General features: G+C 43.1%; 81 protein-coding genes, 3 tRNA genes and 1 other RNA gene. 47 read left to right on the plus strand and 38 right to left on the minus strand.

All coding sequences use genetic code 11. The features are described from left to right. The first annotated feature begins 1075 nt into the window (after positions 1-1075). Positions 1076-1714: a trans-aconitate 2-methyltransferase gene (locus AB4135_RS04115; protein ID WP_371990556.1), complete on the plus strand. Its 639-nt coding sequence runs from the start codon at positions 1076-1078 to the stop codon at positions 1712-1714. An 8-nt stretch (positions 1715-1722) separates the two neighbouring features. Here the strand turns inward: AB4135_RS04115 and panP are convergent, their stop codons facing one another. The 5 genes from panP to AB4135_RS04140 form a co-directional block, all read right to left on the minus strand. Continuing rightward, the gene (panP, locus tag AB4135_RS04120) at positions 1723-3366 is read right to left on the minus strand and encodes a pyridoxal-dependent aspartate 1-decarboxylase PanP (RefSeq protein WP_371990557.1); all 1644 of its coding nucleotides are present in this window, start codon (positions 3364-3366) and stop codon (positions 1723-1725) included. Between the two features lie 211 nt (positions 3367-3577). Next, positions 3578-4735, minus strand: a complete 1158-nt coding sequence (locus AB4135_RS04125; protein WP_371990558.1) for a glycerate kinase — start codon at positions 4733-4735, stop codon at positions 3578-3580. A gap of 88 nt (positions 4736-4823) precedes the next feature. After that, entirely contained in the window at positions 4824-6182 is a 1359-nt protein-coding gene (locus tag AB4135_RS04130) for a GntP family permease (protein WP_371990560.1), read from the minus strand. Positions 6183-6398: 216 nt separating this feature from the next. Then, complete coding sequence (locus tag AB4135_RS04135) at positions 6399-6932, minus strand: Tfp pilus assembly protein FimT/FimU (RefSeq protein ID WP_371990562.1); 534 nt, start codon at positions 6930-6932, stop codon at positions 6399-6401. Between the two features lie 84 nt (positions 6933-7016). Continuing rightward, the gene (locus AB4135_RS04140; protein ID WP_371990564.1) at positions 7017-8162 is read right to left on the minus strand and encodes a sugar diacid recognition domain-containing protein; all 1146 of its coding nucleotides are present in this window, start codon (positions 8160-8162) and stop codon (positions 7017-7019) included. A 366-nt stretch (positions 8163-8528) separates the two neighbouring features. On the opposite strand from AB4135_RS04140, the gene AB4135_RS04145 reads away from it, so the two are divergent. The 4 genes from AB4135_RS04145 to AB4135_RS04160 all read left to right on the plus strand — a co-directional run bounded on the left by AB4135_RS04145 (position 8529) and on the right by AB4135_RS04160 (position 19438). Next, a complete protein-coding gene (locus AB4135_RS04145) occupies positions 8529-10688 on the plus strand; it encodes a winged helix-turn-helix domain-containing protein (protein ID WP_371990566.1) in 2160 nt (719 codons plus the stop codon). Between the two features lie 581 nt (positions 10689-11269). Then, on the plus strand, positions 11270-13309 hold the full coding sequence (locus tag AB4135_RS04150; RefSeq protein ID WP_371990568.1) for a GEVED domain-containing protein: 2040 nt from the start codon (positions 11270-11272) through the stop codon (positions 13307-13309). Positions 13310-14005: 696 nt separating this feature from the next. Continuing rightward, positions 14006-16843, plus strand: a complete 2838-nt coding sequence (locus AB4135_RS04155; protein ID WP_371990570.1) for a TonB-dependent receptor plug domain-containing protein — start codon at positions 14006-14008, stop codon at positions 16841-16843. A gap of 192 nt (positions 16844-17035) precedes the next feature. Further along, entirely contained in the window at positions 17036-19438 is a 2403-nt protein-coding gene (locus AB4135_RS04160) for a M6 family metalloprotease domain-containing protein (protein WP_371990572.1), read from the plus strand. 132 nt (positions 19439-19570) lie between these two features. On the opposite strand, the gene AB4135_RS04165 is transcribed toward AB4135_RS04160, so the two are convergent. The 11 genes from AB4135_RS04165 to AB4135_RS04215 all read right to left on the minus strand — a co-directional run bounded on the left by AB4135_RS04165 (position 19571) and on the right by AB4135_RS04215 (position 39279). Next, a complete protein-coding gene (locus AB4135_RS04165) occupies positions 19571-20194 on the minus strand; it encodes a uracil-DNA glycosylase family protein (protein ID WP_371990574.1) in 624 nt (207 codons plus the stop codon). Between the two features lie 29 nt (positions 20195-20223). Further along, on the minus strand, positions 20224-20799 hold the full coding sequence (locus AB4135_RS04170) for a hypothetical protein (RefSeq protein WP_371990576.1): 576 nt from the start codon (positions 20797-20799) through the stop codon (positions 20224-20226). Between the two features lie 165 nt (positions 20800-20964). Continuing rightward, the gene (locus tag AB4135_RS04175; RefSeq protein WP_371990577.1) at positions 20965-23082 is read right to left on the minus strand and encodes an MtrB/PioB family decaheme-associated outer membrane protein; all 2118 of its coding nucleotides are present in this window, start codon (positions 23080-23082) and stop codon (positions 20965-20967) included. A gap of 12 nt (positions 23083-23094) precedes the next feature. Continuing rightward, the gene (locus AB4135_RS04180) at positions 23095-24081 is read right to left on the minus strand and encodes a DmsE family decaheme c-type cytochrome (protein WP_371990579.1); all 987 of its coding nucleotides are present in this window, start codon (positions 24079-24081) and stop codon (positions 23095-23097) included. Positions 24082-24186: 105 nt separating this feature from the next. Next, positions 24187-26187, minus strand: a complete 2001-nt coding sequence (locus AB4135_RS04185) for an OmcA/MtrC family decaheme c-type cytochrome (protein WP_371990581.1) — start codon at positions 26185-26187, stop codon at positions 24187-24189. 360 nt (positions 26188-26547) lie between these two features. Beyond that, entirely contained in the window at positions 26548-28752 is a 2205-nt protein-coding gene (locus AB4135_RS04190) for an OmcA/MtrC family decaheme c-type cytochrome (RefSeq protein ID WP_371990583.1), read from the minus strand. Positions 28753-29210: 458 nt separating this feature from the next. Then, positions 29211-31565, minus strand: a complete 2355-nt coding sequence (locus AB4135_RS04195) for an OmcA/MtrC family decaheme c-type cytochrome (protein WP_371990585.1) — start codon at positions 31563-31565, stop codon at positions 29211-29213. A 489-nt stretch (positions 31566-32054) separates the two neighbouring features. Then, positions 32055-34211: an OmcA/MtrC family decaheme c-type cytochrome gene (locus AB4135_RS04200; RefSeq protein WP_371990587.1), complete on the minus strand. Its 2157-nt coding sequence runs from the start codon at positions 34209-34211 to the stop codon at positions 32055-32057. Positions 34212-34281: 70 nt separating this feature from the next. Beyond that, positions 34282-36195, minus strand: a complete 1914-nt coding sequence (locus AB4135_RS04205; RefSeq protein ID WP_371990589.1) for an OmcA/MtrC family decaheme c-type cytochrome — start codon at positions 36193-36195, stop codon at positions 34282-34284. Positions 36196-36228: 33 nt separating this feature from the next. After that, positions 36229-38352, minus strand: a complete 2124-nt coding sequence (locus AB4135_RS04210) for an MtrB/PioB family decaheme-associated outer membrane protein (protein WP_371990591.1) — start codon at positions 38350-38352, stop codon at positions 36229-36231. Between the two features lie 12 nt (positions 38353-38364). Continuing rightward, positions 38365-39279 carry a DmsE family decaheme c-type cytochrome gene (locus tag AB4135_RS04215; RefSeq protein ID WP_371990714.1) on the minus strand — a complete coding sequence of 305 codons (915 nt, stop codon included), beginning with the start codon at positions 39277-39279 and terminating at the stop codon, positions 38365-38367. 496 nt (positions 39280-39775) lie between these two features. Between AB4135_RS04215 and AB4135_RS04220 the strand changes: the two genes are divergently transcribed. The 3 genes from AB4135_RS04220 (at position 39776) to glnS (ending at position 44155) form a co-directional block, all read left to right on the plus strand. Next, positions 39776-40015, plus strand: coding sequence for a FeoA family protein (locus tag AB4135_RS04220; protein ID WP_020913325.1), 240 nt, complete (start codon positions 39776-39778; stop codon positions 40013-40015). Continuing rightward, complete coding sequence (feoB, locus tag AB4135_RS04225) at positions 40008-42302, plus strand: Fe(2+) transporter permease subunit FeoB (RefSeq protein WP_371990594.1); 2295 nt, start codon at positions 40008-40010, stop codon at positions 42300-42302. Before AB4135_RS04220 ends, feoB begins: the two co-directional genes overlap by 8 nt. A 182-nt stretch (positions 42303-42484) precedes the next feature. Beyond that, on the plus strand, positions 42485-44155 hold the full coding sequence (gene glnS / locus AB4135_RS04230; protein WP_371990596.1) for a glutamine--tRNA ligase: 1671 nt from the start codon (positions 42485-42487) through the stop codon (positions 44153-44155). 96 nt (positions 44156-44251) lie between these two features. Here the strand turns inward: glnS and AB4135_RS04235 are convergent, their stop codons facing one another. After that, positions 44252-44848 carry a Yip1 family protein gene (locus AB4135_RS04235; protein WP_371990598.1) on the minus strand — a complete coding sequence of 199 codons (597 nt, stop codon included), beginning with the start codon at positions 44846-44848 and terminating at the stop codon, positions 44252-44254. Positions 44849-45055: 207 nt separating this feature from the next. On the opposite strand from AB4135_RS04235, the gene miaE reads away from it, so the two are divergent. Beyond that, positions 45056-45835 (plus strand): tRNA isopentenyl-2-thiomethyl-A-37 hydroxylase MiaE, encoded by a 780-nt coding sequence (miaE, locus tag AB4135_RS04240; RefSeq protein ID WP_371990600.1) that lies wholly within the window; start codon positions 45056-45058, stop codon positions 45833-45835. 33 nt (positions 45836-45868) lie between these two features. Here the strand turns inward: miaE and AB4135_RS04245 are convergent, their stop codons facing one another. Together AB4135_RS04245 and AB4135_RS04250 are read right to left on the minus strand one after the other, a co-directional pair. Then, on the minus strand, positions 45869-46585 hold the full coding sequence (locus AB4135_RS04245; RefSeq protein ID WP_371990602.1) for a UDP-2,3-diacylglucosamine diphosphatase: 717 nt from the start codon (positions 46583-46585) through the stop codon (positions 45869-45871). A 10-nt stretch (positions 46586-46595) separates the two neighbouring features. Further along, entirely contained in the window at positions 46596-47090 is a 495-nt protein-coding gene (locus AB4135_RS04250) for a peptidylprolyl isomerase (protein WP_371990604.1), read from the minus strand. Positions 47091-47402: 312 nt separating this feature from the next. Between AB4135_RS04250 and cysS the strand changes: the two genes are divergently transcribed. Then, positions 47403-48782: a cysteine--tRNA ligase gene (gene cysS, locus AB4135_RS04255; protein WP_371990606.1), complete on the plus strand. Its 1380-nt coding sequence runs from the start codon at positions 47403-47405 to the stop codon at positions 48780-48782. An 83-nt stretch (positions 48783-48865) separates the two neighbouring features. On the opposite strand, the gene folD is transcribed toward cysS, so the two are convergent. Next, the gene (gene folD, locus AB4135_RS04260; RefSeq protein WP_371990608.1) at positions 48866-49726 is read right to left on the minus strand and encodes a bifunctional methylenetetrahydrofolate dehydrogenase/methenyltetrahydrofolate cyclohydrolase FolD; all 861 of its coding nucleotides are present in this window, start codon (positions 49724-49726) and stop codon (positions 48866-48868) included. 789 nt (positions 49727-50515) lie between these two features. Between folD and AB4135_RS04265 the strand changes: the two genes are divergently transcribed. The 9 genes from AB4135_RS04265 (at position 50516) to AB4135_RS04305 (ending at position 59541) form a co-directional block, all read left to right on the plus strand. Beyond that, a tRNA-Pro gene (locus tag AB4135_RS04265) sits at positions 50516-50592 on the plus strand. Positions 50593-50656: 64 nt separating this feature from the next. Further along, positions 50657-50733 (plus strand) — tRNA-Arg (locus tag AB4135_RS04270). An 8-nt stretch (positions 50734-50741) separates the two neighbouring features. Continuing rightward, positions 50742-50817: transfer RNA gene (locus AB4135_RS04275), tRNA-His, on the plus strand. Positions 50818-51072: 255 nt separating this feature from the next. Then, entirely contained in the window at positions 51073-52377 is a 1305-nt protein-coding gene (gene tig / locus AB4135_RS04280; protein ID WP_371990610.1) for a trigger factor, read from the plus strand. A gap of 89 nt (positions 52378-52466) precedes the next feature. Next, on the plus strand, positions 52467-53078 hold the full coding sequence (gene clpP / locus AB4135_RS04285) for an ATP-dependent Clp endopeptidase proteolytic subunit ClpP (protein WP_220736740.1): 612 nt from the start codon (positions 52467-52469) through the stop codon (positions 53076-53078). 84 nt (positions 53079-53162) lie between these two features. After that, on the plus strand, positions 53163-54434 hold the full coding sequence (clpX, locus tag AB4135_RS04290) for an ATP-dependent protease ATP-binding subunit ClpX (RefSeq protein ID WP_020913314.1): 1272 nt from the start codon (positions 53163-53165) through the stop codon (positions 54432-54434). Between the two features lie 148 nt (positions 54435-54582). Next, a complete protein-coding gene (gene lon / locus AB4135_RS04295; RefSeq protein WP_220736741.1) occupies positions 54583-56940 on the plus strand; it encodes an endopeptidase La in 2358 nt (785 codons plus the stop codon). Between the two features lie 241 nt (positions 56941-57181). Continuing rightward, positions 57182-57469 carry a nucleoid-associated protein HU-beta gene (hupB, locus tag AB4135_RS04300; protein ID WP_220736800.1) on the plus strand — a complete coding sequence of 96 codons (288 nt, stop codon included), beginning with the start codon at positions 57182-57184 and terminating at the stop codon, positions 57467-57469. 212 nt (positions 57470-57681) lie between these two features. After that, positions 57682-59541, plus strand: a complete 1860-nt coding sequence (locus tag AB4135_RS04305) for a SurA N-terminal domain-containing protein (protein ID WP_371990613.1) — start codon at positions 57682-57684, stop codon at positions 59539-59541. 608 nt (positions 59542-60149) lie between these two features. On the opposite strand, the gene fabV is transcribed toward AB4135_RS04305, so the two are convergent. From fabV to pspF, 7 genes are all read right to left on the minus strand, one after another. Next, on the minus strand, positions 60150-61352 hold the full coding sequence (fabV, locus tag AB4135_RS04310; protein WP_371990615.1) for an enoyl-ACP reductase FabV: 1203 nt from the start codon (positions 61350-61352) through the stop codon (positions 60150-60152). A 249-nt stretch (positions 61353-61601) separates the two neighbouring features. Then, positions 61602-62387, minus strand: coding sequence for an ATP-binding cassette domain-containing protein (locus AB4135_RS04315; protein ID WP_371990617.1), 786 nt, complete (start codon positions 62385-62387; stop codon positions 61602-61604). Further along, the gene (locus tag AB4135_RS04320; protein WP_371990619.1) at positions 62368-63375 is read right to left on the minus strand and encodes an oligopeptide/dipeptide ABC transporter ATP-binding protein; all 1008 of its coding nucleotides are present in this window, start codon (positions 63373-63375) and stop codon (positions 62368-62370) included. The genes AB4135_RS04315 and AB4135_RS04320 overlap by 20 nt, the downstream gene beginning before the upstream one ends. A gap of 4 nt (positions 63376-63379) precedes the next feature. Beyond that, positions 63380-64270 (minus strand): ABC transporter permease subunit, encoded by an 891-nt coding sequence (locus AB4135_RS04325; RefSeq protein ID WP_020913308.1) that lies wholly within the window; start codon positions 64268-64270, stop codon positions 63380-63382. Next, complete coding sequence (locus AB4135_RS04330) at positions 64257-65288, minus strand: ABC transporter permease (RefSeq protein WP_371990621.1); 1032 nt, start codon at positions 65286-65288, stop codon at positions 64257-64259. The genes AB4135_RS04325 and AB4135_RS04330 overlap by 14 nt, the downstream gene beginning before the upstream one ends. After that, positions 65288-66916, minus strand: a complete 1629-nt coding sequence (locus AB4135_RS04335; RefSeq protein WP_371990623.1) for an ABC transporter substrate-binding protein — start codon at positions 66914-66916, stop codon at positions 65288-65290. The genes AB4135_RS04330 and AB4135_RS04335 overlap by 1 nt, the downstream gene beginning before the upstream one ends. A 66-nt stretch (positions 66917-66982) precedes the next feature. Next, complete coding sequence (gene pspF, locus AB4135_RS04340) at positions 66983-68047, minus strand: phage shock protein operon transcriptional activator (RefSeq protein ID WP_371990624.1); 1065 nt, start codon at positions 68045-68047, stop codon at positions 66983-66985. A 177-nt stretch (positions 68048-68224) separates the two neighbouring features. Here pspF and pspA point away from each other — a divergent pair, with 177 nt between their 5' ends. From pspA to AB4135_RS04370, 6 genes are all read left to right on the plus strand, one after another. Next, entirely contained in the window at positions 68225-68908 is a 684-nt protein-coding gene (pspA, locus tag AB4135_RS04345; RefSeq protein ID WP_371990625.1) for a phage shock protein PspA, read from the plus strand. Positions 68909-68928: 20 nt separating this feature from the next. Then, the gene (gene pspB / locus AB4135_RS04350; RefSeq protein ID WP_371990627.1) at positions 68929-69162 is read left to right on the plus strand and encodes an envelope stress response membrane protein PspB; all 234 of its coding nucleotides are present in this window, start codon (positions 68929-68931) and stop codon (positions 69160-69162) included. A 66-nt stretch (positions 69163-69228) separates the two neighbouring features. Next, entirely contained in the window at positions 69229-69624 is a 396-nt protein-coding gene (gene pspC / locus AB4135_RS04355; RefSeq protein ID WP_371990628.1) for an envelope stress response membrane protein PspC, read from the plus strand. 67 nt (positions 69625-69691) lie between these two features. After that, positions 69692-71137, plus strand: coding sequence for a YcjX family protein (locus tag AB4135_RS04360; protein WP_371990630.1), 1446 nt, complete (start codon positions 69692-69694; stop codon positions 71135-71137). Then, entirely contained in the window at positions 71134-72234 is a 1101-nt protein-coding gene (locus AB4135_RS04365; RefSeq protein ID WP_371990632.1) for a TIGR01620 family protein, read from the plus strand. Before AB4135_RS04360 ends, AB4135_RS04365 begins: the two co-directional genes overlap by 4 nt. Positions 72235-72546: 312 nt before the next feature. Continuing rightward, the gene (locus AB4135_RS04370; protein WP_371990634.1) at positions 72547-73725 is read left to right on the plus strand and encodes a PLP-dependent aspartate aminotransferase family protein; all 1179 of its coding nucleotides are present in this window, start codon (positions 72547-72549) and stop codon (positions 73723-73725) included. Positions 73726-73831: 106 nt separating this feature from the next. On the opposite strand, the gene AB4135_RS04375 is transcribed toward AB4135_RS04370, so the two are convergent. Beyond that, positions 73832-75226 (minus strand): DASS family sodium-coupled anion symporter, encoded by a 1395-nt coding sequence (locus AB4135_RS04375; protein WP_371990636.1) that lies wholly within the window; start codon positions 75224-75226, stop codon positions 73832-73834. 386 nt (positions 75227-75612) lie between these two features. Here AB4135_RS04375 and AB4135_RS04380 point away from each other — a divergent pair, with 386 nt between their 5' ends. Together AB4135_RS04380 and ffs are read left to right on the plus strand one after the other, a co-directional pair. Beyond that, positions 75613-75924 carry a ComEA family DNA-binding protein gene (locus AB4135_RS04380; RefSeq protein ID WP_371990637.1) on the plus strand — a complete coding sequence of 104 codons (312 nt, stop codon included), beginning with the start codon at positions 75613-75615 and terminating at the stop codon, positions 75922-75924. A gap of 185 nt (positions 75925-76109) precedes the next feature. Continuing rightward, positions 76110-76206, plus strand: an RNA gene (gene ffs / locus AB4135_RS04385) — signal recognition particle sRNA small type. Positions 76207-76371: 165 nt separating this feature from the next. On the opposite strand, the gene AB4135_RS04390 is transcribed toward ffs, so the two are convergent. The 6 genes from AB4135_RS04390 to dinG are packed head-to-tail and all read right to left on the minus strand — an operon-like array spanning position 76372 to position 81849. Beyond that, complete coding sequence (locus AB4135_RS04390) at positions 76372-76638, minus strand: late competence development ComFB family protein (RefSeq protein ID WP_371990639.1); 267 nt, start codon at positions 76636-76638, stop codon at positions 76372-76374. A gap of 42 nt (positions 76639-76680) precedes the next feature. Continuing rightward, complete coding sequence (locus AB4135_RS04395) at positions 76681-77601, minus strand: histone deacetylase (RefSeq protein WP_371990641.1); 921 nt, start codon at positions 77599-77601, stop codon at positions 76681-76683. Positions 77602-77612: 11 nt separating this feature from the next. Beyond that, positions 77613-78326 (minus strand): DUF2057 domain-containing protein, encoded by a 714-nt coding sequence (locus AB4135_RS04400; protein WP_371990642.1) that lies wholly within the window; start codon positions 78324-78326, stop codon positions 77613-77615. Between the two features lie 9 nt (positions 78327-78335). Further along, positions 78336-78998 carry a primosomal replication protein gene (locus tag AB4135_RS04405; protein ID WP_371990643.1) on the minus strand — a complete coding sequence of 221 codons (663 nt, stop codon included), beginning with the start codon at positions 78996-78998 and terminating at the stop codon, positions 78336-78338. Then, entirely contained in the window at positions 78995-79768 is a 774-nt protein-coding gene (locus AB4135_RS04410) for a sulfite exporter TauE/SafE family protein (RefSeq protein WP_371990644.1), read from the minus strand. The genes AB4135_RS04405 and AB4135_RS04410 overlap by 4 nt, the downstream gene beginning before the upstream one ends. Before the next feature lie 8 nt (positions 79769-79776). Next, a complete protein-coding gene (dinG, locus tag AB4135_RS04415) occupies positions 79777-81849 on the minus strand; it encodes an ATP-dependent DNA helicase DinG (RefSeq protein ID WP_371990716.1) in 2073 nt (690 codons plus the stop codon). Between the two features lie 101 nt (positions 81850-81950). Here dinG and AB4135_RS04420 point away from each other — a divergent pair, with 101 nt between their 5' ends. From AB4135_RS04420 to AB4135_RS04460, 9 genes are all read left to right on the plus strand, one after another. Beyond that, the gene (locus AB4135_RS04420) at positions 81951-84329 is read left to right on the plus strand and encodes a DNA polymerase II (protein WP_371990646.1); all 2379 of its coding nucleotides are present in this window, start codon (positions 81951-81953) and stop codon (positions 84327-84329) included. A 232-nt stretch (positions 84330-84561) separates the two neighbouring features. Beyond that, positions 84562-85785 carry a porin gene (locus AB4135_RS04425; protein WP_371990647.1) on the plus strand — a complete coding sequence of 408 codons (1224 nt, stop codon included), beginning with the start codon at positions 84562-84564 and terminating at the stop codon, positions 85783-85785. Positions 85786-86760: 975 nt separating this feature from the next. Further along, positions 86761-89610, plus strand: a complete 2850-nt coding sequence (locus AB4135_RS04430; RefSeq protein ID WP_371990649.1) for a TonB-dependent receptor domain-containing protein — start codon at positions 86761-86763, stop codon at positions 89608-89610. A 942-nt stretch (positions 89611-90552) separates the two neighbouring features. Then, entirely contained in the window at positions 90553-91335 is a 783-nt protein-coding gene (locus AB4135_RS04435; protein ID WP_371990650.1) for a DUF3450 domain-containing protein, read from the plus strand. Then, the gene (locus AB4135_RS04440; protein ID WP_371990652.1) at positions 91335-92690 is read left to right on the plus strand and encodes a MotA/TolQ/ExbB proton channel family protein; all 1356 of its coding nucleotides are present in this window, start codon (positions 91335-91337) and stop codon (positions 92688-92690) included. Before AB4135_RS04435 ends, AB4135_RS04440 begins: the two co-directional genes overlap by 1 nt. Next, on the plus strand, positions 92690-93214 hold the full coding sequence (locus tag AB4135_RS04445; protein WP_371990654.1) for a MotA/TolQ/ExbB proton channel family protein: 525 nt from the start codon (positions 92690-92692) through the stop codon (positions 93212-93214). Before AB4135_RS04440 ends, AB4135_RS04445 begins: the two co-directional genes overlap by 1 nt. 13 nt (positions 93215-93227) lie before the next feature. Beyond that, positions 93228-93632: a biopolymer transporter ExbD gene (locus tag AB4135_RS04450; protein WP_020913264.1), complete on the plus strand. Its 405-nt coding sequence runs from the start codon at positions 93228-93230 to the stop codon at positions 93630-93632. A gap of 1 nt (position 93633) precedes the next feature. Further along, positions 93634-94254 carry an energy transducer TonB gene (locus tag AB4135_RS04455; RefSeq protein WP_371990656.1) on the plus strand — a complete coding sequence of 207 codons (621 nt, stop codon included), beginning with the start codon at positions 93634-93636 and terminating at the stop codon, positions 94252-94254. Between the two features lie 2 nt (positions 94255-94256). After that, a complete protein-coding gene (locus tag AB4135_RS04460) occupies positions 94257-95504 on the plus strand; it encodes a tetratricopeptide repeat protein (RefSeq protein ID WP_371990657.1) in 1248 nt (415 codons plus the stop codon). Between the two features lie 109 nt (positions 95505-95613). On the opposite strand, the gene AB4135_RS04465 is transcribed toward AB4135_RS04460, so the two are convergent. Next, complete coding sequence (locus AB4135_RS04465) at positions 95614-96120, minus strand: diguanylate cyclase domain-containing protein (protein WP_371990659.1); 507 nt, start codon at positions 96118-96120, stop codon at positions 95614-95616. Positions 96121-96195: 75 nt separating this feature from the next. Between AB4135_RS04465 and AB4135_RS04470 the strand changes: the two genes are divergently transcribed. The 6 genes from AB4135_RS04470 (at position 96196) to AB4135_RS04495 (ending at position 101823) form a co-directional block, all read left to right on the plus strand. Further along, complete coding sequence (locus tag AB4135_RS04470) at positions 96196-98019, plus strand: DUF885 family protein (protein WP_371990661.1); 1824 nt, start codon at positions 96196-96198, stop codon at positions 98017-98019. Positions 98020-98167: 148 nt separating this feature from the next. Then, on the plus strand, positions 98168-98446 hold the full coding sequence (locus AB4135_RS04475) for a peptidylprolyl isomerase (protein ID WP_220736770.1): 279 nt from the start codon (positions 98168-98170) through the stop codon (positions 98444-98446). 34 nt (positions 98447-98480) lie between these two features. Then, on the plus strand, positions 98481-99023 hold the full coding sequence (locus tag AB4135_RS04480) for a GNAT family N-acetyltransferase (RefSeq protein WP_371990663.1): 543 nt from the start codon (positions 98481-98483) through the stop codon (positions 99021-99023). 99 nt (positions 99024-99122) lie between these two features. Further along, positions 99123-99326, plus strand: coding sequence for an RNA-binding S4 domain-containing protein (locus tag AB4135_RS04485; RefSeq protein WP_371990718.1), 204 nt, complete (start codon positions 99123-99125; stop codon positions 99324-99326). Between the two features lie 18 nt (positions 99327-99344). After that, the gene (locus AB4135_RS04490) at positions 99345-99731 is read left to right on the plus strand and encodes a ribonuclease E inhibitor RraB (protein ID WP_371990665.1); all 387 of its coding nucleotides are present in this window, start codon (positions 99345-99347) and stop codon (positions 99729-99731) included. A 121-nt stretch (positions 99732-99852) separates the two neighbouring features. Further along, positions 99853-101823, plus strand: coding sequence for an NERD domain-containing protein kinase family protein (locus AB4135_RS04495; RefSeq protein ID WP_371990667.1), 1971 nt, complete (start codon positions 99853-99855; stop codon positions 101821-101823). Positions 101824-101901: 78 nt separating this feature from the next. Here the strand turns inward: AB4135_RS04495 and AB4135_RS04500 are convergent, their stop codons facing one another. After that, a complete protein-coding gene (locus tag AB4135_RS04500; RefSeq protein ID WP_371990669.1) occupies positions 101902-102789 on the minus strand; it encodes a LysR substrate-binding domain-containing protein in 888 nt (295 codons plus the stop codon). A gap of 121 nt (positions 102790-102910) precedes the next feature. On the opposite strand from AB4135_RS04500, the gene AB4135_RS04505 reads away from it, so the two are divergent. Both AB4135_RS04505 and AB4135_RS04510 read left to right on the plus strand, forming a co-directional pair. Further along, positions 102911-103675 (plus strand): TSUP family transporter, encoded by a 765-nt coding sequence (locus AB4135_RS04505; protein WP_371990671.1) that lies wholly within the window; start codon positions 102911-102913, stop codon positions 103673-103675. Between the two features lie 737 nt (positions 103676-104412). Then, positions 104413-107262 carry a TonB-dependent receptor gene (locus AB4135_RS04510; RefSeq protein ID WP_371990673.1) on the plus strand — a complete coding sequence of 950 codons (2850 nt, stop codon included), beginning with the start codon at positions 104413-104415 and terminating at the stop codon, positions 107260-107262. A 168-nt stretch (positions 107263-107430) separates the two neighbouring features. Here AB4135_RS04510 and AB4135_RS04515 read toward each other — a convergent pair whose 3' ends face one another. Next, on the minus strand, positions 107431-108693 hold the full coding sequence (locus tag AB4135_RS04515; protein ID WP_371990675.1) for a valine--pyruvate transaminase: 1263 nt from the start codon (positions 108691-108693) through the stop codon (positions 107431-107433). A 343-nt stretch (positions 108694-109036) separates the two neighbouring features. Here AB4135_RS04515 and AB4135_RS04520 point away from each other — a divergent pair, with 343 nt between their 5' ends. From AB4135_RS04520 to AB4135_RS04530, 3 genes are all read left to right on the plus strand, one after another. Then, positions 109037-110179: an exonuclease SbcCD subunit D gene (locus AB4135_RS04520; protein WP_371990676.1), complete on the plus strand. Its 1143-nt coding sequence runs from the start codon at positions 109037-109039 to the stop codon at positions 110177-110179. Beyond that, entirely contained in the window at positions 110176-113244 is a 3069-nt protein-coding gene (locus AB4135_RS04525) for an AAA family ATPase (protein ID WP_371990678.1), read from the plus strand. The genes AB4135_RS04520 and AB4135_RS04525 overlap by 4 nt, the downstream gene beginning before the upstream one ends. Before the next feature lie 297 nt (positions 113245-113541). Then, positions 113542-114828, plus strand: a complete 1287-nt coding sequence (locus AB4135_RS04530; RefSeq protein ID WP_371990679.1) for a peptidoglycan DD-metalloendopeptidase family protein — start codon at positions 113542-113544, stop codon at positions 114826-114828. An 83-nt stretch (positions 114829-114911) separates the two neighbouring features. Here the strand turns inward: AB4135_RS04530 and AB4135_RS04535 are convergent, their stop codons facing one another. After that, positions 114912-115319 (minus strand): hypothetical protein, encoded by a 408-nt coding sequence (locus AB4135_RS04535; RefSeq protein WP_371990681.1) that lies wholly within the window; start codon positions 115317-115319, stop codon positions 114912-114914. Positions 115320-115343: the final 24 nt, after the last annotated feature.

The raw sequence follows: 115343 nt of genomic DNA on the forward strand, positions 1-115343 counted from the left end.
CGCAAGCGCTTTGCCCCTTGACTCTGGTGTGGGCGAAGCGCCACGACTTAGGTCAAGCGTAGCTTGATAAAATTAATAGAGGGCCAACTCACTTTGGGGCACAAACGAGCCAGTACCCAATGCCAACTCGCTTTTAGGCATGTAAAACAGTCCTACTTTATCTGCTTAAAATGACTTTATGGATATCATTAGTTATATGCGTTGGTGGAAGCATTAGAGCTAAAGCGACAGAGACCTTTTTGGTACAGTTCTATTCAACAGCAATATCCAGTTTTCTACCAGTTTGTTGTTCTTCCAAACAGAGGATGCCCATGAATTACAGGGAGTAAATATAATTGCTTTCTTTTTCCCTTCTCGAATATATGTGACTTCAACATATTTTAAAGGTAAAGGTTTCGCTGTTCGTGGGTAATGCCCAGAGCTAATATCCGTTATGGAATTCAAGGGGATCTCACATAAGCCTTTTTTGCTTATGAATGTTACAGACTTAGACGTAAGCTTTAGAGATCCCTTATCGGTGTATATATAGAACCATCGGCCTAAAAAACTTCGCATATGTTCTGATGTGGATAGGTAACAACTATCTTGCTGTACTGTGATTTCTTCCATGACTTCTCGATGATACCTTGTTGCAATTAATCGATTCTAGCGTCAGACCAAATATTGTCAAATTATTCATTTTTAACTTTGAAGGCTCTATAAGTGAGAGCAATTCTTTGCTCTGGTTTTCTTAAGAGCAGCTATAACATAGTGTCTATCATTAGAAATAATTAGGTCTATTGCGATAGCTTGAAACACGTTTTGGGGCATAAACGTGTTAGACCCTAACTCAAATCCGGAAAAACTGGCGCACAAAGCCAATAGAAAATACTTAAACCCCGTCGAAGTTGCCAAACTAGGTTAGCTTATAACGCTAGAACACACTTACGGGTTAACGGTATTGTTAACCCGTACACCAACCTTGCTAAAATTAGCTGTTGTAGAACAGTTAATTGAACGATAGTGTAGATGATTAAATAATCAACGACATCAAAGTTGGAACTCATACAAAGCACCAAGTGCTAGGGAGTAGGCAATGGATAATAATCAAATATCGGTCAATACTTTTGATAAATTAGCGCTAAGGTATGAAGACAAATACATGGATCTTGCTATGTATGCTGATACTTTTGATTCTTTCATCAACCATCTGCCGACTGATGATGCCCGGGTGTTAGAGCTGGCTTGTGGGCCAGGCAATATCACCAAGATGTTACTGTCTGAAAAACCAAACTTGTCGATCTTGGCCACCGATCTCGCGCCCAATATGTTACTGCTCGCCAAAAAGAACAATCCTAGAATTGAAGTGCTGCAACTCGATAGTCGCCACTTAAGCAAGGTTACGGAAAGGTTTGATGCGATAATGTGTGGTTTTTGCTTGCCTTACCTTGATAGAGATGAGGCAATAGCACTTATCGATGCAGCGGCAGAAAGACTTAATCCTCAGGGCATTTTGTACCTAAGTACGATGGAAGGTGAATGTCCAAAGGTACGTGAGGATACTTCAAGTGATGGTGATAAGGTGTATACCTATTTTCACCATGCAGAGCAGTTAGTGCCTGCGCTGAGCCGGCGCGGTTTTAAGTTGTTGGCGCTAAAGCGTAAACAGCAACTGAGTCCGATTGGTGAAGTAACCGATTTGTTTATCACAGCTAGGCTTGATAGCGACGACTAAATAACTATTTACTGCGCTAAGGCTAGCAACTGCGGTAAAAACACCTGTTCTTGAGAGGCGATAACGGTTTGCTCAGCAAGCACTTGTTGCAGTATTTCATGGCTGGTTAAAGGATTGGCCAATACCACTCTAAATACCACGGCTTTGATATTCATCAGTTGCTGATTTTCAGGGTTTATCCGGGTGCGAGAAACAAAAGAAGTGCCTTGTTCTCGCTGACGTTTCTGTACAAACTTTGTTAATCCATCCAGTAACGCATTGAACTCCGTTAGCTTGTTCACGTCATTTTTTGCTCGTGCAGTGGCCATCGCTATTTGCACGTTTTGCGGCACATAACGGTAGGTTAACAGGCAAAGTTCTGGTTTTGACACGAGTTCGAAGTCTTGTTGCTGATTGATCAAATTAGCAAAATAACGTGCTTTTTCCAAACTGTTATTGATCAGTATTTCATAGCCGTCACGACCGATAACTTTTAAGCATGCATGAACTAGCATTGCCATACCGGGACGAGAGCCCTCTAAGGTTTGACTGCCTAAATCTTTGGAGCCTTTACGTAAAATATATTCGGCATGATGCTTAATGGCATTGGCAAAAGTGGGATCTTTAAATATCACCATGCCAGCGCCCATGGGCACATACATCTGTTTGTGGGCGTCGATAGTCACAGAGTCTGCGCGCTCGATGCCTGCTAGCAAATGACGGTATTTTTCAGATAGCAGACTAGCGCCGCCCCACGCTGCATCAACATGAAAGTGGCAATCAAGCTCGCTTGCTAAATCTGCCAGTTCATTAAGCGGATCGATATTTCCTGTCTCGGTAGTACCTGCAACACCGACAATAGCCATCACTTTGATATTGTCAGCGGCGAGTTTACTGGCGATTTTGCGCATCTTTATGACATCGACTTTGTTGTCATTGGAGGTCGGCACTTGAATAATGTTTTCGCGACCGATACCGAGTAGATCGGCGGTTTTACCTAAAGAGTAGTGACCACGTTCAGACACTAAAATCGCTAAGTCGTCATAACCGTAATGCCGTAGCCCTTTCATTACCCCTTGAGCCGCAACACCACGGTAACTGCCATCAGCCTTCAATAATTGGTTGCGGGCAGTCCAAAGGGCTGTAATGTTGGCGACTGTGCCACCGGAGCAAAATGCGCCTAAAGAGACGTTGGCGCTATGCATCCAACTTTTATAGAAACCATCATTTTCGGCATAGATAAGGTGATGCATCATCCCCAAGACCTGACGTTCTAGTGGGGTGAAGGCTTTTGATGTCTCTATTTTGACTAAATTTTGATTTAAGCCCACCATCATTTTAGACAATGGCAGCACAAAATAGGGCAGAGCAGATGTCATATGACCAATAAAGCTTGGCGCAGAGGTGTGGACTGAATGCGCCACTAAGGTTTGCATCATGTCGTCAGCATAGTCGGAGACAAATTGTGGCGCTGCTGGGATCTGGTGTTGCTGGAAGTCTAACTCAATCTCGGTGAGAGGTTTCTCAACCGCGACCACACTTTCCTGTAAAAAGCCCATTAAATTCTGTGAGATATTTTGCTCAATAACACTAAGGGTTGAATCTGGGGCTTCTGGAACGGTAAATATTCTCAGTAGTGCCTCTTCAGAAGCTGTGGCTCGTCTAGGTGTCATTGGCTAACAATCTCTACTTATTACACAGTTTTTGTGCGCTGGATCAGTCTTTAACTTGGGAGGGTCACTTTACTGTAAGCTTTATAGCGCATCAAGTAGAAAAACGCATTGTGATTAACACAATGCGTTCAATTAGCTTTGCAAATGCTTGTTCTGGAAAAGGCATAGAGCCTTCTTTAGTTTCAGAATTATCTATTTGATCTGGTCTGTTTTATTCGCTGTCTGCTGACAGTGCGTAAAGCGCTGCTACATTTTTGCTCGTTGCGTATAAATTATTTTTAGCGTTAGCGAGCACTTCGTTTAATGGCAGTGCCCGCGGCGTTATTGAGAATAGTGCCTTAAAGCCATGCTCAAGTAGCACATTTGCATCATCACTGACACAACCTGCAATAGCAATGACAGGTACATTTAAGCGGTTTGCAACTCCAGCAACACCCATTGGGGTTTTGCCATGTAAGGTTTGACTATCGAGTCGACCTTCTCCAGTGATCACTAACTGAGCACCTTTGATATGGCTGGCCAGATCAACGGTTTGCATCACAATATCGATTCCAGGTTTTAGCGTAGCATTTAGAAATGCCATCACACCCAATCCCATGCCGCCTGCTGCGCCGACACCACTTACGTTGCGGTTATCTTTAATACCCGCTTTTGCAATCATATCAGCATAATGATTTAGCGCATTGTCCAACTGTTGCACCATCTCGGTGGTTGCGCCTTTTTGTGGGCCAAATACAGCCGACGCGCCTTGGTCACCGCACAGTGGGTTATTCACGTCACAAGCGACTTCAAAACGGCACTGAGCCAGTAAAGGGTGTAATTCTGTTAGGTCAATGCTCTGCAAGCTTGCTAGCGCTGCGCCGCCAGGGGCAATGGCTTTGTTATTGACATCTAAAAGATGGGCACCGAGGGCCTGTGCCATACCCGCGCCGCCATCATTGGTCGCGCTGCCACCAAGGCCGATAATAATGTGCTTAATACCACGGTTTAGGGCATCCACAATAAGTTCACCTGTACCGTAACTTGTTGTATACAGTGGATTGCGTTGCTCGCCGCTGACTAAATGCAAGCCAGAGGCCGCTGCCATTTCGATGACTGCAGTTTTTTCATGACCATGATAGCTTTCGCCTAAAATGCCATAAAAAGCATTCACTTTATTGCCAAATGGCCCCGACACAATTGTCCGAATTAAGCGACCGTTTGTGGCATCAACCATCGACTGTACCGTCCCTTCACCACCATCGGCGACAGGTATTTTTATATATTCAGCATTAGGTAATACAGTGCGAAATCCTCGCTCAATTTCGTTAGCCACTTCCATTGCGGTTAGGCTTTCTTTAAATGAATCGGGGGCTATCACAATTTTCATGCAGTGTTCCTATTATTACAAATAGCTGAATTTTAAAGGCTAGATTACCGAGTAAGGCGAGCGTGGTTGCTCGCCGTTTACTATTGGCTTATAGCAAGGCTAAGCTCAATATGTACACCACCGTCATGGCGGTAAGGCCTTGAACCAGTGTTGCCATTGTTTGTGCTTTATAGGCCTGTTTAACGCTCATGCGGCTAAACTGAGTCACTACCCAGAAGAAGCTGTCGTTAGCGTGAGATACCGTCATTGCGCCTGCACCAATAGCCATAACCGTCAATACGCGGCCCATGTCGCTTGCAAGACCTATATCACCTAGCATTGGTGCGACCAACGCTGAAGTCGCCACTAGCGCGACAGTCGACGAACCTTGCGCAGACTTAAGTGCTGCAGCAACGATAAATGGCATAAAGATACCGATCCCGAGTGCCGACAGTGATGTTCCTAAAAAAGTACCAATTTCAGTTGCTTTAAGCACTGCGCCAAACGCACCACCAGCACCTGTGATCAGTAGGATAGGAGCTGCAACGACTAAGCCTTGGCTAATGCGCTCACTGAACTCTTTGACTTTGTCGCTACTTTTAAGCAGCGGCAGGGATAACAAAAGGCCAATCATGAGAGCATTGACTGGTTGACCGAGAAATGCCAATGCATCAAACACTACACCATCGCCTAAAGGTGCCGATGGGAAATTTGCGATAGAGCCAAAACAGATAAGTAAAATAGGTACGAAGATGGGGGCAAATGCCCGTGTTGGACTCGGTAGTTTACCGTAGGCTTGTTTTAGTTTTTCATAATCTTCAGTTTGGTTTAGCAGCTCTTCAGCCCCTTCACCATCAGGCTGAACATTAGCAAAACGGTTTGCCCACAGTGTACCTGCAAGTGCGGCGATTGCCGCAACAAAGACACCGACAAAAATGACTAAGCCAAGGTTTGATTCAAGGCCTAAGTTACCCGCTGCAGCGATAGGTCCCGGCGTTGGTGGAACAAAGGTATGTGTTGCATATAGGCCCGTTGCTAGCGCGACGCTCATCGATACACTGGAAACCTTCATGCGGTTCGCCATTGACTGCTTCAATGAGTTGAGGATCACAAAGCCTGAGTCACAAAATACCGGAATAGAGACGATATAACCGATGATTGACATAGTTAGCGTTGGAAAACGTTTACCAAGCAGTTTAATTACCACATCCGCCATGGTAATCGCGGCGCCGCTTTTTTCTAGAATAGTACCGATTATGGTACCCAATACAATGACCAGACCGATGTAACCTAATATGCCACCAAAACCAGAGGTGATGGTTTTAGCAATGTCGGCACTCGGAAGGCCATAAGCAAATGCCGCCATGAAAGAGGCCAGAATTAACGTTAAAAAAGGGTGGAGCTTGAATTTTGAGGTAGCAATGACAATAAATGCAATCACTGCCAGTAAGATCAGTACGAGGCTCATAGCGTTTCCCTGTAGGGGTATTTTTAGTTAGGTGTAGGGTTTGGTGTTTCTGAAGCCAATTATGATATTCGCTAATTTAAAGCGAAAACATAGAATTTCAGGCTAGACCATTATGCGGATCAATGTTGATGAATTCTTTGGTGAAAAGCACTGAGTTAGAGGTGCTTTTTTGTTTTTTATTGTGCAGTTGCACAATAGGGTGGGTTTGATTCGTGCTTAACAGTCGTCGCTTCTTACGAACAGTTCATACTGATCATTGGTTTCTTTATTTTGATAGAGTATATGGCAATCAAAATTAACGCTTTTATCTGCTAAGTCCTCGGAAAAGAAGATGTAAATTTGATTATTTGCAGACGATTTATCAATAAATAGTGGAGCAGCATTGTTATCTTGCTGAATAGTCGTCAATGAAACAGAGTCGATGTCGAGCCACGCTTGCAATTGTACATTGAGTTCATCAAAGCTATCACTGCCATCTACGGCTGGATATCCATTGTAAAGTGGGATCTCAACGCCTGCATGGGTAATGGCACCCTCTTCAACTTCTTCACCCTCTATTGCGGCCTTGCTATGGACTAAGGTTAAGCCACTTTTCATTGCCCCTGTGATAGCTTGTAGATCGGCAATTTTAGCGTCGGTTCTTAAGTCTAGGAATTTAGGCGCGGCAATAACGGCAAGAATACCTAGGATAATAATCACTACCACTAGTTCGATAAGTGTAAATCCCGTCTGAGGTCGACTCTCAACCATGTGCCGTTCCTTGTATGTATAGAGTGGGTGCAATTTTTATAACGAAAAGCTTGTGCGTAAATAGCTGATGGTAATTAACTATGACTATTCTAATAATACCTGCCCTAAATATAGTTGCAACAAGCCATCGAGTTGTTGCAAATTACTGCCGGTGATCGCTTCTATTTTATCAAGGCGATAACGAAGCGTATTGCGGTGAATGAATAGGGCACTAGCACATTGTTGTAGATCACCAAAATGTTGTAGATAGGTGGTAAGAGTTTTGGTCAGTTGACCGTTTTTATCGGCATCGATTAAAGATTGATAGGGCGCCATTAGCTCCTGTCCGCGCCAGTTATCTTTCAGTGCACTGAGTAGTACTAACAACGAATAGTCTTCATAGAGATATTTACTTTGACTGGGCTGCATTTGCTGACCAATAGCCAAGGTCTCTAATGCCGTTTGATATGAGCGATTAATCTGCTGTGGTTGCGGAAAAAAGTGTCCTAAAGAGATCTTTAATCGACTTCTTAGCTCATCGGGTAAACGAGCAATAAGCTGGTCGATACGCTCACTCTCAAGTTCAGCATCCCATGCTTTACCGTCTAGAAAAGCAGGCTTTAAGATAACCAGTTCAGTCATCGAGGTCATGGCAACCAAGTTACCGCGTGAAGGGTTTTCCAGTAAATGCAGTATTTGCTTCAACATCGAATTAGCTGAAGTTTCCTCTTCATCGGTTTGCACTTGAATGATAGCGGCGACCCGCGGCGCTTCTAAATCGATATTTAGCTGAGATGCCCAGCTGCGTTGATGGGCACTGAAAGGGCCATCAGCTTTGATGAGTTCAATGATCAATTCCTCTTTTTGCCGAGACTGCCACTGCGCTTGCTCTATGAAGTTTGCTTGTTCAACAATAATTTCTGCGGTCATTTTTAGCAGCTCGCCGTAATGGCCTAGCTCTGTGGGCTCTCCAGTAATGCCAATGACCCCTATGATGTCACCTTTATAATGCAGCGGCAGGTTTATCCCTGCTTTTACGCCTTGCAATGTGTCTTCACTGGCTCGGCTTATCTCGACTGTTCTTTGCTGACTAATTGCCAGTAAGGCACCCTCGTGTACTTCGCCAATACGGTGAGGTTCTCCCGAACCCATAATGACGCCGTATTTGTTCATCACATTGATATTATGCCCAATGATCTTCATGGTGCGATTGACAATCTGCTTGGCCAATTGGCCATCTAAAAAGTACATACTGAGAGCTCAAAGATGTTTGTTTTAGCTTAAGGTATTTTGCCTTGCTTAACTATGAAGTATGGCTTTCTTTTTGAAGACAGGAACAATTAGCTTATAGGGGTTGTTTGAGGCGAAATTGAGATGTAATAAACCGGCAGAGGTCGGCTGAGTCGCTTAATGGCCACTACCGCCAATAGCGAATAAGAAAAATATTAGTCGTGCTGGCTGATTGAAAACAGTTGTAACAGACTTATCAACTTATTTTTATAGTATCGTTTTGCATATGCCATCTCTGTAAGCCTTATTACAATTGGTAACTTGTAATTCATACGGTTGTCATATAGCGTATTGTTTTGCATATAAAATAATAATAACGACTTTTCAATGGCTAAATTTTCCCCTTCATTCAAGCTCGGCAATATCGAGGTTGACTCCAACACGGATCAATTAAAGTGTGCCGATGAGTTGATTGAAATACAATCGATGGCAATGAAGGTATTGTGCTATTTCTGTGAAAACGCAGATGGGTTAGTGACTCGAGACCATCTTCGAGATAACGTTTGGAAAAATAGCACCACCTCAAACCACACTATAAATAATCATATCTATAGTTTACGCCGTAGTATTGCAAAACTGGATCCTGACGTTAAATATATTCACACTGTTACAGGGGGAGGCACCAGTGGTTATCGGTTATCTGAGACGCTTACTTATTACGATGAAACGGCAGTGCCGAATTCGATTGAAGTGTCAGCGCCTGCAATGGTTGAAGCGACAACTAATAACCAGAAAAAACATGCTCGCAAGCAGCCACGTACAGCCGCCATTTTAATATTAAGCCTATTAGTTTGTATTGTATGTCTACTTATTGTCGGTTTTTATCAATTATCTAGCCCTAAGTTATATAGAGATACGCATCTATTAACAGAGCAACTAGGCCGAGAGCAATCCCCGAGTATTGCTGCCGATGGTTCATTTATTCTGTACTCAAATAAAAGTGCTAAAGACGAAGGCTGGGAACTGTTTGCAGCTAATATGGTTTCACCGCAGCTGGGCGTAAAGCTGTTTGAAAGCGCGGGGAACAATGATAATTTCTCCAGTATTTCACCTAGTGGTAAAAAGATCGCTTTTCACCGGCTCAAACTCGGTGAAGAAGGGATCTATATTGCTGCTTTTGATAACCACAGTATGAAGGCATCTCAAGAGCGTAGAGTGATCCCTCTCAAGCGTACTAATTTGTCACCGTCGATAAGTTGGCTGGATGAAACACACTTTTTTTACAGTATTCATGAAGCCCCTTGGGCACCTAAAAAAATATATTTGTTTGATACTTCTACAGGTGTGAGTGAACAGATAAGCTCCCCCGCGTTGAACTCTCATGGTGACTTTTCCAGTGTGGTATCGCCAAACCAACAGTGGCTAGCTATATTGCGCGCTAATAGCTATTGGGATGTAGAGCTAATTCTATATGACATACAAGCCAAAGAGTTCGTTCAGACTAGTGTTAGCTTAACTCATATGCGACTGAATTTGAGCTTTAGTGATGATAGTCAGTCAGTATTTTATATTGATAGCCATGGCCATCTGGCGCAATATAATATCGCCGATAATCAATCTATACAGATTTCCGATGCATCATTTATTGGCTATTGGCCGCTTAAAGTACCAGGTAAAAAACAGTTTTTATTGCAACAGGACTGGGGACTATCTTCACTCACAACCGAGATTGTGGGTTATCGTAATCCAGTTTTTGGAGGCGATGGAAGTCAAGTTTTGCTGGTCAATAACGGCTTGTCTATACGAGCAATTGAAGGGGTTGATGAAAGTGGTTTTATCTTCGTTTCAGTTAAACCTAATCGACAATTAGAGTTGTGGCGTTATAAAGCAGGTAAAGCGTATAAACTGGATCAGTTTGTTGAGCAAACCTATTACCGCTATCCATTAAGCTTGCATTGGCAGCGTGGCACTGAACAAGCATTAATGACCGTGGGTGGCAGTTGTCGAACTTTCAATATTAATACTGGTAAAGATAGCCCTTTGTGTCCAAAAGGGGAATTATTATATGCAGGAACGTATTCGGCAGATAATCAGTCAATCTACTTCGCCGCATTTGATGATAAGCAATCAAAAGCCGTTAAGATGGGTCGTTCAGGTTACCCTATAGAATCACTGCCTTTGCTGAAGAATGCCAATATGGTGCAGGATGGTGGTAAAGGTATGCTCTACTACCGCACCGAGCCCGGGGTCGATATTTATCAGTTTGATGCCAACACGCAAAAAGCCAAGAAACTAATAGATAGAACCTACATAGCGAACGGTTACACCACCAATGATTTTGTCGTTGTAGATAAAGGGATTTATTTTATGGATAAGCCTCAAGATAAAAACAATGCTATCTATTATTACGATTTTTCGAGTGGAATTATTAGTTATCTATTTGATACACCCAATTTGTATCCGAATATAGTACTGAGTGAAGATCAACAATTTATTTATCTTATCCAGTCAGCCCATAATGATACTGGCTTACTCTTGTTGGAGTGAACTTAGTGAGCGGAGATACAGCTTTAAACTCAACTTAATTAAGGTACTTAACATAATTCTTGTCTGACTCAATATCTTTTGGCATGAGTTAGACAATGCCGTAAAGCTAAAATGCAGTGGATTGCTAATGGCCTGAATCTAGTTGCTAGTTAGTCGAATATTTGATGTTTAATGAATGTAACGCTAATTGTCCAGATTAATGAATATTTTGCAGGGTTAATGTATTTACATCAACATCGAGAATAATCAGTTATTAAAATGAATAATCATTTATCATTTCAATCAATATTTATCATTTTCTATTCTTTGTCATAAAACCATCTTAATTGTTCTAATTACCTGTATTAACTTTATTTTTCCAGCTGCTGTTATGCCTCACTTTGCACTGGGTGGTTGATTTTCGGCTATTGTTGCTTCCCGTTATCCGTGCCTAGAATTGAATTGCTTACCTTTCGCATACTGATGGTATTTTTATGTGAAATGTTGCAGGTAAGCAAACAATTACAATTTGTCGCCAATGATTATTCGAAAACACCCAGAAATTATTGGCAATTTTGTCTTTCTAAAACGGATAGCAACTTATGTATATAAATAATAAAAAACAGCGTAAACCAGAAAGGAATATTGAAAAGTTTTTACTTAAATCAATTTTTACCTTTACTGCATTCATGACCACTTTAGTAAGCCAGCAAGTTTTGGCTGCTTGTAATATATCTCCTGATAGTCGTTATGAATTTATCGAAAACATCAATATTAATGGGATTGAACTTGCAGATGGGGCAGTGATTAACAGTGGCGACGTTATCAACTTAAATCCAGGTTACAGCAGTTACCGATATAACGAATATTGGAGTATTTGGATTGATTTAAACCATGATGCCAGCTTTGATGGCAGCGATGAACTTATATTGCAAACTGCGAGTGCGACATCTGATTCGGTGCAAGCAACAATTGTAGTTCCAAATGGTGTATCAGTTGAAAATGCGCAGTTTAGAGTGTTGCTTCATGCTGATCCTGCAAGTGCTGACTCATGTGGCTATAACAGCTATGGCGATGTACATGATTTTAGTGTCAACATTAACCCTGGTTCTGGTGGCGCTGATGTTAGTCACGATTACCAGTTAATCACTGAGCCAATGGGCGGCTCAAATGAGCATATTGCAAGTATCACATTAGCTGGAGGTCACTTTTCTTCTGGAGATGACCAAGGGTATGCAGATTATTCAAGCATCAAGAGTTTTGAGATCACAGATGGAGATCCGCTCTTGTTAACGCCTAACAGCGATTGGAGCACTGATTGGGGGATCTGGATAGACAGTGACAATAATGGTTCATTTGACACGAATGAGCAGGTTTTCTCTGGTTCCGGTCAGCGAGGCGCTGATGTCAGCGGTATTTTGGACTTGAGTGGAATAACGGCTGGAAACCACAGGGTTCGTGTCGCGATGAGTGGTGATAGTACGGCTGCTGCCGATGGCTTTAGGTATGGCGAAATTGAAGATTATGCAGTCAATGTGATTGACGGAGGCAATGGCGGAAGCGGTGATAATAACGGCGACAGTGATAAAAATTATGGTCCACATGTACAGTGGGAACATGATTCTGTGACGGTGAAAATTTTTAGATTCGAATTTAACGATGTTGATCTTACTTGGCCTGTTAATCGCCTTGAATCTGAAATGGCAGAGATTGTAGATTATTTCGATAAATCCTCTTATGGCCGTTTTGAGGTTAATTACGAGATCTATGATGACATTATTCAAGTCGGCGAGAACATTACAGTGTGGGATAACAAAGAAGCCAATGATTGGAAGGACTACTATGCACAAAGGCTTATCGATCTCGGTGAGGCCGAGTTTTGGAATATTGATGACAGTACTATCTACCTAATTTTGGCTCCACAAATCTCTGATTGGGGCATTAAAGCGGGTGTTAATCCAGGTGCTATACGTCTATATGACACAGGCGATGAACGCTCTCAGGCTGGTGGAATTGCCCATGAAATGGGCCATGCCATGGGATTGCATCATGCGCAGGGACTTGATGGGCAAGATACCGTATTCGGTGTGGGTGACTATGACAATGAAATGATTGGTTACGGTAATGCCTTTAGCTTAATGGGAAATAATGCTTGGGATTTCGGTGAGCTAAACCTTTACTACAAAAACTTCTTTAAGAGTTGGGGAATCGAAGCTGAAGTACCTTTAGTCACACAATCTGGTACGTATAGAATATATGCATTCGATCAAGGATCTGTTAATGGCGATATAGGACTAAGGTTGGCGGCAGGTAATGGAGATGTGACTTATTGGGTCGAGTATCGGACGAAAGATGCTGCAGACACAAAAGGAGTATTGATAAATACCCAAGGGTATTTTCCTGACGAAGATGCTAGATCATACTACTACGGTACTTCGTTCTTATTGGACATGACGCCCAATACTCATCCTGACGACCTCAGTAACGATTATGATGATTTTGACGACTTTATGGATGGTGCATTAGTTATCGGTAAGAGTTATACCGATAAATGGGGCGCTTTTACTATCACGCCTCAAACTACTGGCGGGACTTTAGGCACTGCTGGTGCTTGGATAGAAATCGATGTACAAATGCACTAAATTCAGATGTGGCAACTTGATGAAAGTTAAGTTGCTCGACCTGAGCTGTTTTTATTCTTGATATAACCCAGTAGTTCATTGCTACTGGGTTTCCTTTTATGTCGATTGACCCCTGTCGAAAACCGCTTCATCTGGGATGTTGATGCATATCCTTTTACTTATCCTGACGGGTTTGATAACTAACTCAAGACAGAGGATCTCGTGCCAGCTGAATCGCAGCAATTATTTCAATCAGTTTAATCTTTATTGTATCTGTGTTCGCGCCAGTACGCTTACACGACTTTGGCGGTAGCTCCATCAGCTCTATCTAAATTAAGCTGAAGTATCTTTATAGGCTAGCAATAGAGAAAGCTGTCGCTAAATGTCGATAATCTTTAATCAAAATTTATCATTTCTATTGAACATCTTGCTCATAAATAATCATTTGGCGCTCATATGATATAAAGGCTGCAACTATAAGTTGTTGTTTTTAATTTGTTTTACCTTAATTTTAAAACTCTATTCTCAATCAACTGCTTCCAATCTCCATCGACTTGATAGGCTCTTTTTATACTGTATAAAATCAATCCAGCAAATGAAGTTGCACAGATCCATTTGGGCATATAAGGCGACGTTGTCGTTAACCCGGTGATTCTAATTTGCATAGCGTTAGTTTCTAACAATAAGAAAAACGATTTTATTCTTGAAGGAAAGATTATGAAAACAGTGAAGTTAAAGCCATTATTTGTGGCAATACTATCAGGCTTAGTTGCTCAAGGAGCACATGCGGTTGAAGAAGGTGCTGCTGAGGGGGTGAATGAGCAAAGTTATGAAAGAATAGTCGTTACAGGCTCTCGTATTGCAAGAGCTGGTGCTGATACCACTGCGCCTGTTACGGTGGTTACTGCGGAAGAGTTATCTATATCGGGTAGCATGAATCTAAATGAGATGTTAGCGACATTGCCGCAGTTTCAAGGTATTAACGCTTCAACAGACGCTTATAATCCAGAAAATGCTGGGTTAAATACCGTTGATCTACGTGATCTCGGTGCAGTTCGTACATTAGTGTTGATCAATGGCCATAGACCAACTCAAACGGCTAATTCGTCCGATCTGTTTGTTACAGACGTCAGTAATATTCCGGCAAGTTTAGTTGACCGAGTTGAGATCCTAACGGGAGGGGCCTCTGCGGTTTATGGTTCCGATGCGGTGGCTGGCGTTGTGAATATCATCTTAAAGAAAGAGTTTGAAGGTGTTGAGGTTGACCTTTATGGCTCCACCACAGAAAAGGGCGACGCTGAGCAGACTGGCGTTACCATTACAAGCGGTTTCAACTTCGATGATAGTAAGGGTAATTTTGCTGTTAGTTTGGATTATCTCAAAGAGAATGAACTGCGTTATGCCGATCGTCCAGGCTCTTATGGTCAAACAAACTTTGTTGCCAACAAGCTCGATCCACGAGGAAATATTGCAGGGATCCCAGATCAAATTACCTTGAACAATATCGGTTGGGCTGATTATAACGTTTTGGCACAAAGACCAACCATCATGATGGATAATTACGACTACTATCAGTTTGGGCGAAATAGCGACGGTGAGTTGAATAATGGATTCTTAGCAATCACCGATGCAGAACTTTATGATTACTACAAGCAATCAACCGATGTAAACCCTTATATGTATTCGAGTGTTGGTCCTATTCAAGCTGTAGTGCCTAAAGAGAAATACAGCGTGTATTTAAATGGCAGCTATGAGTTTGATAATGGTCTATTTTTATCAGGAGATGTGCAATACAGTCGAATTAAGTCGGAGCAGAATTTAGATCCTGAATTTGTTTTCTCATGGAACGGTTGGGTCAATGTTAATGATGCGCCATTTGATGTACCTCAGGCTGTTAAAGACACCATAGCCAACGATAATAACGGCAGTAATTGGTTTGCTGTGCCTTATACGTTCAACGATTTAGGTAACCGGGAAACAGAGGTTGACCGAGAGTATGTGTCGGCCTCGGTTACGCTTGAAGGTGAGCTTTTCGAAGAGTGGCTTTGGGATGCATATGCTGCGACCGGTAAAACGTCGAAAGATGCCACATCAATGAATCGTGTTAACACCGACCGCTTTTACGCATTCGAAACCTTTGGCGAATGTGAAGCGACAGGTAGTTGCCCAGAGTTTAACCCTTTTATGCCATTAACTGACGAGTTAATGGATTATGTTCGTATTGACCCATTTACCGATACCACCACGACTTTCCAGCATACCGTTGCAGCCAATATCAATGGCCCTGCAGTGATGTTGCCTGCGGGAGATTTGATGCTTGGCGCTGGTGTTGAATATCGCCAGGAAGGATTAGAGGTTGACCCTTCTTCCGTGAGTTTATCGGGTATTAACCGTGGTAACACTAAAACAGCTCAAGATGTCGACCGAGACATTGCTGAAGCATATGTTGAGGTGGTAGTTCCTGTCGTAGCTGATATGGCATTTGCTGATGCAATTGATGTCGAAGCAGCCTATCGTGTGGCTAATTACACTTATGCTGGTACGAATGATAGCTGGAAGTTGGGCATCAATTGGGCGGTTAATGATGATATTCGTGTACGTAGTGTTTATGCAAAAGCGGTGCGAGCGCCGCAGCTAACGGAGCTTTTCTCACCTGAGGAGACAAGTTTTTTCCGTATGTCAGATCCTTGTGATGCTGATGAGATCCCATTCTCTGATGATCCTGAATTACGTACAGCCAATTGTGCAGCGCTAGGTGTACCTGCTGATTTTGAATCGGAACTCAGGGTCACGGGTGGCAGCTACGGTTCAACCAAAGGCAATGAAGAGTTAGATCCTGAGGTCGCGCATACATTGACCGCAGGGCTAGTACTTTCACCATCGGCTGTCGATAACCTAATCATCTCCCTAGACTACTTTAATATTGAGATAAAGGATGTCATCGGTCGATTTGGAGCTGAAGAGTTTGCTGAGCGTTGTGTTGATGCTGATTCGATTGACAACCCCTTTTGCGGCCAAGTAACCCGTGAATCAGACGGTAACATCAGTTATGTCAACGACACTTACGTTAACTCGGCAAAAATGATCCGAGAGGGTGTCGATTTTCAAGTGAACTATGGTGTGGAATTTAGTGGTAACAGCGACATAGATTTTGCGTTATACGGCACCTATTTAACAAAGAGCACATGGCAAGATACTGTTGATACTGAAGAGTACGATTATGTTGGGGTAACAGGGGTTCCTGAATGGAAAACTAGTTTTAACACCCAATATAGCATCGAGAACTTTAGCGCTTCATGGCAGATAAACTATGTATCTTCTACTAAAGTGAGCCGCACAGCGACAGCTGAGAAATACGACCGTCCTGAGCTGCCATCATCGATACTGCATAATGCTCGTTTAGGCTATGAATTTAGCGACAGCATTAATGCTTATATCGGTGTAACCAACGTATTTGACCAAGACTGGTTAGGCATTGCTGGCGCGAGCAGCGGCGGAACGACTTATCCAATTAGAGGCCGTAGTTATAATGCGGGTCTTACTCTTCAATTCTAACCATTAGCTATTGATGCGCGGTAACTCTTTACCGCGCGATTAATTGCTTAATTACCGAACAAACTATTGGTTTTAGCTTTGTAAACGGTTTGCTCTGCTTTTCAGTCAATACCTGTGCTGAACTCCAATGATAAGTAATCTAATTGTCTGAGACAATTCGTTGTATTTTGCTGATTAAATTAAGGAAGAATAATGAATAATAAACTTAAGTTAGCAATATTATCGAGTGTTGTCGTGGCGACGATAAACGCTATTCACCCCGTTGCTTACGCAGAACCAGCGTCTAAGAAGTTGGTTGAATTTAAACAAAGTGACGGTAGCAGTGTCTGGCTTCGAAAATGGGGTGATGAGTTTGCCCATGGCTGGGAAACCCAAGAGGGGGTTGTTGTACAGCAAGATGAGCTGAGTGGTGATTGGTTTGTCACTCAATTTGATGACAAGGGTTACCGAAAAAAAACAGCAATAAATATTAATCAAGCTAGCGCTGTAAATAGAAAAGAAGTTGAACCGCGTATTAAGGGAGAAGCTCAAAGACGAGCACATTTACGTCGAACACAATCTCATCAACAAAATTTATTCTCGCGTTCTATGGCGGATGGCCTATCGACAAGCAATAGTGGCGCTAATACCACTGCTGTTGAGCAGGTCTCTGGGACAGTTAATGTACCAGTGATCTTGATTAATTTCGCCGATACCAGTCCTAAAGTCAGTCGCAGTGACTTTGACCAATTCTTGTTCCAAGACTCCCAAGGGCTAACAGCTTACTATCAGGAAGTCTCTTATGGCCACCTGAACCTGCAAGGCGGAAGCAGTGGTGTGATTGACTGGGTAAACCTGCCACAAACCCATGACTTTTATGGCCGTAATAACAGTGCGGGTTATGACAGTAATATTGGGGTGATGATTGAAGATACTTTGGCGGCAGCCGATGCCCGCATCGATTTCTCCCTCTATGCTGATATCAACCAAGACTGTCAGGTTGATTTAGTCTCATTTATCTATCAAGGCAACGGTGAGCACCAAGCTGTTGGCGTAAACAATGACATATGGGCGCACAAGTACAGCATGTACTGGCTTGAAACTGAGGGCGATGGAAATGGGGTATATCGTACTGATGACATCTGTTTAGCCGATCCTACAACCACGGTGACCATTAACGATTACTTTGTTGCACCAGAGCTCAGTAATGCTGGCACTCGGGCCAATGTTGGCACCTTTGCCCATGAGTTTGGTCACGTGTTTGGTTTGCCAGATTTGTACGATACCGGAGGCAGCAACTCGGGACAAACTGCTGGTGCTGGAGATTGGAGTCTTATGGCATCGGGGAGTAAAACAGGGCCTAACCGAGATGGAGAATCGCCAGCGCACCTTTCCGCTTGGGGTAAATATACCCTTGGTTGGATCGCCCCGACTAAGCTCAATGGTGTTAACAATAGCGAGATTGAAGTTGGCGAGTCGGCCAATAACCCAACAGCATTCCTCTATGAAAATCCGAGTAACCCTCAAGAATACTTTCTTATCGAGAATCGCGACCAACAAGGATTTGATGCCTATGCGCCAGGAAAAGGGCTGGCGATTTGGCATATAGATGACGCGATATCGGCGCCTAAATCAGATGGCACAGCCCAAAGCGATGTGAATGCTTACCCATGTGATCTGGGCTTTCAAGACTGCTCGACGTTGCATAATGGCGTACAACTTGTCAGTGCTGATCACTATTTCGACCTAGAGCATGATTTTAATGATGGCGATATTCATGATTTATTCGGCGAAGACGGTGATGGTGGCAGTGACGAATACAGCACCGAGCAAGACTGGGATACAGAGTTTTCTAGCCAAAGCCAACCAAGCAACCAGTGGTGGGACGGCAGTGAAAGCGGTTTAGCGATGACCAGCATCTCCGCCAAAGGGGCGGTAATGACCTTTGATTTAGGCAGCGCCGCGGCAACGCAGGAGCTTGTATTACAAAATGGTGTGCCTGTGTCTTTGGCGGCAAACCAAGGTGAGGCTGTAATGGGTTATATCGACGTGCCGGCAGGGGCAAGCAAGCTTCAGTTATCGCTCAGCCATAACAGTGGTGGAGATGCAGATCTATATGTTAACCACGGTGTAGTTAATGACAATAGTAGTGCAGACTGCTTCTTAAACAGTTCAAGTGCAGTGGAGTTGTGCACTGAGTCTGAGTTTGGAGAAACCCTTGAAGGGCGCTATTTCTTTGTGGTTAAAGGATACAACGGACAGCCTTTTGCTGATGTATCTTTGGTGGCTCAATTTGACCTAGGCAGTGAACCTCCTGGGGATAATAGCTCTGTGACGACCTATAGCATTAATGTGGCGAGCGGCAGTTATCAGCACTTCATGGTGGTTGTTCCAGCTGGGAGTACTGTGATTGAGGCGAGCCTGGACGAAAACGGTGGCTCAGCGATGTTGATACTAAATGAAGGCGAGGAAGCGAGTGCTCGCAGTTATAGTGCGAAAGATAGCAGCGGTGAGTTTGTGGCCGTTGATACTCCAGCAATAGGAGAGTGGTTTATTGCCGTTAGGGGAATAAAGCAAGGGGTCTCAAACGGAGTACTGACGATAACAGTTAAATAACGGTGGTTTTGTTGATGGAGTGACTGGTTTATTTTCCCTTACCATTCTTTTCCTTACACCCTCAAGCTTAATACTCGGCTTGAGGTTTTTTTATGTATGCAAATAAGCTCATACCTTAGTTGTAGCTTTGCTTTAGCTAGCGTTAGGTACTCTTTTCTCATCTATGAGGGTTGAAACTCGGCGCTGTAATTTTGGGATTATCAGCTGTTCAAATTCAGGGTGCCGCTTGAGCCAAATATTATTTCTCGGGCTAGGGTGGGGCATAACCAACACTTCTGGCCATAACTCTTGCCACTGTTCAACAGCTTTAGTGACGGTTAGCTTGCGTTTCAAATGCCATTCAATGGCATATTGGCCTACCAGTAATGTGAGCTCTACATGCTTAAGCTCTTTGAGGATTGGCTGGCGCCATGTGGCTGCGCATTCAGGCCGTGGCGGCTTATCACCGCTTTTTTTATCAGCTGAGGAGTAGCTGCCTGGAAAGCAAAACCCCATGGGGAGAATGGCAAACAGTTCAGGGTTGTAGAACTGCTCGCGAGTGACCCCCAACCAATTCCTGAGGCGATCGCCACTGGCATCGTCAAACGGGTGTCCTTTGTGATGCGTTTTTTGCCCAGGTGCTTGTCCTGCGATCAATATTTTTGCATTGCTGCCAAGTTGCACAATGGGCTTGGCTGCAAACGGCAAATGTTCGCTGCACAGCTGACATTGGCGTACTTGATTAAGCAAATTATCGAGACGGATGTCTTTTGGCATTATTCACTTTCAGCTTAGTTTGGTTGCATTTAGCTGTGTAGCGCAATTTGATAAGCCCAATATCCTAAGTAGCTGTACCCTGCAATGAGTGTAGCGTAGCTCAGTAATTTTACGCCAATACTGCCACGGCTCAGTACAGCAACATGGGCGATAGCGATCGCAAATATGGTTAGTGGCGCTGCGTAATAGCCAACAAACATCATCAATAGCGCCACAATAGCCAATATTAATGGGGTTTTCTCTGTAGGAGCTTTGGCATGATGGCTCAGCTGAATCGGCAGTAAACTCAGCGCAACACTGACGATGATGACACCGATATTAAGCGAAATAGCGCCCGCTCCTTTAATATAAATCATCGCAACTATAAAGGTGATTACTGCTGGAATTAACGATACTAACGTATGAAGCTGGGCAAAACGTTGGCTGTGGTATTTGCCTGTAAAATAAAATAAGCCTGTCAGTAATAAATTGAAAAAGCAAAAGCCACCTAACGAAATTGCCAACATTAAAATATTGGTCGTGTCAGATTGAAAAGCCAATGCTGGCATCGGGGCAAACAGGGAAACACTGAGCAAAGATTTTACAAAAGCGGGAGTGAGTTTCATCGGATGTCATAATCAATTAGAGATGACTTACCTTGGCTTAAAGTGCAGGGAACTGCAAGGTGAAAGCGGAGTATTTGGTGAGACCTAGATCTTGGTCGGACTGTCAGCTGAATTTATAGCCATAAAAAAACCCGCACTAGGCGGGTTTTTTAGAGAAGCTAACAACTATAAACGGTAGCTCATGCTTAGCATGATTAGGTGTGCGTTGTAGTCGTGGCTATTGCTGCCAAAACTTAACACGTTCCAGATCCCGTCAGGAGCAATATCGTTGCCCGCGTCGTTATCTTTGTAGTTTTCCATCTTATAGTCTAAGCGCACATCCATTTTGTCTGTTGCGCGGTAAAGTGCGTAAACATTGACGTTATGAACTTTGGCATAGTAATCGCCGTAATCACCAGTGATCCCTTGGGTGACTTGAGTATTACTATTAGAATCTGAGTAAGTGTAATCAACACCTAAACGCAGTTTCTTTTCCATCAGGTTGTTGTAGCTAAACCCTGCACCAATAACATCAACTTGATCTTCAACGACACCAAACCAGTTTGGTGTTGAGAAGTTGCTGCTGCCAGCTTGTTCTGAATCGATGTTTTGACGGTTGTAGAACGCTGTCAAAGTCATGTCTTCAGTCATTAGGTAGCTAACACTCGCATCGTAGCTGATATCTTTCGATTCAGTTAAACCGATTTCAGTTTCGCTGTAGTCATCAAGTGCATAGCGAGCACCAAAGTCGATGGTTAACGTTTCAATTGGGCTGTGAGTAACACGAGCTTCAACTTGAGTACGCTTTCTATCGGCTAGGTTGTACTTACGTAGTAAGTCATTTTGCTCAGCAGAGGTCCATTCTGATGCTTGGTACTCAGAACCATCACGCTCGCCGTAGCTGCCTTTAACCCACATGTCCCATTTGTCGAATGCGCTGATACGGTACTTAGCCCATACTGTGCTTTCTTCAGTGGTTTCGCGGTCTTGGTAGCTGCGCTCATCTTTACGGTAATCAAAACCACCTTCAAGTCTATGGCCACGTGCAAGGCGGTAGTCCGCACCTAGCTTAGCTTTGTTGGTGGTGATGTCGTATGGCGTGTTGTAAGCCGCTTGACCAGTGGTTGAGTCGATGCTGATCTGCGTCCACTCTTGCACGTTGGTTTGGTTGTCACGATCGTTGTAATCGTAGCTGGCGTTTAAACGTAGCTGGCGATTGATGCGTGACACAACCTTAAAGGTTGCTCCAGTGGTTTCAACTTTACCGTCAAGCGATTCTGAAGGCATTTGATAACCGTAACCAGAAGTGTTGAAGTCTTGGTCTTGAGTCATTTGACCATAATGAACGCGACCGTTCATGATGGTTTTGCCAGCCACATATTGACCCATTAACGATACCGTGTGGGCTTCGTTGTCAGGATCAAGCGACATATAACCAGTGGTTTGCGCACCAAAGGTCGGGCTGAATGCGTTATCAAAAGATAGTTCGCTGTACTCATTCTTAAAGATTGAGCCATTGTAATTTAGGGCGGTAAACCAGTTATCACCGCTAAAACGAACGCCGGCATCTAGAGTATCAGTGGTGTAGTCAACAGGCTCTGCAATCATCATTGATTGATTGTAAAAGCTACCAGAAGCTTGCTTAAGGCCTGTCTTATCTTCACGCATATAGTTGATATGCGTGCTCCATAAAGACTCACCTTGCTGATCGTTAAAAGAGTAGTCAATACCTAAACCGGCTCTTTTACGCTTAAGCGATAGCTCAAGCGGATTAAGGCTTGAGTTTAGGTTGGTCATATCCTGTGTGCTGCCACCATGAACCCAATCACCAGGAAGGGTAAGGTCATCACTCCCAACCCCTTGGTATGGACTCATGGCGCTATCTGTTTTGTAGGTAGCGATTTGGCGATAGTTAAGGTTTAGGTTGTATTGACCGGCTTTACCGACATTGATGTCAGCGCGGCCGTTTTCCATACCTAAGTTATCTGCTTCAATAGAAGCTTGGTAGCCGCTTTTGCCTGCATATTTTAGGTCAGCATCAACTTTACCAGCGAATTCGTCTTCTGCAGCAAAAGCATTTGCTGAATGAATATCATCGCTGTCGTTGTAGCCAACGCCGACACCGATAGAGCCGCTGTAACCTGTTTCAACTGCACAACGCTTACAATCCCATTTTTCGAACTTTACTTTATCGGTATTTGCATTTTGAATACCGTAGCCGTCAACAGCCATCGCCGCGCCCGGTGCTACTGCACCAGCACTAGCAAGCAGGGCGAGCGTGACCAAATTTAGTTTGAATTTCATCTTCACGTCTCCTTAGCGCTGGAATAGCTTGCCAGATGGATGGTTTGAACCATGGATCTGGTTATGGCAATTTAGACAGCTACGACCACCGGTAAAGGCGTTGCCACCAACAGTAGAACCTTGATCTGTGTTACCAAACTGAGGCTGACCGCTATGAGGCGAGGCATGACACTGCTGACATAATTGCGGAGCACGAGTTTTTAGCATGCCTTCATTCACGCTGCCATGAGGGTTGTGACAAGTAACACAATTCTCAGTGACGGGTGCATGCTCCCACAATTTTGGGCCACGTTTCTCTGCGTGACATGAGTAACAGGTATCGTTAACGCTAGGCTTAACAAGATCTGAGTCGCTCATTGTTCCATGTGGGTTATGACAATCGCTACACACCATTTGTGCCCATTTCATTGGGTGGCTAGAGCGTTTGTTCATGTCAGCTTTTTGCTTAGTATGACAGCTAGTACAGACTTCCATTTCAGTGTTTTTAGACAACACTGGATCTTTGGCTGTGTGAACTGAGTGACAAGAAGCACAAGCGATATCGGCATTGTCATGGTGTCCGCCATTCCAATCCATACGTTTGTCGTCTTTGTGACAGCTCATACAGACACTGTTTTGCTTTTCAGCAACTAATGTTGAGTCTGGACCAAAGGCGATCATTGGCTCATTGCCGCCGCGGTTATGCTTACCCATTGGGCCATGACACGCTTCACATTGAAGGCCTGCCATTGGGCTCTTGCTTGAGTCCACCGAACCGTGAACACCATTGAAGATGTCCATGACTTTTTCTGATTTACGGTGACACATAAGGCAAGAATCAGCGCCTTTTGGCGAGTATTTACCTTCGGCAAATTTCTTATCTAGTGTGGCTTCTACTTCATCAGGGCTCATCTTAGCATCCCACTTAGAGGCTACTGCTGTTTGAGCAAAGCCAAGTGAAAGTACTGCCGATGCGACTAGCGCTGGAAGTAAGGTTTTTAATTTCTTTGTGATCTTCATAATCGATTTCCTAAATTTGCACAATTTTTTGTGAAAGCGGGGGAGAGGACTCCCCCTATTTTCAATACTCTTAATGACCTAAGTCATTGAGAAGAGCTGCACAAATTACATCTTAACCGCAGTGTGATCCGCTGGAGTTGGTGCGTGACAGTAGAAACAGGTTTCTAGTTGCGCTGCGTCAGTCGCTTCATCTTTAGAAACATTAACTAATGCGCCTTGGCCTTCAACGTGCGACTTGAACTTGTCCATGTTGTAGCTGTGACAAGAAGCACAAGTTGCCGCGATAGGTGTGGTGTAGACATCAGTCCCAGCAAAGCTGCTTGCAATGGCACCTTTAACTTTGAATGCATCAAGGTTGAAGTCATTATGACACTGGGTGCAATCTTTGATAATGCCTTCACTATTATGCCTAGCATGTAATTTTAGTTCTAATGCGCCAACAGGGCTGTACGGGGTACCGTCTGCTGTATGACAGGCTGCACAAGCATCAACACCGATAATAGGTTGGTCGTTAGCATCTTTTGTGTGAGCAAGTTGCTCGGACATAACGAAACCAGCATGATTGCCACCTTTGTGAACTTGGAACTCTGCACTGTGGCATGTTGCACAGGCAGTGAAGTTAACAGAGTCAACGTGACGCATACTTGGCGCTTCACCAGAAAGGGTAGCGAAAGCAAGATCGGCTTTCATACCTGTGTATTTATCAGTGTCTTTGCCATCAAAGTCTGCATCATCACACTTAACAAATTCACCGTCTGCAGAGCACATAGCCCAGCCAACAAAGGTGAAAGCGGTCTCGTCGTCAGCGCCAACAGCGCCAAGCTCAAGATCTTGAGTGGTTGTGTAAACTAACTTGCCATCTTCGATAGCTGCTTTTGCATCCACGACACCGTTCTTAATCGCATTGATTGAGTCTTTACCACCATAACCTAAGGTTACGTTGTTTGGTCCAACGTTAGTGATAACCTCTAAACGCTGCACCATTGGCAGTATAGTATTGATATCAACTTCAGCGCCTGCTGAATCAACAACTTGAATGCTGATTGTGGCTGCTGCAGTTGTGCTATCAATACTAGAAGTCACGTTGATGCCGTATGTATCAATCAGTGCTTTAGTGTCACCGAAGCTGCTAGTGTGTAGCTCTTCAGTCCAGCTTGAATTATGACACGCAATACAGTTTGAGTTGTCAGCTTGCTGAGAGTGACCTTTGCCCGCTTCAAAGTCGATGTTAGTGTGACAGCTAGTACAAGTTTCCATGGTTGGAATACGTGACCAGTTGCCCCATTCCGCTAGCTCACCGCTATCAGCTTCAGGCTCAACGTGGCAAGATTTACAGTTGTTCTGAATAAGTGCTTCAGCTGCTGCACCGGTATACTCTTTATCGTATTTGTCTTCGAATGTCTTAGCGGTGTTATGAATATTGTGGATTAAGTGGTTCCACTGAGATTCAGTCGACATTGAACTGCTGTGACAAGTTGCACAGGTTTCTTGGGTGTAGTAGCTGCTATGGCGAGTTGTTAGCGGCTCACCTTCTGCATGGCAGTTAGTACAAGTTTCATGAGACACGATGTCTTTAGTGTACTTGGCTTCATAGCCTTGACCGTCAAAGTCTGCAACGATTTCGCGGCGTGGAACCGTTGTTGCACCGTCAGCAAGAGTTGAACCTTTGCCACCTGCGTATACGTTAAAACGCTGAGTCATATCAGCACTGTATTCGCTAAGTTCGAGTGTAAATGAGTATGAACCGTCTTTATTATCGGTGTAGCTATCAACGCCAGAAGCGCGAGCTGTACGGGTCCACTGTGCACTGTTACCTGCACCAGTAGCACCTTGTGGTGTTAATTGAGCGGCAACAACACCTAGGTCTTGTAGACCAATAACTGGAAGGTCTTCTTCGTTAGTGGCAAACACTTTAATAGTTGGTTGACCATCAGTGTAAGTCACGTCGGTAACTTTAAGATTCAGCGTATTGATGTAATCAGCTGCTGGACCGCCAGGGTTGCCTGGGTTGCCGTCAGTACCATCATCGCCACCACAGCCGGTTAAGGCCATTGATACAGCGCCTGCTGCTAGCAGCAGTGCAATTTTAGATTTTTTTACGTTCATCATTTTTTCCCTGCATAGGTTTGGCACTGTCTTAAACGTGTGGCCCGATTGAGTAGACCGACTGTAATTTTTTAATTGCCGCTTAAGTCAATGCTGGAAATAAGATTCCCCAATGAAAGGCTAACGTAATGCAGGGCTAAAATCAGCAGCCTAGGTGCTAATGTGTGATGCGGATCTGCCTATTTCTAAAGAGGTATTAAGAGGGATGGTTAAACGACGTTTTTGAAGCTTAAAATAACGTTAAATATGTAAAATATGTAAGAAAAGTTGTATTGATGAGTTGGGAATCACTCGCATTAAAAAAGGGAGGCGAAGCCTCCCTTTTTAGTAGTAGATTATCTTGCTACTTGTTTATTCAAACTAGTGGCTGCTGCCCCAGTTAGAGTGAGCTTCAAGAATTGAATCATCTTTATGACAAGTAGAACAAGTCTCTTGTACATTTAGCGTTTCATATGTAGACGCTGGAACACCTAGAGTAGTCAGCTCTGCGCCTTCTTGCACTAAGATACCGCCCATTGCTTGGATATGAGAAGCGGTAGCATCATTTAGGCCATATGGCGCTTGGTGACAGCTTACACATGCCGCAGTTTGTGGTGAAACAACAAGTTGTTCATTAGTACCTTTTGCATATCTTTGAGCATCAGTTGTACCAAACGCAACTGGCGCTGCATCAGCTTTAATTTTACTTAAAGAGAAACCATCTTCACCGTGACAAGCTTGACACTCAGTTTTCTTGAAGAACAAGTCGCCTGAGCTGTCGTAGACGTAGTGCTTGCTGTGAGCGATGTAAGCTAGGTTAGAAGAACCTGTGCCTTTCTTATCACGCGTGCCGTTGTGACAGCTTGCACAGCCATCCATGTCGTTACTAAAGCGATGTTTAATTGCTGTTGTATGACATTGCTGACAAGCTGCCATCTCTGCATGTTGAACACGCGGAGAGGTAGTTACGGCAGTGCCGTCCACTTCAAAGTAAGCAGTATCAGAGTTTGCGTAAGGACCTGAGTTACTTACAGTTGTTCCGTCAAAGTCACAATCTTCAACAGTGCCTTTGCCATCGAAACAAACGTGAATCTGGCTACTTAGTGCAACTTTCACATCTTCGGTTTGCATCACATCTTCAACGAGGAAGAAGTCATGAGAATCATCACCATCTTGCATCAATGACACATCTTTGATTGTTACGTCAATTGAGCCATCTGCGCCAGCGCTAAACAGGTTGTAGCCGACTTTTTGGTAGTTAACTAGGAAGTCATCGTTAACAACGCCGTTAAATACGATAGCACTTGTAAATCCGCCATACTTGTATGGGCTTGGATCAATTTGTGCCAAAGTAATGGTGTTATCACCATTGGTAACCGTCATGTTAGCAACAATTGTTTCAGTTGCTTCATTGTATGTCATGCTATTGAAAGTGACTTTGGTTTCTGCTGCTTGAGCATTGTCATTTTTCAGGTAGTGGCCTGATTCAGCGCCGCGTTGGCCGCCGTTTGGATCGTTATGGCAAGATACACAGTTTTCTTTACCTTCTGCAATCTGACCTTTGTCACTATCCCAATGCCAGCTTGGTACTGCATATGGGCTGTTGTGGCAGCTCATACAAGTTGCTGTATCAAGATCAGCTTTCCAAGCGTCAGCCATAGCGACATTTTCGTCTGCTTGGTGACAAGTTTGGCAATTTGAAGCTGATTGTGGATAGACGCCATTATAGTATGCATGGCTATGGATATCGTGAGCCATGGCTTTGATTGAACCATCAAATTCAACGCTACCAGTCACATTGCCATCTTCGTCTTTTACATCTTTCATGTATGAGTTGTAATCAGCATGACAGAAAGTACAAGATTCTAATGTGACGTGTTTGCCACCATGCATTGCTAATGAACCATCTTGACCCGGACGGTGACAAGATTGGCATGTTTCATTGGCAATAACAGCTTTAGGTTTGTCTTGTTCGGTATCAGAGCTTGGTTGCCAGTAATAGAAAGTGTTATTAACTAGAGTAGAACCAGCGTCATTTGCTGATTTAACACCTAAATAGATACCCGTTGTGGCATCTGCTGAATAAGAATATTTTTCTAAAGTATCAATTTCTTTGTTTAATACTAATGTGTAGCTACCGTCGCCATTATCAGTTAGGCAATCTTCACAGTTTTTGCCTTGGAAGTATGAAGAGCCAGTGTAGTAGCCTTCACCTTTGTCTTTATTGAAGTAGCTTAACCAAACATCTCTTGGTGAGCCTTCAAGATCGGTTGTGCCTACTTCATCTTCTGAACCTACACGCCCGAAAGATACTGCACCGATTCCGTCTTGTTGTAGACCAAATACTGCTGCACCATTTGCGTCACTAAGATTGAAGTTTACCGTTAGGAAACCGTCTTCGCTGACTGAAGCTGAGGTAATATCTGCGTTAACCTGAGATACTTCACCAATTGGCGAGCCAACTGGACCAGGCTTGCCGTCTTCACCGTTTTTGCCATCATCACCACTACAGCCGGAAACTGCTAATGAAAGCACTCCTGCTGTGAGTAGCGCTTTTGAAGTTGCGCTTAAATTGAAAAATTTCATCATTTTTGTCCCTGCAATAGTTTTTAATCATCACTAAAAAGGGATTTAATTTGAGAACAAATCTCATTTACCCTTATTTAGTGTGTGGAATTTTATTTCCACCTCTAAGGCTAACTAACAGCGTAATTTTTAGCAGGTGTTTTAGATGCTTTATGTGATTAAGGTCAGACTATTTCTTTAGGGGTAGAGGGAATAGTGTGTTTTTAGGACTATTTTAATCCTTACTTAAGTGTTTCTTCGCTCACAACTGTCTTTTGTGGCGAGTTTGTTGCGATCTTTAGGGGTTACTGTTTCTTCATAAGTAGTTGTGTTACCGCTTTATAGTGGAAATATGCTTATCGTCTGTTTGGTATTTAGTTTCAACGATATCTAGACATGAAAAAGGCGAGAAGATAGTCTTCTCGCCTTTCTATTTGGCATTGTTAAATGCATGCTTACATTAAGCGATAATATTTACATTACTTGTAATTGGTTGGGTGAACTTTATCCACCCCAAAAGTCTTACCTTCAGCGTGACAAGTTGCACAGCTTTCTGTACCGTCATAAGTGCCTAGAGGTGCACCAAATACGCCGCCGTTAGACTCAACGTGAGCACCGAAGCTTTCTTTGGTGTGGCACGAACCACATGCTGCGGCAGTAGGAGAGTACTCCAATACTGCCTCATCTTCACCTTCATTTAATGTTGCAGGAAGAGAACCCGTGTTCGCTAGGGTTAGCTGACCTTTTTCATGACAAGAAGCACAATCACCATAGTGTTTAGTAAAAGTAATGTTCTCATTACGATTGCTGTTTACTTTAGTGCGCTTGTTAGCATGCAGGGTATGGATCATTACTTTGTAATCAAGTGAGTTGACTAAACCCACACGACCACCTTTGAAAGACCCATCGGCAACAGCGTGTAAAGCTTGACCTTTATGGCAACTCACACAGCTACCATCAGTAAGTGCTAATGGTTGCTCTTTGTTATCAGGCATATGACATGTACCACAGGATGGTCTCGTGTGGAAAGAAAGGTCAATGCTGTCGTCATGGCAGGCTTGGCATGCTTTTTCTGATGCACTGTTCATTCTTACAGCTGCCGTTTCACCAGTAGGGGCAAAGGCAGCTGCTTCAGCGGTCAAAGTCGCAATAATATGTTCTTCATCAGAGCAAGCAACAGTTGTTTCAGTGTCGCGTGAAGCACAGATATCTAGGTGACTCATCATAGCCCCTGATAGCAGTTCAACACCAAGTTGATTGATCGTGTACTGATACCCTTCTGAGGTTTGCTCAACAATAATGTCGCCCGCAGCGATTGCCTCAGCATCTGCTAGATTAATCATTTTATGGGTAGCAGTTAAGGCTTCTCGAGGCATTTTCCAGACATCAGCGAAGTCATTATGATGATTCTCGACGATTTGAACATTTAGCGCACTTACTGCTGGATCTTCATGTGGCGCTGTAGCGGAATCACTTTCAAAGTGAACAATAAAGCTCAAGCTATCATTTTGCTGATGGTAGTTACCATTTTGAATCGAGAAATCGTATGCATCTTTAGCGGATGTAATCGTGAGCTCTTTGTTCAAATGGAACTTTGCTGCGCCCATTGGGTTACTGTCATCGGCGTGACAAGCTGCGCAATCTCTTTCAACATACTGAGGGAACTGCTCAGAGTGGAACAGACCTCGCGCTGTACCATCCCATTCTGGTGCGGCAAATTTTTCGTGACAACTTAAACATGCCTCTTGTCTATGGAAGTGGAATTGATTAGCTTGCGCTGGCGCAGCTTCACCTCCAATGTGGCATGATTGACATGCTTTAGCATCTGCAGGGAAAGTCACTTCACTGTAGTCGTGTGCTTTTCCGCCATAACCAATCATGAAGTACTGGCCTTTATGGATTTGGTGAAGCATAGAACCCATGTCGATAGTTGCCCCTGTTTCTGGATCGCCAGAGTAGGTGGTATGGCAAACTACACAGTTTTCAACTTCAATACGTTTGCCGCCATGCATTGAAAGCTTTGGTGCCCACGCATGTTCGTAGTCATCATTGTGACAACGTATACAAGATTCTTGTAGATGGACAAGATTACGAGTTTCATCGGCTTCAGCTGCTCGATCAAGTGCTGGGATGAAATCGTAATGTGTGTTGATTAAAGTAGCGTTACTGACTACGTTTGTCGGTTTCAACTCTAGCGTAATGCGGTGAGTGAGTTCACCTTTGAATTCGGTATCTAAGCCTTCAATTTGTTCGTACTCGTTGAGTGCTTTAGAGAAAGTATAACGATACTGTCCGTGGCCTAATGCTTCAATACAAGCTGTTTTACAGCTCGTTTCGATGTTAGCTTGAATCTGTGGTCCTTGGTGCTTATCCCATCCTTCAGGTAAGTCTTGACCTTCAGCGATGTCGCCAGGCAATTTCATGCTGTTGATATAGCTAACCCATTGTGATGACTTCTCACCTTTCATCGGTGTAGCCTCTGGCTCAGGGCTGTCAAAACCAGGTAATGGACGGTCACGCTTCTGTAGACTGTCTAGTTTGGCAATACCAAAGCCTAAGGCATTAATATTCTCAAATGTATCTAAGCCTGAAACTACTACACCATTGGCTGTTTCGAGTTCGAAATCTACAGCGACAATGCCGTCTGTGATTGTGGCATGTAAAATATTGGCGTTTAGACTTGTTGCTTGTTGGATATCAACGCCGATATCGCCATTGTTGCCATCTTCACCGTCTTTGCCATCACTGCCACAACCTGCAAGCGCAAAAGAGAGTGCGCCAATGCCGATTGCTGATTTTACAGCGGTTGCGAGTTTATATCGATTTATCATCATTTTATTCCCTGCATAGGTTTTATCTGCTGCGAGGTTTTTACCTCTTAAGCGTGAGGAACTTCCTCAACACGATCTTACCCAAAAGAGGTAGTCAGCAATAATATGGACTAGGCAAATGTGATGTAACCCTGCTGTGATCTTTCAAAGGCTACAGTATTGTTAAATGTCAATTTAAACAGTTGGTTAGGGAGTCTGATTGTAGGGGGTTAAGCTTGAGTTAAGGCTGAGGGTGGCTACCTTAAAGTAGCCTTAAAGAAGTGATTCTTTTTAAGAGTTAAGTTGATTTAAATCAAGCTGAGTTACTGTGGTTATTGCGTATTTATACTGTGTAGTAACATCTAATTGAGCAAGGGTGGCGTAAAGGTTTTTTGGTTGTTAATGAATTGTTCCGGGAGTGGTGCGCGAATGATTTGTTTGCGTTTTATCAGCTAAATATATAATAAAAGCGGCGTGTTAACGCCGCTTTTATTTAGAAAAATAGCTTAACTATTACCATTCTACAGGGTGAACCGAATCAACACCGTTGGTTTTACCTTCAGCATGGCAGGTTGCACAAGATTCACTTCCTGGAACATAAGTGCCGCGAGTGTCATTTGCCGCACCACCATTAGCGCGAATATGCGCGACTAATGAATCCGTAGCACCGTGACAGCTGACACATGTTGACGCAATGGGGGAAAATTCAACCATATCCAGTACTGCATCAGTAGAGGGTGTTGCTACCATCGCACCAAGTCCATCCATTTTAAGCTGGCCTTTGTCATGACAGACGGCGCAGTTACCATAATGCTCAGGGAAGGTGATTGGATCTTGCGTCGAGCGCTTATTGGCATGATGCGCATGTATACGTACTTTAAAGTCAATATGGTCCTGAATCGACTTAGAGTCAGCTCCTGAACGAGTCGGGTTATGACACATCTGGCACTCGCCTTCAAAGTTACTGTAACTGCCGCCGTGTTTGAAATCGATACCAAATTTACCGATGAATTTTTCATCGTGACAGTTGGCACAAGTATCGTTACTCACCACGACGCGTCTGGCCATCACGCTGTCATCACCATTGAGATTAAATGCTACCAGTTCACCGGTGATAACCGCTGGGTTAATAGATTCGTCGGTACCTGTGCCACAAGCAACGCCCATCAGCGTATCTCTATCAACGCACATTTTGGTTGAAATCACACCGGTTGCGGCTTCGCTAGCATCAGCCATTAATGTCGTCGCGGTAGTGTATCGATAAACGCCATCACTCACCGCTGTTGGTGTTAGAGCAAGGAGATCCACTTTTTGTGTTCCTGAACCAAAGTCGATGTCATTACCAAAGCCAAAATAGATTGCGCTTAAGGTAATACGCTTATCGACATCAGGACTCATCACTGGAGTCGTTAATGAAGAGTCTGCAAATTGCACATCAAATGTTATCATGCCCGTGGCTACTGACACTGAACCTGGTACTAACGTAGCGGAGTAGCTGTCTTTAGCATTATCTTTAGCGACTGCATCGGTAAAGTGATGCGCTGCACCAGCTTCACCTTTCTCTGCATGACAGGTACTACAATCTGTCGTTTCGATATATTTATCATGCATATCGGTTTTGATTTGTGCTGGATCGGTTGAGTCTGAGTGACATGAGCCACATGCTAATGCGCGATGGTGCTTAAAGTTAAACGCATCCACAGGGCTCATTTCACCCTCTTGGTGACATGCACGGCAATCATACATATCTGCGGGGAAGGTCACTTCAGAATAATCGTGGATGCTGCCACCATAACCCACCATCAGGTAATCACTCTTATGGATTTTGTGAACCATATAGCCCATGTCGATGGGTGCGCCGGTTTCTGGGTCGCCTGCATAACTGGTGTGACACATTTGGCAATTAGCGATATCGAAACGTCTGCCACCGTGAAAAAGCAGTTTAGATGCCCAGGGATGGTCATAATCGTCACTATGACAACGTAAACATGATTGCTCTAAAAACTCTACTGTACGCGTCGCGTCTGCAGCGACCATTTCACCCGATGAAGGTAAAAAGTCGTAATGTGCATTGATGAGTTTATTGGCCGTACCATCCGCTCTTAGCTCCATGGTAACGCGGTGAGTTAGACTATCATCAAAGGTTAAATCGAGTCCTTCAAGTTCAGGCACGTCATTTAAGTTAAGTTGGAAGGTATAGCGGTACATGCCACTGCTTAGGTTTTCTAAACACTCCTGGGCACAGCTAGATTCAAGTCCTGGCTGTAACTGTGTACCGGCTTTATCTTCAAAGCCTGGTGGGACGTTAGCTGCGACGGGTTCAACTGCGCTATTAATGTAGTTCACCCATTGCGGTGTTTTATAACCTTTGCCTTCGGTGGGGATTAATTTTGCGACTCCCATACCTATCCAGTCGACAGCTTGGTAAGTGTCGAGATCTGTTATCGCTACTCCGTTGGCATTTTCGAGTGTGAACTCTACTGCAATCACACCTTCAGTCACAGAGGCTGATGAGATGGACGCTGTTAGTTCGTTGGCCTGAGCAATTGAAAAACCAACTTCACCATCTTTACCATCTTCACCGTCATTGCCGTCGCTACAGCCAAACAACAAGGTGGCACTCGCGAGAGCAATCAAACTGAGTTTTGAGCTTCTAGTTTTGATTTCCATAATTTTGCGTTCCATTTCTCATCACTAAACATTGAAAGCCCAATAACCTAGGTTATTGGGCTAATGATTATTATTTTATTGGGTGAACTGCTAACACATCGACCGAGGCGCCTTGACCATGACAAGTGGCACAACTTTCAGTTCCAGATGTTGCATCCGCTTCTGTGCCGTTAAACACGCCTCCTTGTTGAGTCATATGACTCTTAGATGTGTCGCTGGTATGACAGGCGCTACAGATAGCAGATGTCGGGCTGGTAAAGCTGCCGTCGTCAAAGGCCAATGGCGGAACGCCACTATCAAGCGGTAATGCTGCTGTTAGTACACCGTTGGCATCTTTTGTATGACATTGGGCACAGTTACCGATATTGGCTGGGTAGTTAATATCTGGATAACTTTCTCGTGAACCTGCATGCAGAGTATGAGCTAAGTGTTTGTAATCGGCTGTTGATGCAGCAGCATTCATCGCACTTGCTTCAGCTTGCATATTAGGGTTATGACAAACCTGACACTGACCTTCTAGATCATTACGAGAGCCATGATAATTGAGCTCTTGATCTCCATGACAACTGCCGCAAGTTTCGTTGGTGACTACCACTCGGCGGCCTGTATCACTGAGCGCCGCCGCACTAAAGAACTGGTGACTAGATTTAAGGTTAGTGGTGTTATCAGTCCCTGCGCAATCGGCCAACATGTCGTCATCACTACACAGCTTTCCTTGAATGGCTAATGTTCCTTTATCACTAGCAAGCTCCGTAGGTACGGTTAAATCTGCGATCTGGTAATTAAAGACGCCATTACTGCCGGAAATAGGGGAAATGTCTTGTAATTTTATTGATTTAGCACTGCGAGTCGTGTAGTCAACGCTGACTCCCCAGTTCGCATAAACCCGAAGGTCATTGACAAAGTCAAGCTTGTCGGCGCTATCGTTATAGATCTCGTTAGTGGCTGGGTTAGATAATCTCACGGCTAAATCTACAGTCGTGCCATTTAAAGACGCACTGACAATTTCCACATTAAATTGGCCAAGAACGGCTTCGGTATCTGCTTGACTATGGGCACTCATGGTCCAATCAGCGTTATGACAAGCGACACAGTTACTATTGTCTTGTTGAGTTGGGTGACCTTGTCCGCTTGGGAAGTCGATATTGGTATGGCAACTGCCACACGCTTCCATTGTAGGAACACGTGCCCAGTTCATGTTTTCCGTTAATGTTTCATCAGCGACGTGACATGTTTGACAATCCGCTAATGAGCCAGGAAATCCGGTTAAATGCTTACTGTGAACCATAGGAGCAAAAACATTATCGGGGTTACTGACTTTGTCGATGTTATGGCAAGTTACGCAGGTCTCAACTTCATTGTATTTACTACCATGGAAAGCGAGATCACTGTGACAGCTATTACAAGTCTCCATTTCGATGAGGTTTCGCGTATAGGCAGGGGTGCCGGCTTTATCCTGCCAATCATAATGTTGGTTGGTTATTGGCAGTGCAGTGCCATCGGGTAAAGAATCGCCGCCAACTTTAATCACCACACGTTGGGTGCCGCCAGACATAAAGCTAATGTCGTTCATACCATCGAATGCACCACTAAAAGTGTAGCTATATTGGCCATTTTTATGGTCGACAAATTCGCCGTCACAAACGTCAGCACAAGACTCCGAGGTGAAGTACTGCCACTGACTGGCATTACCTGCATTGGTGTAGCCCATTGGTAGCAGTTGTGCTGCAAGGTAAGTTGCAGAAGGTATTCCTATGACTGGCTCATCTTCCTCATTGGTTATGCGGTAATTGACCGTGGCAACTCCAGTGTCAAAAACAACCTCTTTAACAGTGATATTTAGCTCACTAATCTCCGAAGCGGGGGGGCCTCCAGGTTCGCCGGGGTTGCCAGGTGAACCATCGTCACCGCCACAAGCAGCCAGCATGGCAATTAGACCTAGAGGAATACTTTTATGAAGTCGTGATTGGGTGATCAGTTTCATTTTTATTTCCTTGAATTCCTTTTATTGACAGAGCTACATTTGGTAGCTGAATGTCAGGCCAAAATAATGAGCATTATAGTCGTGGCTTAAATCGCCAAAAGTCAGCACGTTGGGTATAGAATCAACTGCTAAACCCTGGTTCAACCAATCGGAGTCTTTATAGTTCTCGAAAATCCAATCGAAACGTAATGCCATTTTCTCGGCGAGTTGATACTTTGCGAAAGCATTAATATTGTGCTTTTCGGAGAAGTAATCGCCGTAAGGAGAGGTGATCCCTTGAATAACATTGGTATCGCTTTGCCCGTCGGCGTATGAATAATCGAGGCCAAGATTGAGTTTGCTATCTAACAAGTTTTGGTAAGTTAAACCTGCACCCACTAATGTGGATTGCTCATCGGTGTTGGCATACCAATTAGCTAAGCCAAAGTTTGAGCTACCAGCTTGGTCACTGTCACGCCAATCTTGGTTGAGGTAGGCGTTAACATTGAAATTCTCGCTTATCATGTAATTGGCTGATATATCGTAGCCTTGGGTATCAACCCGAGTTAAGCCAATTTCTGTATCATTATAGTCGTCATAGCTAGCATGTAAGTTGGCACTGGCAGAGAACGCAGCTGAGCCACTGTAGGCCACATTAAGTTTGTATTCTTGACGCTGCCTATCTGCAAGGTATGACTTTCTTAAATAGGGATTACTGGGACTTGATGTCGTCGTTACGGCTTTATAGGTACTACCGGTTCTATCACTCGCTTCGGCTTTTAACCAAGCAGACCAGGCCGGGGATATTCGGTAGTTTAGCTTTGCATAGAGGCTATTTTGCTGCAGAGAGTCTCGGTCTAAATCGCTATAGTCGTTATGGTCATAACGATAGCCGCCATCTATGTATATACTGCGGTTGAAACGGTATTTCGCGCCAACATCGACTAACTGTTTAGTACGATCATATTCCGGGTTAACAGCGGTGCCTGCATAATAACTATCGGTGATGACTTGTGGATAGGCATTCAGTGCTGTTTTATTGTCTCGATCTGAGTAGTCATAACGCGCTCTTACGCTTAAGCCTCGTAAAGGTCGGCCAGAGTATTTAAGTTTCATGTCGGTGGTATCAACCTGACCGTCAAGGCTACTGGTTGGCAACGCGGGGGAAGGACCATTTATCGTTGCCGGTAGGAAAGCTTGATCTTGTGTAAAGCTCGCAACACTCAGGTTCATCAGCACCTGATGACCGTTGCCGGTTAGTTGTGCATTTGCCCCGACTCGATAGGCTTTATTATCCGGTGCCGCAGCGCTTTGTCCTGCATAAGCGGCACCAAATGTAGGTGTAAAGGCTGACTCCCAATTAACGGCTTGATGGTCATTCTTGTACTGGCTAAAAGAAGAGTCTATGCCGACTAACCAACCTTTACCGTTAAAGTAGATTTTTGCACCAAATTCATCGGTTGTATCATCAATAGGCTGGGCTAGCATGGCACTATTGGTGAGTAAATTACCTGAAAAAGTGCGTTTACCTTCACGCTTTTCATGCTGGTAATTGATGTCAGCCTTGTAGAAGCTACCTTTATAGTCAGCTGCTAATAAAAACCTATCACGTTGAGTTTTTAACGCTGTATCGGAAATGTCGTCATTTAGGTTCGACATTTGCCCCGTGGTTGCACCTGCTTGCCAATCATCGGGCAGAAAAAGCTGATCTCCACTATTCATATAGGGTGTTAGCGCCGCATTGGTGTCGTAGTTCGCCAGTCCTCGATAACCTAAAGCGATGGAATATTGGCCTTTTCGGCCAGTCTCTATTGCCGCGCTGCCTGTGTCATACCCCAGTTTGTCTGCTGTTATTGTGGTTTGATAACCATTTTCTGATTGATAATTAAGGTCAGCCTCTATATGCCCGACTGCGCCGTCTGTATCTGTACCGGTCGTATTACCAAAATGAATGTCGCTTGCATCATTGTAGGCGGCGCCTATGCCCACACTGCCATTAAAGCCTGAGGTTGTTACGCAGCGTTTGCACTCCCACTTTTCGACTTTTGCTTTGTCGCGGTTGGCATTCTGGACGCCGTAACCTGTTGCATGCACCGATGTTATAGATGCGCTGACAGCCAATGCTATTAGAGAAAACTGCAACGGCTTATTAATATGGAACTGTATATCTTTCATCATTGCCACTCCTTGTTAGCGCTGTAGTAGCTTGCCAGATGGATGGTTAGAGCCATGTACTTGCGAATGGCAGTTCATACAGCTTTGTCCCGCATTAAATGCATTGGGGTTGCCCCCGAATACGGCATTTGAGGTGTGTCCAACTGAGGCGTGACATTGTTGACATAACATAGGCGGTTTACTTATCAGCATCGCTTCGTTGACGCTGCCATGTGGATTATGACAAGACGCACAATCTTCTGTAACGGGCGCATGTTCCCATAGCTTGGGTCCACGTTTTTCTGCATGGCATGAGTAACAATTTTCATTGACGCTCATCTGCTTTAAGCTGGCATCTGCAAGTGTGCCGTGTGGGTTGTGACAGTCACTACATACCATCTGTTGCCATTTTAGCGGGTGAGAGGAACGTTTATTCATGTCAGCTTTTTGTTGAGTGTGGCAACTGGTGCATACTGCCACTTCAGTTGCTCTGTCTGCGATAGGGTCGTGTCCAGTATGGACTTGATGACAGTTGGCACAGCTGACATCAGCATTGTCGTGATGATTGCCGCTCCAAGCCATACGTTCATCATCGTTATGGCAACTCATACAAACGCTATTTTGTTTTTCGGCTGGAACAGGGGAGTTTGAACCAAATGTAATCATTGGCTCTTTACCACCACGATTATGTGATCCCAGTGGGCCGTGACAGGCTTCGCATTGAAGATCGGCCATTGGCGAGCCTTTAACATCAGCATTACCGTGAACCCCGTCGAATAGTTCCATCACTTTTGCGCTTTTCCTGTGACACATGAGACAGGTGTCAGCGCCTTTTGATGAATACTTTCCTTCAGCAAACTTTTTATCTAATAGTGCTTCAACCTCTTTTGGTGGTTGATCGTCCCATGGGGCTGACATGACATTAAAGCAAAATGCCATAGTCGTAAGCATTAGCAAGTTCACTAGCTTTGTAGAGAACCATCCTGTGGTCTTGTTCATCATGTCATTCCCATTCCATTCGCTTTTAAAGCGTTCTTTTTTTAGAGTGCTACATTAGTAGTTATGTAAATTACTAACATAAAATAATAGAACATAAACATGACAAACCCATAACATTTAGGTGGGCTTATGCAGCTTTTAACGCTGATCTTTAAAGGGTAGTTATTGAAGTGTGATCTGGATCACGCTGGGTCGGTTTCTGTTATTCATTTGAATCCAGTGTAAATAATAACCATTATTGTTTAAGGGGGATAAGCCATAATTAATTTATCTGGCATGAGGTCATTTATTAGTTGAGAGATTTGTCACATAATAGAGAACACAATTGAAAATTATTATCGTTTACAGTCTGAAATGTTGATCTAGGTAAAGTTATTGAGATTAACAGTCCTTTAGAATCAGTATCAATTCAAAGAAAGTTGAGGCCTGTAATTAGGTGGAATGCACAATGAAGTTAAGTGAACTAAATCCAGGCGATTTCGCCAGAATTTCTCAAGTAGGGCAAATTGACCTACCGGCTGTTGTTAAACGCAAACTCCTATCGATGGGGATCACTCCCAATACTCGATTTTCTTTGATCCGCAGAGCACCAATGGGCTCGGGCGTAGAATTAGATATCCGAGGCAGTAAGTTATGCATGCGTCGTGATTTAGCAGATATTATTGAGGTTGAAAAAGCGAATGGATAAGCAATTTAATTGCGTCACCGTCGGTAACCCTAACGCGGGTAAGTCGACTCTTTTTAATGCCCTTACTGGTTCGAATCAACAAGTTGGTAACTGGTCTGGGGTTACAGTTGAAAAGAAAACAGGGCAATTCGCGCTGCAAGGTACCGATGTTTTTCTTACTGACCTTCCCGGTATTTATGATTTATTACCTGCTGGGAACAGCTGTGACTGCTCTTTAGATGAACAGATTGCTCAGCAATATCTTGCAGATCAGCCAATCGACGGCATTATTAACCTTGTTGATGCGACCAATATTGAGCGTCACTTGTACTTAACCGTACAACTGCGTGAACTTGGTATTCCGTTAGTTGTAGTGCTGAACAAAATAGATGCTGCGATTAGTCGTGGTATTCATATTGATGTCGCACAGATGAGCAAAGAGCTAGGTTGTCCGGTTGTGGCCGTGTGCTCTCGCGATGAACAAGACATTGACAAGGTGAAACAACAATTTGTTGCTTTACTCGATGGTAAAGTTTCTGAAGCGCCTCTAGTACTTGATTACGATACTGAAATTGAGTCTGGCGTTAGTAACTTGCTTGCAGCCGATGACAAGTTGAGTCGAGGGCGTGCACTTGCGATGCTCGCTAATGGATTAGGCTGTGGTAAGTGTAAAAACAGTCAAATGGTTAGTGAAGTAGAGCAGTACTCTCAAGCACTGTCTGCTCAAGGTAAAGATATTGAAATTATGGTGGCCACCACACGCTTCAACTTCGTTGAGCAGGTGTTTACTGGTTCAGTTAAAAGTGACAATGCCGAAACATTAACCGATAAACTAGACAAAGTGGTACTTCACCCAGTTGCAGGGATCCCTGTGTTCCTGTTTGTGATGTATTTAATGTTTATGTTCAGTATTAATGTTGGTAGCTCTTTTATCGACTTCTTTGATATCGCAGCAGGGGCTATTTTTGTTGACCATTTCGGCGCATTAATGTCCAGCCTAGGTTCACCTGAATGGTTAGTGACTATTGTAGCCGGTGGTGTTGGCCAAGGTATTCAAACGGTTGCCACGTTTATTCCGGTTATTGCGGCGCTATTTCTAGCCTTGTCAGTACTTGAAGGTTCAGGTTACATGGCGCGAGCAGCGTTTGTTGTTGATGGGTTGATGCGCCGCATTGGTCTACCAGGACGTGCTTTTGTGCCTATGATTGTTGGCTTTGGTTGTTCAGTGCCAGCGATTATGGCGACTCGTACGCTAGGTAGTGAGCGTGAACGTATTGTCACAGGAATGATGGCGCCGTTTATGTCATGTGGTGCACGCCTTCCTGTGTATGCATTATTTGCTGCTGCTTTCTTCCCTGAGTCAGGTCAGAACTTAGTCTTCTTGCTGTATATGATTGGTATCTTTGCCGCTATTGGCACTGGCTTATTATTACGTTCCACTTTACTACCAGGCTCAAGCAGTGCGGTTGTGATGGAGTTACCTAGCTATGAAAAGCCAAAGTTCAAAACTGTAATGGCGCGAACAGGCAAGCGAACAAAGAGCTTTATTATGGGCGCGGGTAAGACGATTGTTATCGTTGTAACCTTGCTAAACTTTGTCAATGCTATTGGTATCGATGGGACATTTGGTCACGAAGATAGCTCTGAGTCGGTACTTAGTGTAGCAAGCCAAAAAGTCACTCCTCTATTTGCACCTATGGGTGTGGAGCAAGATAACTGGCCTGCAACAGTCGGTATTATCACTGGTATCTTTGCCAAAGAAGCCGTAGTGGGGACGTTAAACAGCCTTTATTCAGACAACAGTGCTGGTGATGAAGAGTTAGCACCATTATCTGATACCTTTGCTGAAGCGTTAGCGACTATTCCTGAGAATTTGTTCGGTATTGCGCCAGAAGATCCCTTATCTATCTCTGTTGGTGACGTTTCATCTGTTGAAAGTGCATCAGAAGAGCTAGAGGTTGATACCTCAACCTTCAGCGCACTGCAAGCTGGTTTCGCTGGTGTAACGGCAGCATTTTCTTATTTACTGTTTGTATTGCTATACACTCCTTGTGTTGCAGCAATGGGCGCATTGGTTAATGAGTTTGGCGGGCGCTGGGCGGCATTCGCTGGGCTTTGGACCTTTGGTCTAGCGTACGGCACGGCGACGGTATTCTACCAAGGGGCTACGTTTGCTCAGCACCCTCTACAATCAAGTCTATGGATTGGCTTCTTTACTATCGCATTAGTTGTATTTTATGTATGGCTGAAGAGGAAAGGGCGAAAAACCCAAACCATCATTCCAGGCATTAAAGTGATTACGGAATAGTTGTTTTAGCGTATAATCTGAGTGTATAGATAAAAGCAGCGATGATTCGCTGCTTTTTTGCCTTTAAATGGCTATGCTGTAACCATTAACCCGTGTTTTTAAGCGTGAACCGTTGACCCTACTAGGGATCTGTAGGATTATGCTTTTTTCGCCATTAACCATCGTTCGCAAAGAGGAATTCCATGAGTCATGTGGACACTGAAGTACGTCCTAGTAACTTCATACGTAGTATCATAGATGAAGATCTTGCCAGCGGTAAGCACAGTGCTGTACACACTCGCTTTCCGCCAGAACCAAACGGTTTTCTTCATATCGGCCACGCCAAGTCTATCTGCCTAAACTTTGGCATCGCACAAGACTACCAAGGTCAATGTAACTTACGTTTTGACGATACCAATCCTGAAAAAGAGGACATTGATTATGTCCACTCTATTCAGAATGATGTGCAGTGGCTTGGTTTCCAGTGGAGTGGCGATATTCGTTACTCTTCAAATTACTTTGATCAGTTACATCAGTACGCCGTTGAGTTGATCACTAAAGGTTTAGCTTACGTTTGTTTCTTAAATGCAGAGCAAACTCGTGAGTACCGCGGCACGTTGAAAGAGCCTGGTAAAAATAGCCCTTACCGCGATACAACACCTGAAGAGAACTTAGCGCTATTTGAAAAAATGCGTAATGGTGAGTTCAAAGAGGGTGAATGTGCGTTAAGAGCAAAGATTGATATGGCATCGCCATTTATGTGTATGCGCGATCCGATTATTTATCGGGTACGCTTTGCACATCATCATCAAACAGGTGATAAGTGGTGCATATACCCAATGTACGACTTTACTCACTGTATCTCTGATGCGATTGAAAACATTAGCCACTCGCTTTGTACTTTAGAGTTTCAAGACAACCGCAGATTGTATGATTGGGTATTGGATCATTTAGATGATTTCCAGTCTCCAAGTCGCACACGTCAGTATGAGTTCTCAAGATTAAACCTTGAGTACACGTTAATGTCTAAGCGTAAGCTTAACGACCTTGTGGTTCGTAATATTGTCTCTGGTTGGGATGATGCGCGTATGCCAACGATTGCAGGCTTTAGACGTAGAGGTTATACCGCGGCTTCAATTCGTGAGTTTTGTAAGCGTATCGGCGTGACTAAGCAAGAGAACATGGTTGAAGTTGCCATGTTAGATGCGTGTATCCGTGAAGAGCTCAATGAGCATGCTCCGCGGGCAATGGCAGTTATCAACCCAGTTAAGGTCGTGATTGAAAACTATCCTGAAAACCAGGTTGAAACAGTGCAAGCTCCTATACATCCAAGTAATGAAGAGATGGGTAAACGCCCATTGTCATTCGGGCGTGAACTTTACATCGACGCGGATGATTTCCGTGAAGAAGCAAATAAGAAGTTCAAACGTTTAGTACAGGGCAAAGAAGTTCGTTTACGTAATGCTTATGTCATCAAGGCTGAACGCTGTGATAAAGACGCTGATGGCAACGTGACCACCATTTACTGTACTTATGATGATGAAACCTTGGGTAAAAACCCGAGCGATGGTCGTAAGGTTAAGGGTGTTATCCATTGGGTTGAAGCAACGACAGCTAAACCTGCTGAGTTCCGTTTGTATGAGCGTTTATTTAACGATGCCAACCCTGCGGCAGCAGAGTCTGTTGATGAAGTACTTAATCCGCAGTCGTTAACGGTTAAGCATGGGTTTGTTGAAGCTGGACTTGTTAATGCTGAAGCGGAAAAAGCCTATCAGTTTGAGCGTGAAGGCTACTTCTGCGCTGACAATAAAGATTCAACTAAAGACAATCTAGTCTTTAACCTAACGGTGCCATTACGCGACACTTTCGCGTAGTCGTTTTATACTGCTTGGTATTAGTTTGAGTTGATAAACTCGAGAATAAAAAAGCCGACAATATGTCGGCTTTTTTGCGTGTTTAATATTGTGTCATTATTGGTACATCGGACCGAAGCCAACACTCCATAAAATAACACTTGATGCCATCAGTCCGACAAGTAACACTAGGCCTGCTGTTACAACGGAACTCGCATAAATAAAACCTTTCTCTTCCGGGATATTCATAATGATGGGCACACCGGTATAGAGGAGATAAACCGAATAAGCCAAACCCGCTAAACCAACTATCATGATGAACCACAATGTTGGATAAAGCGATGCTAAGCCCACCATAAATAATGGCGTAGCAGTGTATGCTGCTAACTCTAGTGCTTGAGTGTAACTCGGTTTTGCATCGAAAGTTTTAGCCATCCAAAAAGCAAGGTAAGCAAGTGCGAATACGCCTGCGATGAGGCCGAAATACATGCCTGTAGACATGATGAGTGCGCTTTCAGCTGTTAAGAACTGACGCTCGCCAACGCCGAGATCCCAACCTATTTGTGAAGTTGCAAAGAAAGTGCAGATAGCAGGAATGAGTGCAACGATTAAGATATGGCTCAGACTACTTCTAAGCGCTTCGTGGTTTTTTTCAATTGTTTGCCACTCTTCTTTTGGATGAGTGTATAGCCCCATTAAGTGATTCAATATCATTATAGTTATCCTTGTTTAGCATTTAACTTTTAGATTAAATTGGCTCGCCAAACTGCAGACGAACTTTTTACAGCTCTAAGGCTATTTATTGAACAAAACTAACCAAGAGTCAAGCCAATCATTTTAAGCATAGATGTTAAGCTAGGATTGTGCAGGAAATTACTGATAAAATAGTTAACTCTAACGAACAGCGTAAAGAGCCATAGCATGCAGCAGTTACTTGCCCCTATTTACTCATTTTTGAAATGTGAAACCCCGGATAGTTGGATTGAAGAAGCAAAAAAGCCTGAGCAGTTAAAAGGTTTGCTGATTGATCACTGTAACTGTGAGTTAAAAGCGGCGCAGACGGCGATGTTTTTGGTACGTAAATATGCCATCGATAAACCAAGTGGCAAGATTTTATTAGCCTGGGCAAAACCTTATGAAGATTTTGTTTATATTAAGGATCGAGATGTAGCTGCATTTCTGTCGAAAGAGAGTAAGAAAAATGAGTTAGCGGCTGAGCTCGTTGCCCGTCAGGATTTTGATCATAGTGCGGACTTGATTCAAAAGATGGTGCGGTTGATCAAAGAGGAATTTCACCATTTTGAGCAAGTATTAGAGATTATGCATAGCCGCGGTATTGAGTATCGCAATGCCCGAGCTGGTCGGTATGCAAAGGGTATGATGAAACAGGTGAGAACCCATGAACCTGCCACGCTTATTGATAAGCTCATTGTAGGGGCATTTATTGAAGCTCGTTCTTGTGAACGTTTTGCCAAGCTGGCACCTCATTTAGATGACGAATTGAAGAAGTTTTATATCTCCTTATTGCGCTCAGAAGCGCGTCACTATCAAGATTATTTAACACTCGCTCAGGCGATTTCGACCACGGATATAGCCGATAGAGTTGCCCATTTTGCCGACGTAGAGGCAGAGCTTATTTCGTCTTTAGATGAGGACTTTAAGTTTCACAGTGGAGCGCCATTGATTATGGAAGCTGTTTAAAAGCGGCGAAAAAGATGAGAGGCAAGTAGGGGATTACTTGCCAAACGGTAACTCTATTAGCTCAATATTATCTTGGCTAACACAAAGCATGCTGCCTTGTTCATACCAATCACCGACAACAATTCGACGTTTTCCATTAGCAAGCTGATGGATTGCAGGGCGATGCGTATGGCCATGGATCATCTGCTGCGTTTGAGTTTCTTCAAGCAGTTTGAGTACAGCGTCGGGCTCTACATCCATAATGCTATCGCTTTTTTGTTGATTGCTGCTTTGACTGTTACTTCTTAACTTTGCGGCAATCCCAAGTCTTTTGGATTTTGATAGGTGTGCATATAGCCACTTTGCCCATGCCATATTGCGAAACTTTCTAAAACGCTGGTATGGTTTATCTAGGGTACAGAGGCTGTCACCATGCAAGATAACGGTGTCTACACCATATAAATTAACCGTGAAAACTTCAGGTAATAAGGTCATGCCACTGCGCTTTGCAAACGCATTGCCGATAAGAAAGTCTCTATTGCCATGGATAAAGAAGACTGGCAATTTTTTTGAGGCCAATTGAATGGCATCAGCTAGCTGATTTGCAAATGGCTCTGCAATGTCATCGCCCACCCAAACTTCAAACAGATCGCCTAGGATATAGAGCGCTGAGGCATCGCTAAGTTGAGTGTCTAAGAAGGTAAGAAAAGCTTGGGTAATATCGGGACGATCGGCACTTAAGTGCAGATCGCCCACAAAAAGTGTGCGCATCGAGTCAATCTTACTCTTCGATAGTCACTTTTTCGATGATAACAGCCTCAAGAGGAACGTCTTGATGCATGCCACGGTTACCGGTGCTGACTGCTTTAATCTTATTAACAACGTCCATGCCTTCAGCGACTTCGCCAAATACACAGTAACCCCAACCTTGTGCTGACTCAGACTTAAAGTCTAAGAAGGTGTTATCGTTGATGTTGATAAAGAACTGAGCCGTTGCTGAATGTGGATCTGAAGTTCGTGCCATAGCAATGGTACCGACTTTGTTTGATAGGCCATTGTTTGCTTCGTTTTCAATGGTCTCACCGCTGCGCTTCTGTTCCATATCTTCAGTAAAACCACCACCTTGAACCATAAAACCGTCAATAACACGGTGAAAAACGGTTCCATCGTAAAAGCCTTCTTTGACATATTTTTCAAAGTTAGCTGCAGTTTTTGGTGCTTTTTCAGCGTCAAGAGAAAGCTTGATTTCGCCGTGGTTGGTATGAAGTGTGATCATAATTTTAACTCTCGCAATTTAACACATGGTAAATAATGGCTGAATTCTAACGTAATTGCGCTGCTGCATAAAGTGTTGCGTGATTTGTCACTTTAAAAAAAGCACTCAGTGAACAGCTAATAAGCAACCAGTAAAGTCGTGGTTGTAGTTAATAATGCAAACAAGTTGCACCAGAGAAGGCTTTCTAGACAATATTAATCACTTCTGCACGATTTTGCGCACTTGGTATGGGAAAACAGCTTGGAACCGTGAGTTTTGCAGTGGTAGACTGAACGACCTATTTCTGAATATAGCCGTTGAAGAGAATAATCAATGTTGAAGCTTTACAATACGCTTACCCGCCAAAAAGAACAGTTTGTACCAATACAGCCCGGAAAAATAGGTATGTATGTGTGTGGGGTGACCATTTATGATTTATGTCATATCGGTCATGGACGTACTTTTGTTTCATTTGACATGATTGTAAGGTACTTGAGGTATAGCGGTTATGACGTTAATTTTCAGCGCAATATCACCGATGTTGATGACAAGATTATCAAGCGTGCTAATGAAAACAATGAGAGTTGTGACTCATTAACAGAACGTTTGATTGGTGAGATGCACAGAGATTTCGATTCTCTTAATATGGCGCGTCCTGATTTTGAGCCACGTGCAACACTGCACATGCCAGAAATCATCGAGATGGTAGAGAAGCTTATTGCTCGTGACCATGCTTATGTGGCCGCTAATGGTGATGTATTATTCAGTGTATCTTCTTTCCCTGAATATGGCCGTTTATCTGGGCAAAACCTTGAACAGTTGCAAGCTGGCGCTCGAGTAGAAGTTGAAGATGCTAAACGTGATCCGATGGACTTTGTTCTATGGAAAATGTCTAAGCCTGGTGAACCAACTTGGGATTCTCCTTGGGGACCAGGGCGTCCTGGTTGGCACATCGAATGTTCAGCAATGAACAGTAAGCATCTTGGTAACCATTTTGATATCCATGGTGGTGGCTCAGATCTTCAGTTCCCTCATCATGAGAACGAAATCGCCCAGTCTTGCTGTGCACACGACACTCAGTACGTAAACTACTGGATGCATACCGGCATGGTTATGGTTGATAAGGAGAAGATGTCAAAATCGTTGAACAACTTCTTCACTATCCGTGACGTATTAAATCATTACGATGCCGCAACAGTGCGTTATTTCTTGTTGTCAGGTCATTATCGTAGCCAGCTTAATTACTCAGAAGAGAACCTTAAGCAGGCTAAATCTGGATTAGAGCGTATTTACACTGCGCTAAAAGATTTGGATCTTACGGTAGATGCTGCACCTGCTGAAGAGTTTATCGCGCAATTTAAGCGTGCAATGGATGATGACTTCAATACTCCTGAAGCTTATTCAGTATTGTTTGAGATGGTGCGTGAAATTAATCGTCTTAAATTGGCAGATATGGCACAAGCTTCTGCATTAGGGGTTGCCTTAAAGCAGCTTGCTGATGTGTTAGGGATCCTAGGTCAAGATGTTGATACTTTCTTTAAAGGCGAAGGAAGTGATGATGAAGTGGCTGAGATTGAAGCGTTAATTGTTGAGCGTAATCGAGCACGAACTGAGAAAGATTGGGCCGCAGCTGATGTGGCGCGAGATGGACTTAATGCTCTGGGTGTTATCCTTGAAGATGGTCCCGAAGGCACCACTTGGCGTAAGAAGTAACACTAACGCTTGAATAAAAAAGCCTGCATTAGCAGGCTTTTTTTATGTCTGGAACATTTATGCTTTTAGTATCTAGCACTGTATCAGTCGTGATCGTGATACTGCTCGCAGGCGTAAAGTGTGTTCTCTAACAAGCTCGCAATGGTCATTGGACCAACACCACCAGGGACTGGCGTGATGAAGCTTGCATTTTCAGCTGCTTTCTCAAACTGAACATCACCAACTAGCTTACCGTTTTCTAGACGATTAATACCGACATCAATCACAATTGCGCCAGGCTTAATCCATTCCCCAGGAATGAATCCAGGCTTACCAACGGCAACCACGACCAAATCGGCTTGTCTCACTTTCTGCTCAAGATTACGAGTGAAGCGGTGACAAGTTGTCGTCGTACAACCCGCGAGAAGTAACTCTAACGACATTGGACGGCCGACGATATTAGACGCGCCAACAACCACGGCATCTAAACCGTAGGTATCGACACCAGTCGACTGAATAAGAGTCATAATACCCATAGGAGTGCATGAGCGCAGTACTGGAATGCGCTGAGCGAGTCGGCCGACGTTATAAGGATGAAAGCCGTCGACATCTTTATCTGGACGGATACGTTCAATAACCTTGGACTCTTCAATATGCTCTGGCAGTGGCAGTTGGACCAAAATACCATCAATACTCTGATCTGCATTACACTCGTCAATGAGAGATAACAGGGCATCTTCAGAAGTTGAACTGTCTAAGTCGTATGAGCGTGAGATGAATCCGAGTTCTTCACAGGCTCTACGTTTACTGCCAACATAAACTTGTGAAGCTGGGTCCGCTCCAACGAGAATTACAGCTAAACCTGGTACTCTTTGACCAGCCTCTTTTCGGGCGGTGACTTTGTCTTTGAGCTTAGTTCGAATGGCTTGAGCGATAGCTTTACCATCGATGTTTTGAGCGGTCATGGGGCAAGGTGTCCTTTATACGGCACGATAATGGAAAACGGCGACATTTTAGCAGGACATGTCCGAGGTGTCATTGATTTAGGTTGTTAACAATCAGTTCTCAAATACGGATAATGGTTTAGCTTTAAGTTGTAGAAAGTATGCATTAGCGGGGGCGGCTCAAATTGAACTGCTGATTAAAACGGCTATCGCTACCGTTGGTGAAACTTATAGCTATAATTGCATATTATTGACTGATTGAGCCCAGCCAAAGCTGATATTTAGCCAAAGCGATTTAGTAGGTTAAGTGAAAAGCTGATAACACCGTTTATAGAAGCACTGAATTACCCCCAAAGGGCCAGGTTTCTTGGCTATTATTACTATGCGGTAGGCTATTGGTGCACAAAAACTAAACGGTATAGCCTCGGACTTGTCAAAATAGCTAGTAAACAACGGCAACACAACCGTGAAAGAACAACTGCCACTAGAATCATTCAATTGAAAACTTATAGTTTATCGCTACGCCGTAAAATAAAGCTGTTATTTAATTCGGTAAATGTGGCTGCTGCTTGATAAACCGCTATATTAAAATACCGACCGAATTGTTGTTATGTTGAACACATTGTTTAGGAAGACATCAATGAGTAGCGCTATAGCGTGTTAAATAAGCAGGCGAATGATTTTTTTAAAAAAGTCGTTGACGACTTTTAGGCTAAGGGCTACTATGCGCTCCGTTCTCAACGAGACAGCTCGTTGAAAACAGAAACTGAAAATATTTCCCAAATATGTATTTTCACTAAGTTTCAATTTCGGTGATTAGCGCAGCCCGGTAGCGCATCTGGTTTGGGACCAGAGGGTCAGAGGTTCGAATCCTCTATCACCGACCACATTTTTAGGCTAACGTGGAACGTTAGTTGCCCAGTTCAGGAAATGAATTTATTTCATTGCCGAGCGCCCGTAGCTCAGTTGGATAGAGCACCCGCCTTCTAAGCGGGTGGCCGCAGGTTCGAATCCTGCCGGGCGTACCATTTTTGTGGTGATTGTAGCTCAGTTGGTAGAGCCCCGGATTGTGATTCCGGTTGTCGTGGGTTCGAGCCCCATCAGTCACCCCACTCATTCTGTAAAGAAGTTCAAAAAGCGACCCTAGGTCGCTTTTTTTACGTCTGTAAATCATGCTTTGAGGCTCGACTCCAGCGCATTCGATAGCTATAATGTCGCGTCTTGATCATTATCAACTAAGAGTGACCAGTGCCGAACGTCAGCGTTTATGGGCATTTTGGTTAAATTTACGAGTCAAGAAACGAATACCTTAATAGTTGAAATTTCGACTATTACAAAGGACGATAGACATATTTCGAGGTAAAAAAATGCAAGTTTCTGTAGAAACCACACAAGGCCTAGAGCGTCGCCTAACTATTTCGGTACCTGCTGAGCAGATCGAAAATACAGTTAAAGAAGCATTAAAAAGTGAAGCTAAGCGTGCTCGTATCCCAGGTTTCCGTCCAGGAAAAGTACCTGTAAGCGTTATTAATAAGCGTTATGGTAAAGCTATTCGTCAAGACATCACTGGTGAAGTGATGCAGCGCAACTTTGTTGAAGCTATTATTGCTGAAAAGTTGAACCCAGCGGGCGCACCAACTTTCGCTCCTGGAACAACTGAAGGCGAAAGCTTTGAGTTTGTTGCTACTTTTGAAATCTACCCAGAAGTAGAACTTAAAGGTCTAGAGTCAATTGCTGTTGAGCAACCTAAAGCAGAAGTAACAGAAGCTGATGTTGACGCAATGATTGAAACGCTACGTAACCAACATGCTTCTTTTGAAGTTGTTGAGCGTGCAGCTGCTGAAGGCGATAAAGCTAAAATCAACTTCGTTGGTTCAGTTGACGGTGAAGAGTTTGAAGGCGGAAAAGCTGATGATTTCGAACTACAACTAGGCAGCGGCCGTATGATCCCAGGTTTCGAATCTGGTGTTGAAGGGCATAAAGCAGGTGAAGAGTTCGAAATCGAAGTTACTTTCCCTGAAGATTACCACGCAGAGAACTTGAAAGGTAAAGCAGCTAAGTTTGTTATTACTTTGACTGAAGTTCAAGGTGCTGACCTTCCTGAAGTTAATGACGAGTTCGCGACACTATTTGGTGTTAACGAAGGCGGAATCGACGCGTTACGTGCTGAAATCAGCAAGAACATGGGTCGTGAACTTGAGCAAGCGCTTAAAGCGAATGTTAAAGAGCAAGTGCTTAACGGTTTAGTTGAGCAAAATGCTTTGGAACTACCAAAAGCATTGATCGAAGGCGAAGTAGAAGTATTGCGTAAGCAAGCTATGCAACGTTTTGGTGATCAAGCCGCAAGCATGCCTGAACTGCCAGCTGACCTGTTCACTGAACAAGCTGAGCGTCGCGTTAAAGTTGGTCTACTACTTGGTGAAGTTATCAAGACTAGCGAACTTAAAGCTGAAGACGAACGTGTTCAAGGTTTAATCGCTTCAATGGCGTCTGCATACGAAGATCCAAGTGAAGTTGTTGCTTACTACAATGGTAACGAAGAGCTTATGCAAAATATGCGTAACGTTGCACTTGAAGAGCAAGCAGTAGAAGAGTTACTGAAAACTGCAACTTTGACTGAAAAAGAAGTCAATTTTGAAGAATTTATGAACAAGGCTACCGGTCGCGCATAACGATCGCTTGACTTAAATGGCTATTAGCCATTTATAATGGCTCGTATGAGGTTCCTCATGCGAGCCATTTTTATTTAGGGAAGTTAATCATGCACAAAGCACCAGAATCAGTACTTAATGCACTTGTGCCTATGGTTGTTGAACAAACAGCTAAAGGTGAACGCTCATACGATATCTATTCTCGTCTTTTAAAAGAGCGAGTGATCTTTTTAGTTGGTCAAGTTGAAGAGCATATGGCGAACCTTATCGTGGCTCAGTTACTGTTTTTGGAGTCAGAAAGCCCAGATAAGGATATCTACCTTTATATCAACTCGCCAGGCGGTTCTGTTACAGCGGGTATGGCTATTTATGACACGATGCAGTTCATCAAGCCAAACGTAAGTACGGTATGTATCGGTCAAGCAGCGAGTATGGGCGCATTCTTACTCGCAGGTGGAGCAGAAGGAAAACGTCATTGTTTACCTAATTCACGTGTTATGATCCATCAGCCATTAGGTGGGTTCCAAGGCCAGGCATCAGACATTGCTATTCATGCACAAGAAATCTTAGGCATAAAGAACAAGTTGAACACTATGCTAGCCGAACATACGGGTCAGCCACTTGAAGTTATTGAGCGTGATACTGACCGTGATAACTTTATGAGTGCTGACGAAGCAGCTGAATACGGTCTAGTTGATTCAGTTTTAGCAAAACGAGGCTGATTTTTACTTTCTGCTGAGCTATGCTGAGTAAAGAAGCGAAATAAAGAATCCTGCAGTCTTTTGGCTGCAAACAGAGGTAAGGTAATGAGCGAGAACAAAGGTGACGGCGGCAAGCTGCTGTACTGCTCTTTTTGTGGAAAGAGCCAGCATGAAGTAAGAAAACTTATTGCTGGACCTTCTGTATATGTTTGCGATGAATGTGTAGAACTCTGTAACGACATTATTAGGGAAGAGATTAAAGAGATCTCTCCTAAGCAAGATCAAGACAAGTTGCCAACACCGCATGAATTACGAGCGCACTTGGACGATTATGTTATTGGCCAAGACAAAGCAAAGAAGGTGTTGTCAGTAGCGGTTTATAACCATTACAAACGTCTTAAAAATGCCAGCCCTAAAGATGGGGTTGAGCTGGGTAAGAGTAATATCTTGCTGATTGGCCCAACAGGTAGTGGTAAGACACTACTTGCAGAGACGCTTGCTCGTTTCTTGAATGTACCGTTTACTATGGCTGATGCTACAACGCTTACTGAAGCGGGTTATGTCGGTGAAGATGTAGAGAACATCATTCAGAAACTACTGCAAAAGTGTGACTATGATGTAGAGAAAGCCCAGCGCGGAATCGTCTATATCGATGAAATTGATAAAATCAGTCGTAAGTCTGATAACCCATCTATCACGCGTGATGTTTCTGGTGAAGGTGTTCAGCAAGCTTTGCTTAAACTCATTGAAGGTACCGTTGCTGCGGTTCCACCTCAAGGTGGCCGTAAGCATCCGCAGCAGGAGTTCTTACAGGTTGATACCTCAAAAATCCTGTTCGTCTGTGGTGGTGCGTTTGCAGGCCTAGAAAAAGTGATTGAACAACGTTCTCATGTGGGTACTGGTATTGGTTTTGGCGCTGAAGTTAAAGGCGAAGCTGACAAAGCGACAATCTCAGACACGTTATTGCAAGTAGAACCTGAAGATCTGGTGAAGTTTGGTCTAATTCCAGAGTTTATTGGTCGTCTTCCTGTTCTAGCTACGTTAGCTGAACTTGATGATGCAGCACTTATTCAAATTCTTTCTGAGCCTAAAAATGCCATAACAAAGCAGTTTGCTGCTTTGTTTGAAATGGAAGATGTTGAGCTAGAGTTTAGAGAAGATGCACTTAAAGCGATTGCTCTTAAAGCACAGACCCGTAAAACCGGTGCTCGTGGTTTACGCTCTATCGTTGAAGGTATTTTACTCGACATCATGTATGACTTACCGTCAACTGATGATGTGGTTAAAGTGGTTGTCGATGAGTCGGTCGTGAAAGGCGAATCAACACCAATACTTATCTACGCGACAAATGAAGCTCAAACAGCAACGGCTGAATAAGTCATTGCTTCAATAGCATCAGCGTATCGAAAAGGAGCCTTTATGGCTCCTTTTTTGTGCAGTTTATTATTTAATTGTTATTCGCCATTGAAACCTATCGAATCATCCCAATATACTCTTAAGTATTCATATAAAACGGAATCGAGCTATGACTCAAGAGCGTGATACGCGAATCGAACTACCCGTACTGCCACTGAGAGATGTGGTGGTTTATCCTCATATGGTAATTCCGTTATTCGTAGGACGAGAAAAGTCCATTCGTTGCTTAGAAAAAGCAATGGATCAAGGCAAACAAATTATTTTGGTCGCTCAGCGTGATGCTGAGCTCGATGACCCAAGCAGCGACGATATTTTCGACGTTGGAACAGTAGCTTCAATCCTGCAACTTTTAAAACTCCCTGACGGCACCGTAAAAGTGTTAGTCGAAGGGGGCCAACGTGCTCGCATCGACAACTATTCAGAGCAGGATGATATCTTCCAAGCTACGGCTCACTATTTAGAGTCTGAACCTCTTACAGAAAAAGAGGAAGAGGTGCTTGTTCGCTCTGCAGTGGGCCAATTTGAAGGCTACATCAAGTTAAACAAGAAGATCCCACCTGAAGTATTAACCTCACTGTCTGGCATAGATGAGGCTGCGCGCCTTGCCGATACGATGGCAGCACATATGCCACTTAAGCTAGAAGATAAGCAATCTGTGCTTGAGATGGTTGATGTCGGTGAGCGTATCGAATATTTGATGGCGATGATGGAATCCGAAATCGACTTATTACAAGTTGAGAAGCGTATTCGCGGCCGTGTTAAAAAACAGATGGAGAAAAGTCAGCGCGAGTACTATTTGAATGAGCAAATGAAAGCTATTCAAAAAGAACTCGGCGATATTGACGAATCTCATGATGAGTTTGAAAGCTTGGCGAAAAAGATAGAAGAAGCCAAGATGCCTGAGGAAGCTCAGGAAAAAGCGAAAGCTGAACTCAACAAGTTAAAGATGATGTCACCAATGTCAGCTGAAGCGACAGTGGTAAGAAGTTATGTCGAGTGGATGGTATCCGTCCCGTGGCATAAGCGCTCAAAAATTAAGCGTGATTTAGCCAAGGCACAAGATGTACTTGATACGGACCATTTTGGTCTTGAGAAAGTTAAAGAACGTATTTTAGAATACCTAGCGGTACAAAGCCGAGTTAAACAGCTTAAAGGGCCAATTCTTTGTTTAGTTGGACCTCCTGGTGTTGGTAAGACTTCTTTAGGGCAATCTATCGCCAAAGCAACAGGGCGTAAGTACGTGCGAGTTGCTCTTGGTGGTGTTAGAGATGAAGCTGAAATTCGTGGGCATCGCCGTACTTATATCGGTTCAATGCCAGGTAAAGTGATTCAGAAGATGTCAAAAGTGGGTGTGAAAAATCCACTGTTCTTGCTTGATGAAATCGACAAGATGAGTAGCGACATGCGTGGCGATCCAGCATCGGCATTATTGGAAGTTCTTGATCCTGAACAAAATGCAACGTTCAGTGACCATTACATGGAGGTCGATTATGACCTGTCTGATGTAATGTTTGTTGCTACATCGAATTCAATGAACATACCTGGGCCTCTTTTAGACCGTATGGAAGTGATTCGTTTGTCGGGTTATACCGAAGATGAAAAACTGAATATTGCCAAGCAACACTTGTTGCCAAAACAGATTGAACGTAACGGCCTAAAAACGAAAGAGGTGACAGTTGACGATAGTGCCATCATTGGCATTATTCGCTACTACACTCGTGAAGCGGGTGTGCGTGCACTTGAACGTGAACTTTCAAAAATCTGTCGTAAAGTGGTTAAACAGATCTTGCTTGATAAGAGTATTAAGCATGTTGAGGTCAACCAAGACAACCTCAAGTCGTTCTTGGGTGTGCAGCGTTGTGACTATGGTAAAGCAGAGTCAAACAACCAGATTGGCCAAGTCACAGGTCTGGCATGGACTGAGGTCGGTGGCGATTTGCTTACGATTGAGGCAACGTCCGTACCGGGTAAAGGTAAACTGTCTTATACCGGTTCCTTGGGTGATGTCATGCAAGAATCGATTCAAGCGGCAATGACGGTTGTTCGTGCTCGTGCTGAGCAGATGGGCATTAATCCAGATTTTTACGAAAAACGCGATATTCATGTGCACGTTCCTGAAGGAGCTACGCCTAAAGATGGTCCTTCTGCCGGTGCCGCAATGTGTACAGCGCTAGTCTCTAGTTTAACGGGCAATCCTGTTCGAGCAGATGTGGCCATGACCGGTGAAATCACCCTTCGTGGAGAAGTCTTGCCGATAGGTGGTTTAAAGGAAAAATTACTTGCAGCACATCGCGGTGGAACCAAAGTCGTTCTAATTCCAAAGGAAAATGAACGAGATTTGGAAGAAATTCCTGCAAATGTTATCGCTGACTTAAAAATTTACCCAGTGAAATGGGTTGAAGAAGTGTTGAAACACGCGTTAGAACGCCCAGTTGAAGGCTTTGAAGTAGTGGAAAACGTGGGCTAACGCAATAAATTGCAGTATTGCACAAAAAAAGTGTAAAAAGGGGCTTACCAAAGCCCCTAGCTGTGGTAGCCTAAGTCTGTGGAGAGTCAGTCGCTCCAGCCCTTGGAGTGACTGGTTTTGAGCAGTATCCTAAAATATTTATTTGGTTTTCCTATAAGGCTTGAACTTTGGTTCCAAGCTTGTTATAAAAAGCCTCCGCAGACCGCTCTAGACAAGGATTTGGGTGCGGTACAAAAATTACATTCAAGGGGATGACATGAACAAATCTGAACTAATCGAGAAAATCGCTTCTGGTGCTGACATTTCTAAAGCCGCTGCTGGCCGTGCATTAGATTCTTTCATTGGCGCTGTTACTGACGGCCTAAAAGAAGGCGATAAGATTGCTCTTGTTGGTTTCGGTACTTTCGAAGTGCGTCAACGTGCAGAGCGCACTGGTCGTAACCCTCAAACGGGTAAAGAGATCAAGATCGCTGCAGCAAACATTCCAGCATTTAAAGCTGGTAAAGCGCTTAAAGACGCTGTTAACTAAGAAATTCGTTAACTGCAGCTTTTGTAAGGTTATTGTATAAAGCACTACTTGATAGTGCTTTTTACGAGCAAAAAGACAATGGCTAAGTATTTACTTAGTGGTGGTCAAAAGAGTAAAGAGATATATGTCTCTTTACTATTAAATTACAAAAAGGCGCATCCAAGAAGTGATGCGCCTTTTTATTTTATTAATCGCAACCAGCGAGAAGTCTGATGTTAGAAAAGATTCGTGAAGGGTCGCAAGGCGTAATTGCAAAGAGCATTTTAGTCTTAGTGATACTTTCATTTGCATTTACGGGCGTGAGTAGTTATTTAGGTTCTTCAACTGAGGTTGCAGCTGCTACCGTAAATGGTGAAGAGATCAGCAACTCCGCGTTAGAACAAGCATATGAGAATGAACGTGGTCGTCTTGAGCAACAGCTTGGAGACATGTTCTCGACTTTATCTGCCGACGACAACTATATGCAAAGCGTTAAGCAAAGTGTATTAGAGCGTCTTGTGGCTGAAAAGTTACTTGATCAAAATGCTGCAGAGCTTGGACTTCGTGTATCTGATGAACAGATCCGCACAGCGATTATGCAGGAACCTGCGTTCCAAACTGACGGTAAATTTGATAACGATCGTTATCAAGCTATTTTGCGCCAGTTAGGCTATCAAGCCAATTCATTCAGAGACATGATGCGTACTGATATGACACGTCGTCAGTTAGTAGCAACGCTAGTTGGTTCTGAGTTTGTGTTGCCAGGTGAAGCTGAATATTTGGCTAATATCCAGGGGCAAACTCGCGATATTAATTATTTAGTTATTGATTCTACTCCGTTCCTTGCTGCGGCGAGCGTCACTGATGAGCAGATTGAAACGTATTACAACTCGAATCTTGGTCAATTTGTACGACCTGAGATAGTAAGCCTTAACTATATTGAACTCGATGCTAAGCAGTTAGCAGCGGATATCACAGTGACCGAAGCGGAAGCTAAAGCGTACTATGATGAGAACAAAGTTCAATATTTACAGCCTGAGAAGCGTTTAGCTGCACATATCCTTATTGGTCTAGATGATGATAATGCTGAAGAGAAAGCTGAAGTCATTTACCAAAAACTACAAAATGGTGAAGATTTCGCAGAGCTTGCTAAAGCTGAGTCGCAAGATACATTTAGTGGCGAGCAGGGTGGACAACTTGATTGGTTTGAAGCTGGCGTCATGGAGCCAGAGTTTGATGCAGCACTTTTTGCCTTAGATAAAGGCAGCTACTCCAACGTGGTTAAGACCAACTTTGGTTACCACATTATCAAAGCGCTAGATATTCAAGCCGGTGCAGAAGCTCCTTTTGCTGACGTAAAAGAGAAAATCATTGTACAGCTGCAAGAGCGACAAGCTGTCGATAAGTTCTACGAACTTCAGCAAGTGCTTGCTGATACAAGCTACGAAGTACCTGATACATTGTCTGAGGCAGCGAGAGAGCTAGGTGTTGAAGTTAAAACAACGCCTGAATTCACTCGAAATAGCGCTCCAGCTCTGTTTTCAAAGCCAGCTATCCTAAAAGAAGCGTTTTCTTCTAATGTATTGCTTGATGGCATGAACAGTGATGTGCTTGAAGTTGAAGCCAATCATGTTGTGGTCATCCGCGTTAACTCGCATAAAGCGGCTGGTTCTATGGCGATTGGCGAAGTTAGAGACAGCATTGCTGGCCGCTTGAAGCAAGAGCAAGCCAATGAAAATGCACGTCAACAAGCGCAAGATGCAATGGCTGCATTTAAAGCTGACGGTATAACAGCTGGTTACTTGGTTAAAGACAAGTTAGCACGCTTTGAGCAAGACATTGATGGCGCTGTTGTGAGCAAAGCATTTGCTATGGCTCAGCCTACAGATTCTGCTACAGTTGATACAGTTGCGCTTGCTACAGGCTACGCTGTTGTTGTACTTAACAAGGTAAACGCCGCAAAAGGTGTTGATGCAAACCTTATTGATGCATTAAAACAGCGTTTGAACTCGCAATACACTGAAAACGATTACCGTGCAGTGATAGCTGGCTTAAAAGCTAAGGGCGAAGTACTTTACCCAGTTGTTGAATAAGCAATAAGCAATAAGCAATAAGCAATAAGCGACTTCACCAATATTTAAAGCCGGCAATAGCCGGCTTTTTTGTGTCTAAAATTTGACTCGTGTAGGGCGCATGTTGATTTAACGGCAGTTAGCAAAGAGATGTGCTTCTGTGGTGTTAATCAGTATTAATTCTTAGATTGAATACCAATCAATATAAAAGTTAGTCTACTCAGAGTGATTCTTGACGAACTAATACCAATTTCATTAAGTATTTGACCTGTACAGAGCCCCTCAACCTTTTCAATTCAAAGCGTATTGGTAATGAAATGGTTATTCCCTTCTGAGTTTATTCAACACAGAAGCAGCAAGCCTCAAAGGCGCTAAACTCTCGCTGAGCGGTGAAATCTTTATACTGATAGGTTTTGTGCTGTAATTTTGAGAAGCGAGGGTATGCCCGGATAAGACGATGACGGCTGTTTAAAGGCCTTACAGCAGCTTTCATGGCTAGATTATACATGAGAGGGTGTTCGTGATAATTATCAATGATGGCTTGTTAGTACGCTTTGTAAAAACAGTGGTATTAGCCATAAAAAACGCCGCATTTAGCGACGTTTCGACAATTTCATATGATTTAAGATTTAGATAGAAACCACATCAAACTCAACATTAGGGTTAACATCTTGCTCGTAATCAACACCTTCAATACCGAAACCAAACAGTTTCAAGAACTCTTCTTTATATTCACGGTAATCAGTCAATTCAGCTAGATTTTCTGAAGTCACTTGCGGCCACATATCACGACAATGTTGCTGGATCTCTTCTCGAAGTTCCCAGTCATCTAAACGAAGGCGGTTGCTGTCATCGACTTCTGCTGCACTACCATCGGCTTTGTATAAACGCTCGCTGAACATGCGGTTAATTTGTTCAATACAACCTTCGTGAAGGCCTTCTGCACGCATCTTTTTAAATACCATCGCAATATACAATGGCATTACTGGGATTGCTGAACTGGCTTGGGTAACAACACTCTTCAGTACTGCTACGTTTGCACTGCCGCCAGTTGCTGATAATTTATCATCTAATGCGTGTGCTGCACGATCTAGGTCCATTTTTGCTTTACCTAGTGCGCCATGCCAATAGATTGGCCATGTAAGTTCGGTACCAATATAGCTATAGGCGACGGTTTTACAACCATCAGCCAATACGCCCGCTTCAGCGAGTGCTTGCATCCATAATTCCCAATCTTCACCGCCCATGACAGTAACGGTATCATTAATCTCTTGTTCTGTAGCAGGCTCAACGCTTGCTTCAATAATGATATCTTTATTGGTGTCTACAGCTGTCGCTTTATAAGGTTCACCGATTGGCTTTAAAGATGAGCGAATAAGCTCACCGCTATCAGGAAGTTTTCGGACAGGAGAAGCTAGCGAGTAAACCACCATATCGACTTGGCCTAAGTCTTCTTTGATCAGTTCAATGGCTTTTTGTTTCGCTTCATGGCTAAAGGCATCACAGTTAATACTCTTCGAGTATAGGCCTTCGGCTTTGGCAAACTTATCGAATGCAGCAGAGTTATACCAACCTGCGGTACCTGGTTTCTTCTCTGAGCTTGGTTTTTCAAAAAATACACCTAAGGTGGCCGCGTCACTACCGAATGCTGCAGTGATCCGCGAAGAAAGACCGTAACCACTTGAAGAACCAACAACTAATACCTTTTTGGGACCATTGGCAATTTTGCCTTTGGCTTTAGTAATGTTGATCTGTTCAAGTACATTGGCTTCACAACCTACAGGATGAGTCGTTGTACATATAAAGCCACGGATTCTAGGTTTGATAATCATATTTTCTATTTCTCTGAAAAAATTGTATCTAGGATAAATAAACCCACACCAAATGACACTTAATTTTCGTTAATTTGGGTGATTTTATCAGTGGTTGGAGCAGTTATAGTCATCGTATCAAATAGGCGAATGTCCGCGGGTGCTAAGGTCTTAAAGCATCTATGGATATCAGCTAAGTGCATGAAGTCGTATTTGACGTGTTATCACACACTGTATAAACGTTATCAGCAGCCCTTAATTCTGACGGCATTATTTCTTACGTGTGAACAGGCTTTGCTCCTGAATTAGCCGTTGAGTGTATTCGTGTTGTGGCGCATTAAATAGCTGCTCAGTGGTGGCTTTTTCGATGAGCTCGCCCTTTTTTAACACCATTATTTTATCACTGACATGACGGATAATGTTCATATTGTGTGACACAAAGATGTAGGAAAGTCCCATCTCTTTTTGCAATTCTAGTAGCAGATTTAATATCTGTGCTCGAACAGAGAGATCTAGCGCGGTGAGCGCTTCATCTGCAATGATAATTTTAGGGTCAAGCATTAATGCGCGAGCGACGGCGACTCGTTGCTTTTGCCCCTCAGAGATCATATGCGGATAAAAGTCGACATGCTCTGAAAGTAAGCCAACTTTTCTAAGTTTGTCGACCACAATTGCTCGCCTTTCGCTTTCAGGGAGGTCTGTATTGAACTTCAGTGGTTCGTCGAGTAAGTCACCAATGGTTAGTCTTGGATTTAACGAGGTGTTGGGATCTTGGAATATCATCCGGATCATCCGGCAGCGTTGCTTTAAATTATGTTTATCAAGCGATTCACCTTCGAAATAAATATCACCGCCACTTCTTATTTCGGCGCCAACTAATATCCTTGCAATGGTACTTTTTCCAGAGCCGGCTTCACCTACTATAGCCAGTGTTTCACCGGTTTTTAGTTCGAAAGAGACGGGAGACAATGCCTGATTATATTGACGCTTGAAACGCTTATAACCTGCATAGTAACTTTTGCTCAGGTTGGTAACTTTAAGAAGGGGTGTCGTCATTACAAGGCTCATTATGGTATGGGAAATGGCAAGCGAAATAGCGATCTTTTTTATGGCACAGGCTAGGCTGGCTTACACATTTTTTCTGTGCTTGAGGGCAACGTGGACCTAATCGACATCCTATTGGCAAGTGTTGTAAAGCGGGCGCTGAGCCCGGCAATGTTTGCATCATTGATTTATGGGCTAACTCACCAGAATAATCGGGTGCATTTTCAATTAGGGCTTCGGTATATGGGTGAAAAGGCTGCGCCAATAATTCTGCTGTAGGGCCTGACTCCATCACTTGGCCACAATATAGAACAGTAAGTTGGTCACACCAACCTGACAAAGTTTCAAGCTCGTGGCTAATTAATAAAATAGATACATTCTGCAGCTGGTTGAGCTTACTCAATAGCCGAAAGATTTGTGCTTGGGTACTAAGTTCCATTGAATCAGTTGGTTCGTCTGCGATGAGTAACCTAGGCTGGTTAGCCACGGCCATCGCGATCATCACTTTTTGGCATTCGCCTTCGGAAAGCTCCCAAGCATAGCTATCCATGACCTTATCTGTGTGCTTAATACCGACTTTATGCAACCATTTTTCAGCTGTTTTTCGGCGAACTTTACCGCGCTTCCAAAATGGTAAGTGCTTATCGATCGGCATAGCTTCAATGATTTGGCTGCCTACGGAGATGGCGGGGTCAAGACTGCTGGTTGGGTCCTGAAAGATCATTGCAATCTCACTGCCCATTAAGTTACGCCTTTGTTTCGTGGACATCTCCATTAGGTTCTGCCCGTCCCACATCATGCGGTCAGCCGTAATTGTCCAGTTGTGGCCTGGCACACCTAAAATGGCTCGCGCCAATAAGCTACGTCCAGAACCAGACTCTCCGACCAAACCGTGCAGCTCGCCAGGGTTGATGGTCAGCGATACTCGCTCTAGTGCTTTGACGCGTCCATGAGGGGTATCAAGTTCAATGGTGAGATTTCTAATATCGAGAAGTGGCATATTATTAGTTTCTTATTGGCGATAACGCCGACCTTAATCCGTCACCAACTAAGTTAATGGCAAGCACACTGCAAAGAATCGCAACCCCTGGAATTGTCACAGTCCAGGGAGCTGTTAGAAGGTTATCCAGCCCTTGGGACACCATCGCGCCCCATTCTGGACTCGGTGCCTGGGCGCCGAGGTTGAGAAAACCAAGCGCTGCAATATCCAAAATAGCGGCAGAGATGGCTAAGGTGGTTTGAATAATGAGGGTTTCCCATACATTTGGCATTATGACGTACCAAAATATTTGGATAGAGTTCGCACCATCAAGTTTAGCTGCAGTAACGTAGTCTTTTTGTAGTTCTTCATGCACCGCTTGGTGAATTGCGCGAACAAACTGCGGCGTTAATGCGATACCGACTGCCCAAAAAACGTTACTTAGCCCTGGCCCCATAACGGCGACCACTAAAATAGCCATTAACAACGATGGGATTGATAACAATGCATCTAGTAGGTGGCTTAATATCGAAGACTTCAGTCCTTTCATCATGCCTGATATGGAGCCAATCACAAATCCGACCGCGAGAGAGGCCATAACGATGGCTAGTGCCATGCCAAATGTTAAGTGTGCGCCATGAAGCAGTCGACTAAAAATATCTCGACCTAAGTCATCAGTCCCAAGAAAGTGCTCTACTGTGCCACTGGCATCCCATGATGGGGGCAGCAGCAGCGCTAATGGATCTTGTTGTTCAGGTGAAAATGGCGCTATCCAAGGGCCAAAAATAGCCAAAAACAATAAACAAGTAACTGCCCACAACCCCATGAGAGCAAATGGGTTATCAGCAAATGCTTGCCAAAGCTTTCGCATAGGAGAAGGAATGTCATCTTCCTGATAGATGCTAATTCGCGGCATATATTTCTTTCCTGCTAATAGGGTTAATGGCGTTATGGAGTACCTCTATTAGGATACTGAAAAAGATAATAATCAATGCCACACCCAAAACACCGCCTTGGATCACCGTATAGTCCCGTTGATAAATTCCTGAGACAAGCCAACTACCGACTCCAGGCCATGAAAATATGACTTCTACAATCATTGCGTAACTAGCAAACGTACCCAACATCAACCCCATATTCTTTAGTACAGGGATTAACGCGTTAGGAAGTGCATGGCGCAATACAATTGTTCCCGTATGCAAGCCGCGAGCTTCAGCAGCGCGAATATAGGGTTCATTCATAATATGCAACATGGCGGCACGGGTGATCCTTACCACCACTGTAAAGGGTAATACCGCAAGTGTGATAGCGGGCAAGACAATATGTTGCAGTGCATCAAGGAACGCCGATATACGATAGACTGATTGCGACAAGAGTGTATCGATTAACATAAAGCCAGTTATCGGCTCTATCTCATATAAAAGATTTATACGGCCTGAAATAGGTAACCAGCCGAGTTCGACTCCGAACCATAGTGACAGTGTAAGCCCTAGCCAAAATACCGGGATTGAATATCCTGTCAGTGTAATAGCCATAATACTGTGCTGGGTGATCTTATTTTTACTTAATGATGCCAAAACGCCAAGTGGGACCCCTAGAAGTATGGCCAAGAATCCAGCAAAAATAGCCAGCTCAAATGATGCAGGCAAGACTTGGGTTAATTCGTCAATGACGGGTTTCTGAGAGGTGACTGACAGCCCGAGGTTACCGCTCAGGCGCTGCTCTGTATAAGCCAGGAATTGATTGAAGCCATTACTGTCGAGCTTAAACTCACTGCGACTTAAAGCTTGCTGCTGTAATGTTGGTGACTCTATCCCTGTTAATGCGTACTGTTGATCCACCGGAAAGTAACTTGTGGTGATAAACAGTACAGCGATTAATACTAGAGACGTAGCTAAAAATAGGTTAAGTCTTCTTAAGAGATACCGGCCCATTAGTGTTCATCCTCTGGGACTATTTTCATGGTGTTTTCGAATGAGATCCCACCAAATGGAGTGAGCTGGGTTTGTTTGATATTTTTTTGCTTAAATGTCAGTTGGGTCGCGTGAGCAAAAGGCAGCATGGGCAGTTGTTCACGAAAGAGCTTTTCTGCTTGTTGATAAAGCGCTTTTCGCTCGGCTATATTTGTCGTGGCCTTGGCTTTAGCTAAAATGTCATCCATCTTTGCGTTACACCATTGAGCCCTATTGCTGGAAGAGCGCTGTGCATCACAACTGAGCATAGGAGAGAAAAAGTTGTCTGGATCGCTATTATCAGCATTCCAGCCGATGAGCACTGAATCATAGTCTCTACGGCTGAGTTTTTGGTTAAAAACACTCCAGTCATAAGTGACAATGTTGACTGTTACGCCTATGTTTGCCAGATCGGCTTGAATTAGCTCCGCTGTTTTTAATGCATTTGGATTGTAGATCCTGGCAACCGGCATCGCCCACACATCAATATTTAACTTATCTATCCCTGCTTGCTTTAGTAATGCTTTAGCTTTTTTGGGGTCATAGTCATAGCTACTTTTATTATAGCGGTAAGCCCATGATTGTGGTGGCAACATACCTGTCGCCTCAATGGCCGTTTCTTGATAAACGGCTCTTAAAATATTCTGAGTATCTACGGCATATGCCAGCGCTTGTCTGACTCTAACATCATTAAATGGGGCTTTCTGGGTATTGAATGCCCAAAAGGCGACGTTAAATCCAAGCTGGGTATCTAATTCTAAATGCGGGTGCTGCTTAATAACAGGCAGTTCACCGGCTTTAGGCAGTGCAGACACATTACAGTCACCAGTGATGAGTTTGGTCAATCGAGCGGTACTTCTGGGGGTGATATCAAAAACTAAGTGTTCAAATTCAGGCAGCTTTCGCCAAAACAGTTCATTTCGGTGATAGCGAATATACTCGTTTTTTACGTATTTGGTTAGCTTAAAAGGGCCTGTTCCGATTGGGTATCTATCGATATTTTCAGCTTTATTATTTGCGAGTAAATTATCGGCGTACTCTTTGGATAAGATTATTGAAAATCCCGTCGCCAGGTTTGATAAAAAAGAAGCGTCACTATGGCTTAAATGAAAAATGATTTCGTCATCAGCGACTTTCTCTATGCTACTGACTGTTTGGCTTAGCCCGATGCTCTGAAAAAATGGGTAACCATTAGAGGCAACCTTGTGATAAGGGTTTTCATTATCAATAATGCGATTGAATGAAAATAGAATATCATCAGCATTGAAATGACGAGTTGGAGTAAAGTAATCCGTTTGATGGAATTGAACGCCGCTTCGCAGTTTAAATCGATAACTCAAGCCATCATCACTGCTGTACCAAGAGGTTGCTAAAGCCGGAATGATGGAGCTAGTCACGGGGTCGTAATCAACGAGCGTGTCATACAACTGCTGCGAGGTGGCATCGATAGTGGTTCCCGATGTCACCGTTTGCGGATTAAAGCTTTCTGGATTGCCTTCGGAGCAATAGACAAGGCCTGTGGGGATCTTCTGCGGACCACAGGCAACAAGTAACATGTTTATCGCAGATAAACAGATTACTAGACCTATTCGCTTGAGCTGCTGTTTCATTAAGCAATCATTATTTTATTCTGAACGTTAACAGACATTTTAACAGTGCCAACAGCGTAACAGCAATTATTTATCCAGTAAGTTGTATTTCTTTAAAATTCCACGAAGTTGGTGATAACTCAAGCCAAGCAGTTCTGCAGTTTTTTTCTGGTTAAACTGACCCGCTTCTAATGCTTGCTTGAGTATGTTTACTTCATTGTCTTCACAATGAGTTTTAAAATCGATAGGGAAGTGCAACGACTCACCGATGTTGCTACTGCTTTCTGTGCTGGGCTCTGGGCTTACACTAGCAGCTGGCGTATCAGCTAGCTGTTGTCTCTCTTTGGTTTTGACCCTAGTCGTTGGTCGATAAGGAGAGGCAAACGGATCTAAAATAATGTCATCAATTGCTTTGCCTGTTTCTGCATTGCGATAAACACTGCGCTCAGCAACGTTTTTTAACTCTCGAATATTACCTGGCCAACGGTACTCCATTAACTGTTGCACTGCGCGTGGGCTAAAGCCTTCAAATAGCTCCATTTTGAGTTGTCGCGCCATACCAACAGCAAAGTACTCAGCGAGTGCCATAATATCTTCAGTACGGTGGCGCAGTGGTGGCAACGTGATAACGTCGAAGGCTAATCTATCTAACAGGTCGGGCCTAAACTCGCCGGCTTCAGCTAAAGAGGGCAGATCTTCATTGGCTGCACAAATTAGTCTAACATCGGTTTTAACGGTTTTATTACCGCCAACACGCTCAAACTCACCATACTCTATGACTCTTAACAGCTTTTCTTGGATAAGCCCGGAGGTATTGGCCAGTTCATCTAAGAAAAGGGTACCGCCATTTGCACGCTCAAATCGTCCTTCATGTTTCTTGTTTGCGCCTGTAAATGCACCTGCATCATGGCCAAATAGCTCGCTTTCGAGTAAATTTTCACTCAGTGATGAACAGTTCAGTTTGATGAAGCTTTCGTCCCAGCGCTTTGATAAATAGTGCAAACGCTCTGCGATAAGCTCTTTGCCTGTGCCTCGCTCACCAATGATCAGCACAGGTTTAGACAAAGGAGCAACTTGAGAAATATGTTCAAGGACCTCTAACAATGCATTAGATTGTCCAATAAGATTATCTTGCTGAAATTGATTACTCACAGTAAGTTTTAGTCTTTCACGCTAATAATTGGTGAAAATAATAATATGATGCTCTGTTTATAAATGAAAGCAAAAGTTAACATTTTGGTTAAGGTGTTGTATTGTATTGGAAATAAAAAGTTGGCACGAATGGTGAATGGTAATTATCGAAACCAACGTTAATTTAAGGAAAATATTATGGGAATTTTTTCACGCTTTGCAGACATCATAAATTCAAACATCAGCGCATTACTTGATAAAGCTGAAGACCCTGAAAAAATGGTTCGTCTGATCATTCAAGAGATGGAAGATACTTTAGTAGAAGTTCGTTCAACGTCAGCAAAAGTATTGGCTGAAAAGAAAGAGATCATCCGTCGAATCGCTAAAGTACAACAACAAGTACAAGATTGGGAAAGTAAAGCTGAACTGGCATTGTCGAAAGATCGTGAAGACCTTGCTAAAGCAGCCTTAATTGAAAAGCAAAAAGCCAACGAGCTTGCCGAAACTTTAGCTGCTGAGTTGGTTGTTGTTGAAGAGCATATTCTTCGTCTAAAAGATGAAGTTGGCTTATTACAAGAGAAGCTTGTCGATGCTAAAGCACGTCAAAAGACTATCATCATGCGTAAGCAAACTGCATCTTCACGTCTTGAAGTCAAAAAGCAGTTAGATTCAAGTAAGATAGACAACGCGATGAGTAAGTTTGAACAGTATGAGCGTCGCGTCGAAGGGTTAGAGTCACAGGTTGATGCTTATGATCTAGGTAACAAGAAAACCCTTAGTGATGAGTTTGCAGCATTAGAAGCAGAAGATTCTGTAAACGAAGAGCTTGAAGCGCTTAAAGCTAAAATGAAGGGAAGCAAGGCTAAAGCGAAAACTAAATAATAACGGAGCAGAGGTGAGTTATGGACATGGATATTTTGATAGCCCCAATTATTATTTTTATGATTATCGTGGCTCCGATTTGGTTAATACTGCACTACCGCAGTAAAAGACAAGTGAGTCAGGGGCTTACCGATGAAGAGTTTGCTCAATTAAATGAGCTAATTGCTAAAGCCGACAAGATGTCACAACGAATTGAAACGCTTGAGGCAATTTTAGACAGCGAGGCACCACAGTGGAGGGGACGTGATGAATAAATCACAAGGTTTTTCCACTGAAGTAAGTCATTGCAAGCTAGCGATTAAATAAGGGAGGAGTTAGACATGAGTGAAGGCACAAGCAGAACTTTATATCGAATTCCTCAATCAGGTAAAATCGCCGGAGTGTGTGCAGGGATTGCAGATTACTTCAATTTTGAAACATGGTTAGTCAGAGTGCTCGCAGCGTCTATCTTTTTACTTGGTGGTTCTGGCATTGTTTTGATTATCTATGTGCTGCTTTGGATGATTTTAGATATTAAGCCCGGCACAGATAAGAACAGCTCAAGCCATAAAGAGATAGAAGTTAAAAAGAAAGTTTGGCAATCAGGTGAGCCAGCTAAAATGGCGTTAAGAGATGTGAACAGTCAATTTAGAGCGCTGGAGCTTAGATTACAGGGACTAGAGCGCCACGTAACATCTGATAATTACGATCTTAAAAACGAAATCAACAACCTATAGTTCGAAGCAGGGCAGCATATACCGTATACTGCCCTAGAACTACCCTCAACAGGTTCTTTATCTGCCTATGGCAAGTATCAAACGCTCTCTCAAAAAACTCGGTAAAAATACCCAAGCGGTAGCGCTGCGAACAACTGACAAGCATTTACGCTTAGCGGTAACGGGTCTTGCTGGCGCAGGTAAGACGGCTTTTATCACTGGGCTGGTTAATCAACTAATGCACAGTGGTATCGCAGAGGGGAATAGTCAGTTACCTTTATGGCGGGTCGCGCGCGATAGTCGCCTATATGGTGTTAAACGTGAGCTACAACCTGATCTTACCATTGCGAGTTTTAACTATGAAGCCGCGGTTAGCGCGATTATCAATGAGCCATCGTCATGGCCTCAGTCAACCCGTAATATCAGCGAACTTAGACTCGCAATCCGATATCGCCCTGCGAAAGGGTTACTGTCAAAGCTAACAGATACAGCCACACTGTATCTGGATATTGTTGATTACCCTGGTGAGTGGTTGCTTGATTTGCCAATGTTAAAGCAGAGCTTTCAACAGTGGTCTGAGTCGCAACTTGAGCGAGTATCAATATTTGAGTGTTCAAGCTACTTTGGCGACTTTGTTGAAGCTCTCAACAGTGTCGAACTAGCGGCCGTTGCTGATGAAGCAAAGTTACAACAAATCACTGACTGTTATCAAAAGCTATTGTTAGATTGTGTTGAGCAGCACGGTTTTTATTATGCCCAACCTGGGCGATTGTTACTGCCAGGAGAACTGGATGGCACTCCTGTACTGGCACTTTTCCCATTGATAAATGTCAGCACTGAGCAATTCTCTATACTTGAAAAAACCGAGTCAAATAGCTTTTACCATACGTTAAAACAACGATATGGCGAATACGTCTCTCGCGTTGTGAAGCCTTTTTACCATGACTATTTTGCAAAATTTGATAGACAGTTAGTATTAGTTGACTGTTTTACCCCTTTGAATCGTGGCAAGCAACAGTTTGACGATATGAGCAATGCGCTTCAAGCTGTGATGGAAAGCTTTCAGTTTGGTCAATCTAGCTTATTAAAGCGTCTATTCTCTCCTAAAATCGACAAATTATTGTTTGCAGCCAGCAAAATTGATCATGTTACCCGCGATCAACAAGGCAATGTTTTATCTTTGCTTAGTCAGTTAGTGCAACAAAGTCAGCAACATGCCAAGTTTGAGGGCTGTGAGGTCGAGACGATGGCAATTAGCGCAATTAAGTCGACGACTCACGGTATGGTTAAGCAAAATGGCCGTGATGTAGAGGTTGTTAAAGGGATCGATCTTGATAATCGTGAAGTGGTTACGCTGTTTCCAGGCGAAGTGCCAAAATCGCTGCCAGCTGCAGACTTTTGGCAACAACAAGGCTTTGACTTTGTCAGCTTTGCACCGCGAAAGGTTACCGGTAAACAGGGGAGTAAGGCGGACTTTGAGCATATACGGCTCGATCATGTATTGCAGTATTTAGTTGGTGATAAGTTAAAGTGAATACAGATAACATTTCAATTAAAAAACAACAGCGATTCGACTCAGTAGACGAAAAGACGGTATTGGACATTGCGCCAGCATCTAGCTTTTCAGCCAATGAAGAATTTGTCGAAATAGACACGCTGTCTGAACAAGCGCTAGAAACCAAATTAGATGAACACTTTGATGGTGTTGAGCAGCTCAATGATGGCCTTTCTTCAAGTAAAAAAAGCAGGCGTGGCTGGTTAGGTAAAGCTTGTCTGTTTGGGGTGTTAGTCATCGCAACCGTTGAGACTGGCCTCGGTTTATATGCTGCATTTCTGCAAAGTTCTTGGTTATTTACTTTGTACGCCGTTGTGGCAACACTGGTGGTCGCTTGGGCGTTAAAAGTCAGTGTTACTGAATGGCGTAAATTAAAAAGATTAAAAAAGGTAGAGGAAACTCAGGCCACTGGCATGCGACTGCTTAATAGTATGCAGATGGGTGAAGCGGATCTATTTATTGACAAGTTATTAGCTCAACTTCCCAGAAACGGCCATAGTGAACGTTATTTGCAGCAAGTGAGTGAAGAGCATAACGACGCTGAGAAGTTGGTGTTATTTGAAGCTTGTGTGTTGGTCGATAGAGATCTACAGGCCAAAAAAATAGTGCGACGTTTTGCACAAGAATCTGCGCTATTGTTGGCGGCGAGTCCTTTAGCCGTGCTCGATATGGCGATTATCCTTTGGCGTAACCAAAGCATGATTAACCAACTCGCTAAATGCTACGGCATTGAACTGGGCTATTGGAGCCGTATTAAGCTTATTCGTGGCATTATTGGTAATATTATCTACGCGGGTACCAGTGAAATAGCCACCGATTTAGGCACTCAACTATTGTCCGTTGAAATGTCTGGTAAGTTGTCCGCACGTATAGGACAAGGACTGGGTGGTGGATTGCTGACCGCACGTCTAGGTTATCAAGCTATGGCGCTATGTCGACCACTTGAATTTAACGAACAGACCAAACCTAAATTAAATGGGATCCATAAAGAGCTTCTATTGGATTTGAAAGAGCTGACCTCTGTGGTTCTGAGTAAAACTGCAAAGAAAGAAAAGCAAGAGGTTGAAGATAGATAGCGAGCGTTAACAGACTGCAGCACCTTATAAATAGACACTTAGCATCCTCACGTAACATATCTTTTACAAGCCACAAGATATTAATCTTCACTCAATAGTTTTTAATTACCTTGGACTAGTCCAAGGTAATTATTCAAAACGCGTGTAATTTGAGCTCAATATGATCAGCTATTATTGGCCTGATTGAATGAGCGACTTCGCAGCCAGCTATGCAGTTCTAATTGTTTCCTATTGATTTGGTTGGCTCCAAGCAGATGCAAACAACAACTATTAAATGGCATCTGCTCAACAAGCATTGAGTGGGAGATCAAAATGCAAGACAAATGGCAGCAAGCAACCCAGGTTATTCATGCTGGGCATATACCTAATGAACACGGTGCCCTAGTGACACCTTTATGCCAAAGTGCAACTTTTGTGTTTGATAGTGCAGAACAGGGCGGGGCAAGATTTGCCGGGGAGGAACCTGGCTTTATTTATACTCGCTTAGGGAATCCTACTACCGCTGAGCTAGAACGTAGAATCGCTGCGCTAGAGGGCAGTGATTGTGCTGCGGCGACCGCATCGGGAATGGCGGCAGTTTCAGCTGCCTTATTAGCAAATTTACAGAAAGGCGATCACCTGATTGCATCAAATGCCGTCTATGGCTGTACATTTGCGTTAATGAACTCTCAACTTGCCAAGTTTGGCATTGAGGTGAGTTTGGTTGATTTTAGTCGTCTCGATGAAATAGAAGCGGCGATTAAACCCAATAGCAAAGTTCTGTTTTGTGAAACACCGGTTAACCCCCACCTAAAGGTGTTCAATCTTGATGCTATTGCCCGTATTGCAAAGGCGTATAAGCTGGTTAGCGTGGTTGATAACACTTTTATGACTCCGTTGCTGCAACAACCAATAAAACACGGTATTGATATTGTTATCCATAGTGCAACTAAGTACCTCAACGGGCATGGCGATGTAATTGCTGGAGTGGTTTGTTCAAGCCGAGAACAGATGGATGTGATTAAGTATGAGGTACTAAAAGATATTGGTGGGGTTATCTCTCCCCATGATGCTTGGCTCATCCTACGCGGACTTAAAACCCTCGATGTAAGGCTACAACGCCATTGTGATAGCGCTGAACGTGTTGCTGAGTTTTTGCAGGGGCATAGTAAAGTTTCCAAGGTTTACTATCCAGGGCTAAAAAGTCACAGTGGTAATGTACTCCTTGGCCATCAAATGAAACGAGCTGGTGGCGTAATAGCCTTTGAGTTGAAGGCAGATCTGCAAGCATCAATAAGATTTATCAATCAGTTGGATCTGTTTTCTATCGCCGTGAGTTTAGGCGATGCTGAGTCGCTGATCCAACACCCCGCGTCGATGACACACTCACCTTATAGCCCCGAAGAGCGAGAGAAAGCTGGAATAACGGATAATTTGTTACGGATTTCCATCGGGTTGGAAGCCGTCGAAGATATCATCACCGCGCTAGATAAGGGGTTAGCTGCATTGTAATATACTATCACTTCAAGCGATTAAGCCACTGTAAGTGTTTACTTACAGTGGCTTAACTTATGTTATGGATTGACTATACTCAATCCTTTGTTTGAGTGAAGTCGCCTTAAATATTCCAGAAAGTGTGCGCAATAATATAAAGCGCAAACATACTGATGAAGTTAATTATAACGCCGGCACGCATCATCTCGGATTGTTTAATGTAGCCTGAGCCATAAACGATGGCGTTTGGCGGTGTGGCAACGGGCAGCATAAATGCACAAGAAGCAGCAATACCGATGAGGACTGACAACATCACAGGTGATAACCCAAGTGCTTCTGCAATGGCGGCAAACACTGGAACTAAAAGTGCAGCACTGGCGGTATTGCTGGCAAACTCAGTCAGCATGACAACAAATGCGATTACAGCAAAAATGAATAGTGCCATGTGAGCATTGCCAAATATATCGGTAACCCAATGGGCTAAAAATACACTCGTCCCAGTTGCTTTAAGTACAGCACTTAAGGTGAGGCCGCCACCAAATAGAATTAACACGCCCCAATCGGTCGTAGACTCAATTTTTTTCCATTGCACTAACCCAAGTCCCGCAAGAGTCACAACTGCGCTCAGCGCTACTACCGTATCAAATTTAGAGATGCCGCCTAATGCCTGTGATAGCGGTTTACTAAATATCCAACAACAGACTGTGGTGACAAAAATAAGTAGTGTTAATTTTCCTTGGAAAGTCAGTGATTGCTTTTCGGCTTTTACTTCACAAACCATTGACAGGTCGGGTTTTAAATATAAGTAAAGACCCACTAACATCAGTGGCAACATGATTGCTACAGTGATTAAGCCGAACTCTAGCCAATCGCTAAAAGATAAACCGACTTGAGCGGCAGCAATGGCATTAGGCGGACTACCCACTAGTGTTCCAATACCACCAATATTTGCAGAATAAGCAATACCGAGGAGTAAGAACAGATAGGTGCTCTTATGTTTGGTTATATCTATCTGATGTAAGATCCCAAGTGCAAGGGGCAGCATCATTGCGGTAGTAGCAGTGTTGCTTATCCACATCGACAGTAGCGCAGTGATCCCAAATAACATAACACAGGCTACCGATAACCGGCCTTTAGATGCCATGAGTACTTTCTGGGCAATCAGTCGGTCAATGCCTTGGTGATTCAAGGCTGCAGCCAATACAAACCCACCAAAGAAAAGATAGATGATGGGATTGGCAAAATGACTCATGGCAGCTTGGGTTTCAAACACGCCAAAGAGCACCGCGAGTATAGGGATCATAATTGCGGTAATACTGATGTGTATTGCTTCAGTAAGCCACAATATGGCGGCAAAAGTCAGTAATGCGAGTCCAGTATTAACTCCCTGTTCAAAAGGGAGAAAATTATACATCAAGAAAAGCAATACGATATCTGCGGCAAGTATTATTAACTTTTTCTGCTGAGCAGTAATGCTGTTACTGATCTGATTAGGTGCTTCGGTAGAGTCTAAAGACATTTGTCAGTCCATTATTATTGTCGGTTGAAACACTCTAGTGCAGTCGTGATTAACTTCAAAATCGCTCATGTTGTTATTATCTGACAAAACTGAAGCTCAGTTGAGGTGATACGAAGCACGTTTAGTGGTTAAGTTTGAGCTAAGGCCGTATCAGGTGTTTGCAACTTACAAATTTTCCCGTCAAACCGAATAGATTTGAATACTTATTTAGAGTTATTGAAAGTTTATCCGTAAGGCTGTTTTGTGATCTTGATCGTCGCGTAAAACTTTTGCGTGAGATGTTGGTCGGTTTATGGCGTATTTCGTGGGGGTGATCTACATTTTGCTGCGTAGCCAAGGAGTCGGAATAAGGTTACTCATTTATGGAACATACAAGGATACAGTCAATGAATAAGAAATTAATACCCGCTTTATTACTTACCAGCCTTATGTCATTTTCATCAGCACAAGCAGCTGTTGACCAAGTTGCCGCTGATACTAGTAAAACATCTACTCAAAAGAGTGCTCAGATTATTAGTATCAACTCTGCCAGTGCTGCCCAGTTATCAACGTTGAAAGGTGTCGGTGATTCAAAAGCGAAAGCTATCGTCGATTACAGAAAGACACACGGTAAGTTTGGTTCTATCAATGATCTATCTAATGTAAAAGGTATAGGCAATAAGCTGATAGAGCAAAACAAGGCCATTTTGAGTTTGTAGCTATATCGCTTTAAGCTGCTATTTAAGTGTAAATAAGCCTTCTATTGAGGGCTTTTGTCTATAGAAGCAGCGATTGAACCAAAAGTAGCAACTGAAACTCGATAAGGACTTGCTTGGATTCGATTCATGGTAGATAATGCTGCCGTTCTTGAGAGCAACTGCTTTCAACGAAATCAGTGGTGACCCTAGGGTCCCCCCGCAATGATAACTTGTGAACTCGGCCAGGCCTGGAAGGGAGCAACCGCAGCAAGTAACTCATGTGCCGGGGTGTGGCTCTAGGGAAACCTCCAAACTCTTCTCGTTTCTTGTTAAAAACCTTAGTGTATTGTCAAAATTAGATTATTGGCGTTCAATGCCGTAATAGCAGTGTTTCATGTTACTTTTAACTCTATTGTCTGACGCTAGGTGTTAGGGAAACCTCTACACTATGAAGCCTCCCTTTGTTGTTTAGCCCTCTTTTTTCTGATTTTCCTTTAAAAATGCTCTAGATTCTTCTAACGCTTTATGGATTTCAGATTTCATTTTGGTTAACTCTGCATAATCTTCAAAAAAGTAGGTGTCAACCAAGTGTCGAATATATCGAGTCGGTAATTTATTCAGTGTAATACAGCATAGATCCGCAAGGTAATCCGCAGGTAATTCATCTAACAATCCTTCGTCTGAAAGCATCTCAAGTAACAGAACTTCGTAGTAATTTCTTATGTCTAATTGCATATACTTCTCCCAGAGTTATCTCTGCTTCTCCAATTAATTACACTATTTTTGGAGGTTATTGGCTAAAACTGAATTAGCGGCTAAAAATAGTTGGCTGTGTCGAATATTCAGTAGGTCTTGTTCATTACTGTATCCCCCTCCAATCACACAAGCAATGGGTATTTTGGTTGAATATGCTTGCTGTATCACGGACTTATCGCGGGCATAAATACCTTCAGTGCTAATATTAAGGTAGCCAAGGTTGTCATCAATATGAATATCAACACCTGCATCGTAAATAATGAGATCGGGTTGATGCAGGCGAACAAGGTAGCTAAGAGTCTGACTTACAGTTTCTAAGTAATGTTTATCGGCAGTACCACGAGGAAGTTCTATGTCGTAATCTGATTGTTGCTTACGAGCAGGAAAATTATGTTGGCAATGTATGGAGCAGGTGATGATGTTATCAAAAGCGGCAGCGGTTGTAGCGGTGCCATCGCCCTGATGTACATCACAGTCAAAAATGAGGACCTTGTCTATATCTGGTAGCTTTAATGCTTGCTGAGCAGCATAGGTTAAATCATTGAAAATACAAAAGCCGCTGCCAAATTGATGATGTGCGTGATGGTAACCTCCGCTTAAATGGATAGCACAACCATGATCTATGGCTTTTTGGCAGGTCAATTCTGTCCCTGCGACAGAGCGCAGGGTTCTTTCTACGAGTGACTCACTCCAAGGGAATCCTATACGCCGCATCGATTTAGTATCAAGTGTGCCATTTATAAAATGACTGACGTAGTTGGCGCAGTGAATATCAGATAATGCCTGTTGTGTGACCGCTTCTGCTGCGAAAAATTGCGATGGCTGTGCAATACCTTGCTGTAATAAATACTGGTATAAATAATGGTACTTAGTTGCAGGAAAGCGATGTTTGGAAGGTAACGCCAGCTTAGAATAGCTGGCGTGATAGATCAGCGGTAACATGCTTTAATGGGTTAAAGCTGTTTGATTGCCCAACTCATAAATTCCTTTCGTGTTTTGTCATCTGCATGAAGCCACCAGTACTGTAACATCTGCTCTGCTTTTGCTGCATCATCTGCCGTAGTGACAGTTTTATTCGCTGTAGCAGCCGTTGCTGTAACCGCTGTTGCTGCAACGGCAGGTGAAGCTTTACTAACAGGGGCTGTCGGCGCTGAAGATGCTACACCGACTGCTGCGCCAGTTGCTACGGCCGCTTCGACATCGACATCTGTAGCGGAGTTGCCGCTAAATAGACGAGAGACAAAAGATTCTTCAGTGATATTAGTCTGAGTGACTTGATAGTTTACAGTGCCATTATCTTTACGAGTAATAACCACTTGAGGTGATTTAGCAAACTTAGCTGGGTGTTTCACGAAATCACCGTCAGCTGGTTTCATATGATACTCATAATCGCCGTCAACTTTAAGGGTGATGACAAAGGGGGAGGATTTAATATTTGTCTCGCTGTCACTGAAATCATCTTCGACAAGATCGTTGTAGCGAATGGCAATTTTGTGGGTGCCGTTATCGAGTTCAAGTTCAGATTTGTGGTTAAACAAACTGGTTTCAACTTCTTTTCCATCAAGCGCAATATACTCAAATGCCATCGGAATATTCAAATTTGCAGCAAATGCTGCAGAGGAACCACATAAAGCGAGAATAGCGGTGATGGGTAGTAGCGGTTTCATTGTTGCTCCTTAACGATTTTGGCTTTTGAAAGGTCGCTCGAAAAGTTGGATGCGATCTTCAATATAACTAGTAGCTTGTCGACATTTGCCCAAACGTGAATGTTGAGCAAGGATCTCATTCTGTAGCTTGATTTTGTCAGCACTATGACAGTTTTCAAGAGAAAATTGCAAATTTTCAATTTTTTGTTCAATAATTTTAGCCCAGTTCAAATGTTTGTTAAGTTCTTCATAAAGTTGATGGCTATTTTGCATTACATTTGAAGCTATCCAGCTGAAGCCACTTTGCTGGTGTGCTTTCGCTCCCCGCTTAATGGCATGTGCGCGTCGGGTACGTTTCTGCTGCTCTAATGACTTAATGTTGATATTGGTTGTCGTTAGTGCTCGGCGCACAGCGCTAAATCTATCTTGTATTTTCTCACAGCTTGAAATTATGGTGTAGTGTGAGCGTTTAGCGATAAGAAGCTGTTGTAGTTGGTTTATATTTCTTGATAGCTGATCGATGCAAGGCTTGAGCTGCGCGCCTTCCTGGATAAAAAGCTCATTATTAAAACGTTCTACATCTTGCATCAATTTACGCTGCCCGGGCGGTAGGGCTGCATCATGTTGTAATACATCTTGCTCTAGCTGCTTTAATTGCTGCTTGAGCTTATTAATAAGTTCATTGATGTTCATGCCCAAGCACTCCAAGCTAACTGAGCTGCAATCAGTAAAATCATGGTGACAAAAATTGGTCTAATGAAAGGTAAACCGAATTTTATGGCAGAATGCGCGCCTATGTATGAGCCTATCATCATGCAAATGCCCATGGCTAACCCTATGGCTAAATTTACCTGACCCATGAGCAAAAATATAATCAGCGAGGTGAAATTACTGGTAAAAGTCATCGCTCGAGCAAGCCCTAAGCTATAAAGTAATGGTAACTTATGCATCCCAGTACTGGTGACCGTCCAAAATGCGCCGATACCGGGCCCAGCAAAACCATCGTAGAATCCAAGTGGTAGTCCTTGTAGCCACTGCTTCAACTTACTTTTGGGTTTCACTGGAATTTCACAATTTTTACATCCCATGGCGTTGGGCTGAAAAAGCGTATAAATAGCGATAGCGATAATAATTAGCGGTAACCATTTTTCTAGCCATTGGTTATCGATAATCGACACAATAAATGTACCAATAACTGCGCCAATAAAGGTGGCTATAAATGTGTGGTACCACAAGCTTGGTGAGAATAGCCGTTGCTTATAATAAGTGTAGGCGGCCATCGAAGAGCCAAAGCAAGCTGCTAGCTTATTAGTAGCCAGCGCCATGTGAGGAGGTACCCCCATGGTAAGCAAAGCCGGTATTGATAACAGCCCACCGCCGCCAGCAACAGCGTCGATAAATCCTGCTATTAACCCTATCAATGCCAGTAAAGCCCAGCTACTTGGGTCTAGTATTAAGTCCAATCGTTGTCCTATTCAATAACACGTCGAAAAGGAGGTAGGGCATCTAATAGGGATTTTCCATAGCGCTTGGTCACCAAGCGTCTATCCAAAATAGAAATTCGACCGTAATCCTGTTCTTTTCGGAGTAATCTACCACAACTCTGTACTAGTTTGCGCGAAGCATCTGGGATTGTGAGTTGCAAAAAGGGGTTTCCACCTTTTATTTTAATATATTCTGAATGAGCTTGCTCTACAGGGGAGGTCGGTACAGCAAAAGGCAGCTTTGTAATAATGAGGTTTGTTAAATAATCTCCGGGTAGATCGAGTCCCTCTGAAAAACTGCCAGTACCAAAGATGATACTCGGTTTCGAGTCATCACAAAGCGCTTTGTGCTGCTTTAAGATCTCTTGCCGTGGCAAGGTGCCTTGAATGAGTAAGCTTGTTTTAATTTTATTCTCGACCAGATCTGCAACTTTCTCCATCTGCCAATAAGATGCAAACAGCACTAGACTTGCCATCTCATCTTCAACAAGCGCGATAATCTGTTTTGCCAGTTCATCGGTATAGTTATCATGGGTCGGCTCGGTATCCATTTGCGGCAAGAACAGTGTGGCATTTTGTTCAAAATCAAACGGAGAGTCGAGAGCCAAATATCGACTACCATCATTAATGGATAAACCGACTTGATGAGTAAAATGGTTAAAATTGTTTAGTGCTCTCAGTGTTGCGCTACACAGCACAACCCCGGCAGCTTTATCCCAAAGTAAGTTCTCAAGCATAAAACCGACTTCAATCGGTGAAGCACTGAATAAATAATCCGATTGTTTACCAGTCAGCTGTTCTATCCAGCGAGCCATTGGTGCACCTTTTGGATTATCTTGTTTGGCCATCATCTTCCACAGCTTTTGTAAGTTCTCGATACGCTGCAGCATAAAGCCGGTTTCTGACAGTAACGCTTCTGATTGATGTTTAGGGATATCGCCATCTTTAATCGCTTCATTTAGCAGGGCGAGCATTTTGTTAAACTGTTTAAGCGCAACATTAGAGGCCGTGGCTAAGTTTTCTGCGAGAATAAGTAGAGCGGGTGGCAGTTTGCCGTGTTCGAAACGAAAGCGACTTTCAGGGTTATCAAACTGTTTAGCTTGAGCGTCACAAAAATGAGCGACCTGGTTAAGTAAACCACTGATATCACCAATATGGTCAAGCATTGCTTGAGCGGGAGCAATAATATAATTGCTCTTAATCTGGTTTTGCAGCTTTGAAGTCGTTTTGGTTAGTTTCTCCAGCCAATCAGTAGCGCCTCGAATAGTGGCTTGTGCACTACTAAAGTCACGAGCAACGATGGGCAGATGATGTGCTTCATCAATAACATAATAGAGATCTTCAGGATCGGGCAAAATAACGCCGCCGCCAAGTTCTAAATCTGCAAACAATAAGCTGTGGTTAGCAATAAGCACATCCCAAGTGTCGAGATCTTCACGGGCTTTATGAAATGGGCAGTTTCTATGGCTGGCAAGCTGTTTGTGACAGCTGTGTTTATCACAAGCTATTTGCTGCCATAGATGATCAGGCAGTGGTTTAGTCAGTGTGTCGCGCTCACCATTCCAGCGGGACTCTTTATAATCTTTAAGTAAGCCTTCGAGCATATCAACCTGGCTTTGATCGGGCTTAGATTGCCACATTGCCATTTGGTTACTGTTGTCTGAGCCGACCAGCATCTCAAGCTTTGATAAACACACATAGCGCTGACGCCCTTTAACTAAGCCAAAGGTAAAGTCTAAACCTGAATGCTGCAGGAAAAAGGGGAGGTCTTTGTGAAGCAGCTGCTCTTGCAGTGCCACCGTTGCCGTTGCTATACAGACTTTTTTCTTGCTGGCTAATGCCAGGGGAATGGTCCCTAGTATGTATGCTAATGACTTACCAATACCGGTACCAGCTTCAACTACGATTATTCGGCGTTGCTTGTCGTACTCACCCGCAAGTGTTTTCGAGATCTCCGCGACGATATAGTTCTGTTCTCGCCGAGAGCGAAAGTTAGGCAAAGAGGAAGCGATGCCTTTATATATAGTACGGATCTGGGTTTTAACGTCTGCCGATAACATGAATGCACTGGTCCAGTAAATAATGCTGTACATAATAACAGTGATTACATAGCCTAAGAAGAGTTATGTGATTATTCGTGAATTTAATTGAGTATATAGCCATGAATCCAACTTCCAGTGCGTTGCAGATAATAAAAGGTCGTGTGCTAACTCGTCATGTCAATCAGCATAAAATGGGGTTAAGTTTAGAATATGTAGTTGCAACTGCATCGGGTCCTGTCATCGTTGAAGTCCCAGAGCAAGAGCATGTTTGCTTTATTCGTACCACAGATGAAGGGCTAATTTACCAGCATAGAGAGCTGACTAATATCCGCAGCAAACGCTTGCCGTTAAAAAATTTTCAACTGGAACAAGTTACTGCGCTTTATTGCAATGATATAAGGCAACTGCGTCACTTAATTCGTGTAGCTAAGGACCAAGCTATTGAGTTATTTGAAAGTGATATCAAGGCTGAACATCGATTTCTCATCGAGCGCTTTATAGCCTTAGATGTTGAATTTAGTGGCCATTATTTGCAAGCCGCTCATGGCGTCGAACCACGCTTTATCGCTAAAAAAGCGAGACCAACAGAGCTCGTACAGCCTCTTAAAGCCATCTCGCTTGATTTTGAATGTAGTTTTTCTGGTGAACTCTATTCCGTCGGTTTATATGGCCAGACGGAAAGTGGTGTGATTTTTGAGAAAGTGATAATGATAGGTGAGCCTCAAGAGGTTGAGATTAGCTACATTCAGTGGGTTAACAATGAAGTCGCATTGATCCATGAATTGATAGCGTGGTTTAACGAATACGATCCAGACATCATTATAGGCTGGTCAGTCGTGACATTTGACTTAGCTCTGTTATATCGCCGCGCTAAACATCATGGCATTGCACTGGCGATTGGACGTAATAAGCAAAATTTATCTTGGAAAGTTGAAGATAAGTATCGACCAGAGACGCTGTCTCTTTATGGGCGAGTTGTGCTGGATGGATTTGATTGGCTAAAAGCTGCTTTTTATCAGTTTGATCGCTATTCGCTGGAGTTTGTATCTCGGGCCTTATTGGATGAAGGGAAAGCTATCGACAATGTTGGCAATAGAATGGATGAAATCAATGAACTCTTTGCAAATGATAAGCCAGCCTTAGCGCATTACAACTTAACAGACAGCCGATTGGTATGGGACATATTTGAAAAAACGCAGTTGTTTGATTTTGCTATCGAGAGAGCCAAGCTAACCGGCTTGGAACTTGGCAGAGTTGGAGCTTCTGTGGCTGCATTCATGAACCTCTACTTACCGCATTTGCATCGCAGTGGCTATGTTGCGCCAAGTTCTCCTGCAAGTGATGGGATTGAAAGCCCTGGCGGTTATGTGATGGACTCTGTGCCTGGACTGTATAAGCATATCTTGGTGTTAGATTTTAAGAGTCTTTACCCGTCAATTATTCGAACATTCCTTATCGACCCTAAAGGGCTCGTTGAATCTGCAGAGCTGGCAGAAACAGTACCAGGTTATTTAGGTGCCCGTTTTAGTCGTAAAACCCCTATATTACCGCAGTTGATTAAACACCTTTCTGAGCAAAGAGAGCAGGCTAAAGCCAACCATAATGCGCCTTTATCGCAAGCGATTAAAATTATCATGAATTCGTTATATGGGGTACTTGGCTCTCGTGGCTGTGTATTTCATGATGCCAAGCTTGCAAGCTCCATAACTATGCGTGGTCATGAAATAATGAAACAAACGCGTAGCTGGATAGAAGAGGCGGGCTTTGAGGTGATTTATGGCGATACCGATTCAACATTTGTGTGGTTGGGAAATGACTTTGACGACAAAAAGGTGCAAGCGACGGGTAAACATTTAGCGTCACAAGTTAATCAGCTATGGCGGCAAAAATTAACCGAAGACTTTAAGCTAGAGAGTTTTCTCGAGTTGGAGTTTGAAACTCATTTTGAACAGTTTTTTATGCCAACACTTCGAGGCTCTGCCGAAGGTTCTAAAAAACGCTACGTTGGTACTAAACTAACCAAAGAGGGTGAGAAGGAGTTGATTTTTAAAGGGATGGAGCAAGTTAGAAGTGACTGGTCCCCCTTAGCTCGTCGCGTGCAATATGAGCTGTATGAACGTTTATTTAACCACCAAGATGTGGAGGGCTACATTAAGTCCACCATTGAGGCTCTAAATCGTGGAGCCTATCGCGAGGAACTTATTTTCGTAAAAAACCTAAGACGTAATCTCGAAGACTATACAGCCAAGTCTTCGCCACACCTAAAAGCGGCTAAATTATTGTTTGATGCAACTAACGATGAGAGTGTGACTAAAAGAGGAGCTCGAATCGAATATGTAATGACAGTTTCTGGTGCTGAACCTGTCTCATATCAGACATCACCGATTGATTTCGATTATTACATTAATCGTCAATTAGGACCTATTGCCGAGCCAATACTTTCAATAATGAATAAAAGTTTCAGTCAAGTGACATCAAATCAAATGACGTTAATTTAGATTAATAGCTATTAATGGTCTGCTGTTTAAATGTTAACAGATGGTTTAATCCTTTGTGGGTTGTGGTTTCACTAGTTAATTTAGTGCAAAACATAGCTATTTATGTGATGTTCGTCTTTGAGTGATTGCTAATCTTTTGCTAACCTCGTTTGCAATTAGGATAGAAAGAAAACAACGGAATGGACTAAATATTGATGAAGCAGACTGAACATAATTAAAGGTTAGGCATTACATGAAAAAGACTTTAGTAGCATCGGCTTTGGCCGCAGTGATCTTTGTACCAACAGCATCAGCAATCGAAATCTATAAAGACAGTAAAAACGCAGTTGAAATTGGCGGCTTCATTGATGCTCGAATCATTAACACTCAGGGTGATACTCAAGTCGTAAACGGCGCTTCACGCATTAACTTCGGTTTTACTCGTGAAATGAGCGACGGTTGGAAGGCCTACACCAAACTAGAATGGGGCGTAAACCCATTCGGTAACAGTTCAATTGCTTATAGCAGTGAAAGTAACTTTGAATCACAAAGCAGCGATTTTCTAAATAACCGTTTAGGTTATGTTGGTCTAAGCCACGATACTTATGGTTCTATCACTATCGGTAAGCAGTGGGGCGCATGGTACGATGTTGTTTACAACACCAACTATGGTTTCGTGTGGGATGGTAATGCTTCTGGTACATACACTTATAACAAAGCTGACGGTGCAGTAAATGGTACTGGTCGTGGCGATAAGACTGTTCAATACCGTAACGCTTTTGGTGATTTCAGCTTTGCGCTACAGGCACAGCTAAAGCAGGACAGTTTCGATGTAGATGAAGAACAAGATGGTTCTTCTCCTATTTTGCCAACGGCTAACTTTATGGCTGTTAAAGCGATTGGCACCAATACTACTGATGCTGTAACAAAAGTTGAATACAACTACACCTACGGTGGTGCGGCAACTTATAACGTTACTGACAAGCTAACACTTACCGCTGGTTTCAACTTAGGTGAGTTTGAAGCTACAACATCAGCAGGCCAGCGTTTCACTGAAACAGATTCTATTTATGGTGCTGGTATCACTTGGGGCAACTGGGACGGCGCAGGCTTCTACGGCGCTGCAAACGTTAACAAGCAAGAGTTCCATGATACAGATAACCTAGGTCGCATGCTTCCAGAAGCTTGGGGTGTAGAATCACTGTTTTCATACAAGTTTGATAACGGTATCCGTACCTTCGTTTCTTACAACATTTTAGATGCCGGTGACGAGTATGAAGCCGCATACAATGGTGATGTGTTTAAACGCCAGTTCGCAGTTGCAGGTGTTCACTATGTTTGGGATTCAAACACTGTGCTTTACCTAGAAGGCCGTAAAGACTTTAGTGACTTCACTAGCGCAGATAAAAAGCAACAAGCTGCGATGGAAATCTCAGAAGACGACGGTATCGCAATTGGTATTCGTTACACGCTGTAACGCTTAACGACAGTTTCAATTTTAAAAGCCAGTAACTTATGTTACTGGCTTTTTTGTTACCTTCAATTCGAGGTTGTAAAGAAGGGTAATCTTAAAATTCTGATTGTTAATCAATCATTGAATGCATACTGCAACTTGAACCGCTTTAGCCACACATTACCTCTATCCGTGCAGCTTCTAACCTGACAGAAGCCTCTCTACTTTAACCATAAGTGACTAACGTGCTAAATCTATAGAAGGCGATTGATAGGCATGCCCTGGTTTTCGTTTCGAATTATATTTAGAAGAGTGACAAGCTTGTAACATGGCTGTTCGCTGCTTGATTTTTGGGCAGCTAGTACGTTTTAGATAAAAAAATGTATTTTTTTATCTTGGATTGAGTGCTGGAAGGTTTACTTCTTTATTTACAGTGACTTATTTCTGTTTATTGTTTTTGGAAAGTGAACACTAATCCGTAACAATATGTTTACGTATGGGGTGTTAGCTCGAAAAAGAGGAGGTTATTTATAGGAGGGAATAAACAAATATTGACTGTATGTGTCACTGACTTTTACGTTGTTTTTCATATTTCCTATCGAACTTCACTATTATTTTTTATCACTTAATTTGCATAAGGTACAACTTTCGACTTCTTTTTTGTGGTTTTTTATTCGTTATTTTACAGTCGCTTAGGCTTAACGTTTTGCGCAGGGAAGAAGTGTTCTGTACTTTTGTTGATGTTAATTATCTAACACCAGCCTTTTAGTTTTACCTTTATGTTTAGTCAGCATTAGCGGCTCAGGCTGTTCCCCTTATTTAGTATAAACGCATGAATGCAACTTTAAAGTTACAACCTTTGCGTGACATTGAGAGCTTTGTTGTAAAAATGTTTCGGTTGTGTTTTTATTTGTGTGCAAATAAGGCTGAGTGTAACTTTTTGTTAATAATTTGGTCTGTTTGTATAAAACAATAAAAGAAAGTCCAGGGAGATTTACAATGTATAAGAATAACTTACTAGCTAATTCAGTGCGTATCGCACTAGTTAGTGGTGCTATGACGGCTGCTTTTACTGCTCCAGCAGCATTCGCAGCGGAAGAAGATACTGTAGAGCGTATCGAAGTAACAGGTTCGCGTATTAAGCGTACTGACCTAGAGTCGGCATCGCCAATGACCACAATCACAGCTGAGCAAATGGCTGTTCAAGGTATCCAAGATGTTGGTCAGTTCCTTCAAAATAGTGCCGTGATGTCAGGTTCTCCTGCTATGACCACTACTAACAATGGCGGTAATGGTGGTACATTCGTAGAACTTCGTGGTTTGGGTTCATCTCGTACATTGGTACTAGTTAACGGTCGCCGTCCTGTATCTTCGGACTTCCAATCTATTCCTAGTTCAATGATTGAGCGTATTGAGGTTCTTAAAGACGGTGCTTCAGCTACTTACGGTGCTGATGCCGTAGCTGGTGTTGTGAACATTATTACTCGTCGTGATTTTGAAGGGATTGAAGCTACATTCCAGACAAGTAATTCTTTTGATGTTGATACAAATAAACAGAACAGCTTTAGTTTAGTTGCAGGTAAAGCATTTGAGGATGGTCACTTCACTGTTGGTGTTGACTACGTGAAACAAGATCCTGTTTACCAAGGTGACAGTGACGTTGATTTCTTGAACAACCCATGGGTTATCTTTGGTGAAGCTGATGAACTGTCTTTCTGGCAAAATGGCCTGATTGGTGAAGGCCCTGATTCTAACGCATATTTCCTAGGTAGTGGTTCTACGCCTTGTGGTCAATATTATCTTGCATCAGGTCCAAACCAGACTAACGGTAAGTGTGACGGTGGTATTGCTGAACTTGGTGACTTCCGTGATTTTACTGATGCAGATACTTATAACTACAACCCTGTAAACTACATGCAGACGCCTTACGAAAAACTAAACTTTTTCGCAGAAGGTCACTTTGATTTTAATGAAAATGTTTCGGTTTATTCTGAAACTCGTCTTAACCATCGTAAGTCTCGTCAAGAGTTAGCAGCAGTTCCATATGATACTCGTTATGATCCTGCATATTCAGGAACGACTCCAGACGGCACTTCATTTAATGGCGTATCTCGTGACAACTACTATAACCCATTTGGTGAAGACGTTCTGCGTTCACGTCGTCGTATGCTTGAAGGCGGACGTAGCTTTGAACAAGATGTTACACGTTTCCAGCAAGTTATCGGTTTTGAAGGTGATATTGGTGAGAGCTATTATTACGACGTAAACTATAACTATGGTCATAGTTCAACAGCTTCGACTGACTTTGGTCAGCTATACGGTCCAAACCTGTCTAAAGCGATGGGGCCATCTTTTAAAGATGCTGATGGCAATATCGTATGTGGTACCGCTGATGCCCCAATCGCAGATTGTGTATCAATGAATGTGTTTGGTGGTCCTGGTTCAATTACACAAGATATGCTTGATTATGTATCAGCGCCTCTAATTGACTCTTCAACTTACACGCTTCAAACTGTTACGGCGTTCGTTGGTGGTGACTTAATCGAAGCTCCAGCAGGCACTATTTCTGGTGGCGTAGGTTACGAATACCGTAAAGAAGAGCTAAATGCTGTTAATGATTCTGGTAAGTTCATGGGTGAAGTTACTGGTAACAAAGGTAAAGGCACATCGGGTTCTCTAGAAGTTAACAGTCTATTCGGTGAGTTCGTAATCCCTGTATTAGCTGAACTACCAGGTGTTGAGCGTTTAGACGTTAAAGCTGGTGTTCGTTGGGATGATTTCGATGCGTTTGATGCTGCAACGACTTACCAATTAGGTCTTGAGTGGGGAATTATCGACGGTCTACTATTCCGTAGTACTTACGGTACAGTATTTAGAGCTCCTGGTATTAGCTCTCTATACGCTCCTGAGTCAGATTCATTCCCAAGTGCAATTGACCCATGTGGTTCTGGTAACTGGGGCAACCTAGACGGTACTCAACAAGGTAACTGTATGGCTGATGGCGTACCATCAGGCGGTAGCGGAAACAATGATGCACAACAGCTAGCTCAGGTTGGTGGTAACCCTCTTCTACAACCAGAAGAAGGTGATACATTTACTGTCGGTGTTGCTTATTCACCAAACTTTGTTGACGGTTTAGGTCTTACTGTAGATTACTGGGCTATTGAATTAGATGATGTTATTGATTCAATCAGCGCTGGCGACTCGCTAAATGGTTGTTATTTAGGTGGTGTTGCAGCACTTTGTGATAATATTGAGCGTACTAACGGCGAGCTATCTTACATTTCAGAGAAATCAACTAACCTTAGTCGTATGACTGCAAAAGGTTTAGATATCGAAGCTAATTACGCTCTAGAAGCATTAGCGGGTGATTTCGCCTTTAACCTATCTTGGACTCACTTCCTTGAGCGTGAAAACCAAGTTTACAATGCATCAACTAATACATTTGAAATGGAAGACCTTAATGGTCGATTCGATAATGATACTAGCTATGCAACAGATAAGCTTAACTTTACTGCTGGTTACACGTGGGAAGATTTGTCAGTTAACTACAACATGAACTATATCTCAGGTCTAGAGTATGAAGAGTTAACTTACTGGGGAACAACTCCAAATGACCCAACAGATCTTGATAAAGGAAATCATGTTTACAAGGTTGATTCATTTGTTTATCACGATGTAACTGTTGCATACAATTTCGATTTTGGTACTAAGCTAAGTGTTGGTGTAACTAACATTACAGATGAACTACCTCCTTACATTGAACCTGCCTTTAATGGTAGTACAGATGAAAGTACGTACCGTTTGTTCGGACGTAGCTGGTTTGTTCGAATTAACCAGAAGTTCTAAATCGATAATTATATAAAATAAGCTTTAATAATATAAACCGCCAATCTAAAGATTGGCGGTTTTTTTTCATCTGTTGTTCGGCTTTTTCCTGAATAGTGTCTGAAGGTTAGTCTCTGGCTAGATGGCAACAAAATATAAGTTTTTGCTTTGCAGAAAGAGAAGTTGCAGCATTGCTTTTTTAATTGAATTGCAAATGGCTTCCATTTTGGAAAAGAAAGTGAATGTTTACACTCCATTTAAATAGATCATGTAGCAATTAAGTTGGCTCGTCGTTGTTAGCACAATGTGGGCATTAACAACCATCCTAGGAAAAGTCTGCGGATGCTGTAACCAGAGGAAAGTTATATGGTATGAGCGGGAATCTAGTCATAGATTCTTTGTTTTGCCTTTGATGGAAACGTATCACTTGAATTGAATGCTCATCGTAAAAAACAAGCCTATTTATTATCTCAGTCCTAATTTTATAAAACTTCCGCGAGTAAAAGTGGGTAACTTGTCAGCAGTACACTTTCATCGTTAAGAAAACCATTCATGGTAATACCAGCTTTAGGTTGCGAAAATGTTAAATTCAATACTGGTTGGCGATTTTTTTATTTAACTCTATTTTTCAGTGTGATAGGTGTTGTCTTTATCGACTTATAGCTAAACATAATGCTAGCTTAAGTAACTAAATAGGTATAAAACACCCCTTTTGCTTGTTTTATATCCTGTAAGCTTTCTTTTCAACAGTTTTAGCTGATTCCAAATGTTGACACAGGTCAACATTTTGTGAAATGATGCCAGCGGGTCTACATCCTCGAAGGTGTAGAAAAGGGAAGATAATAATTAACAATCACAATAGAAAGACGAGCTTAGGCACTGGGAACTAAAGCAGAATAAGCGTACGCACCCTGTTGTCGATAAGTTAAAGCTTTTTTAATCACTTCAAATTGGTTGGGAACTATGTCCAAGGTAAGTAATAAAACAAAGATCGCTACAGCGCTAATTGGCGCGCTAGCCCTAGCAGGCAGTAACCTAGTGATGGCTGATCCTCTTTCTGATGTTCAGAAAGCAGACAGTAAAATTCACGCTGAAGCAGCGACATCTCAGAAGAAAGTTGATAAGTATTTTGACCAAGCTCAGGACATGTTGTTCGAGTATGGTTCAGTTGCTGACGAGCGTGAGTCACTAAAATCTTATAACGACTATGTAGCTGGCTTGGTTGCAGACCAAGAAGCTACCATGAAATCTATTCAAGATGACATCAACGGTGTTGATGCATTACGTCAAGGCGTTGTGCCATTGATGTTTAAGATGGTTGATGCGTTAGAGCAGTTTGTTGCTCTTGATCTGCCATTTAACACTGAAACACGTGTAGAGCGTGTTCAAAATCTTAAGAACCTTCTTAATAGCGCTGAAGTTACACTTGCTGAAAAGTATCGTCTAATTCTAGATGCATACTCAATTGAGCGTGAGTACGGTAGTTTCGTAGCAGTTAAAACGGGTCAGCTAGAGCTTGATGGTAAAGAAGTGCTTGTTGACTTCTTCAACCTAGGCCGTGTCGCTCTATATGCACAAAGCTTAGACGGTAAGTCAGCTTGGATGTATAACGATGAAACAAAAGGTTGGGACGCATTAGATGATAGCTATCTGCGTGAACTGACTAAAGGTATCCGAATTGCACGTAAACAGGGTGCTCCGGATCTATTCTCGTTACCAATTCCTGCTGCGGAGGCTGCACAATAATGAAGAAGTTAATTACTACAGCAATCGTTGCTGCGAGCCTGACATTAACTGCAGGTTTTGCTAGTGCTGCTGATGCACCAAAAACAATCGATCAACTACTTAACCAAGTTAAAGTTGACCGTGCGAATGCATCTAAGACTAACGCAAAGCGTGAGCAAGAGTTCAAAAACGAGCGTGGTGATAAAGCTGCACTGTTAAAGCGTGAGAAAAATGCTTTAGCTGCAGAGCGTCAACGCGGTAAAGACTTAAACCAAGCTTTCTTGGACAATGAGCGTAAAATTGGCCAGTTAGAAGAAGATTTGAAAACAGCTCAAGGTGACTTGGGTGAGATGTTCGGTGTTGTTAAAGGTGATGCAGGTGATTTCGCTGGTAAGCTAGGCGGCTCAAACATCTCTGCACAGTACCCTGGTCGTGACGTATTTATTGCTGACCTTGGTGCTCGTAAGCAATTGCCTAAAATTGACGAACTAGAGCGTTTCTGGGAAGAGCAGCTGTTTGAAATGGCTGAATCTGGAAAAGTTGTTAAGTTTGACGGTTCAGTAACAGGCATCGACGGTAGTGTTACTAACACAACAATTACTCGTGTTGGTCCTTTCAACCTACTTGCTGATGGTAAGTACGTTGTTTATAACGCTGACCTAGGCCTAGTTCAGGAGCTATCACAGCAACCTGACGGTTACCAAGTAAGCCCAGTAGCTAAGTTTGAAGCAACGACTTCAGGCACTGCTAAGCTTTATATTGACCCTGTTAAAGGTGTTCTACTGAATATCTTTACGCAGAAAGCAACAATCGAAGAGCGTATCGAAGCGGGTGGAACAATTGGTTACATCATTATCGGTCTACTTGTTCTTGGTGCTCTAATCTCTATCGAGCGTTTAGTTACTCTTGGTGTTGTTGGCGCTAAAGTGAACGCACAACGTAAGAATGTTGAAAACCCTGGTAACAACGCATTAGGTCGTGTACTTAAAGCTTACCAAGACAACAAAGATGTTGATGTTGAAACGCTAGAGCTAAAACTTGACGAAGCAATTCTAAAAGAAACGCCTGCGCTTGAAACTCGTATCTCTATCATTAAGGTTCTAGCGGCTATCGCACCTATGATGGGTCTACTAGGTACTGTAACCGGTATGATTGCAACCTTCCAAAGTATTCAGTTGTTTGGTACGGGTGATCCTAAGCTAATGGCTGGTGGTATCTCTATGGCGCTTATGACAACGGTACAAGGTCTTGTTGCTGCTCTACCACTTATGCTTATGCATGCAGTAGTTATCGCACGTAGCAAGTCAATCGTACAAGTTCTAGAAGAGCAAAGTGCGGGCATTGTTGCTACTCACGCTGAGAAGAGGAAAGCCTAATGTTATTCCTGATGGATATCTGGGATTCCGTCAGGGGCTTCATGGCCTCCGGGGGCGACGTCCTCTGGCTGGTTGCGGCTGTATTGTTTGTCATGTGGGTATTGATGCTTGAACGCTACTGGTATCTAAATTGGGTATCACCAAAAGAGCACAAAGCAATCATTAGCGCATGGGAAGCACGAGAGGATTCAACCTCTTGGTATGCTCACCGCATCCGTGAAGCTTGGGTATCCCAAGCGAAGCAAGATTTAACCGCACGTATGCTGTTAATCAAAACGCTAGTAGCAATCTGTCCTATGATAGGTCTACTAGGTACCGTAACCGGTATGATTTCAGTATTCGATGTGATGGCAGTTCATGGGACGAGTAATGCTCGTATGATGGCAGCTGGTATTTCAATGGCAACCATGCCGACAATGGCGGGAATGGTTGCAGCATTATCGGGAGTATTCTTCAGTACTCGCCTTGATGCAAAAATGAAAATCAGTTTAGCAAAGCTAAAAGACAGCATGCCTCACCACTAGAGAGAGATTGAACATGGCACGTAGAAAGCATTCAAGCGTAGACGAAGAAGCTGAGATTGATATGACACCGATGCTCGACATCGTGTTTATCATGCTGATCTTCTTTATTGTAACAACCTCGTTTGTAAAGCCATCAGGCCTTGACTATAACAAGCCTGAAGCATCACAAGCGACTAAGAAGCCTTCAGCTAACATCTTTATTGGTGTGAGCAAGACTGGTGTCATCATGATGGAAAACCGTCAAGTTGATATCGAGCGTGTAACTGCAAACGTAGAACGTATGCTTGCAGAAGCGCCTGAGGCTGCAGTATTAATTCAAGCAGACCAAGAAGCTAAACATGGTTTAGTGGTTAAGGTTCTGGATAACGTTAAAGCTGCGGGTATCGATAAGATATCTGTATCGGCGGGGAACGAATAATATGCTGAGAGGAATAGTATCATTCATTGTTGGTGGTGCTGTGACTTTTGCTTTGTTTGTCTTCATGGCATTTTTGGTAGGTGGCGGTCCAACCCGCCACGATTCCTCGACAGAAACACCTGTCATTGAAATCACCATGAACAAAGATGATGCATCAGCGCAGAAAAAGCCAAGGGTTAAGCCTAAACCGCCTACGCCCCCAGAGCAGCCGCCAAAGCCGGATACTACGCCACCAGATAGTTCATCTGACATAGATACAAATATGTCATTTAACATGGGTGGAGTGGATGCTGGCGGAGCTAACACTGGATTTAAACTGGGTAATATGATGACACGTGATGGCGATGCTACGCCTATCGTGCGAATTGAACCTCAGTATCCAATTGCAGCAGCACGAGATGGTAAAGAAGGCTGGGTACAGCTAAGCTTTACCATTAACGAACTGGGTGGCGTTGAAGATGTAAAAGTCATTAAAGCTCAACCAAAGCGTATCTTTGATAAAGAAGCTCGTCGCGCACTGAAAAAGTGGAAGTACAAGCCTAGAATTATCGATGGTAAAGCGCAAAGGGTACCAGGTCAGACTGTACAACTTGATTTCACTTTAGATAAAGGAGGCAGATAATTATGCGTAAAGTTAATACTATCGCAGCCGCCTTATTGCTTACTCTAGGCGGAAGCCTTGCTATCGTGCCTGCTGTCTCCGCAGCAGAGAAATGCCCGATAGAAAAGCGTAAATCTAAAGCTGTTGGTCAAAGTGTTGCTAAAAAGGTGCAGAAATCTTTTGATGCCTATACCGAAGGCAATATTGACGAAGCACTTGCGATCTTGCTTGAAGCTAACCCTAAAAATGATTTTGATAAAGCATATGTCGCGAGAATGTTGGGCAACTTCTATGCTGAAAAAGGTCAGATGAAAACCGCTGTTAAGTATTTAAAAACAGCGGTTGATGCCGATATTTTAGGTGGTGTTGACCATGCAGGAACTCAAAGACTTTACGCTGATCTCTTGATTCAAGAGAAGAAGTTTAAAGAATCAATTCCAGCTTATTACAGCTGGATGGAGTTTACTTGTAAGGAAGACGCACAAGTCTATCGTCGTATCGGTATTGCATATTCTGAACAAAAGCAGTGGGATGACGTTCTTAAAGTTGCTGATAAAGGTTTAGCTATTTCTGACAAGCCAGATAAAGGTTTGTATCAGATGAAGTTGACTGCTTATTTCAACAAAAAGGATTACAAAGCAGCGGTTAAAGTACTTGAAACAATGGTGCCATTGTTCCAAGAAGATAAGCGCCTTTGGGTTCAGCTCGCTCAGTTCTATCTTATGACCGAAGACTTCACCAAGTCGCTAGCGACTTATGACTTAGCTTACAAGAATGGATTTTTGGAAACTGCGGGTAACATTCAACGTTTAACGCAGTTATTAGCACAGAATGGTTCGCCATACCGCGCTGCTCAAATCTATGCTAAGCATATGAAGTCTGGTTTAGTTAAAGAAGATGAGAAAACGCTAACCATCTTGGCTGGTTTTTACCATAACGCTAAGGAGCTGAAAGAGGCTGCTGCGACTTATGGTAAAGCTGCTGCGATAGATAATGATGGTAAGCTTTACCTCCGCCAAGGACGTATTTTGTCTCTGGATGGAAAAAGCAAACCGGCAATTGCAGCACTTAAGAAAGCACTTGATGCTGGCGTTAAGAGCCCAGGTGAAGTTCAGTTTGAACTTGCACTCGCTTACCTTAACTTGAAGCAGTATAAGAGCGCATACAAGTATGCAAAACTTGCAGCAAACGACAAGAAAACAGGTCGTGCAGCTAAAAGTTATATCTCTTACATTAAAGAAAAAGCACGTGTTCACAACGTAACGCTTTAACTTTAACGAGTGAAAAAAAGCCTCTTGATAGAGGCTTTTTTTATTGCTGCAATAAATGAAACTGAAGGAAATATCGCTTAAATGTACTTATAGAAGCAGAGTATTAGGCTCAAAGTTTAATGAGTTGACCTGCTCCAGAGTGATTATCACGCATGCTGAGGCTTTGCTGCTCGACGGTTTCAAACAGCGTTTCAGGGTATTTATTAGCAGAGGGCAGACAGATGCAACCATTAAGCTCATAGGATATTTCAGTATGCGATTGGTTCTGATAGGTTTTATTGAATTCGGCTATATTATGCTCTACACGCTCGACAACAACCTTAGCACCGTGAATATCTGTTTCAAAAATACCTAACGCAAATGATTGATTATTTATCCTAGCGAGCAGATCTGTAGTGCGCATTAACGCCTGTTGAACCTGCTTCATGAATAATTCTAACAATTGAGGTTGGGAAATAGTTTCATGAATGTGCGGGCATAGATACAATAAGGCCAGACTTTGGTGGTCGCGTATATGGCGATGCCATTCACGATTGAATACTTCCATGAAATAGGTTTGGTTATATACGCCAGTTTCAGGATCTCTAAAACCAGAATTACTAAAAGAGTAAATCATGAGTCACTCCTATACGACTGATGGTTAAGTATAGAAAAGATCGCTCACTTACATTGAATAAAAGGAAGATTTGGAATGAAAAAGGCGATAGTCGCATTGTCCATAAGCATGGCACTTGCTATGACAGGTTGTGGTGAAAAATCAAACAGTCAATTAAATGAAATAGATACAGCTAAGACTCCTGTCGCTAGCCAAGAGCAGACCGTTGAGCAAGCGTACTTATTATTAGTCGATAAATTTTTCAAAGATCTACTAAAACTTGAACCTATTTATGCAACTTTTGTTGGTGTTAATGACTTCAACGACCAATTCGGCGACGGTTTGTCAGACGAGTACCTTACTAAGCGCCACAATTTAAATAAACGTTACTTGGCTGAAGTTAAAAAGTTAGATCGCAATCAGTTACCTGTAGATCTTAGACTAAGTTATGACATGTTTACTTATGATCGTAATGTTGCCCTAGCTGATGAGACATTCCCGAACCACTTTATGCCGATGAACCAGTTTTACAGCACTGTGATCAGTATGGTTCAGTTGGGGAGCGGCGAAAGCGCGCAACCATTTAAAACGGTAGAAGATTATCGGAATTGGGAAAAGCGTCTGCTTGGTTTTATCGAGTGGATGAAGCAAGCACAAGTGCGTATGAATGAAGGGATTGAGAGCAAAGTTGTGTTACCGCGAGTGCTAGTCGATCGCATTATCCCACAGCTGACTGCTCAGTTAGTTGCTAAGCCAGAAGATAGTTTGTTTTATACACCTATCAACATGATGCCAGATTCCTTCTCTGCTGAAGATAAAGCAGCGCTAACGGCCGAATATACTGCGCTTGTTGCTGACAAGCTGATCCCCGAAATGACGGCATTGAGAGATTATTTTCAGAATACGTATCTCAAATCTGCACGCGCAAGTGATGGGTGGTGGGGCTTACCAAACGGTAAAGTTTGGTATCAACATTTAGCCAATACTCATACTACAACCACAATGCCTGTTGATGATATCCATAAAATAGGCCTTGAAGAGGTAGCAAGAATACTATCTGAGATGGATAAAGTTCGTCAGCAGGTCGGTTTTAAAGGCGATTTGACCGCTTTCTTCGCATCCCTTTCTTCTGAGCCACAGTATTTCTTTGACGATCGTCAGGGGCTCGTAGATGGCTATATGGCGTTAAAAGATAAGATCAATGTTGAGTTACCTAAATACTTTAACGTCATGCCAAAGGCCGATTATGTAGTTAAACCTGTAGAAAGTTTTAGAGAGAAATCAGCTGCAGGAGCATCTTATGAATCACCGGCTGTTGATGGATCGCGTCCTGGTGTTTTCTATATCAATACCTATAACCTAAAAGCGCAGCCAAAGTGGGGGATGACCACTTTGTCATTACACGAAGCTGCACCAGGACACCACTTCCAGATAGCAATTAAGCAAGAGTTAACTGGTGTACCTGAGTTCCAGCGTTTTGGTGGCTATACCGCTTTTGAAGAGGGCTGGGCACTCTACGCTGAGTATCTAGGGATTGAAATGGGACTTTTTGAAGACCCATATCAATACTTTGGTAAATTATCAGATGAGATGCTTCGTGCGATGCGACTTGTTGTTGATACTGGTTTACACGCCAAGGGCTGGACGCGAGAGCAGGCGATTCAGTACATGATGGATAATTCACCTATGGCTGAGTCTGACATCATTGCCGAAGTAGAACGTTACATGGCAATACCTGGTCAAGCATTGTCTTATAAGGTTGGTCAGCTGAAGATCCTCTCTCTTCGAGCAGAGGCAGAAGAAGCCTTAGGTGATAAGTTCGATCTGAAGGCATTTCATGATCAAATACTGACTTCAGGTTCATTGCCGATGGAAGTGATGGAGCTGAAAGTGAATGAATGGATTGCATCGCAAAAGTAGTTAATTTATGCAGCTTGAGCTGCAGGTAATATAAATACTTTTTAAACCCAGCTTTTATCAATATACTAGCTGGGTTTTTATTTTCTAATGATCGTCAAATATACATAAGTATAGCCCGACAGATTTAACAAACATTTGGAGTTTACTCATGGTACAAGCAACTGCAAGACACTTACTCGTTGAAACAGAAGAAAAATGTGAAGAGCTAAAGCAACAGATTATTGCTGGCGCCGATTTTGGCGATGTAGCTAAAGCTAACTCATCTTGCCCGTCTTCAGCTCAGGGCGGCGATCTAGGCTCATTTGGCCCAGGCATGATGGTTAAAGAGTTTGACGAAGTTGTGTTTAGCGCGCCTCTGAACGAAGTTCAAGGCCCTGTTAAGACTCAGTTTGGTTACCATTTGTTAGAAGTAACAAGCAGAGGCTAAGTAAGCATTTGTTTGTGGTTAAGTAGGACAATATATGCTCGAACTGTACACCGATAGACTTAGATTAAGGAGTGTTGTCAGCAGTGATTGGGACAACTTTCTCTATACTCATTCAAGTGAAGAGTTGAATAAGTATGTGCGTAAACCTCAATCTGAATCGGTAATACGACAAAAGTTCGAGCGTATTATTACACCAAATAATTTGGAAGAAGACGACACGTTATTATTGCTGATTGAAGATGTTCATCAACATTTATTTGTGGGCTTTATTAGCTTGCATAATGTCAGCGAGGCTTTAGGGCAGCTAGAGGTCGGTTATATGTTGCATACGCAGGCCCATGGTCAAGGTTATGCTAGTGAAGCGCTTAACGCATTGGTTGATTGGGTATGCCTAGCGCATAAGCCGCATAAATTGATTGCTCATTGTGCAAACCATAATATAGCGTCCACTAAGGTACTTGATAAGTGTGGTTTTATTCAGGAAGGCTTACTGAGACAAAACTGGAAAGTCGGTGATACATGGCTAGATGAACGCTTATATGGGTTGCTGGTCGCAGAAAGAGTATCATCTCAATAAAAGCTTTCGGGTTGGATGCCAATAGAGTGTTATAATAGCGTCAGTTTAGTTATTTAAAGGCGAATTACAGTGAGTTCAGATACTCCAACGCTGACGTTAATGTCAGGCGAAGAATACATTGAGTTATACAAAGTACTTAAAGTACAAGGAATGATAGGCGGTGGCGGAGAAGCTAAGCATGTTATTTCTGAAGGTATGGTTACTGTTAACGGTGAAGTTGAAACCCGTAAACGTAAAAAAGTGATTGCCGGTGAAGTGGTTAGCTTTAACGGTGAATCTGTGCAGATTATTGCCGAAGCTTAACAATCAAACGAGGTTTATATGCAGTTTCCAGATGATGACAACGGCAAAATGCTTGAAGCGATGGCCGACGCTGGTATCGATCTATCCGTAGCACTTGATGTTGATTTTTTCTTGGTATTCGAAGACCAACGCGATGCAGAGTCTGCGATTGAAGAGTTAGGTAAATCAGACTTAGAAGGTGAGATTGAACTTCTCCTGAATGATGACTCTGGTAAGTGGGAATTGATCGTATGTCTGAATATGATCCCTGCATACGATACGATTGTAGAGCAAGAACTTAGCCTGCATGAGTTTGCACAAGAGTTTGGTGGTGTTACTGATGGCTGGGGCGTAATGCAGCATCAAGAGGGCGACGATGAGTTTGCTGAAGATGACCACGAATGCAGCGACGAGTGTAAACACTAGATTGCGCACAAATTAAGCGTAAAAAGTTAGTTTTAAAAAAGGCCACTTAAATAAGTGGCTTTTTTGTGTCCAGACGTTGAGAATGTTGAAGATAATATCAATGCCACTGAAGGAGATAAGAATGGCAAGAATGATCAGTTTTGGAACACCGGTTAATGATGCCGAACGTTGGGCATTCTCTCTGTTGGCTGATGAACTTCCTGAAGATTATATTTTATTGACTAATGTGGAGATCCCGACTAAATCGGGTCAAGCAATGGAAGTTGACGCACTCGTTATTGGAGAGTGGGGTGTTTATGTTGTCGATGTTAAAGGCTATATAGGCCGATTAGATGCAGGACTACACGCATGGTCTCTTGATGGACGCGAAGTCGATAATAGCTTAGCTAAAGCCAACTATGTTGCTCGTGTTTTAGCGGGTAACGTCAAGCACAAAATCCCTGTCGGCGTTTATGCGCCTTGGTGCCAAGGTATGGTGTTTATTACTGGGCGAAAGGGCGAAGAGATTGAACTTGAAAAACATCAAGGCTCATTAAGCATCTACACGCCAAAGCAGATAGTTGCTGCGCTTACCAAAGAGTGGGGCCTTACTGCGCCGAGAAAACACCAAGTTACCGATACCCAGAAGGAGTTGGTACTTGAAACAATTGGCCAAGTGGCAATTGTTGAGCAGCGAAATAACAAAATTCAAGATTTTACTAAACTAAAATGTTTGTTTATTCAAAGCGGATTAGAAGTATGGCAAGCCGAGTATAACCCAGGCGAGTGGACCGCTCCTTGGCTGTTGAAAGTATTGATCCCGACTCAGTTTGAAGAGCGCAGCCAATCAGAAACTCATGAAGCTCAATTAAGAGGTGAATTCCAGCGTTTACAAGCATTATCAGGCTGCAGTGGCGTGCCGTATTGTGCGCCCTTAATACAAGATGGTGAGCAATTAGTGCTGCCTATTCGTATGCCTCGTGGTGTGCCGCTCAATGTGCTTGAGTCCGAGCAGATGACCACTTATCAATTATTGGAGATCTTACGTCGTAGTGTGTCTGGGTTACAGCAGATCCATCGGCGCGGATTTACGGTAAGCGGCTGGACGAGTAACTGTGTATTTGTGACTGACATGGGTGATGTTGAGTTTATTGACATCAAAGATACATTGAGTGTGAGTAGTGATATTAAAGCTTACGCACAAGGTTTCTTGGCACTAGCAGAGCAGACAAAACAGCCTAGAGTTTACCAGTGGTACAGAGCTGCTGTTGCGGGAGAAACAACCGATTTAGATGCGTTGCGGTGTGATCTGTCAGCTTTGATTGATCAAGGAGTTTGCGATACGGTTCCTGAAAAAATTGATGTCACCAAAGGGGCGATAATCGATCACCATTTTGAGTTACAGCAGTTTATTGCAGCCACTAATACGAGTCAGTTTTGGCGCGCTAAACACCTGCAAGGCCAATATCAGTGTGGCGTATCTATTTACAGCAGTGTGGAAGCGACTTGGCCAATGTTGAGTAATATCTACCGAAGCTTGGCAAAAGTGTACCACCCTCATATAGAGAAGGTACTTAGTTTTGGCCAGTTACCGCAAAGTGAGGAGTTGTTTATAGCCAGAGCTTGGGAGTATGGGGTCTCTATTGATGAACTAACCGATATTGAACTGGGTCAGCCGATAATGTGGTTTACGCAGTTAATTACTGGCCTGCAGTATATGCATCAAATGGATATCTACCACGGCGCCATCTGTCCTAAAAATATCATCTGTAATCCAAATAAGGCTATTTTAGTAAATTTTGGTATTGGGTTAGATATTGCGGCAAGCCACTATGCAAGCCAATATGCCGATCCTACATTATGGGATGTTGAGGGGCCGGCTGAGAAGGATCTTTATGGTCTGGTCGCTAGCTTTATCGATGCATTAACTCCAGGTAACCTAAAGGGGGATTTAGGGCAAGCAGGGATCATACAAGCACTTGATGCATTTGATCGGGAATGGTTTGGAGAGGCGCTCTACGATGTATGTCAAAAGGTGTTGCGATTTGAAATAAGTATTCAACCTGGAATGAACTATCTAGCGTTATTCGATTTAGTCGAAGAGGAGTTATAGAGCGAGCTATCGCTCGCGTCCTACTTCTGTGATTATACGAAGTAGGATTATATGTATAGACCTATTAAACCCGCTTTATCAATTGCGATAAGGCTGAAAAATTTCGAGTAACCAATCAATAAATGATTGTACCTTTAATGACAGGTTGCTCGATTTTGGCGTCAATAAGTAATAGCTGTAAGGGCTAGTAAACTTTGCATCAAACGGGATCACCAGCTTGCCACTCGCTAGCTCATCTTCAATAAAGAAACGTGGAATGAGCGCCACTCCCATACCACTCGCTGCAGCTTGGCTCAGCATATAAAAATGCTCTACGCCAAACTTGTTCTCAGTGGTGAGTTTTATGCCAACATCTTCAGCCCAGACATGCCAAAGATCGGGCCGAGTCGTGTGTTTGAGTAGGGTCATTTGATTGATTGCTTCCAAAGAGGTTAGTTGCAGACTCATTTCTGGAGAACAAACAAGACATAGATCTTCATCCATCAACTTCATTACATTGGCACCTTTCGGTGCACTCGTAGCACTACGAACGGCTATATCGTACTTTGCACTGCTGAAATCAACCTCAAAATCACCAATCGATAGATCAACATAAAGGTGTGGAAAGCGTGATTTAAACTGCTCCATCCTCGGTATAAGCCAGCTGATGGTTAAACTTGGTAATACATTAATCGCCAACGTTTGAGCTTGTAGCGGTTGAATCATCAGATCAGCGCTAGCACTATTTATAGTTTGCAATGCCGATTGAACGCTGACAAAGTACATTTCCCCTTCATCAGTAAGTCTCAGGCTGCGGTGTTGCCGTATAAAAAGCGGCATGCCTACATACTCTTCTAATATTTTTACTTGTTTGCTAATAGCACCATGGGTAACAAATAGTTCTTTACTTGCAAGCGTAAAACTCATGAGTCTCGCTGCAGACTCAAATGCTCTTAGTGAGTTAAGTGGCGGAAGATGTGCGTACATTTGTCATACCTTATTAATTCTTGCGTGAGTTTTACTCACGCCAAATATACGATAACTCCTTTGTGTTTATACTGCAAACCTCGTTTAATAGCTGCACTTAATGACTTGGGCTCTAATCTGAATGACAATCGAACTTACTCTAGAGTTAATTGCTCTACTATTTTTTGTGGCAATATTAGCCGGTTTTATCGACGCGATTGCTGGAGGAGGCGGTCTGTTAACTATTCCGGCCCTTATGTGGGCGGGATTACCGCCAACAGCAGCTTTAGCCACCAATAAGTTACAAGCCTGCGGTGGAAGTTTTTTTGCCAGTATGTATTTCGTTCGTAAAGGCCTTGTTAGCCTAGCGGATATGGGGCTCAGCATCGCTTGCGCGTTTGTTGGTGCAGCGCTTGGCACTATTGCTGTGCAGATGATAGATACTGCGTTTCTTGAGGTGATGTTGCCGTTTCTTATTTTAGCGATTGGTGCTTACTTTCTATTCTCAAAGAAAATCAGCGAAGAGGACAAGCATCAGGTACTTACGCCAGCAGTTTTTGCCTTTACAGCAGCGTTAGGGGTTGGATTTTATGACGGCTTCTTTGGTCCAGGCACTGGTAGTTTTTTTGCTTTAGCCTTTGTATCACTTGCTGGTTTTGGTTTAGCAAAAGCGACAGCCCACGCCAAGGTACTTAACTTTTCCACCAATATTGCATCACTCACTTTCTTTGCCATCGGTGGTAAAGTTTTCTGGATGCTTGGCGCAGTCATGCTTGTTGGTCAAGCAATAGGAGCAACATTAGGCTCACGTTTAGTGGTCACTAAAGGGACCAAAATAATCAAGCCGTTGATGGTTGTTATGTCTATTGCGATGAGTATAAAGCTACTGCTTGCGCAGTACGGTTAGTTTAGAGAAGAGCTCCGATCTAGCTTCGCGATTTTTTGAGAAAGTTAGCCCCCATCGTGATTAAACATGTGCTATTTGAGTAGGTAAAAAGTATGAAATTTGATTTTGGCTCTGTTAATGGGAGTCACGCTTAAAATAAAGCAGTGTTTAGATCGTTGGTATAGGTGAATTCAAAATTATTCCAACTATATTAATGCTTTAACTTATTTTTTTTCCGCCTTTTCACATATCTGCTTAGCGTTTTTATTTAAGTCTATGCATTAAGCAATGTCATGTTAATTTTATCACAACCCAACGTTTTAGCCATCCGCTATGCTTATGTTTGCACAAGCCTTCGCATCAAAATCTGCTGATTGTTCGAAAGGGAACTGAGGTTACCTATTGAATATAAATTGTCTTAAAACAAATTTCTTTTAACTACTAATCAATGGGTTGGGATCTACAGGCGGGAGGCTGTCTCTTCTGGATTTGCATCAGTTCCCCTTATGAAATTAGATATAGATCTTTGTTCTAGTCATTTTTCACACTTCATTTTTGTTAATTAGGATCCATTTTGGCTAGTAGAAAGTGCTGACTATAGAAATTAATCCTATATGAGCATTTAAGCTCATTGTATGTCTCTTTTTATTGTGTATATTGTATCCGCGATGTTGCGTGAATGTAAAAAAGCAACAGCTTTATGCTGTGCAAATAATTAGTCTATTTAAATAGATACGAAACATATAGGGAGATATATGATGTATAAGAATAACTTACTTGCCAATTCGGTACGTCTAGCGTTAGTTAGTGGCGCTATGACTGCAGCATTCACAGCACCAGCTGTATTTGCAGCCGAAGAGGATAGCGTTGAGCGCATAGAAGTTACAGGTTCAAGAATTAAAAGAACTGATATGGAGACTTCTTCGCCGATTCACGTGATGGATGCTGAGCAGATTAAGATGAGTGGTTTTACGAATGTCGAAGACATATTAAACCAATTGCCACAATTAGAAGCTGGAGAGAACTCATTTCTTTCAAATGGAGCGACAGGTACTTCATCATTAGATCTACGTGGCTTAGGCAGTAACCGTACATTGGTGTTAATTAACGGTCGTAGGATGCAAGCAGGCAGTATCACATCGCAAGATGCCGATATTAACCAGATACCAGCGGCTTTAATCAAGCGAGTTGAAGTGATGACTGGTGGCGCGGCGGCTGTTTATGGCGCGGATGCAGTTGCAGGCGTCGTTAACTTTATCATGGACAAAAGTTTTGATGGTATCTCTATTAATGTCGGCGCTTCAGGTTATCAGCATGATAATGATAACGGCTACATTCAAGGTTTAATGGATGAAAAGGGTTATGACTACCCATCTGGCAATACAGATATTGATGGTAAAACCTATAATATCGATCTCACTATTGGTAGTGAATTCAGTGATGGAAAAGGTCACGCGGTTGCCTATGCCGTTTGGCGTCGAAACGATGAGTTACTGCAAGGCTCACGTGATTATGCATCCTGTGTATTGAATGCAAAACAATCGGAATGTGCTGGATCTTCGACAACCCCGTTAGCACATTTTGATATTTATCCTGTCGTTAACGGTAATGTTGATTATGATCAAAATTATTGGGGTTACACAGATCCTAATGGTAATGGCTTTAAACCTGATGACGGCTATCGATATAACTATGCACCGATAAATCATTTCATGCGCCCCAATGAACGAATCTCTTTTGGTTCATTTATAAACTATGAAATAAACGATCATGCTCGCCCGTATGTGGAGCTTTCGTTTATGCAAAACCGAACCGCAGGTCAAATTGCAGAGTCCGGAACATTTTACGATGAAGAAATTCTGATGGATTACAATAATCCATTAATGACAGATTTACAGAAGCAGCAACTGCAGGCTGAGTTTAATCAAACTGATGCAGATCAGTTTGTTGCCTACATCGGCAAGCGTAATGTCGAAGGCGGAGCTCGTGCTAATAACCTGGAGCATAATTCATATCGTATTTTGACGGGAATTGAAGGCGATATAAATGATAACTGGACTTATGATGTGAGTTTTAATTATTCAGCTACTTCATCATCATCTGTTTATATAAATGATTTACTGTCACCAAAGATTGCACCAAGAGTTGGTGCTGTTGATACAGAATGTGTGGCAGAGGACGGTTGCCTTTATTACAACGTATTTGAGCCCGGTGGAGTCACTGCAGAGCAAGCAGAACAGCTGGCAGGTGTAGGAACGCAAACGGGATTAGTAACTCAAACGATTTATAATGGTTATGTTACTGGCGATATTGGGGTTACAGTTCCTTCTGCTTCCGATGCTATCGCTATGGTATTTGGTTTTGAGCGTCGTGAACAAGACTATGAACGAATTTCGGATACTATTTATTCTGAAGGACAACTATTAGGTCAAGGTGGTCCCAACCCAAGCCTATTCGGTGAAATAGATGTGAATGAAGTTTTCACCGAAGTCCAAATTCCTGTTCTAGATCATTTAGCGTTTGATTTAGGAGCTCGTTATTCAGACTATTCAACTACAGGTGGAGACTGGACTTATAAAGTTGGTGGCGATTATACATTAGCTGACAATTACATGTTCCGAGCAAGCTTTAACCGAGCTGTTAGAGCACCAAATGTGAATGAATTATTTGGTAGCCCAGTGATTCAACTTTGGGATGGTTCTGATGGTTGTACTACCGATGATAAAGGCAACACTAAGTACACCGCAGCCCAATGTGCTAACACTGGGGTGACGGCTTCTCAATATGGTAACCTAAATCCTAATGATGCAGGACAATACAACGAGTTCTCAGGTGGATCACCAGATCTTGAACCAGAAGAAGCTGAGACATTAACGTTAGGGCTTGTTGCTAACCCAATAGATAACCTAAGTTTTTCTATAGATTACTTTAATATTGAAATGGAAAATGTTATCGACTATATCGGTGCTGAGAGAATTCTAGATATTTGTGCCGTCAGTGGTGAATCTGATTTCTGTAGCAACGTGAACCGTAGCCCGTCAGGAAGCTTGTGGTTAGGAAAAAGTGGTTATGTTACAAATATTATAGGAAATGTAAGTAGTCGAACATGGGAAGGAGTAGATGCTTCTGCTAGTTATTTATTTGAATTGGGAAGTGGCGACCTTTCTTTTGATCTAATTGGTTCATATGCTATGAAGAAGGAGATTAGACCGGTTGTTGGTAAAGATGAATTCAATTATGACTGTGCTGGAACTGTCAACTCTGACTGTTTTGCATCTCCTAAATGGAGACATACATTGACTGCTAAGTACAGTGCTGATGATTGGGTATTAGCGGCAAAATGGCGTTACTATGGTGAAATTGATTATGATGGCACAGCGGATGAACGCCTTGTAGAACAAGGTGGTATTGATGCTTATAACTACTTTGACTTGAATGGTAGTTATATTGTTACTGACTATATGTCAGTAACAGCAGGTGTTAATAATATTTTTGATAAAGAGCCTCCAATGGTAGGTAATACTATTGCATCGAATGCGAATACTGTTGCAGGTTTTTATGACACTCTAGGTCGTTTTATGCATGTCAGCTTGAACTTTAAGTTCTAGTTTTATTGGGCGAAAAGTGAGTTTAAATACACTGAAGCAATCAACATAATTTGATTTAATATGTTTTAATAAAAATCCAGTACAGATAAATCTGTACTGGATTTTTTATGTGCTTAATCTAAATACTTACTATCGGGACAAGATATTTATCTCTACATTGGAAGCTCATTAAGCTCCTGCGTACGCCTTAATCACCTCTTCGGCAATAATTGCAATACCCGCTCGCATTTTTTCTTCATCCTGAACATAGTTCATCCGTAAACATTGATGTGCGTGTGGCCACTTTCCTTCAGACTGGTCTTTCTGCCCAAAGAAGAAATACTCACCCGGAACAATCAATACACCACGTTCTTTCAAGCGTTTATAAAGCTCCATGGTGGTGATAGGCAGTTCGTCAAACCAGAGCCAGAGAAACATCGCTCCTTCTGGTTTATGTATTTTAAAACGACTGTCAGCAATAGATTGTTGTAACAATGACAGCGCAAACTCGGCTTTTTGCTGGTAGAACGGTTTGATCACGGTTTCACTTAAACGTAATAAATCGCCTGAATCAATCATGTGCTTGGCAATAGCAGGGCCAAAGCCTCCTGGTGCAAGACTGATGATGCCATTAAGGTTAGTCAGAGCCTGAGTTATCTCTTCATTGGCAATGACTATGCCGCAGCGAACGCCTGGTAACCCTAATTTTGATAGGCTCATACACAAGATGGTATTGCTGTTCCAAAAAGGAGTGACCTCCTCAAAGATGATATTTGGAAACGGTGTGCCATAGGCATTGTCGATAATAAGTGGTATGTCATTTTCACGGGCTAATATGTCGAGCTTGGCGACTTCAGCGTCAGTCAGTACATTGCCGGTTGGGTTGGTGGGACGAGATACACATATTGCGGCTATGGAGTCATCAACCTTTAGTTGCTCAAAGTCTACATGGTACTTAAATAGTCGGTTATCGAGCGGCTCAATTTCAGGGCGAAAGGAGACAAAAATATCATCATCTAAGCCTGCATCATTGTAGCCAATATATTCAGGTGCTAAGGGTAGTAGGATTTTTTTGTGGCTGCCATCAGTTTGCTTACCTGCTAATAAGTTAAATAGATAGAAAAATGCGCTTTGACTACCATTAGTGAGACTGATGTTTTTTTCGCTGACCTCCCAGCCGTAGGTCTCTTTAAGTAAGTTTGCCAACGCCTTTAAGAAAGTATTTTTCCCTTGAGGACCATCATAATTACCTAAAGCGGCTACAAGCTCGCCATTTGCTAGCATTTTTGCTGATGCTTGATGAAAGTAGTCTTGCATTGCTGGAATGGTGGCAGGGTTGCCGCCTCCTAGCATGATCGCACCGGGTGTGCGCAGTCCGTCATTAAGATCTTGCATCAACTGGTTAATGCCAGAGTTACGATTAAATTTCTCACCAAACTTTGAATACTGCATGAAAACGATACCTGAAAATGACGAAAGGGCTTACCGGAGCATGTAGTAACAATATTTAGCGGCAAACGCACTTATTTTTTTATTTAATAGTGACTAATTTGCAATGGGTCATGTTTTACCCGCCAAATTGACAATAATTTGTTCAGTGCCAGGTGTGAAGTATTATTGTGCTGTTTTTCAACGACGATAAGCTGACGACCATTTTGACTCGCTTTAACCCTTTTTTCTGTATCGATTAGCCGCCCAGTTATCTTTTGACAATTGTCTATCAAGCTTGTGCAACAACCAGACTTTTCTTACTATAGAGTCCTCTCTCATCTCCTTCATTTTTAAACGAGAATGCATGAAATTCATCCACACTTCTGACTGGCATATTGGCAGACAATTACATAATCAGTCGCTACTCGACGATCAACGCCATGTCTTGCTGCAAATTATCGAAATGGCAAAAGAGCAAGATGTCGATGCGCTGATCATTGCTGGTGATATATATGACCGCTCAGTGCCGCCTGCGAATGCGGTAGCATTACTCGATGAAGTGTTAAATACCTTGGTTAACGAGCTTAACATATCGGTGATTATGATAGCCGGCAACCATGATGGCCATGAACGGTTAGGCTTTGCCTCTAGGCAGATGCAAGACAGTGGACTGCATATTGTAGGGCCTTTAAGCGCTTCGCTAAATCCTATAGAGCTGAAAGGAAAGCAGGGCAGAGCCATGTTTTATCCGCTTCCTTATGCTGATCCTGCCACGGTGCGCCATGTGTTTGAGTGTGAAGTTAGCACTCATGAAGAGGCGATGAAAAAACTGCTTGAACAAGTGACAGAACATGATGCTAAAGAGTTACCCAAAGTGGTGATCAGCCACTGCTTTTTAGATGGCGGCAGTGAGTCTGATTCAGAAAGGCCAATAAGCATCGGCGGCGCAGATAAAATATCTCCAAGTCTATTTTCTGATTATCAATATACGGCCTTAGGGCATTTGCATGGCCCTCAATATAAAGGCAGTGAGCAGGTTCGATATTCGGGCTCGCCGTTGAAATATTCTTTTAGTGAACAGAATCAAAAAAAATCAGTCACTTTGGTTGAGTTCAACTCATCTGGCAAAGCAGATATTAGCCTGTTGCCTTTAAGTGCTTTACGGGATGTTCGCATCGTTGAAGGACTGTTATCGGATATCCTACTCGCGGGACAAACTGATCCGAACAGAGATGATTACCTAATGGTGCGCCTGCTAGATAAAAGTGCCATTCTCGACGCGATGGGTAAACTTCGCGCGGTATACCCCAATGTACTGCACCTTGAACGAACTGGACTAATGGCACAAAACCAGCAACTTGATATTGGCAAAGAGCATATCAAAAAAGGTGAACTGGATATGTTCAGTGACTTCTTCTCTCAAGTATATGGTGAGTCGTTAACTGAGGAGCAACACAGTGCCATTGTCGACACTATTGATTCCCTGCATAAGGGAGATCAAGCATGAGACCTATTAATTTAACCATGTCTGCATTTGGACCGTTTAGTGGCCAACAAGTGACAGATTTTGAAGCACTCGGTAGTCACCCACTGTTTTTGATTAATGGCCCGACGGGTGCGGGTAAGACAACCTTGCTCGATGCTATCTGTTTTGCCCTATACGGTAAAACCACCGGTGATGAGCGTGAAGGTAGCCAGATGCGCTGCGATAATGCCAATGATGATTTACTGACAGAGGTCACTTTTACGTTTGCTCTGGCTGACAATCAATATCGTATTCGCCGGGTACCAGAGCAACAGCGAGCGAAGAAAAGTGGCGATGGCTATACGGTACAAAAGCCTGAAGCGCAGCTTTATAAGTTGGATGCAGATGACAAAGAACATCTACTGGTACCGAGCAAAGTGTCTGAAGCCACAGCTGTGATTGAGCAACTCACCGGGCTCGATGCCGATCAATTTCGGCAAGTGATGGTATTACCTCAAGGTAAGTTTAGAGAGCTGCTAATGGCTGACTCTAAAGATCGAGAGAAAATATTTAGCCAGTTATTCCAGACGCAAATTTATCGCAAAATAGAAGACAAGCTTAAGTTTAAGGCTGCGGCAATAAAAGGCGCTGTGCGGGACCACCGTAATAAACGAGACGGTATGTTGCACAATATTGCTGTGGAGTCTGATGAAGCACTGTCAAACGAGCTTAATAACCTTGCGCCACAACTTGCTGTTGCAGCCGAACAGAAGGAAACCGCCAAGCTGGCTTTAATTGAGGTTAATAAGCAGTTTGAAATGGCTAAACTGCTGCTAAGTGATTTTGAAAATTTAGACAAACTTAAGCACGTTGCTGTTGAGTTAGCCACGCGTAAAGAGACTGTCGATCTGCAGCAATCGAGTCTAGACGCTGGTCGAAAGGCACTGCAGCTTAAACCAGTGCTTGATATGTCTTTAGCTCGCGATACCGAAGCATCACAAGCTAAGCATGTGGTGGCGCAGGCGCAATTAACTCAACAGCAAGCAGAAAGCGCATTGGCGCTCAGCTTAACTCAATTTAATAGCTTGGTGGAACTAGAGCTACAGCTACAACAAACTCAAAATGAGCAACAACAGTTATCTCAATTATTGCCTCAACTTCAGGGGCTCGATAGTGCGCAAAATGCCTTGGTTCTCGCAACCAATCAACGCGAGCAGGCAAAACAAAAAGGAGTTAATGCTAAAGCGGCGCTTGATGCGTTATTAGCCGAAAAACAAACGGCGCAGCAGCAACTACCGCAATTGGAATTAGTCGCTGCAGATTTGGTGAATGCTCAACAAGCACTTAGCGGTCACAGTGAATTAATGGAGCGCTTTACTCATTGGCAAAAAGCCAAGTCTGAAGTAGAGATAACGCAGACTGCTTTGCTAGCCGTAAAGGCCGAAGGTCAGCAGTGTAGGCAGCTATTTGCACAAGCGCAGACTCAGCATCAAACATTAAAGTTAGTTTGGCACCGCGGGCAGGCTGCAATATTAGCTCAACAGTTAAGTTCTGGTCAGCCGTGCCCTGTTTGTGGCAGTGCGGAGCACCCTAATCTTGCTCAAAGTGAGCAGCAATTACCGACTGAAGAGCAGCTGCAACAAGCTCAATATGCAGAGGAACAAGCAGCGGAGGCCCTCACTCAAGCTAGAGCAAAATACTCAGGCCTCAGTACTAAACTGCAAGAGCAAATAAAAGTTGCTGATGAGCTGAAGCAAAGAATTGAACAGACCGTCGCTGATAGTGCAGTGTTATCTGCTGAGCATCTTAGCGAGCAGCAACAAGCATTAAAAAAACAGGTTGAAGCTGCTAGTCACGCAACACAGCAATTAGCAACATTGAGAGAACAGCTACAAACTTGGCAAGTTAAAGAGCAGACGCTGCGAGCAGCGCTAGATACAGAGCGCGAGCTATACCAAGGTGTACAGACACAAGTTGCCACATTGCAGGGGCAGTTAGAGCAGCTTTTAGCAGCTATTCCAGAGCAATATCGCACAGTTGATTTGCTTAACAGTGCAATTGCTCAATCTAATCAAAAGTTTGCCAAGCAACAACAAGCGATAAACGCTATTCGTCTATCTCACACTAACGCGCTGGAGCAAGATGCATCAGCCAAAGCTGCCATGGCGGGTGCAGAGGCTAATCTGTTACAAACAACAGAACTTGCTGAGAACGCGAAAATATCACTTAGCGAGCAGTTAATATCATCAGGCTTTAGTGAGCAACAGGCATTAATGCAAGCCATGTTGCCGGAAGCGCAGCTGCAGCAGCTCGCTGCCGAGATAAATCAATATCAACAAGATTGTGTAGCCAACCAAGCTAATTTGGCTCAGCTACATGAAAAACTGCAGCAACAATCTAAACCTGAATTGGAAGACATTGCTGCTCAAATGAACCGGTTACAAACAGAGCAACAGCAAGCTGAGCAAGAATGGCAAGTGTTGCAAGGGCGCGTGACCCAGTTAAAGCAAACTCAAGAGCTGCTTAACGATGCCGATTCCCAAGCTAAACAATTAGAAGATGAGTACGCCATTGTTGGAACTTTAGCAGATGTAGCCAACGGTCAAACGGGCAACAAGGTGAGTTTACAGCGTTTTGTATTGAGCGTATTACTTGACGATGTATTACTCGAGGCGAGTGAGCGCCTGCAGCTGATGAGTAAGGGGCGTTATCGTTTAATCCGCAAGGAAGAGCGTGCTAAAGGTAATAAAGCATCAGGGTTGGAGCTTGAAGTGGAAGATGCTTACACTTCGAAAGTAAGGCCTGTGGCGACACTCAGTGGTGGCGAAAGCTTTATGGCTGCTCTGTCTATGGCATTAGGGTTATCGAATGTAGTTCAGGCTTATGCTGGTGGTATTAAGCTCGACACCCTATTTATTGATGAAGGTTTTGGCAGTTTAGATCAAGACTCGCTCGACTTGGCGGTTCGTACTTTGATGGACTTGCAATCAGCAGGACGCATGATTGGGGTTATCTCTCATGTTTCTGAAATGAAAGAGCAGATTGGCACACGTATCGACATTACGAAGAGTGCAGTTGGTAGCGAAATTTCTATCGTTCTGCCTTAAAGTGATAGTGCTTGCCGTTAGAAGCCCGCTTTAAGATTTTAACAAGGCCTAAATATTCGATTTAGGCCTTTTTTGTATCGATTAAGAATCTATATTGACGCTTTATTTCATGTTAATTCATTTGTTTGCAGGATAATTGCAGATGAATTTCAGGTTAAACATGCAATAAAATTGCTGTTTTGTGCGCTGAAAGAGTTTTTTACAGGGAGATTATTTGGTATAAATTGGCGCTAGCCTTCAATAATAGGAGGCATTTGGCGTGAATGAAACAAATAATAATTCAAGGTTGGACTTAGGTTGCAGTCAGGTAAAATTTCTTTTTTTAAAATGTCGCTTTTTCGTTTTGCAGCTCTGCCTTCTCTGCATCGGAAAATTTTAATTGGTTCTGTTCTACTGTTTGGCGCTGCACTTATGTTGCCTCAGAATCAGCAGTTGTTATCACAGCGGATCCCTGTTGAGCTTGATATTGACGCTTTGATTTCGCAGTCAGCACCGATACCAACAATCAATACACTGCTAGATAAGCCTAGATTTGAAAAAGTGATTGTTAAAGGAGACACGTTAAGTGGTCTTTTTGAACAAGGCGGCGTAGATCAGCAAACCATGTATCGGGTGTTAGAAGCTGATCTTAATGTGCTGGCACTCGATACACTCCAACCTGGCAATCAGATCCAATTCTGGCTTGATGAAGCTGACAAACTCGAAAAGTTAACACTCTATTTTAGTGCTGCTCGGCAGGTTACTTATAGCCGCTTTGATGATGGTTCCTTTAATGTCAATGAAGTCAACGTTGAAGGTATTTGGCGTAATCGCAGTATTGTTGGTGAGATAAATGGTTCATTTTATCTCTCAGCGCAGAAGATGGGGCTAAATGCCGCCCAGATCCAACGGGTTGAGTCATTATTGAAAGAGAAGCTCAATTTTGCTCGTGATCTGCGTGCAGGCGATAAGTTCTCTGTATTGATCAATGATCAATACATTGACGGCGTCGCGACGGGCTCTAGTGATATCTTAGGGGTCACCATCGACCGTGGTCGCAGCAGCATTAATGCATATCAATTCACAGATGGTAATTTTTATGATGAGCAGGGCAGAAGCCTAGCGCGCGCCTTTCAGCGAATTCCACTGCAGCGAAATTATCGTATAAGCTCTCGGTTTAACCCACATCGTCATCATCCGGTAACCGGTCGTACATCACCCCATAACGGCACTGACTTTGCCACGCCGATAGGCACTAAAATTATTGCCCCTGGTGATGGTATTGTCTCTTTGGTTACCGAACACCGATTTGCGGGTAAGTATGTAGTGATCGAGCATGGCAATAAATATCGAACCCGCTACTTACACCTGTCAAAATCTTTAGTGCATAAAGGTCAGCGAGTCTCTCGTGGTCAGGTCATTGCACTTTCCGGCAATACCGGCAGGATCACTGGCCCTCACTTGCACTATGAATTCCATATTAATGGTCGTGCGGTTGATCCAATGAAAGCCAAAATTCCAATGGCTAGCCAATTGTCTAAAAAACAGATGGGTGCCTTTGAGCAACTCGTGCGGGTGAGAAAGATGATGATGGGGCAAGTTTAAGCTGGGTATTTAAAGGCGAATAAAGCCACTCTTTGTAAACTGAAAGGCCATCAAATTGATGGTCTTTTTTATATTGCTTTTAGCTAAAACGACAAAGCTTGCTGCCGCTGTTGTTGCTTCATTGCACATAGGCAAGCTTTGCCTCTGAGTGCAGGGCAACTCTTGCAGGGAGTGGTCTTGTAGGGACGATGGATGCTTGCGTTTTTGAGGCTAAACTTATTGATAAGTTTTAGTGACGTAAACGCGCCATTGTCATTCGCGCTGTGCAACTTTTTATAAGCTATAGGGTGTGGGGGGATGTTATTGATGCTTGCAAGCTTAGCTTGATACTTGAGTATTTTGAGCTGGTATTTCTCAATTTTTCGTTGGCGTTTATTCACTGATATCGAACGCTCAATGCAGTGAGCTGCAGTCAAAGAGATATAGAAACCAAGTTTGCGCTGTGATTTAGCCAGCTTTTTTTGGTATTTCTGTTGATGACTTTGCTGCATTACAACTCACAATCTAACTCAATT

The organism is Shewanella sp. 10N.286.54.B9, assembly GCF_041468565.1.
GTDB lineage: Bacteria > Pseudomonadota > Gammaproteobacteria > Enterobacterales > Shewanellaceae > Shewanella.

Bases quoted from the DNA above. Each gene is read 5' to 3' on its own strand.
- AB4135_RS04505 (WP_371990671.1), top strand. From the start codon at position 102,911: ATGACAATCGAACTTACTCTAGAGTTAATTGCTCTACTATTTTTTGTG.
- AB4135_RS04455 (WP_371990656.1), top strand. From the start codon at position 93,634: ATGCTGAGAGGAATAGTATCATTCATTGTTGGTGGTGCTGTGACTTTT.
- AB4135_RS04135 (WP_371990562.1), bottom strand. From the start codon at position 6,932: ATGGTTGAGAGTCGACCTCAGACGGGATTTACACTTATCGAACTAGTG.
- AB4135_RS04155 (WP_371990570.1), top strand. From the start codon at position 14,006: ATGAAAACAGTGAAGTTAAAGCCATTATTTGTGGCAATACTATCAGGC.
- AB4135_RS04215 (WP_371990714.1), bottom strand. From the start codon at position 39,279: ATGCTTACGACTATGGCATTTTGCTTTAATGTCATGTCAGCCCCATGG.
- AB4135_RS04195 (WP_371990585.1), bottom strand. From the start codon at position 31,565: ATGATGATAAATCGATATAAACTCGCAACCGCTGTAAAATCAGCAATC.
- panP (WP_371990557.1), bottom strand. From the start codon at position 3,366: ATGACACCTAGACGAGCCACAGCTTCTGAAGAGGCACTACTGAGAATA.
- AB4135_RS04460 (WP_371990657.1), top strand. From the start codon at position 94,257: ATGCGTAAAGTTAATACTATCGCAGCCGCCTTATTGCTTACTCTAGGC.
- AB4135_RS04500 (WP_371990669.1), bottom strand. From the start codon at position 102,789: ATGTACGCACATCTTCCGCCACTTAACTCACTAAGAGCATTTGAGTCT.
- AB4135_RS04200 (WP_371990587.1), bottom strand. From the start codon at position 34,211: ATGGAAATCAAAACTAGAAGCTCAAAACTCAGTTTGATTGCTCTCGCG.
- AB4135_RS04235 (WP_371990598.1), bottom strand. From the start codon at position 44,848: ATGATATTGAATCACTTAATGGGGCTATACACTCATCCAAAAGAAGAG.
- AB4135_RS04370 (WP_371990634.1), top strand. From the start codon at position 72,547: ATGCAAGACAAATGGCAGCAAGCAACCCAGGTTATTCATGCTGGGCAT.
- AB4135_RS04430 (WP_371990649.1), top strand. From the start codon at position 86,761: ATGTATAAGAATAACTTACTAGCTAATTCAGTGCGTATCGCACTAGTT.
- AB4135_RS04490 (WP_371990665.1), top strand. From the start codon at position 99,345: ATGCAGTTTCCAGATGATGACAACGGCAAAATGCTTGAAGCGATGGCC.
- AB4135_RS04475 (WP_220736770.1), top strand. From the start codon at position 98,168: ATGGTACAAGCAACTGCAAGACACTTACTCGTTGAAACAGAAGAAAAA.
- AB4135_RS04535 (WP_371990681.1), bottom strand. From the start codon at position 115,319: ATGCAGCAAAGTCATCAACAGAAATACCAAAAAAAGCTGGCTAAATCA.
- AB4135_RS04175 (WP_371990577.1), bottom strand. From the start codon at position 23,082: ATGAAATTCAAACTAAATTTGGTCACGCTCGCCCTGCTTGCTAGTGCT.
- tig (WP_371990610.1), top strand. From the start codon at position 51,073: ATGCAAGTTTCTGTAGAAACCACACAAGGCCTAGAGCGTCGCCTAACT.
- AB4135_RS04190 (WP_371990583.1), bottom strand. From the start codon at position 28,752: ATGAAATTTTTCAATTTAAGCGCAACTTCAAAAGCGCTACTCACAGCA.
- AB4135_RS04405 (WP_371990643.1), bottom strand. From the start codon at position 78,998: ATGAACATCAATGAACTTATTAATAAGCTCAAGCAGCAATTAAAGCAG.
- AB4135_RS04205 (WP_371990589.1), bottom strand. From the start codon at position 36,195: ATGAAACTGATCACCCAATCACGACTTCATAAAAGTATTCCTCTAGGT.
- AB4135_RS04375 (WP_371990636.1), bottom strand. From the start codon at position 75,226: ATGTCTTTAGACTCTACCGAAGCACCTAATCAGATCAGTAACAGCATT.
- AB4135_RS04245 (WP_371990602.1), bottom strand. From the start codon at position 46,585: ATGCGCACACTTTTTGTGGGCGATCTGCACTTAAGTGCCGATCGTCCC.
- AB4135_RS04140 (WP_371990564.1), bottom strand. From the start codon at position 8,162: ATGTACTTTTTAGATGGCCAATTGGCCAAGCAGATTGTCAATCGCACC.
- AB4135_RS04325 (WP_020913308.1), bottom strand. From the start codon at position 64,270: ATGCCGCGAATTAGCATCTATCAGGAAGATGACATTCCTTCTCCTATG.
- AB4135_RS04330 (WP_371990621.1), bottom strand. From the start codon at position 65,288: ATGGGCCGGTATCTCTTAAGAAGACTTAACCTATTTTTAGCTACGTCT.
- AB4135_RS04305 (WP_371990613.1), top strand. From the start codon at position 57,682: ATGTTAGAAAAGATTCGTGAAGGGTCGCAAGGCGTAATTGCAAAGAGC.
- AB4135_RS04145 (WP_371990566.1), top strand. From the start codon at position 8,529: ATGGCTAAATTTTCCCCTTCATTCAAGCTCGGCAATATCGAGGTTGAC.
- AB4135_RS04425 (WP_371990647.1), top strand. From the start codon at position 84,562: ATGAAAAAGACTTTAGTAGCATCGGCTTTGGCCGCAGTGATCTTTGTA.
- AB4135_RS04125 (WP_371990558.1), bottom strand. From the start codon at position 4,735: ATGAAAATTGTGATAGCCCCCGATTCATTTAAAGAAAGCCTAACCGCA.
- feoB (WP_371990594.1), top strand. From the start codon at position 40,008: ATGGATAAGCAATTTAATTGCGTCACCGTCGGTAACCCTAACGCGGGT.
- AB4135_RS04520 (WP_371990676.1), top strand. From the start codon at position 109,037: ATGAAATTCATCCACACTTCTGACTGGCATATTGGCAGACAATTACAT.
- clpP (WP_220736740.1), top strand. From the start codon at position 52,467: ATGCACAAAGCACCAGAATCAGTACTTAATGCACTTGTGCCTATGGTT.
- lon (WP_220736741.1), top strand. From the start codon at position 54,583: ATGACTCAAGAGCGTGATACGCGAATCGAACTACCCGTACTGCCACTG.
- fabV (WP_371990615.1), bottom strand. From the start codon at position 61,352: ATGATTATCAAACCTAGAATCCGTGGCTTTATATGTACAACGACTCAT.
- AB4135_RS04445 (WP_371990654.1), top strand. From the start codon at position 92,690: ATGTTATTCCTGATGGATATCTGGGATTCCGTCAGGGGCTTCATGGCC.
- AB4135_RS04395 (WP_371990641.1), bottom strand. From the start codon at position 77,601: ATGTTACCGCTGATCTATCACGCCAGCTATTCTAAGCTGGCGTTACCT.
- AB4135_RS04420 (WP_371990646.1), top strand. From the start codon at position 81,951: ATGAATCCAACTTCCAGTGCGTTGCAGATAATAAAAGGTCGTGTGCTA.
- AB4135_RS04465 (WP_371990659.1), bottom strand. From the start codon at position 96,120: ATGATTTACTCTTTTAGTAATTCTGGTTTTAGAGATCCTGAAACTGGC.
- AB4135_RS04165 (WP_371990574.1), bottom strand. From the start codon at position 20,194: ATGCCAAAAGACATCCGTCTCGATAATTTGCTTAATCAAGTACGCCAA.
- miaE (WP_371990600.1), top strand. From the start codon at position 45,056: ATGCAGCAGTTACTTGCCCCTATTTACTCATTTTTGAAATGTGAAACC.
- AB4135_RS04495 (WP_371990667.1), top strand. From the start codon at position 99,853: ATGGCAAGAATGATCAGTTTTGGAACACCGGTTAATGATGCCGAACGT.
- AB4135_RS04115 (WP_371990556.1), top strand. From the start codon at position 1,076: ATGGATAATAATCAAATATCGGTCAATACTTTTGATAAATTAGCGCTA.
- folD (WP_371990608.1), bottom strand. From the start codon at position 49,726: ATGACCGCTCAAAACATCGATGGTAAAGCTATCGCTCAAGCCATTCGA.
- AB4135_RS04510 (WP_371990673.1), top strand. From the start codon at position 104,413: ATGTATAAGAATAACTTACTTGCCAATTCGGTACGTCTAGCGTTAGTT.
- AB4135_RS04180 (WP_371990579.1), bottom strand. From the start codon at position 24,081: ATGAAGATCACAAAGAAATTAAAAACCTTACTTCCAGCGCTAGTCGCA.
- AB4135_RS04515 (WP_371990675.1), bottom strand. From the start codon at position 108,693: ATGCAGTATTCAAAGTTTGGTGAGAAATTTAATCGTAACTCTGGCATT.
- pspA (WP_371990625.1), top strand. From the start codon at position 68,225: ATGGGAATTTTTTCACGCTTTGCAGACATCATAAATTCAAACATCAGC.
- AB4135_RS04390 (WP_371990639.1), bottom strand. From the start codon at position 76,638: ATGCAATTAGACATAAGAAATTACTACGAAGTTCTGTTACTTGAGATG.
- AB4135_RS04400 (WP_371990642.1), bottom strand. From the start codon at position 78,326: ATGAAACCGCTACTACCCATCACCGCTATTCTCGCTTTATGTGGTTCC.
- dinG (WP_371990716.1), bottom strand. From the start codon at position 81,849: ATGTTATCGGCAGACGTTAAAACCCAGATCCGTACTATATATAAAGGC.
- AB4135_RS04160 (WP_371990572.1), top strand. From the start codon at position 17,036: ATGAATAATAAACTTAAGTTAGCAATATTATCGAGTGTTGTCGTGGCG.
- AB4135_RS04130 (WP_371990560.1), bottom strand. From the start codon at position 6,182: ATGAGCCTCGTACTGATCTTACTGGCAGTGATTGCATTTATTGTCATT.
- AB4135_RS04485 (WP_371990718.1), top strand. From the start codon at position 99,123: ATGTCAGGCGAAGAATACATTGAGTTATACAAAGTACTTAAAGTACAA.
- AB4135_RS04320 (WP_371990619.1), bottom strand. From the start codon at position 63,375: ATGCCACTTCTCGATATTAGAAATCTCACCATTGAACTTGATACCCCT.
- AB4135_RS04525 (WP_371990678.1), top strand. From the start codon at position 110,176: ATGAGACCTATTAATTTAACCATGTCTGCATTTGGACCGTTTAGTGGC.
- cysS (WP_371990606.1), top strand. From the start codon at position 47,403: ATGTTGAAGCTTTACAATACGCTTACCCGCCAAAAAGAACAGTTTGTA.
- AB4135_RS04170 (WP_371990576.1), bottom strand. From the start codon at position 20,799: ATGAAACTCACTCCCGCTTTTGTAAAATCTTTGCTCAGTGTTTCCCTG.
- AB4135_RS04335 (WP_371990623.1), bottom strand. From the start codon at position 66,916: ATGAAACAGCAGCTCAAGCGAATAGGTCTAGTAATCTGTTTATCTGCG.
- AB4135_RS04470 (WP_371990661.1), top strand. From the start codon at position 96,196: ATGAAAAAGGCGATAGTCGCATTGTCCATAAGCATGGCACTTGCTATG.
- AB4135_RS04315 (WP_371990617.1), bottom strand. From the start codon at position 62,387: ATGACGACACCCCTTCTTAAAGTTACCAACCTGAGCAAAAGTTACTAT.
- AB4135_RS04380 (WP_371990637.1), top strand. From the start codon at position 75,613: ATGAATAAGAAATTAATACCCGCTTTATTACTTACCAGCCTTATGTCA.
- AB4135_RS04440 (WP_371990652.1), top strand. From the start codon at position 91,335: ATGAAGAAGTTAATTACTACAGCAATCGTTGCTGCGAGCCTGACATTA.
- glnS (WP_371990596.1), top strand. From the start codon at position 42,485: ATGAGTCATGTGGACACTGAAGTACGTCCTAGTAACTTCATACGTAGT.
- AB4135_RS04185 (WP_371990581.1), bottom strand. From the start codon at position 26,187: ATGAACGTAAAAAAATCTAAAATTGCACTGCTGCTAGCAGCAGGCGCT.
- clpX (WP_020913314.1), top strand. From the start codon at position 53,163: ATGAGCGAGAACAAAGGTGACGGCGGCAAGCTGCTGTACTGCTCTTTT.
- AB4135_RS04360 (WP_371990630.1), top strand. From the start codon at position 69,692: ATGGCAAGTATCAAACGCTCTCTCAAAAAACTCGGTAAAAATACCCAA.
- AB4135_RS04210 (WP_371990591.1), bottom strand. From the start codon at position 38,352: ATGATGAAAGATATACAGTTCCATATTAATAAGCCGTTGCAGTTTTCT.
- pspC (WP_371990628.1), top strand. From the start codon at position 69,229: ATGAGTGAAGGCACAAGCAGAACTTTATATCGAATTCCTCAATCAGGT.
- AB4135_RS04220 (WP_020913325.1), top strand. From the start codon at position 39,776: ATGAAGTTAAGTGAACTAAATCCAGGCGATTTCGCCAGAATTTCTCAA.
- AB4135_RS04250 (WP_371990604.1), bottom strand. From the start codon at position 47,090: ATGATCACACTTCATACCAACCACGGCGAAATCAAGCTTTCTCTTGAC.
- AB4135_RS04150 (WP_371990568.1), top strand. From the start codon at position 11,270: ATGTATATAAATAATAAAAAACAGCGTAAACCAGAAAGGAATATTGAA.
- AB4135_RS04480 (WP_371990663.1), top strand. From the start codon at position 98,481: ATGCTCGAACTGTACACCGATAGACTTAGATTAAGGAGTGTTGTCAGC.
- AB4135_RS04450 (WP_020913264.1), top strand. From the start codon at position 93,228: ATGGCACGTAGAAAGCATTCAAGCGTAGACGAAGAAGCTGAGATTGAT.
- AB4135_RS04435 (WP_371990650.1), top strand. From the start codon at position 90,553: ATGTCCAAGGTAAGTAATAAAACAAAGATCGCTACAGCGCTAATTGGC.
- pspB (WP_371990627.1), top strand. From the start codon at position 68,929: ATGGACATGGATATTTTGATAGCCCCAATTATTATTTTTATGATTATC.